At 61.7% G+C, this 113,624-nt stretch carries 103 protein-coding genes, 2 pseudogenes and 1 riboswitch (2 of these 106 running past the window's edge); of the genes and pseudogenes, 58 read left to right on the top strand and 47 right to left on the bottom strand.

All coding sequences use genetic code 11. The features are described from left to right. A pseudogene (locus AC25BC_RS34365) lies at positions 1 to 132 on the top strand (hypothetical protein); its annotated part reaches 168 nt to the left of the window's first position; the annotation flags it as partial. Positions 133 to 296: 164 nt separating this feature from the next. Here the strand turns inward: AC25BC_RS34365 and AC25BC_RS34360 are convergent. The 3 genes from AC25BC_RS34360 to AC25BC_RS34350 all read right to left on the bottom strand — a co-directional run bounded on the left by AC25BC_RS34360 (position 297) and on the right by AC25BC_RS34350 (position 1,650). Then, positions 297 to 434 (bottom strand): hypothetical protein, encoded by a 138-nt coding sequence (locus AC25BC_RS34360; RefSeq protein WP_164903049.1) that lies wholly within the window; start codon positions 432 to 434, stop codon positions 297 to 299. Between the two features lie 58 nt (positions 435 to 492). Continuing rightward, the gene (locus AC25BC_RS34355) at positions 493 to 1,125 is read right to left on the bottom strand and encodes a hypothetical protein (protein WP_128440171.1); all 633 of its coding nucleotides are present in this window, start codon (positions 1,123 to 1,125) and stop codon (positions 493 to 495) included. A gap of 87 nt (positions 1,126 to 1,212) precedes the next feature. Further along, positions 1,213 to 1,650: a VOC family protein gene (locus AC25BC_RS34350; RefSeq protein ID WP_012759983.1), complete on the bottom strand. Its 438-nt coding sequence runs from the start codon at positions 1,648 to 1,650 to the stop codon at positions 1,213 to 1,215. Between the two features lie 565 nt (positions 1,651 to 2,215). Here AC25BC_RS34350 and AC25BC_RS34345 point away from each other — a divergent pair. Together AC25BC_RS34345 and AC25BC_RS34340 are read left to right on the top strand one after the other, a co-directional pair. Continuing rightward, a complete protein-coding gene (locus tag AC25BC_RS34345; RefSeq protein WP_017997253.1) occupies positions 2,216 to 2,404 on the top strand; it encodes a hypothetical protein in 189 nt (62 codons plus the stop codon). 576 nt (positions 2,405 to 2,980) lie between these two features. Then, complete coding sequence (locus AC25BC_RS34340) at positions 2,981 to 3,127, top strand: DUF1127 domain-containing protein (protein ID WP_003552150.1); 147 nt, start codon at positions 2,981 to 2,983, stop codon at positions 3,125 to 3,127. 574 nt (positions 3,128 to 3,701) lie between these two features. Here the strand turns inward: AC25BC_RS34340 and AC25BC_RS34335 are convergent. Then, the gene (locus AC25BC_RS34335; protein WP_128440169.1) at positions 3,702 to 4,094 is read right to left on the bottom strand and encodes an SMI1/KNR4 family protein; all 393 of its coding nucleotides are present in this window, start codon (positions 4,092 to 4,094) and stop codon (positions 3,702 to 3,704) included. 145 nt (positions 4,095 to 4,239) lie between these two features. After that, a complete protein-coding gene (locus AC25BC_RS34330) occupies positions 4,240 to 5,106 on the bottom strand; it encodes a helix-turn-helix domain-containing protein (RefSeq protein ID WP_128440168.1) in 867 nt (288 codons plus the stop codon). Between the two features lie 195 nt (positions 5,107 to 5,301). On the opposite strand from AC25BC_RS34330, the gene AC25BC_RS34325 reads away from it, so the two are divergent. Genes AC25BC_RS34325 through AC25BC_RS34310 form a run of 4 tightly spaced genes read left to right on the top strand, consistent with a single transcriptional unit; the run spans position 5,302 to position 10,521 of the window. Continuing rightward, positions 5,302 to 6,471: a sugar ABC transporter substrate-binding protein gene (locus tag AC25BC_RS34325; protein WP_128440167.1), complete on the top strand. Its 1,170-nt coding sequence runs from the start codon at positions 5,302 to 5,304 to the stop codon at positions 6,469 to 6,471. Between the two features lie 25 nt (positions 6,472 to 6,496). Further along, a complete protein-coding gene (locus AC25BC_RS34320; RefSeq protein ID WP_128440166.1) occupies positions 6,497 to 8,062 on the top strand; it encodes a sugar ABC transporter ATP-binding protein in 1,566 nt (521 codons plus the stop codon). After that, the gene (locus tag AC25BC_RS34315; RefSeq protein WP_113545325.1) at positions 8,059 to 9,063 is read left to right on the top strand and encodes an ABC transporter permease; all 1,005 of its coding nucleotides are present in this window, start codon (positions 8,059 to 8,061) and stop codon (positions 9,061 to 9,063) included. Before AC25BC_RS34320 ends, AC25BC_RS34315 begins: the two co-directional genes overlap by 4 nt. Positions 9,064 to 9,093: 30 nt before the next feature. Continuing rightward, the gene (locus AC25BC_RS34310; RefSeq protein ID WP_128440165.1) at positions 9,094 to 10,521 is read left to right on the top strand and encodes an arabinose isomerase; all 1,428 of its coding nucleotides are present in this window, start codon (positions 9,094 to 9,096) and stop codon (positions 10,519 to 10,521) included. 513 nt (positions 10,522 to 11,034) lie between these two features. On the opposite strand, the gene AC25BC_RS34305 is transcribed toward AC25BC_RS34310, so the two are convergent. Next, positions 11,035 to 11,493: a helix-turn-helix domain-containing protein gene (locus tag AC25BC_RS34305; protein ID WP_128440164.1), complete on the bottom strand. Its 459-nt coding sequence runs from the start codon at positions 11,491 to 11,493 to the stop codon at positions 11,035 to 11,037. 356 nt (positions 11,494 to 11,849) lie between these two features. On the opposite strand from AC25BC_RS34305, the gene AC25BC_RS34300 reads away from it, so the two are divergent. Continuing rightward, complete coding sequence (locus tag AC25BC_RS34300; RefSeq protein WP_033184081.1) at positions 11,850 to 13,052, top strand: MFS transporter; 1,203 nt, start codon at positions 11,850 to 11,852, stop codon at positions 13,050 to 13,052. A gap of 207 nt (positions 13,053 to 13,259) precedes the next feature. Next, on the top strand, positions 13,260 to 13,820 hold the full coding sequence (gene msuE, locus AC25BC_RS34295) for an FMN reductase (RefSeq protein WP_017997244.1): 561 nt from the start codon (positions 13,260 to 13,262) through the stop codon (positions 13,818 to 13,820). On the opposite strand, the gene AC25BC_RS34290 is transcribed toward msuE, so the two are convergent. Continuing rightward, positions 13,796 to 14,014, bottom strand: a complete 219-nt coding sequence (locus AC25BC_RS34290) for a hypothetical protein (RefSeq protein WP_128440163.1) — start codon at positions 14,012 to 14,014, stop codon at positions 13,796 to 13,798. The two genes, msuE and AC25BC_RS34290, sit on opposite strands and share 25 nt — an antisense overlap. 50 nt (positions 14,015 to 14,064) lie before the next feature. Between AC25BC_RS34290 and AC25BC_RS34285 the strand changes: the two genes are divergently transcribed. From AC25BC_RS34285 to AC25BC_RS34275, 3 genes are all read left to right on the top strand, one after another. Next, positions 14,065 to 14,904: a MetQ/NlpA family lipoprotein gene (locus tag AC25BC_RS34285; protein WP_128440162.1), complete on the top strand. Its 840-nt coding sequence runs from the start codon at positions 14,065 to 14,067 to the stop codon at positions 14,902 to 14,904. Positions 14,905 to 14,993: 89 nt separating this feature from the next. Next, positions 14,994 to 16,079 (top strand): methionine ABC transporter ATP-binding protein, encoded by a 1,086-nt coding sequence (locus tag AC25BC_RS34280; protein ID WP_026157700.1) that lies wholly within the window; start codon positions 14,994 to 14,996, stop codon positions 16,077 to 16,079. Then, positions 16,060 to 16,713 carry a methionine ABC transporter permease gene (locus AC25BC_RS34275; RefSeq protein WP_128440161.1) on the top strand — a complete coding sequence of 218 codons (654 nt, stop codon included), beginning with the start codon at positions 16,060 to 16,062 and terminating at the stop codon, positions 16,711 to 16,713. The genes AC25BC_RS34280 and AC25BC_RS34275 overlap by 20 nt, the downstream gene beginning before the upstream one ends. Before the next feature lies 1 nt (position 16,714). On the opposite strand, the gene AC25BC_RS34270 is transcribed toward AC25BC_RS34275, so the two are convergent. After that, complete coding sequence (locus AC25BC_RS34270) at positions 16,715 to 18,073, bottom strand: LLM class flavin-dependent oxidoreductase (protein ID WP_020487153.1); 1,359 nt, start codon at positions 18,071 to 18,073, stop codon at positions 16,715 to 16,717. A gap of 233 nt (positions 18,074 to 18,306) precedes the next feature. Here AC25BC_RS34270 and scpA point away from each other — a divergent pair, with 233 nt between their 5' ends. Beyond that, on the top strand, positions 18,307 to 20,445 hold the full coding sequence (gene scpA / locus AC25BC_RS34265; protein WP_128440160.1) for a methylmalonyl-CoA mutase: 2,139 nt from the start codon (positions 18,307 to 18,309) through the stop codon (positions 20,443 to 20,445). Positions 20,446 to 20,506: 61 nt separating this feature from the next. Here scpA and AC25BC_RS34260 read toward each other — a convergent pair whose 3' ends face one another. After that, positions 20,507 to 21,667 (bottom strand): fumarylacetoacetate hydrolase family protein, encoded by a 1,161-nt coding sequence (locus AC25BC_RS34260; protein WP_017997238.1) that lies wholly within the window; start codon positions 21,665 to 21,667, stop codon positions 20,507 to 20,509. A gap of 369 nt (positions 21,668 to 22,036) precedes the next feature. Here AC25BC_RS34260 and AC25BC_RS34255 point away from each other — a divergent pair, with 369 nt between their 5' ends. Genes AC25BC_RS34255 through AC25BC_RS34245 form a run of 3 tightly spaced genes read left to right on the top strand, consistent with a single transcriptional unit; the run spans position 22,037 to position 24,584 of the window. Further along, the gene (locus tag AC25BC_RS34255) at positions 22,037 to 23,047 is read left to right on the top strand and encodes a Gfo/Idh/MocA family protein (RefSeq protein ID WP_033184073.1); all 1,011 of its coding nucleotides are present in this window, start codon (positions 22,037 to 22,039) and stop codon (positions 23,045 to 23,047) included. Between the two features lie 10 nt (positions 23,048 to 23,057). Continuing rightward, complete coding sequence (locus AC25BC_RS34250; protein ID WP_128440159.1) at positions 23,058 to 24,155, top strand: Gfo/Idh/MocA family protein; 1,098 nt, start codon at positions 23,058 to 23,060, stop codon at positions 24,153 to 24,155. Positions 24,156 to 24,173: 18 nt separating this feature from the next. After that, entirely contained in the window at positions 24,174 to 24,584 is a 411-nt protein-coding gene (locus AC25BC_RS34245; protein ID WP_128440158.1) for a VOC family protein, read from the top strand. Positions 24,585 to 24,681: 97 nt separating this feature from the next. Here AC25BC_RS34245 and atzF read toward each other — a convergent pair whose 3' ends face one another. The 8 genes from atzF to AC25BC_RS34205 all read right to left on the bottom strand — a co-directional run bounded on the left by atzF (position 24,682) and on the right by AC25BC_RS34205 (position 35,610). Continuing rightward, positions 24,682 to 26,487, bottom strand: a complete 1,806-nt coding sequence (gene atzF / locus AC25BC_RS34240) for an allophanate hydrolase (RefSeq protein WP_128440157.1) — start codon at positions 26,485 to 26,487, stop codon at positions 24,682 to 24,684. Between the two features lies 1 nt (position 26,488). Further along, positions 26,489 to 30,028: an urea carboxylase gene (uca, locus tag AC25BC_RS34235; protein WP_487778593.1), complete on the bottom strand. Its 3,540-nt coding sequence runs from the start codon at positions 30,026 to 30,028 to the stop codon at positions 26,489 to 26,491. Positions 30,029 to 30,031: 3 nt separating this feature from the next. Then, positions 30,032 to 30,682, bottom strand: a complete 651-nt coding sequence (locus AC25BC_RS34230) for an urea amidolyase associated protein UAAP2 (RefSeq protein WP_017997233.1) — start codon at positions 30,680 to 30,682, stop codon at positions 30,032 to 30,034. 12 nt (positions 30,683 to 30,694) lie between these two features. Further along, on the bottom strand, positions 30,695 to 31,516 hold the full coding sequence (locus AC25BC_RS34225; protein WP_128440155.1) for an urea amidolyase associated protein UAAP1: 822 nt from the start codon (positions 31,514 to 31,516) through the stop codon (positions 30,695 to 30,697). Further along, positions 31,513 to 32,343, bottom strand: coding sequence for an ABC transporter ATP-binding protein (locus AC25BC_RS34220; RefSeq protein WP_128440154.1), 831 nt, complete (start codon positions 32,341 to 32,343; stop codon positions 31,513 to 31,515). Before AC25BC_RS34220 ends, AC25BC_RS34225 begins: the two co-directional genes overlap by 4 nt. Continuing rightward, on the bottom strand, positions 32,340 to 33,158 hold the full coding sequence (locus AC25BC_RS34215; protein WP_128440153.1) for an ABC transporter permease: 819 nt from the start codon (positions 33,156 to 33,158) through the stop codon (positions 32,340 to 32,342). The genes AC25BC_RS34220 and AC25BC_RS34215 overlap by 4 nt, the downstream gene beginning before the upstream one ends. A gap of 65 nt (positions 33,159 to 33,223) precedes the next feature. Beyond that, positions 33,224 to 34,297, bottom strand: coding sequence for a putative urea ABC transporter substrate-binding protein (locus tag AC25BC_RS34210; protein ID WP_128440152.1), 1,074 nt, complete (start codon positions 34,295 to 34,297; stop codon positions 33,224 to 33,226). A 74-nt stretch (positions 34,298 to 34,371) separates the two neighbouring features. Further along, positions 34,372 to 34,480, bottom strand: a riboswitch (guanidine-I (ykkC/yxkD leader). 212 nt (positions 34,481 to 34,692) lie between these two features. Beyond that, complete coding sequence (locus AC25BC_RS34205; protein ID WP_105010139.1) at positions 34,693 to 35,610, bottom strand: helix-turn-helix domain-containing protein; 918 nt, start codon at positions 35,608 to 35,610, stop codon at positions 34,693 to 34,695. Positions 35,611 to 35,696: 86 nt separating this feature from the next. Between AC25BC_RS34205 and AC25BC_RS34200 the strand changes: the two genes are divergently transcribed. The 5 genes from AC25BC_RS34200 to AC25BC_RS34180 all read left to right on the top strand — a co-directional run bounded on the left by AC25BC_RS34200 (position 35,697) and on the right by AC25BC_RS34180 (position 41,902). Beyond that, positions 35,697 to 36,971 carry an extracellular solute-binding protein gene (locus AC25BC_RS34200; protein WP_128440151.1) on the top strand — a complete coding sequence of 425 codons (1,275 nt, stop codon included), beginning with the start codon at positions 35,697 to 35,699 and terminating at the stop codon, positions 36,969 to 36,971. 87 nt (positions 36,972 to 37,058) lie between these two features. Continuing rightward, positions 37,059 to 37,919 carry a carbohydrate ABC transporter permease gene (locus tag AC25BC_RS34195; protein WP_062941846.1) on the top strand — a complete coding sequence of 287 codons (861 nt, stop codon included), beginning with the start codon at positions 37,059 to 37,061 and terminating at the stop codon, positions 37,917 to 37,919. Then, on the top strand, positions 37,916 to 38,752 hold the full coding sequence (locus tag AC25BC_RS34190) for a carbohydrate ABC transporter permease (protein WP_128440150.1): 837 nt from the start codon (positions 37,916 to 37,918) through the stop codon (positions 38,750 to 38,752). Before AC25BC_RS34195 ends, AC25BC_RS34190 begins: the two co-directional genes overlap by 4 nt. Before the next feature lie 24 nt (positions 38,753 to 38,776). Continuing rightward, the gene (locus tag AC25BC_RS34185; RefSeq protein ID WP_012760016.1) at positions 38,777 to 39,859 is read left to right on the top strand and encodes an ABC transporter ATP-binding protein; all 1,083 of its coding nucleotides are present in this window, start codon (positions 38,777 to 38,779) and stop codon (positions 39,857 to 39,859) included. 39 nt (positions 39,860 to 39,898) lie between these two features. Next, positions 39,899 to 41,902, top strand: a complete 2,004-nt coding sequence (locus tag AC25BC_RS34180) for an aldo/keto reductase (RefSeq protein WP_128407589.1) — start codon at positions 39,899 to 39,901, stop codon at positions 41,900 to 41,902. A gap of 42 nt (positions 41,903 to 41,944) precedes the next feature. Here AC25BC_RS34180 and cydX read toward each other — a convergent pair whose 3' ends face one another. From cydX to AC25BC_RS34150, 6 genes are all read right to left on the bottom strand, one after another. Continuing rightward, on the bottom strand, positions 41,945 to 42,067 hold the full coding sequence (gene cydX, locus AC25BC_RS34175; RefSeq protein ID WP_012760018.1) for a cytochrome bd-I oxidase subunit CydX: 123 nt from the start codon (positions 42,065 to 42,067) through the stop codon (positions 41,945 to 41,947). 13 nt (positions 42,068 to 42,080) lie between these two features. After that, positions 42,081 to 43,235, bottom strand: a complete 1,155-nt coding sequence (cydB, locus tag AC25BC_RS34170) for a cytochrome d ubiquinol oxidase subunit II (RefSeq protein WP_128440149.1) — start codon at positions 43,233 to 43,235, stop codon at positions 42,081 to 42,083. Between the two features lie 6 nt (positions 43,236 to 43,241). Continuing rightward, positions 43,242 to 44,822 carry a cytochrome ubiquinol oxidase subunit I gene (locus AC25BC_RS34165; RefSeq protein ID WP_017997224.1) on the bottom strand — a complete coding sequence of 527 codons (1,581 nt, stop codon included), beginning with the start codon at positions 44,820 to 44,822 and terminating at the stop codon, positions 43,242 to 43,244. Positions 44,823 to 44,899: 77 nt separating this feature from the next. Next, entirely contained in the window at positions 44,900 to 46,591 is a 1,692-nt protein-coding gene (locus tag AC25BC_RS34160; RefSeq protein ID WP_128440148.1) for an amino acid ABC transporter ATP-binding/permease protein, read from the bottom strand. Beyond that, positions 46,588 to 48,333, bottom strand: a complete 1,746-nt coding sequence (gene cydD / locus AC25BC_RS34155; protein ID WP_128440147.1) for a thiol reductant ABC exporter subunit CydD — start codon at positions 48,331 to 48,333, stop codon at positions 46,588 to 46,590. The genes AC25BC_RS34160 and cydD overlap by 4 nt, the downstream gene beginning before the upstream one ends. Before the next feature lie 4 nt (positions 48,334 to 48,337). Then, positions 48,338 to 48,916, bottom strand: coding sequence for a GbsR/MarR family transcriptional regulator (locus AC25BC_RS34150; protein WP_026157699.1), 579 nt, complete (start codon positions 48,914 to 48,916; stop codon positions 48,338 to 48,340). Between the two features lie 699 nt (positions 48,917 to 49,615). Between AC25BC_RS34150 and AC25BC_RS34145 the strand changes: the two genes are divergently transcribed. From AC25BC_RS34145 to AC25BC_RS34135, 3 genes are all read left to right on the top strand, one after another. Next, positions 49,616 to 51,511: a DUF3604 domain-containing protein gene (locus AC25BC_RS34145; protein ID WP_128440179.1), complete on the top strand. Its 1,896-nt coding sequence runs from the start codon at positions 49,616 to 49,618 to the stop codon at positions 51,509 to 51,511. A gap of 226 nt (positions 51,512 to 51,737) precedes the next feature. Next, positions 51,738 to 52,622, top strand: coding sequence for a peptidyl-prolyl cis-trans isomerase (locus AC25BC_RS34140; RefSeq protein ID WP_128440146.1), 885 nt, complete (start codon positions 51,738 to 51,740; stop codon positions 52,620 to 52,622). Then, positions 52,619 to 53,605: a HupE/UreJ family protein gene (locus tag AC25BC_RS34135; protein ID WP_128440145.1), complete on the top strand. Its 987-nt coding sequence runs from the start codon at positions 52,619 to 52,621 to the stop codon at positions 53,603 to 53,605. Before AC25BC_RS34140 ends, AC25BC_RS34135 begins: the two co-directional genes overlap by 4 nt. 165 nt (positions 53,606 to 53,770) lie before the next feature. Here the strand turns inward: AC25BC_RS34135 and AC25BC_RS34130 are convergent, their stop codons facing one another. After that, positions 53,771 to 54,370: a HupE/UreJ family protein gene (locus AC25BC_RS34130; protein ID WP_128440144.1), complete on the bottom strand. Its 600-nt coding sequence runs from the start codon at positions 54,368 to 54,370 to the stop codon at positions 53,771 to 53,773. Between the two features lie 278 nt (positions 54,371 to 54,648). Here AC25BC_RS34130 and AC25BC_RS34125 point away from each other — a divergent pair, with 278 nt between their 5' ends. Next, a complete protein-coding gene (locus tag AC25BC_RS34125) occupies positions 54,649 to 55,680 on the top strand; it encodes a hydroxyacid dehydrogenase (protein ID WP_128440143.1) in 1,032 nt (343 codons plus the stop codon). A 128-nt stretch (positions 55,681 to 55,808) separates the two neighbouring features. Here the strand turns inward: AC25BC_RS34125 and AC25BC_RS34120 are convergent, their stop codons facing one another. After that, positions 55,809 to 56,804: a Tim44 domain-containing protein gene (locus tag AC25BC_RS34120; RefSeq protein WP_113545345.1), complete on the bottom strand. Its 996-nt coding sequence runs from the start codon at positions 56,802 to 56,804 to the stop codon at positions 55,809 to 55,811. An 84-nt stretch (positions 56,805 to 56,888) separates the two neighbouring features. Beyond that, positions 56,889 to 57,347 carry a YbaK/EbsC family protein gene (locus tag AC25BC_RS34115; protein WP_017997214.1) on the bottom strand — a complete coding sequence of 153 codons (459 nt, stop codon included), beginning with the start codon at positions 57,345 to 57,347 and terminating at the stop codon, positions 56,889 to 56,891. 247 nt (positions 57,348 to 57,594) lie between these two features. On the opposite strand from AC25BC_RS34115, the gene AC25BC_RS34110 reads away from it, so the two are divergent. The 7 genes from AC25BC_RS34110 (at position 57,595) to AC25BC_RS34080 (ending at position 64,783) form a co-directional block, all read left to right on the top strand. Further along, positions 57,595 to 58,941: an extracellular solute-binding protein gene (locus AC25BC_RS34110; RefSeq protein WP_128440142.1), complete on the top strand. Its 1,347-nt coding sequence runs from the start codon at positions 57,595 to 57,597 to the stop codon at positions 58,939 to 58,941. 64 nt (positions 58,942 to 59,005) lie between these two features. Further along, a complete protein-coding gene (locus AC25BC_RS34105; protein WP_128440141.1) occupies positions 59,006 to 60,307 on the top strand; it encodes a carbohydrate ABC transporter permease in 1,302 nt (433 codons plus the stop codon). Between the two features lie 2 nt (positions 60,308 to 60,309). After that, complete coding sequence (locus AC25BC_RS34100; protein WP_026154681.1) at positions 60,310 to 61,152, top strand: carbohydrate ABC transporter permease; 843 nt, start codon at positions 60,310 to 60,312, stop codon at positions 61,150 to 61,152. Beyond that, entirely contained in the window at positions 61,152 to 62,207 is a 1,056-nt protein-coding gene (locus AC25BC_RS34095; protein WP_128440140.1) for an ABC transporter ATP-binding protein, read from the top strand. Before AC25BC_RS34100 ends, AC25BC_RS34095 begins: the two co-directional genes overlap by 1 nt. After that, positions 62,207 to 62,986: a glycerophosphodiester phosphodiesterase gene (locus AC25BC_RS34090; protein ID WP_017997212.1), complete on the top strand. Its 780-nt coding sequence runs from the start codon at positions 62,207 to 62,209 to the stop codon at positions 62,984 to 62,986. The genes AC25BC_RS34095 and AC25BC_RS34090 overlap by 1 nt, the downstream gene beginning before the upstream one ends. Continuing rightward, entirely contained in the window at positions 62,970 to 63,974 is a 1,005-nt protein-coding gene (locus tag AC25BC_RS34085; protein ID WP_012760035.1) for a LacI family DNA-binding transcriptional regulator, read from the top strand. The genes AC25BC_RS34090 and AC25BC_RS34085 overlap by 17 nt, the downstream gene beginning before the upstream one ends. After that, entirely contained in the window at positions 63,974 to 64,783 is an 810-nt protein-coding gene (locus AC25BC_RS34080; RefSeq protein WP_017997211.1) for an inositol monophosphatase family protein, read from the top strand. Before AC25BC_RS34085 ends, AC25BC_RS34080 begins: the two co-directional genes overlap by 1 nt. A gap of 66 nt (positions 64,784 to 64,849) precedes the next feature. Here the strand turns inward: AC25BC_RS34080 and AC25BC_RS34075 are convergent, their stop codons facing one another. The 11 genes from AC25BC_RS34075 to AC25BC_RS34025 form a co-directional block, all read right to left on the bottom strand. Continuing rightward, positions 64,850 to 66,505, bottom strand: coding sequence for a GGDEF domain-containing protein (locus AC25BC_RS34075; RefSeq protein ID WP_012760037.1), 1,656 nt, complete (start codon positions 66,503 to 66,505; stop codon positions 64,850 to 64,852). Between the two features lie 129 nt (positions 66,506 to 66,634). Then, entirely contained in the window at positions 66,635 to 67,498 is an 864-nt protein-coding gene (locus tag AC25BC_RS34070) for a glycerophosphodiester phosphodiesterase (RefSeq protein ID WP_172643745.1), read from the bottom strand. Between the two features lie 71 nt (positions 67,499 to 67,569). After that, complete coding sequence (locus AC25BC_RS34065; RefSeq protein WP_012760039.1) at positions 67,570 to 68,664, bottom strand: pyridoxal-phosphate-dependent aminotransferase family protein; 1,095 nt, start codon at positions 68,662 to 68,664, stop codon at positions 67,570 to 67,572. A gap of 11 nt (positions 68,665 to 68,675) precedes the next feature. Beyond that, positions 68,676 to 69,455: an ABC transporter ATP-binding protein gene (locus AC25BC_RS34060; RefSeq protein ID WP_017997208.1), complete on the bottom strand. Its 780-nt coding sequence runs from the start codon at positions 69,453 to 69,455 to the stop codon at positions 68,676 to 68,678. Beyond that, a complete protein-coding gene (locus AC25BC_RS34055) occupies positions 69,452 to 70,240 on the bottom strand; it encodes an ABC transporter ATP-binding protein (RefSeq protein ID WP_128440139.1) in 789 nt (262 codons plus the stop codon). Before AC25BC_RS34055 ends, AC25BC_RS34060 begins: the two co-directional genes overlap by 4 nt. Next, the gene (locus AC25BC_RS34050) at positions 70,237 to 71,061 is read right to left on the bottom strand and encodes an ABC transporter permease (protein WP_017997206.1); all 825 of its coding nucleotides are present in this window, start codon (positions 71,059 to 71,061) and stop codon (positions 70,237 to 70,239) included. The genes AC25BC_RS34055 and AC25BC_RS34050 overlap by 4 nt, the downstream gene beginning before the upstream one ends. After that, a complete protein-coding gene (locus AC25BC_RS34045) occupies positions 71,058 to 72,047 on the bottom strand; it encodes an ABC transporter permease (protein ID WP_128440138.1) in 990 nt (329 codons plus the stop codon). The genes AC25BC_RS34050 and AC25BC_RS34045 overlap by 4 nt, the downstream gene beginning before the upstream one ends. Before the next feature lie 40 nt (positions 72,048 to 72,087). Continuing rightward, positions 72,088 to 73,698, bottom strand: coding sequence for an ABC transporter substrate-binding protein (locus AC25BC_RS34040; protein WP_017997204.1), 1,611 nt, complete (start codon positions 73,696 to 73,698; stop codon positions 72,088 to 72,090). Between the two features lie 140 nt (positions 73,699 to 73,838). After that, positions 73,839 to 75,236, bottom strand: coding sequence for an LLM class flavin-dependent oxidoreductase (locus AC25BC_RS34035; RefSeq protein ID WP_017997203.1), 1,398 nt, complete (start codon positions 75,234 to 75,236; stop codon positions 73,839 to 73,841). Between the two features lie 16 nt (positions 75,237 to 75,252). Next, entirely contained in the window at positions 75,253 to 76,314 is a 1,062-nt protein-coding gene (locus AC25BC_RS34030) for an ABC transporter permease (protein WP_128440137.1), read from the bottom strand. Next, on the bottom strand, positions 76,311 to 77,795 hold the full coding sequence (locus AC25BC_RS34025; protein WP_128440136.1) for a sugar ABC transporter ATP-binding protein: 1,485 nt from the start codon (positions 77,793 to 77,795) through the stop codon (positions 76,311 to 76,313). Before AC25BC_RS34025 ends, AC25BC_RS34030 begins: the two co-directional genes overlap by 4 nt. Before the next feature lie 235 nt (positions 77,796 to 78,030). Between AC25BC_RS34025 and AC25BC_RS34020 the strand changes: the two genes are divergently transcribed. Further along, the gene (locus AC25BC_RS34020) at positions 78,031 to 79,077 is read left to right on the top strand and encodes a substrate-binding domain-containing protein (protein WP_017997200.1); all 1,047 of its coding nucleotides are present in this window, start codon (positions 78,031 to 78,033) and stop codon (positions 79,075 to 79,077) included. Positions 79,078 to 79,154: 77 nt separating this feature from the next. After that, positions 79,155 to 80,363, top strand: a complete 1,209-nt coding sequence (locus AC25BC_RS34015) for an acyl-CoA dehydrogenase family protein (RefSeq protein ID WP_113545353.1) — start codon at positions 79,155 to 79,157, stop codon at positions 80,361 to 80,363. Positions 80,364 to 80,443: 80 nt separating this feature from the next. Here AC25BC_RS34015 and AC25BC_RS34010 read toward each other — a convergent pair whose 3' ends face one another. Further along, positions 80,444 to 81,661, bottom strand: a complete 1,218-nt coding sequence (locus AC25BC_RS34010) for an SfnB family sulfur acquisition oxidoreductase (protein ID WP_113545354.1) — start codon at positions 81,659 to 81,661, stop codon at positions 80,444 to 80,446. A gap of 170 nt (positions 81,662 to 81,831) precedes the next feature. On the opposite strand from AC25BC_RS34010, the gene AC25BC_RS34005 reads away from it, so the two are divergent. Together AC25BC_RS34005 and AC25BC_RS34000 are read left to right on the top strand one after the other, a co-directional pair. Next, on the top strand, positions 81,832 to 81,975 hold the full coding sequence (locus AC25BC_RS34005; RefSeq protein WP_017997197.1) for a hypothetical protein: 144 nt from the start codon (positions 81,832 to 81,834) through the stop codon (positions 81,973 to 81,975). Positions 81,976 to 81,983: 8 nt separating this feature from the next. After that, positions 81,984 to 83,318, top strand: coding sequence for an LLM class flavin-dependent oxidoreductase (locus AC25BC_RS34000; protein WP_128440135.1), 1,335 nt, complete (start codon positions 81,984 to 81,986; stop codon positions 83,316 to 83,318). Between the two features lie 40 nt (positions 83,319 to 83,358). On the opposite strand, the gene AC25BC_RS33995 is transcribed toward AC25BC_RS34000, so the two are convergent. Then, positions 83,359 to 84,402, bottom strand: coding sequence for a substrate-binding domain-containing protein (locus tag AC25BC_RS33995; RefSeq protein WP_026157695.1), 1,044 nt, complete (start codon positions 84,400 to 84,402; stop codon positions 83,359 to 83,361). A gap of 134 nt (positions 84,403 to 84,536) precedes the next feature. On the opposite strand from AC25BC_RS33995, the gene AC25BC_RS33990 reads away from it, so the two are divergent. The 16 genes from AC25BC_RS33990 to AC25BC_RS33915 all read left to right on the top strand — a co-directional run bounded on the left by AC25BC_RS33990 (position 84,537) and on the right by AC25BC_RS33915 (position 100,119). After that, entirely contained in the window at positions 84,537 to 85,571 is a 1,035-nt protein-coding gene (locus AC25BC_RS33990; protein WP_113545356.1) for a Gfo/Idh/MocA family protein, read from the top strand. Between the two features lie 11 nt (positions 85,572 to 85,582). Further along, positions 85,583 to 86,485: a sugar phosphate isomerase/epimerase family protein gene (locus AC25BC_RS33985; protein ID WP_012760055.1), complete on the top strand. Its 903-nt coding sequence runs from the start codon at positions 85,583 to 85,585 to the stop codon at positions 86,483 to 86,485. Between the two features lie 62 nt (positions 86,486 to 86,547). Next, positions 86,548 to 87,780, top strand: a complete 1,233-nt coding sequence (locus tag AC25BC_RS33980) for an ABC transporter substrate-binding protein (protein WP_012760056.1) — start codon at positions 86,548 to 86,550, stop codon at positions 87,778 to 87,780. A 174-nt stretch (positions 87,781 to 87,954) separates the two neighbouring features. Then, complete coding sequence (locus AC25BC_RS33975) at positions 87,955 to 88,857, top strand: carbohydrate ABC transporter permease (RefSeq protein ID WP_012760057.1); 903 nt, start codon at positions 87,955 to 87,957, stop codon at positions 88,855 to 88,857. After that, a complete protein-coding gene (locus AC25BC_RS33970; protein ID WP_012760058.1) occupies positions 88,854 to 89,681 on the top strand; it encodes a carbohydrate ABC transporter permease in 828 nt (275 codons plus the stop codon). The genes AC25BC_RS33975 and AC25BC_RS33970 overlap by 4 nt, the downstream gene beginning before the upstream one ends. Then, positions 89,678 to 90,748, top strand: coding sequence for an ABC transporter ATP-binding protein (locus AC25BC_RS33965; protein ID WP_012760059.1), 1,071 nt, complete (start codon positions 89,678 to 89,680; stop codon positions 90,746 to 90,748). Before AC25BC_RS33970 ends, AC25BC_RS33965 begins: the two co-directional genes overlap by 4 nt. Positions 90,749 to 91,002: 254 nt before the next feature. Next, positions 91,003 to 92,025, top strand: a complete 1,023-nt coding sequence (locus AC25BC_RS33960) for a LacI family DNA-binding transcriptional regulator (RefSeq protein ID WP_012760060.1) — start codon at positions 91,003 to 91,005, stop codon at positions 92,023 to 92,025. A gap of 38 nt (positions 92,026 to 92,063) precedes the next feature. Then, complete coding sequence (locus AC25BC_RS33955; RefSeq protein ID WP_012760061.1) at positions 92,064 to 93,017, top strand: ABC transporter substrate-binding protein; 954 nt, start codon at positions 92,064 to 92,066, stop codon at positions 93,015 to 93,017. Beyond that, a complete protein-coding gene (locus AC25BC_RS33950) occupies positions 93,014 to 93,835 on the top strand; it encodes an ATP-binding cassette domain-containing protein (RefSeq protein ID WP_012760062.1) in 822 nt (273 codons plus the stop codon). The genes AC25BC_RS33955 and AC25BC_RS33950 overlap by 4 nt, the downstream gene beginning before the upstream one ends. Continuing rightward, positions 93,832 to 94,836 carry an ABC transporter permease gene (locus AC25BC_RS33945; protein ID WP_017997190.1) on the top strand — a complete coding sequence of 335 codons (1,005 nt, stop codon included), beginning with the start codon at positions 93,832 to 93,834 and terminating at the stop codon, positions 94,834 to 94,836. The genes AC25BC_RS33950 and AC25BC_RS33945 overlap by 4 nt, the downstream gene beginning before the upstream one ends. A 4-nt stretch (positions 94,837 to 94,840) precedes the next feature. Next, positions 94,841 to 95,920, top strand: a complete 1,080-nt coding sequence (locus AC25BC_RS33940) for a phosphotriesterase family protein (protein ID WP_012760064.1) — start codon at positions 94,841 to 94,843, stop codon at positions 95,918 to 95,920. Positions 95,921 to 95,957: 37 nt separating this feature from the next. Next, entirely contained in the window at positions 95,958 to 96,731 is a 774-nt protein-coding gene (locus AC25BC_RS33935; protein ID WP_017997189.1) for a glutamine amidotransferase, read from the top strand. 38 nt (positions 96,732 to 96,769) lie between these two features. After that, positions 96,770 to 97,612, top strand: coding sequence for a BtpA/SgcQ family protein (locus tag AC25BC_RS33930; protein ID WP_012760066.1), 843 nt, complete (start codon positions 96,770 to 96,772; stop codon positions 97,610 to 97,612). A gap of 2 nt (positions 97,613 to 97,614) precedes the next feature. Continuing rightward, positions 97,615 to 98,262, top strand: coding sequence for a TenA family protein (locus AC25BC_RS33925; protein WP_017997188.1), 648 nt, complete (start codon positions 97,615 to 97,617; stop codon positions 98,260 to 98,262). Between the two features lie 23 nt (positions 98,263 to 98,285). Beyond that, positions 98,286 to 99,179 carry a ribokinase gene (locus AC25BC_RS33920; protein ID WP_113545360.1) on the top strand — a complete coding sequence of 298 codons (894 nt, stop codon included), beginning with the start codon at positions 98,286 to 98,288 and terminating at the stop codon, positions 99,177 to 99,179. Positions 99,180 to 99,285: 106 nt separating this feature from the next. After that, complete coding sequence (locus tag AC25BC_RS33915; protein ID WP_128440134.1) at positions 99,286 to 100,119, top strand: inositol monophosphatase family protein; 834 nt, start codon at positions 99,286 to 99,288, stop codon at positions 100,117 to 100,119. Between the two features lie 19 nt (positions 100,120 to 100,138). Here AC25BC_RS33915 and AC25BC_RS33910 read toward each other — a convergent pair. Next, positions 100,139 to 100,465: pseudogene (locus AC25BC_RS33910) on the bottom strand (TOBE domain-containing protein); the annotation flags it as partial. Positions 100,466 to 100,564: 99 nt separating this feature from the next. On the opposite strand from AC25BC_RS33910, the gene msrA reads away from it, so the two are divergent. Further along, entirely contained in the window at positions 100,565 to 101,074 is a 510-nt protein-coding gene (gene msrA / locus AC25BC_RS33905; protein ID WP_012760071.1) for a peptide-methionine (S)-S-oxide reductase MsrA, read from the top strand. Between the two features lie 6 nt (positions 101,075 to 101,080). On the opposite strand, the gene AC25BC_RS33900 is transcribed toward msrA, so the two are convergent. Beyond that, complete coding sequence (locus AC25BC_RS33900) at positions 101,081 to 101,953, bottom strand: LysR family transcriptional regulator (RefSeq protein WP_128440133.1); 873 nt, start codon at positions 101,951 to 101,953, stop codon at positions 101,081 to 101,083. A gap of 93 nt (positions 101,954 to 102,046) precedes the next feature. Between AC25BC_RS33900 and AC25BC_RS33895 the strand changes: the two genes are divergently transcribed. The 3 genes from AC25BC_RS33895 to AC25BC_RS33885 all read left to right on the top strand — a co-directional run bounded on the left by AC25BC_RS33895 (position 102,047) and on the right by AC25BC_RS33885 (position 104,712). Beyond that, the gene (locus AC25BC_RS33895; RefSeq protein ID WP_128440132.1) at positions 102,047 to 102,832 is read left to right on the top strand and encodes an SDR family oxidoreductase; all 786 of its coding nucleotides are present in this window, start codon (positions 102,047 to 102,049) and stop codon (positions 102,830 to 102,832) included. Between the two features lie 27 nt (positions 102,833 to 102,859). After that, positions 102,860 to 103,558 carry a ribonuclease activity regulator RraA gene (locus AC25BC_RS33890; protein WP_012760074.1) on the top strand — a complete coding sequence of 233 codons (699 nt, stop codon included), beginning with the start codon at positions 102,860 to 102,862 and terminating at the stop codon, positions 103,556 to 103,558. 269 nt (positions 103,559 to 103,827) lie between these two features. After that, positions 103,828 to 104,712 (top strand): protein-L-isoaspartate O-methyltransferase family protein, encoded by an 885-nt coding sequence (locus tag AC25BC_RS33885; protein WP_128440131.1) that lies wholly within the window; start codon positions 103,828 to 103,830, stop codon positions 104,710 to 104,712. Between the two features lie 154 nt (positions 104,713 to 104,866). Here the strand turns inward: AC25BC_RS33885 and AC25BC_RS33880 are convergent, their stop codons facing one another. From AC25BC_RS33880 to AC25BC_RS33855, 6 genes are read right to left on the bottom strand one after another with little or no spacing between them, the layout of a single operon-like run. Continuing rightward, positions 104,867 to 106,156, bottom strand: a complete 1,290-nt coding sequence (locus tag AC25BC_RS33880; protein ID WP_128440130.1) for an amidohydrolase family protein — start codon at positions 106,154 to 106,156, stop codon at positions 104,867 to 104,869. A 26-nt stretch (positions 106,157 to 106,182) separates the two neighbouring features. Further along, positions 106,183 to 107,127, bottom strand: coding sequence for an ABC transporter permease (locus AC25BC_RS33875; protein WP_128440129.1), 945 nt, complete (start codon positions 107,125 to 107,127; stop codon positions 106,183 to 106,185). Next, complete coding sequence (locus AC25BC_RS33870) at positions 107,124 to 108,173, bottom strand: ABC transporter permease (RefSeq protein ID WP_128440128.1); 1,050 nt, start codon at positions 108,171 to 108,173, stop codon at positions 107,124 to 107,126. Before AC25BC_RS33870 ends, AC25BC_RS33875 begins: the two co-directional genes overlap by 4 nt. Further along, positions 108,163 to 109,695, bottom strand: coding sequence for an ABC transporter ATP-binding protein (locus AC25BC_RS33865; protein WP_128440127.1), 1,533 nt, complete (start codon positions 109,693 to 109,695; stop codon positions 108,163 to 108,165). Before AC25BC_RS33865 ends, AC25BC_RS33870 begins: the two co-directional genes overlap by 11 nt. Further along, entirely contained in the window at positions 109,692 to 111,104 is a 1,413-nt protein-coding gene (locus AC25BC_RS33860; RefSeq protein ID WP_128440126.1) for an amidase, read from the bottom strand. The genes AC25BC_RS33865 and AC25BC_RS33860 overlap by 4 nt, the downstream gene beginning before the upstream one ends. 8 nt (positions 111,105 to 111,112) lie before the next feature. After that, the gene (locus AC25BC_RS33855; protein WP_113545367.1) at positions 111,113 to 112,099 is read right to left on the bottom strand and encodes a BMP family protein; all 987 of its coding nucleotides are present in this window, start codon (positions 112,097 to 112,099) and stop codon (positions 111,113 to 111,115) included. 340 nt (positions 112,100 to 112,439) lie between these two features. On the opposite strand from AC25BC_RS33855, the gene AC25BC_RS33850 reads away from it, so the two are divergent. Further along, on the top strand, positions 112,440 to 113,069 hold the full coding sequence (locus tag AC25BC_RS33850) for a CDP-alcohol phosphatidyltransferase family protein (RefSeq protein ID WP_017997173.1): 630 nt from the start codon (positions 112,440 to 112,442) through the stop codon (positions 113,067 to 113,069). After that, positions 113,066 to 113,624 carry the 5' portion of a lysophospholipid acyltransferase family protein gene (locus AC25BC_RS33845; RefSeq protein ID WP_113545368.1) on the top strand. 62 nt of this gene lie beyond the right edge of the window, so 559 of the gene's 621 nt are visible here — the first part of the coding sequence; its start codon is at positions 113,066 to 113,068; the stop codon falls past the right edge of the window. The genes AC25BC_RS33850 and AC25BC_RS33845 overlap by 4 nt, the downstream gene beginning before the upstream one ends.

Below are 113,624 nucleotides of genomic sequence, written 5' to 3'. Positions count from 1 at the left end.
ACGAGTGCGCTGGCGGCGGGGGTCGGCACCGTCGACGTGGCGGCAGCCACCCTGTTCATGGCCGGGATTGCCGCGCGTACCAAAGGCAAGGTCGTCTGGTGCCTGACGCGTCGCGACCTGTTCTTTCCGGCTCGGAAATCTCCGAACTGCCTACGAACGCGATCCCCGATCCTACGGAAGAATTTCCAGGAGCAGAGGCTGAAGAGCCGTCCAACGATTGGTCGGGAGCTTTGCCCTGACCGGCAGGCAATAAAAAAGGCCGGGGCGAACCGCACCGACCTTTCAAACATCGCTCTTCACACCAGTGCCAGTACATCCGTGGTCAAAAGCAGATAAGCGACTTCGGCAATCGCGAACACTCTCGTGGAGCGCTCACCAGCAACGCCGATGACCTGAAGATAGTCGAGCACAGCGTCCGTTTCAAGGCCTGCCATACGAAGCGGCCCGGAGATTACCTTGCTTTAGAACCGCTGGGACCCGCAATAGGCCTCCTTAGCGAAGCAATCCGTCGCGTCCGAACTCCTCCCAGCCTGCCAGTTCCGTGCGAGGTGCCTCGTCGGATCCGGCGACGGTATCCCCCTTGACGGTCTTGCCCTTCTTCAGCGACCGCGTCAACTTCGCCTTATATGCTGCCCGCCGTCGGTTCTCCACCGCCGCCGCCGCATCCTCCTCGCGCCATTCTTCGACGACGCCTCGATCGAGCAGGTCTTCCACGACGCGCGGGTCGAAGACGTGGAACGTGATCTTCCGCGCGCGACCGCGCAGTTTCACCGTGCGCGTTCCAGCACTCGGCAGGCGGCCGTCCTTGAGCCAGCGATGACGCTCATTCGTCTTGATCGAAAGGATATCCTGGATCTCGCGCGGGATTACCGGCAGGCTTTCGATGTCTTTCAGCGCACTGGCGACAACAGACGCCGCTGCATGGAATTCTGTCTTGACACTTGCAGGCATCGACAGCGTGAGTTCTCCTTGCTCGATATCGAGCGACTTCATCGAAGCGACCGGGAGCCGTGCACGGAGTTCGAGCAGAATTCCCTTCGCGCGGATCGACGATCCGAGGGTCGCTGCTGGCGGCAGCACCCACGTCTTGACCAGCTCGACATCGTTCTTTTCGTGTTTCGGCATGGCGCCTAGATGGGATCACCAGCGTTCCTCGTCAACGAGCGCGATATTCGCAGGATGAGCCAGGCGCGACCGATCGCTCGTCGCTGCTCACCCAAGTTCCTGGGCAAGCCCGATAAGAAGACCTTCGGGTCCGCGAATGTAGCAGAGCTTGTAGGCGTCCTCATACCGGACGACATCGCCGACAAGCTGGGCGCCGCGCGTGCGCAGCCTCTCAACGGTCTCTTCGACGTCGTCGACCGTGAACATGGCTCGCAGGTAACCAAGGGCGTTGACCGGGGCGTTCCGATGATCCGCGACGACATCCGGTCTGAGGAAGCGCGACAGCTCCAGCCGGCTGTGCCCGTCCGGCGTGCGCATCATGGCGATCTCGACGTGCTGATCGCCAAGACCCGTGACACGACCGGCCCATTCGCCTTCGATCGTCGCGCGGCCTTCGAGTTCGAGGCCTAACTCCTGAAAAAAGTCTATTGCCACTGCGAGGTCTTCGACGACAATCCCGATGTTGTCCATTCGCTTAAGCGCCATGCTCTCCATCCTCCGGTTTTCGTTTCGATTTCCTTCTAGGACGTGGATGGGCCATCGGTCCCGACATCGCTATCGAAATCTTTAGGCAAAACATCGGATGGTGTGACAACGGCGCCCAGTTCAGGATCGTTAGCATCCGAATTTCCGAGCCCGACGATGTCGAGGTGATCGTTGACGGCAGTTGCTGCCTATTCCCGCACGTCTGAAGTTCTGGCCGGAAGTGGTCCGCCACGCTCGTCCGGCACAATTCACCTGGCGGCCCACCCGCACCTGCGAGGAATTGCGGCAATTAGCTCGACAGTGGGCGTCGTGCTCACATCTTTTTCTGGCATGCCCGTGCCAAATAGTCGTCAGACGTGTGTCACGTTGATTTCACGCGATTTCCAAAGTGGGCTCTATTAGATTTTTTCGTAATCTCGCCGGGACGCAGAGCGCTTGTCGTTGGATCGCATTTCTGACAGCGCCGATCATCGAAGAGGCAATGAGTTCTCGTGCCGATCAAGCCTTCTCCTCGGCGGCGGTCGGTTCATCTTGGTCATGCTGTAGTGCAGGGAGGTAGCTTAATATGCAATTTCTGATCCATTCAAAGACGATCGCGGAACTTGAATACGACGACAAGGCTTGCCTCTTGCGGGTCGTCTACAAAGACGGACGAGTTCGGTCTGTTCCTGATGTCGCTCCCACACTCGTAATGAAAATCGTAGCGCAGGTTCCCGTCGAGCAATCTCCCTACCTCATGCAGGCCGCAATCTGAAGGTTCCGCGAGCGGAGACGCGGCACTTTCATCTTCCTCACCGACGATCAGGGACCGTGGGCTTGGCTTCCCAAGGCAGGGCGCCTACGATCGCTTTGATAGATACGGTCCAATCGCGGCCATGTCATCTGACGCGGGGATCTGGGAAATGCGCCGCGAGCCACAGGAGCTTCTCCATTCGAGGCTCATGTGCTGGGTGGCGGTCGATCGGGGAATTCGCCTCGACGATCGCAATAAGCAGGAATGGCGCCCGTAAAATCGACTGGACGCATTCGGCGTCTGATTGAGGTAACCGAAACCGATCGGCCGCTTCCATTATTATCCAAGCCGTTTGTAGCATCGACCTCACCTCCGTGGCGCAAGCCACGGAGGTGAGGTCCTACTTGCTATTCGTCCGCGGTTTGAAAAGGGAGTCTTTGCGCGAAAAAGAAGCACACCATGCGCTCACCGCATAGCTGAGATGAGAGATTGTGGCTGTTTTAAACCGATTGAAGCGCCTATATCTCCATCATCGAAACGGCGCCGGAACCAACCAAGGTCGCTGACGTCAGACAGCCCTCATGAAAGGGGATCATCATGAACGTAGCACGCTCTTTCAACAACTGGCGCAAGTTCCGTCAGACGGTCACCGAACTCGGACGCATGTCCAGCCGCGAACTGCAGGACCTCGGCATAGATCGGGCAGACATTCGCAGCGTTGCCCGCGCCTCGATCGCGCGCTGACCGCCCCGCACGACTTGAATCTACATTGGTTGATGCCCGCTCCTAAGGCGGGCATTTTTGCGTCGAGGGCCGTGCCCCGGCGACGTATGGAGCTCCGGTCGTATTGGATTCTTCCGGTTTGCGTTTTACGCATGGCTGCGATGCAACATAAGACATTTGCATCGTACGGGGGCTGTGTATGATCGTATCTGTCGAAGCAATGCACCTCCTCCCGCAAAGCTTCGCTTTCAGCCGGCCCACTTTTTCCTCCCATGGGACGTCTGTAAAAACAGCGGCACTCCTCCTCCCAGTCGCTGTTCGATCTTCAGAAAGCCTGCCGCACCTCCTCCCGCGGCAGGCTTTTTTGTATCAAGCCTCTTCCCGATGCAGATTAAGATCAAGTGCAGCCGTTCCCAACCTCATCACTCAGCCCACCGGACCCGGCTGCCCCTGGCACCGGGCCAGCAGTTCGCTCGAGAGCGATATCCCGCACAGCAACTGCTCTATCGATTGTCGGTATCGCAGGAGACGCTGATCCAATAACGGCACCGATGAAGAGGCCGTCAGTCATCGCATCATAAGGAGGTGCCGATCGCTATGAGCCTTCGCCCGCCTCAACGGCTCTAGTGAACTCATCGAATGTCCGTCCAAGGACGCGGACCTCATCCGACCACGCGCCGGCAAAGACAAACGGAATGGAGATGTAACTTCCGCCGATTATCCCATAAGCGGTCGGGCCGCCATTCGAACCAATCAAGAACCGGTCGACCTGAAACTCGAAGAGTTCATAACCGTGGGCCTTGGCAAGCTCCGCGACACTCCACAGAACGAGATATCCTTGACCGACTTCATCGTTGAATCCATTCGAGATGCGCAAGAACGCCTTATAGTCTTCCGGCAAGATGATCGAGATCGAAGCCTCGCAGGCCTCGATCTCCGACAGACTGGCGCCAGGCAATTGATATCCATGTCGCAACCTTCCCAGCATGCGAGACACTCCGGTTCGAAATGCAATCGGCGTTGACGACCGCAGAATAGGGCATCCCACTCCGCACGCAACCGCGCCTGCGATACGAACCCGCCGGCTGATTCGAAGGCAAAGGAGCATAAGATCAGTCTCGACAAGGCTTACGTTACGAGCGTTTAGCCGCCCTGAAATCCGTTGGGCTCGAGCCGATCAATTGCCGGAACTGGGTCGAAAAATGGAACGCCGAGTGAAAACCCAGGAGACCGGCGATCTCCTTGATCGATTTGTCGGTGTTCACCAGAAGGTCGATGGCCCGCTGGAGGCGCACCCTCATCTGATACTGCTTGGCCGACATGCCAGTCTGCTCGCGAAAAAGACGCCGGAAATAGGGATAGCTGACGCCAAGTTCGTCGGCGAGCTGTTCGACAGACAGAGGCTGGCCGCAGCGCTCCATCAAAATCATCCGTGCACGATCGACGAGCCTGTCGGCAGCATTGCTATTGAGATCGGCGGGGCGGCATAAAAGGGCCAGCAGTTGAAGGCCGAGGGTCGACAGCAGCGGCTGATTGCGCAGGCAATCGTCCTGCGCCAGCGCGTGAATCGACGCGAATACATCGGCAATTTCGGAGCTGCTGGCATGGGCCGGCTGCTCGGGGCGCAACAGGCCTGCATCGCGCGCAAAATCGAAAGCACTTCCCCGGCATTCGATCCAATGTTCGACCCATCCAGTCCGGCGGTCCGGAGCAAAACGGTGCCAGACGCCGGGAAAGAGCAGGAAAATAGAGCCTTCGGCGATGGTAATCTGCCGACGTTCTGGTCCAAACTCCAGCCGGCCGCTGCCCGCGCTGATCTGCACGACCTGATAGGCGCTCAGGATACGGCCACGCGACCAGCTGAAATGGTGGTCATCAGGATGACGGCTCGGTGGGTAGTCGGAATTCGGTCCGATCTCTGTATACCCGGTGGAGATGGCCGTACAGCCCCAGGCGGCGCAGAGCCGGTTGTCGGGCATGTAGACGAAGTAGCTCTGCATGACGGCGGCCAAGTCTGAGGATCATATTTTGCATGCAAAAGATCACTTTTGCGGAAATTGCCGACGTGTCAACGAAAATTCCTAGTGTTAACGTCACTATGCAGGGTCAGTTTTAGAATGACGCTGCAAAATATTTGCTGAGATCATCAGCGGGCCGCCGCTGCCGGGGAGGGCAGCGGCCGGGAGGAGAAAGACATGAAACATCAAGCCACACTGCTGGTGGTTGCCGCGTGCCTTGCGGCTTCTGCTTCTTATGCCGAGGACTTTCACGGGTTCGATCCGGCGAAGTTCGACGGCAAAATGCTATCGACCGAAAATCTGAAGGCGATGGTGGTCGATGCGACCAAGGCAACGCCGCCGAGAAACGGAAAGAGCTACAGTATTGGTTTCGCCAATCTGCAGCGCGATATCGCCTTCGGCGTGCTCGTCGAAAAGGGGATCCAGGAAAATGCAGATGCTGCCGGCGTCGAACTTGTGATTGCGGATAACCGCCTCGATGGGCCGACTGCGCTCGCCAATGCCAAATCCTTTGCAGAGCGCAAGGTTGACTACGTCATCGAATTTCAGACGGACGCCAATTTCGGGCAGACGGTGATGGATGTGTTCAAACCGGATGGCACGAAGGTCACTGCGATCGACATCCCGATGCCGGGCGCGAGCTTCTTCGGGGTCAATAACCCGAAATCTGGCTTCATGGGTGGGTCCTATCTCGCAACGGCGGCCGCAAAGAAATTCGGCGCCGATGTCGTAAAGACCGGTTATCTGGTCGTCGGCGCTTTACCGCAGTCGGGCGTCATCCCGCGCATGCGCACGGATGGCCAGCGGGCCGGCTTTATGGCGCTGACCAAGGATTTCCCCGCCGATCATATCATCGAGATCGATACCAAGAACACGCTGCAGGAATCTTTTGCGCAGATGAACAATGTCATCGGTCGCATTCCGCCCGGTGCGCCCATCCTCATCATTGCCATCAACGATCAGGCGACGATGGGGATGCTGCAGGCCGTGCGGGCTGCCGGTCGCGTCGATCAGGCAATTGCGGTCGGCAACGGGGCAGATGAGGCCGAGGCGCTCGCCACCGATCCGAACCTGGTTGCTGCCACTGGTTCATTCCCCGGCAGCTACGGCAACTATCTGATTCCGATCGCGCTCTCCGCTCTTGCCGGAAAGCCGGTTCCGGAGGCGACCTTCGTGACGCACCAAATGGTCACCAAGGCCAATATCTGCAAGTTCTACAAGGAGTTTCCCTGTGCCGGCGAGGCGGATGGATACGTGTTTCCGGAAGCGGAATTTTCAACCTACCTTGCAGACCTGAAGAAGCAGGATTGGCTGAAGGGCTATGAGGCCATTCTCCCTCAGCAATGAGCGAGACAGCGTCAGGGAGCGTGACATGACCGTCCAGAGCACCGAAGGGAGCCGCAATCGGCGGCTCCAGATCGCCAATGTCAGCAAAGCATTTGCCGGCGTGACGGTACTGAAGAACGTGTCGCTTTCTGCCGATGCGGGCGAGATCGTGGCGCTTCTTGGCGCCAATGGCGCGGGTAAGTCTACGCTCATGAAAATCCTCTCCGGTGTCTACACGCTGGACACCGGACAGATTAGAATTGACGACACGGCCAGGAATATCTCCACGCCTCGGGATGCCGTTGCGGCCGGCATCCGGCTGATGCCGCAGGAGCTTTCCGTACATCCGGACCTTTCGGTCGCCGAAAACATCGCGCTTGGCTCCATGCCGAAGCGCCGCTTTTTGGGTATTCCGATGATCGATCAGGTGGCCGTCGACGCACAGGCGCGGGCGCTCCTGAAGCGATTGCGGCTCGACCATATCGAGCCCGGCCGGCGCATGGGCTCGCTGCCATTGTCCGAACAGCGCATTGTCGAAATCGCCCGCGCGCTGGCCGGCAAGGCGCGGATCCTGATCATGGACGAGCCGACGGCGTCGCTGAGTGAGGCAGATGCCGACAATCTGTTCGAGGTCATCGAGGCCCTGAAAGCCCAAGGCGTCACCATCATCTATATTTCGCATTATCTTGACGAGGTCTTCCGGCTAAGCGACCGTATCGTTGTCTTGCGTGACGGCGAGGTCCGAGGTCAGTTCGAAACCCGCGACACCAATCGCGACGAAGTTCTGACGGCGATGCTCGGCAGCGAACTCGGCGACCTCTACCCCGTAAAATCGAAAGTGCTTCAGGACGCAAAGACCGTCCTGTCCGTCGATGGACTGTCACTTCCCGGATGGCTCGACGGCGTGGCATTGACCGTGCGACGCGGCGAGGTTTTCGGCGTCTTCGGCCTTATCGGCTCCGGCGCCGAGAAAATAGGCCGGGCAATCTATGGCGCCGAGCCTGCCGCCCATGCCGAGGCCATTCTGCTGAACGATGGGGACATTGGTCTCTCTGGGCCGCGAAAGAGAGTGCATAGCGGCATCGGGTTCGTGGCCGCAGAGCGAAAGCGCCAGGGCCTGATTGGCAATTTGTCGGTGCGAACCAACACGACACTGCCCTATCTCAGCCTGTTCACGCAATCCGGCGTTGTCGACCAAAAGCGGGAAGACGACAGCACCCGTGAATGGATCAAAACCCTGCGGGTCAAGACCTCAGGTCCGGACCAAGAGATCCGCCTTCTGTCCGGCGGCAATCAGCAGAAGATCTGCCTTGCGCGTTGGCTGCTCGGAAACCCGAATGTTCTGATCCTCGAAGAGCCGACACGCGGGGTCGATCTTGGTGCCCGCCGCGAGATCTACATGGAAATCCGTCGGCTGGCGGAGGCGGGGCTGGCGATCCTGATCGTCTCCTCGGATGCGGAAGAGGTGGCGGGGCTCGCAGATCGCAGCCTCGTACTCGAGGATGGCAAGGTCGTCGCCGAGCTTGGGCAGGACGCAACAGCGACGGATCTGATGCAGGCAGCCGAGCCACGGGCAGCCCTCCGCGATAGGAATGAACTGGAGAAAACATGACCAACTCGTCTTCCATTCCCGCAGCGTCGGAATCGTCGAAGAGGTCGGCAAAATCACGCAGCGACCTTCTTGGCCGCCCGGCCGCCGGCATCGCTCTCTTGCTGGTGTTCTACGTCCTGCTGCTGATCGCCTTTTCGGTTTTCTCCCCCTATTTCCTGACGCTGAGCAACCTGTCCAACATCGGCACCAACATGGCCTTCATCGGGCTGATGGCAGCCGCGGGCACCCCGCTGATCATCGGCGGAGGGCTCGATCTGTCCGTCGCCGCCGTCGCCGGTCTTGCCGGCGTCATTGTGGCGCTGATGCATGCCAAGGGAATCAACATCTGGGCGGGCTGCGGCACCGCTCTCCTCATCGGCTGCGCGGTCGGCGTCCTGAACGGCTTCATCGTCACCCGACTGAAGCTCAACCCGCTCATCGCCACGCTCGGCACAATGAGCATCTTTTCCGGCCTCTCAATGGTGCTGACCGGCGGCCTTTCGAAGCCGCTCTTCATTCCGGCTTTCAACTGGCTCGGGTCAGGGCGCCTCTTTGGAATCCCGTTTCCGATCATCCTGATGCTGTTGGTCTTCATCGCACTTTGGCTGATCCTGTCGAAGACACCGTTCGGACGCTTCGTCTATGCGAGCGGCGGCAATCCGGAAGCAAGCAGCCTGCTCGGCGTGCCCGTCGAGCGGACCCAGATGGTGCTCTATGTCGTCTCCGGCCTTTCGGGGGCGGCAGCTGGCATCATCCTTGCAGCGATGCTCGGCGCCGCAGCACCCAACGCCGCGGGCCAGCACCTGCTCACCATCATCGCCGCCATCATCCTTGGTGGCACCAGCCTCTTTGGTGGCCGCGGCAGCGTCTGGGGCACGCTGATTGCCGTTTTGATCCTCGGCACGCTGAACAACGGCCTGACGCTGATGAACGTGTCCTCCTTCTGGCAGGACGTGACCCGAGGCGTCGTCCTTCTAATGGCCGTCGGCCTCGATCAGCTTCGAGTGCGCCTGCAGAGCTGACGTCATTCTCACCCCATCGGAGAAACAGAAATGTCTGAACGCCCCTTGAAGGCCGGCCTTTTCGGTATCGGTCTGGAGGCCTATTGGTCGCAATTCAACGGTCTGGAAGCGCGGTTGCGCGGCTATGTCGATACCGTCGAGGCAAAGCTTGCGCGCCCAGGCGTCGAGGTCGTCAACCTCGGGCTGATCGACACGCCCGAAAAGGCGATCGAGGCCGGTCACCAGTTTCGCCAGGCCGATGTCGATATCATCTTTCTCTACATCACCACCTATGCGTTGTCGTCGACGGTTCTTCCAGTAGTCCGTCGCGCCAAGGTTCCGGTGATCATCCTCAATCTGCAGCCGACCGCGGCCATCGACTATGCCACTTTCAACGCCCTCGGCGATCGGACAGCGATGACCGGCGACTGGCTGGCGCATTGCTCTGCCTGCCCCGTCCCCGAAATCGCCAATGTCTTCCGTCGAGCGGGCATCAGCTTTCACCAGGTGACCGGCGTTCTCACCGGCGATCCCGTCGTCGAAAACGAGATCGACGGCTGGATCGAGGCCGCCCGCGTCGCACATGTGATGGCGCATAACCGGCTCGGCGTCATGGGCCGCTACTACAACGGCATGCTGGATATCTATTCAGATCTCACCGCGCAGGCAGCGGCCTTCGGCACCCATATCGAGGTGCTGGAAATCGACGAACTGGCGCAGTTGCGGCGTGATGTGAGCGAGGAAGACGTCTCCACCTGCTTGGCGACGATCATCGCCGAATTCGATGTCCAGCCGGATTGCGACCCCAAAGAACTGGCACGTGCGGCAAAGACCGCCGTGGCGCTTCGCAAGCTGGTCGATAAGAAATCGCTCGGCTCACTTGCCTATTACTACGAATCCCAGCCCGGCCACGAATATGAAGATATCATCACCTCGGTCATCGTCGGCTGTTCGATATTGACGGCCAGCGGCGTGCCGGTTGCCGGCGAATATGAGATCAAGAACGCCCAGGCGATGAAAATCATGGACAGCTTCGGTGCGGGCGGCTCATTCACCGAGTATTATGCCATGGATTTCGCCGCAGATGTCGTGCTGATGGGGCATGACGGGCCGGGGCATACGAAAATTGCCCAGGGGCGTACGAAGATCCGGCCCCTCAACGTTTTTCACGGCAAGGTCGGCTCCGGCGTCAGCGTTGAAATGTCGGTTCAGCACGGGCCGGTGACGCTGCTCTCTATCGTCGAAGACGCCGGCAACATCAGGCTGCTTTGCGCCGAAGGCGCCTCTGTGGCGGGCCCGATCCTCGAAATCGGCAACACCAACAGCCGTTATCGATTTCCACTTGGAGCCCGGCGCTTTGTTGAGGCGTGGAACGCACAGGGACCTGCCCATCATTGCGCAGTTGGCGTCGGACACATTGCCGGGCGCATCGAGAAGCTTGGAAAACTCCTGGATCTGGACGTCGTAAAAGTCTGCTGACAAGATGGGATGCAGAAGCGCGCCATAGTGAGCAACCGCTTCATCGTGCGAAAGCCCTCGCAAGATGCATTCGAGCCATAGCGGCAGCACCTGCCAGTCAGCGTCCGTTCAGTCCCGCGTGCCGGATAAAAAACCGTCGTGGACGCTTTGCGGGGGAGTCAAACGCCATAAGCCTGGCCAGCGATGCCAGCTCCTTGACCTGTTCCCCAGCCATCTGCGTAACTGTTGCTTCGGCTGTTTCGGGCATCTGGGTGTCCTTAGCGGCTCCCTTTGCCCGCGCGTGCGACAAAACGGAGACGACTTAGTTCTCTTGAACGAAGACGCGCGTGACAGGACTGCACCGCCTTTCAGATCTCAGAAACCGTCCCGCGCAAAGCCTCGCGATATTATTCCTTGTGCCAAGTAGGCCCTTTTTCTGGAAGCGCCACCGATTGCCCGTCTGGGTCGATCAGCCGCAACCCGCCAAATGACGCGAGCCTGAGCTCTATGCGAGTATCACCTCGGTGTGCCTGACTACTCTCCGAGCGGAAGAGTGATATCCGCTACGGAGGCTCCCAATGTAACGCCGCGACTTTCCGCCTGCGCCATCGCCTTCACCAATGCGATGACCGTTTCGCGGATATTGCTGTCGGCGATCTTTAGAAAAGCGCGATTGAGCACCAATCCCTCTTTCGTTCGCAGGAATTCAGCCACCGGGTCCATATTCGCAGCTAGATCCAGCCCTTGCAGCGTCAACGGCTCGGAATTCTCCTGCTCGAAGAAGAAGCTTGGCGACGTCTGAAGCACCTCGGCGATCCGCTGCAGCCGGCTGGCGCCGATGCGGTTGATGCCCTTCTCGTACTTCTGAACCTGCTGAAAGGTCACACCGATCTGCTCACCAAGCCGTTCCTGGCTCATCCCGAGCAACTGCCGGCGCATTTTGATACGCGCTCCGACATAGCTGTCTATTGCATTCGCTGTCTTGACATTCATCGTGTGTTTTCAGCCTCGATCGCTTTTTTCAATCGGCGCAGCTGTAGTATCCCCCGCATGGCTTTTCCATGGCTGTTTTCATATAGCATAGTGGATAGGCGGCGATCGCGACCGACTGTGATATGAAAGCCCCCCAAAAAGACGTGAAATCACGCAGTAATCACGCGGCCGAAGCGAAAATCGAACAAAAGCCGTACCGATTCGGATAAAACTGGGCTGTAATTGCGTCCCGGCTTGCGTTAAATGCTCTTCAGCGACCGCCGCACGAGAGTCTTCCCAGCCCCGATCGCCCGAAAATCCATCGAATAATAGCGACGTGGCACGGCACCGGCCGTGCCTGTGCAGGAGAAGTATTGATGGCAACCGTTGCCGAGAGCGCGCCTCGTTTCGAAAAAACAACCATGTCTATCCTGATGGCGGTCAGCTTCTGCCACATGCTGAACGACATCATGCAGTCGCTGCTCGCCTCGCTCTATCCGCTGTTCAAGGCGAACTACGATCTCGATTTCGTGCAGATCGGCCTCCTTACCATGACCTTCCAGGTCACGGCTTCGCTGCTGCAACCGCTGGTCGGCATCGTCACCGACCGCTGGCCGATGCCCTATTCGCTGCCCGTCGGCATGGCCAGCACCTTTTGCGGCCTCATTCTGCTCGGCAATGCCGGCAGCTTCGCCCTGCTACTGGTTGCCGCAAGCTTGATCGGCTTCGGCTCGGCGGTCTTCCACCCGGAATCTTCCCGTGTTGCCCGTCTTGCCTCTGGCGGCCGCCACGGTTTCGCACAATCCTTCTTCCAGGTCGGTGGCAATGCCGGCCAGGCGATCGGTCCGCTGCTTGCCGCCTTCATCGTGCTGCCGCTCGGTCAGCACAGCGTCTCCTGGTTCGCCGCCATCGCCATGGTCGGCATGGTCGTGCTGAGCTGGGTCGGCAACTGGTACATCAGCCACAGGCGCCAGAATGCCAGCAAGCCGGCGGTAAGCCGGACCCTTCCGCTGCCGCAGAACAGGGTCGTCTGGGCGCTGCTCATCCTCGTGCTGCTGACGGCAACGAAGAATGTCTACATGGCCAGCGTATCGAGCTACTTCACCTTCTACGTCATCGACAAGTTCGAGCTCAGCGTGCAGCAGGCACAGCTGATGCTCTTCCTGTTCCTCGGCTCCGTCGCCGTTGGCACTTTCCTCGGCGGGCCGATCGGTGACCGCTTCGGTGCCCGTTTTGTCATCTGGTTCTCGATCCTCGGGGTCATTCCCTTCGCGCTTCTGCTTCCCTATGCCAACCTCTTCTGGACGGGTGTGCTCAGCGTCGTCATCGGCCTGATCTTCGCTTCGGCCTTCTCTGCAATCGTCGTCTTCGCGCAGGAACTGGTGCCCGGGCGCGTCGGGCTGATTGCCGGGGTCTTCTTCGGCTTCGCATTCGGGGCCGGGGGGCTTGGTGCAGCCCTGCTCGGCAGTTTCGCCGACACCCATGGAATCGATTTCGTCTACCGCATCTGCTCCTACCTGCCGCTGCTCGGTCTCCTCACGGTCTTCCTGCCGCGTATTCCCAAGCAGAAACCAGTCTGAGGCGACATCGCTTACGGACAATCGATCGAGCCGGAATGGCACCGACAATCCTGCTCGATTTCGCACGTCGCCTTCGCCCATAGGCCCGAACGTATTTTTCTCCTGCTATGGGGAAGAGGGATCACCATTCCTTTAATCCACTATTTTTATAGATAATATTCGTCCAATAATGACGTCGGTCTAGGCACGATATTGGAAGGAAATGGCATGTCTGCTCACAAATTGGTCGGCCTTGCGGGTAGCTTCAACCGCCCCTCGAAGACCTTTGCGCTTGTCGAAAACGTTGCCGGTCTCGCCGGTGAGAAATACGGCTTCGACAACACTATCTACGATCTGACCGATGTCGGCCCCTCGCTTGGCCAGGCGCTGCGCCGTGACGATCTCGATAGTCGCGCCAGGGAAGTCATCGACGACATCGTCAATGCCGATGTGCTGGTCATCGGAGCACCGACCTACAAGGGCAGCTATCCTGGTCTCTTCAAGCATCTGATCGACCTGATCGACCCGCATGAGCTGCGCGCCAAGCCGATCATCATCACTGCGACCGGCGGCGGTGACCGCCATGCGCTGATGGTCGAGCACCAGCTCCGCCCGCTCTTCGGTTTTTTCATGTCGCACACGCTGCCGACCGCGGTTTACGCGTCCGACCGCGACTTCACCGATTACCGCGTCTCATCCGATCCGCTGTCCAAGCGGATCAGCGAGGTCATCGGCGAGCTCGAGGCGTTCTTTCCCAGCCGGAATCAGGCGCTGATCGCTGCCGAGTAAAGAGCGTCGGGATAAGCTTGAAACGGCGCCACGAGGGCGCCGTTTTCATTTTTGGAGCATGCTCTCAAGCCGCAATTAATCCATAAATTTGGTGGAAATTTATCCTGCCGATATCGATGGCAGGGCAAGAGTTTTTCTGGGCTTTGCTCCACATCAGACATTCGTGCTTCGCTCGCGATCTGCGCATTTGCCATGATCGGCCTGCTCGGGGCGTTCGGCCTCATTCAGTCAGACGGGATATACAATGACCAAGAACAAAAATCTTCACGGCTTCCACCTTTCGCGCCGGGCGGCTCTTGCCGCCGTCGCCATTTCTGCTGCCGCAGTCTTTTCCTTTGCCGCACCCGCGCCTTCCTTTGCCGAGGACAAGTCGATCAAGGTCGGCATCATGGCCGGCGAGGAGGAGGATATTTGGCGCGTGGTCGCAAGCGAGGCGGGCAAGAAGGGTCTCAAGATCGAGACCGTCATCTTCAACGACTACACCCAGCCGAATGAAGCGCTGGAACGCGGCGAAGTCGATGCCAACGCCTTCCAGCACCAGCCCTATCTCGACAACCAGATCAAGCAGCACGGCTATCACATCGTTCGCGTCGGTTATACCGGGGTCTGGCCGATCGGCCTTTACACCAAGAAATACAAGTCCGTCGCAGAGATCCCGGAAGGTGCCGTCATCGGCGTGCCGAACGACCCCTCGAACGAAGGCCGTGCGCTGCGCGTTCTCCAGAGCGAAGGCCTGATCAAACTGAAGGAGGACACCGGTATTCTCGCGACCGTCGCCGACGTCACCGACAATCCGAAGAAGATCGAGATCAAGGAACTCGACGCCGGCATCGTCGGCCGTTCGATCGACGATCTGGATGCCGGTATCGTCAACACCGACTGGGCGCTGAAAAGCGGTCTTTCGCCGGCCGAACGCATTGCCCAGGAGCCGATCGCTGATAATCCATACCGCAACTTCATCGCCGTCAAGGACGACAGCAAGGATGCCGAATGGGTCAAGACGCTTGTGTCTTCTTATCAGAACGACACCGTCAAGGCCGAATTCGAGAAGGTCTATAAGGGCACCGGTCTCAGCGCCTATTGATCAGAGGCTGGGCTGGGGTTAAGGCCTGCCGAGAGGCGGTCCGGGCGTTCTTTGCCCGGGCCGCCTTCAGCATTTGCAAGGAAAACCACATGAATTCCTTTGTTTCCACCACGGCGATCGAGGCAGAGCCGCAAACGGCGACCGAAGAGGTGGTGAGGCTTACCGGTGTGAAGCGGCGGTTCGGAACCACTGCCGCACTCGACGGCATTTCGCTGACGGTGAAGAGAGGCGAGATCCTTGGCATCATCGGCCGCAGCGGCGCCGGCAAATCGACGCTGATCCGCTGCCTGAACGGCCTGGAACGCGCCGATAGCGGCGAGATCCTCATCGAAGGCCGAGATATCACCGGACTTTCGGAACAGGAATTACAGCCGCTGCGGCGCCGCATCGGCATGATCTTCCAGCATTTCAATCTGCTTTCTGCCAAAACCGTCGAAGAAAACGTCGCGCTGCCTCTGAAGATCGAGGGTCTTGCAAAGAGCGAGCGCCTGAAACGGGCGCACGAGCTGCTCGAACTCGTCGGCCTTGCCGACAAGGCGAAGGCTTATCCCGTATCGCTATCCGGCGGCCAGAAACAACGCGTCGGCATTGCCCGGGCGCTGGCGGCACGCCCGGCACTGCTGTTGTCCGACGAGGCGACATCGGCGCTCGATCCGGAAACGACGCGGTCGATCCTGGCATTGCTGAAAGACATCAACCGTAAGCTCGGACTGACCATTCTGCTCATCACCCACGAGATGGAAGTGGTACGCGGCATTGCCGATCGCGTCGCGGTCATCGATGCCGGGCGGATCGTCGAGGAAGGGCAGGTCTGGTCGGTCTTTGCCAATCCGCAGGCTGAAATCACCGGGAGCCTGCTTGGCGGTATCCGCCCGCAGCTTCCTGAGCATATCGCCGGCCGGCTGTCGGCGACGGCGGGCAGCGAAGCGATCCTCAGCGTCGATCTCGCCGGGCCACAGGCGCAGGGCGCGCTATTTGCCGAACTCTCGGCAGCATTGCCGCATTCCTTCCGCCTCGTCCATGGCGGCATCGACCATATCCAGAACCAGCCGGTGGCGCGGTTCTTCATCGCCGTTCCCGCGCGCGACCCCGCGCTTGCCGGAAAAGTCGAACAATTCCTGACGGCCCGGTCCGCCCGGGTGGAGGTGCTTGGTTATGACACCGATCATGCTTGAACTGCTTATTCGCTCCCTTTGGGAGACGGTCCTGATGACCCTCGCCTCGGGATTGATCTCGCTCGTCGCCGGCCTGCCGCTCGGCCTTGCTCTGGTCGCGACAGCGCGCGGCGGCATCGCCGAAAACCTCTGTATCAATCGCATGCTCGGGTCAGTCATCAACGGTTTCCGCTCGGTGCCTTTCATCATCCTGCTGGTGGCGCTGATCCCGCTGACGCGGCTGATCGTCGGCACCGCGCTCGGCACCTGGGCGGCCATCGTGCCGCTCGCCATCGCTGCAACGCCCTACTACGCCCGTATCGCCGAAGTATCGCTGCGCGAGGTCGACCGCGGGCTGATCGACGCCGTGCGCGCCATGGGCGGCAACCGCTGGACGATCATCCGCGAGGTGCTGGTGCCTGAAGCGCTGCCGGGCATCGTCGCCGGTTTCACCGTCACGCTGGTAACGCTGATCGGCGCCTCGGCCATGGCGGGCGCGATCGGCGCCGGCGGCCTCGGCGATCTCGCCATCCGCTATGGCTATCAACGTTTTGAAACCAGCGTGATGATCGCGGTGGTGGCCGTCCTCATCGTGCTCGTCTGCGGAATCCAGTGGCTTGGCGACCGGCTGGTCGCCAGGTTGGACCACCGATAAGTCAGCGCCGGAACTGGGCGGCGGGATGAGCGGCGGGCAACCTGCCGTTCCCGCCGCCGAAAAGCTTCTGCCGCAAGGGTCCTGCAGCATAGTCCGCCTTGAAGACGCCGCGCTCCTGCAGCACCGGGACGACCAAGTCGACAAAATCGCGCAGGCTTTCCGGCGCCACTGTCCGCGCCAGATTGAAGCCGTCGATGCCACCCTCGTCGATCCATGTTGCGAGATGATCGGCGATCTGTTCCGGCGAACCCACTATCGGCTTCATCCGGCTGCCGAGCACCATCTGGTCGATGATGTTACGCAGCGTCACGGGCTTTGGCGCCTGTTTCGTGATGGCCGCAAGCGCCGACTGATTGGCGTTGGTCGAGCTCTGGTCGATGACGTCGTCCAATCCATACTTCGAAAAGTCGATGCCTGTCGAAGCGGAGTAATGCGCAAGCGAAGCCTCAACGCTCGCATGGCGGCGATAGTCCTCCAGTCTGTCCCGTGCTTCCTTCTCCGTCCGCCCGACGACGACGGTGATCAGGCTCAGGATCTTCAATGCGTCGGCGCCGCGGCCGAATTCCTTCGCCTTCGCCCGCAGCGCATCGATGGTCGGCTTGGCCGCCTTGGGATTTGGCCCAGCAATGAAGACGCATTCGGCGTGACGCGCGGCGAAATCCTGCCCGCGTGCCGAGGCGCCGGCCTGGAAGAGCAGGGGCGTGCGCTGCGGCGAGGGCTCGGAAAGATGGATGCCTTCCATCCGGTAATATTTGCCGTCGTGACGGACAGAGCGCACTTTGGAGGGGTCGGCATAGACACCGCCTACCTTGTCGCGCACCACCGCATCGTCGTCCCAGCTCCCTTCCCAGAGCTTGTAGAGTATTTCGAGATATTCCTCGGCCGCATCGTAGCGCGCATCATGTTCCGGCAGCTTGTCGAAACCCATGCTGCGGGCGGCACTGTCGAGATAACCGGTGACGATGTTCCAGCCGATCCGTCCCTTGGTCAGATGATCGAGCGTCGACATGCGCCGCGCCAGCAGGAAGGGTGGCTCATAGGTGGTGTTGACGGTGACGCCGAAACCCAGATGTTTCGTGACATAGGCCATCGCCGAAATCGGGATTATCGGATCATTGACCGGGATCTGCGCGCCCGTCTCGATCACCGGCGCCGGGCTACCCTTGTAGACGTCATAGACACCGACGATATCGGCCAGGAAGATGCCGTCCAGCTTGCCGCGTTCGGCGGTCTTGGCAAACTCTGTCCAGTAGTCCAGATCGGTATAATGCGCTGAGCGGTCGCGCGGATGCGTCCACAGGCCGTGGTTGATATGCCCGACGCAGTTCATGTCAAAGGCATAGATCTGCATGGTCTTCATGAGGCGGGTCCCAAAGCCGGCAATAGAAATCAAGGATTTGCCGCATTAATAATCCTAGAGCATGATGCCGAAAAGTGTGAGCGGTTTTCGGACGACATCATGCTCTAACTATATAATATAGAACAGGATTCAGATTTCGGGCCGGCTCGGCCTAAAATCATCCTGTTCGGGCTCTATCGCACGAGGAGCCGGTGAAATGGTAGGGTGGGAATGAAAAAAGCCGGAGGAACCGCATGACGAAGAAGACGCTGTCGGATTGGGCGGAGCTTGCGCAAAAGGAACTGCGCACCTCGCCCGAGAAGCTCACCTGGCAGACGCCGGAAGGCATTGCCGTCAAGCCGCTCTATACGGCCGAGGATCTTGACGGCGCCGGGCATCTTGGTTCGCTTCCCGGCTTCTCGCCTTTCACCCGCGGCCCGCGGGCGACGATGTATGCCGGCCGGCCCTGGACGATCCGCCAATATGCCGGCTTCTCGACGGCAGAGGAATCGAATGCCTTTTATCGCCGCAATCTGGCGGCCGGCCAGAAGGGCCTGTCGGTCGCCTTCGATCTTGCCACCCACCGCGGGTATGACAGCGATCATCCGCGCGTCGAGGGTGATGTCGGCAAGGCGGGTGTGGCAATCGACAGCGTCGAGGACATGAAAATCCTGTTCGACGGCATTCCGCTGGCTGAAATGTCGGTGTCGATGACGATGAACGGCGCCGTCATCCCGATCCTTGCCTCCTTCATCGTGGCCGGCGAGGAGCAGGGTGTTTCGCGAGCCGACCTTTCTGGCACCATTCAGAACGACATCCTGAAGGAGTTCATGGTCCGCAACACCTATATCTATCCGCCCGAATCATCGATGCGGATCGTTGCCGACATCATCGACTATACCGCCCGCGAGATGCCGAAGTTCAACTCCATCTCGATCTCCGGCTACCACATGCAGGAAGCCGGCGCGACACTGGTGCAGGAACTGGCCTTCACGCTGGCCGACGGCCGCGAATATGTCCGCGCCGCCATCGCCAAAGGCCTGAGCGTCGACGAGTTCGCCGGCAGGCTCTCCTTCTTCTTCGCCATCGGCATGAACTTCTTCATGGAAGCGGCCAAGCTGCGCGCCGCCCGCCTGCTCTGGACGCGGATCATGGAAGGGTTTCATCCGAAGAAACAGTCCTCGCTGATGCTGCGCACCCATTGCCAGACCTCCGGCGTCTCCTTGCAGGAGCAGGACCCTTATAACAACATCATCCGCACCGCTTTCGAGGCGATGTCGGCCGTGCTCGGCGGCACGCAGTCGTTGCATACGAATTCCTTCGACGAAGCGATTGCGCTGCCGACTGAGTTCTCCTCTCGTATCGCCCGCAACACCCAGCTCATCCTGCAGCACGAGACCGGCGTCACCAAGGTCGTCGATCCGCTCGCCGGCTCCTACTATGTCGAAAGCCTGACGGCCGAACTGGCAGACAAGGCCTGGGCGTTGATGGAGGAAGTCGAGGCACTCGGCGGCATGACCAAGGCGGTGGCAGACGGCCTGCCGAAACGGCTGATCGAGGAAGCGGCCGCACGCCGCCAGGCGGCCGTCGACAAGGGCGAGGAGGTCATCGTCGGCGTCAACCGCTATCGGCTCGACTACGAGCAGCCGATCGACATTCTGGAGATCGACAACAGCGCAGTACGCAAAGCGCAGATCAGACGTATCGAGGAAACCAAGCGGCGGCGCGATGGCAAAGCCGTGCGCGAGGCCTTGGCGGCCCTGGCCGAGATCGCACAGAGCGGCAAGGGCAACCTGCTTGAAGCCGCCATCGAGGCGGCGCGGGCCCGCGCCACGGTCGGCGAGATATCGGATGCGATGCGCGATACCTTCGGCGATCATGCCGCCACGCCAGTGGTGATTAAGGGCGTCTATGGCCAAGCGTATGAAAACGAGCCGGAACTCGCCGTGCTCAAGACTCGCATGACGGAGGTTACGGAAGCCATGGGGCGCCGGCCGAAGATTATGGTCGCCAAGCTCGGTCAGGACGGACACGACCGAGGCGCAAAGGTGATCGCCTCGGCCTTCGGCGATATCGGCTTCGACGTGCTCGCCGGTCCCCTGTTCCAGACACCGGAGGAAGCCGCCGGTGTCGCACTCAGCGAAAAGGTCAACGTCGTCGGCGTCTCGTCGCTGGCGGCCGGTCACAGGACGCTGCTACCGCAACTGATCGACAGGCTGAGGGAACAGGGCGGTGGTGACATCATCGTCGTCTGCGGCGGCGTCATCCCGCGGCAGGACTATGAATTCCTGCACGAACACGGCGTTGCAGCCGTGTTCGGCCCGGGAACGAACGTTCTTGAAGCGGCAAACTCCGTTCTCGACCTGCTGCAGGGCAGGCGGAGAAACCAGTAATTCAGCATCTCAGGAAAACGCGACGCGGTTTTCTGCCCGGAAATGCACAAAAATCAGCACGTCAAAGCAGGCCGCGCTTTGCCAGATTGCTCATCAGCGCCGAAATGCCGAAGGTCCAGGGTGGGCATTCGGTGGAGAGGCGCACGGTGTTGATGAGCGCGCCGAGGCCTGCCGAGGAAATCTCGACGACATCGCCGATCTTGTGGGTAAAGCCTTGCTTCGGCGCGTCGCGGTCCTGAGTCGGCGCAAACAGCGTGCCGAGGAAAAGCATGAAACCGTCGGGATATTGATGATGGGCGCCGACCGTCTGCTTGACGAGATCGGTCGGATCGCGACTGATCTGCGACATCGAACTCTTGCCGTGCATCACGAAGCCATCCTGGCCTGACACCTTCAGGTCGAGTTCGGCCTTGCGTACATCATCGAGGCTGTAGCCGGCATCGAACAGGCGGATGAAAGGACCGATCGAGCAGGAGGCATTGTTATCCTTGGCCTTGCCGAGCAGCAGCGCCGAGCGGCCCTCGACGTCGCGCAGGTTGACGTCGTTGCCGAGAGTCGCCCCCGTGATTTCGCCGCGGCTGTTGACCGCGAGCACGATTTCCGGCTCGGGATTGTTCCAGGTCGAGATCGGATGCAGGCCGACATCCGCACCCCAGCCGACGGAGGAGAGCACCGGCGACTTGGTGAAGACTTCGGCGTCCGGCCCGATACCGACCTCGAGATATTGCGACCACATGCCTTCGTCGATCAGTGCCTGCTTGACCTTGGCAGCCTCCGGCGAACCGGCCTTCAGATTGGTGAGACTGCCACCGATCAGCGTGCTGACGCGCTCGCGGATCGAGGCGGCACGCTCCGGACTGCCGGCCGCCTTCTCCTCGATGACGCGCTCGATCATCGACTGCGCAAAGGTGACGCCGCAGGCTTTCACTGCCTGAAGGTCGACGGGCGCCAGGAGATAGGGACGCGCTTCATCCGGCGTGCCGGTGCTGTTGGCGGCGATATCCTGCAACGAGCCGATCGCCTTGCCGCTTGCAGCGCGCACGAAACCAGCAGCGTCCTGCTGCTCGAGCAGCGCGCTCAGTGTCGGCGCCTCGCGCGAGGTGATGTCGACCAGCTCCCCCTCTCGAAGCGCCACGATGCTCGGCCCGGCAACCTGGGGATTCCAGGCGCGGCCGACAAAAAGACCATCCGAAGCGGCGATATCGAGCAGAGGTTGAGACATGGTGGATCTTCCGTCACAGGCGAGCGGGGAGCGCTCTTCAAAACATTGCGGGGTGTTGCCGCCCTCCAGCCCGGCGGCAGCCGAAATCGATCACATTCACGGAGATGGGGCAAGATGCGCCGGGGAAAAAGACTTTCGCCCGATCGGTTCAAGCCGTGGCCCTTTGTCGAAAGACCAAGCGTAAAAACCTGCAAAATAACTATTTAGATACAAATTAATCGTTATATTTCATATGTTTAATTTGCAACCCGGTCGATTTCCCCCTTCATCTCGCCTTGACAGGCGGCGGCTTTCGTTATCTGTTTTGCGCGACATGGAGGAGGCTGGCGTCAGGCGGCCACACGAAAATCCCAGGAGGATATTGCAGCGATGTTGAGATTTGCCGTCGTCGGAATCGACCATGGGCACACGTTCGATCACGTGAAGGGATTGCTGGCCGCAGGCGGCGAGTTCGTCGGCTATTGCCCGCAGACCTCGGTGCCGGCGTTGCGCGAGGCCTTCGAGAAGACCTATCCTGACGCGCCGCAGATCGACAGGCAAAAGCTGTTCGACGATCCGTCGATCGATGTCATCTGCATTTCCGCGATTCCGCGTGATCGTGCCGGGCTTGCCATCCGCGCAATGAGGTCGGGCAAGGACGTGATGACCGACAAGCCGGGCGTGACCACCTTCGCCCAACTCGAGGACGTCAGGCGTACCGTTGCCGAGACCGGCAAGATCTTCTCGATCTGCTTTTCCGAGCGCCACTGCGTCCGCTCCGCCGTCAAGGCCGGCAAGCTCGTCGCCGAAGGCGCGATCGGCAAGGTGATCCAGACGCTCGGTGTCGGTCCACACCGGCTGCAACTGCCGACCCGGCCGGACTGGTTCTTCGATCCCGAAGCCTTCGGCGGCATCATCGTCGATATCGCTTCGCACCAGGTCGACCAGTTCCTGTTCTATACCGGCTCGACCACAGGCGAGGTCATCGCAAGCTCGATCGGCAATTTCGGCATGCCCGACAAGCCCGCCTTCGAGGATTTCGGCGAGGTGCTTCTGCGTTCCGACAAGGCGGCGGGCTATGTCCGTGTCGACTGGTTCACGCCGGAGGCGCTGCCGACCTGGGGTGATGGGCGCCTGACCATCCTCGGCACCGAAGGTTACATCGAACTGCGCAAATATATCGATATCGCCGGCCGGCCGGGCAAGGATCACCTCTTCCTGGTCAACGGCAAGGAAATGACCCATATCGATTGCAGCGGTGAAAAACTCGATTATTTCGACGCTTTCACCGCCGACGTTGGCAACCGCACGCAGACGGCGATGACCCAGGATCACGTTTTTGAAGTCTGCCGTCTTTCGCTCGAAGCCCAGACGAAAGCCGCGCGCATCGGCGCTCGCTGAGGAGGATATCATGACCAGAAAATTGCGCGTCGGTGTCATCGGCGCAGGCATCGCTGCGCGGCATCTGGCCGGCTTCGGCTGGAACAAGGAGCTTTTCGAAGTCCCCGTGCTCTGCTCGCTCGACGAGGAGCGCGGCAAGGCGCTGTGCGAGGAGTTCGGCATTGGCGAATACACGCAGGATGCGGATTCGCTGTTTGCCCGTGACGATCTCGACGTCATCGACATTTCGACGCCGCCGAGTTCGCATTTCGAACTTTGCCGCAAGGGTATCGAATCCGGCAAGCACGTGATCTGCGAGAAGCCGCTCTTCGGCTCGATCGCCGAGGTCGACGAGATCGGGCGCATCCTCGATCGTTACCCCGGCAGGAAGCTGATGCCGATCTTCCAGTATCGCTATGGTTCCGGCCTGCAGAAGCTGAAGCTGCTGATCGAACGTGGCTTGGCCGGCAAGCCGTTCCTGACCACGATCGAAACCCATTGGTGGCGCGGGCCGGATTATTATGCCGTGCCGTGGCGCGGCAAATGGGCGAGCGAACTCGGCGGTGGCCTTCTCGGCCACGCCATCCACGCCCATGACATGCTGAACTATGTGCATGGCCCCTGCGCCGAGGTGTTTTCCTATGGGGCGACGCTGGTCAATCCGATCGAGGTCGAGGATACGGCAGCCCTTTCGGTGAAGATGCAGAATGGCTCGCTGGCGACGCTGTCGATGACGCTGGGTTCGCGCAAGGAGATCTCGCGGTTGCGCTTCTGCTTCAACGACCTCGTCGCCGAAAGCATCATCGAACCCTATACGATGGGCCGTGATCCGTGGACGTTCGTCGCCGGGACAGAGGAACATCAGGCGCGGATCGACGAAGTGCTCGCCGCCTATGTGCCTGGCGAGGATGGCTACACCCGTCAGTTCGAGCTCTTCCATAAGGCGATCGTCGAAGACACCGACCCACCGGTGACGCTGCAGGATGCCCGCAATTCGCTGGAACTGGTAACGGCCGCTTATTTCTCGCAGCGAACCGGACAACCGACGCCGATGCCGATCGCCGCCGATCATCCGCTCTATCGCTCCTGGCTTCCGGCAGGGGAATGGCGGGCTGCGGCCACCGTCTGAATCGGGAAGGGCTCTCCGATGCTGAAATCCTTCGAGCATGTCGGCATGACGGTCGGCGACATGGACCACACTGTCGATTTCTACTGTGGCCTGCTCGGCCTCAGCCTCGTGCTGCGCAAGACGATGGCGAATGGCATGCAGGTCGCGTTCCTCGATGCAGGCGGCGGCATGCTGGAGGTCTTTGCGCCACCCGGCGGCGCTTCCAGGGCGGTCGACGTGCCTGAAGATACGGCCGGCGTCCGCCACCTCACCTTTCATTTCGACAATGTCGACGAGACCTTCGTCCGCCTCGAAAAGGCGGGCGTCGAGATCAAGGAGCGGCCGCGCTTCGCTGTCCACTCCGAGATGCTGAACAAGATCGCCTTCGTTCGCGACCCCGACGGCATTATCGTCGAACTTGCCGAACGCTCTCAGAACCGCCAGGGCTGACACAGGTTCTGCCGATCGCTTCGCTGCGGGCGGTCAAACCGTCCCGCAGCAGATCGATCAGGCGCCAGACGAGTTTTGCCGCCATGTTAGGCTCTCCTCAGCTCGCCAGCTTGGCGCTAATATAGTTGCGCCAGCCGCCAAGAGCGGTGATTTCCTCGGCACCTTTCACCGCATGCGCCTCGCAGACGAAGCCAGAGACGCTGGAACCGTCTTCGAGCGTCAGCTTACCGATGCCGAGGGGTGCCGGAATCTTCTGGACGAACCTGCCGAAAGCATCGGCCGGCAGTGCCCAGACCTCGACCTCCAGCCCCTGACCCTTGTGGCCGGGCTCGCGCAGCAGCCCCGGTTTCGGCGGCGTGGTATCGGGTAAGACGAAGAGGCGATAATCGCCTGATGTGCGGCAGGTCTTGACCAGACGCCCGCCTGCGCCTGCCAGTTCGTGATTGAGCGGCATGCCGGTCAGATGCGCACCGACGACCACAATTTCGATAAAACCGTCATCGCCGGGCACAACACGGCTTGCTTCGGGGATCGCAGCCTGCCGGTCGATGCCCATGCCGGAGCTTGCTGCGCGGTGCAGCGCATCGGCAAGTGGTGCCAGCGCATCGTCGGTGAAGGCAGGTGCGATGACGGTAACGCCGCTCGGCAACCCACCTTTTCCGAAGCCGGCCGGAACGGCGATCGCCGCGCAATCGAGCAGGTTGACGAAATTGGTGTAGCGACCGAGGCGGCCGTTGAGCACGACGGGATTGGCCAGCATGTCGGCGACCGTGTAGGTAGTCGGCGCCGTCGGCAGCAGAAGCACGTCGGCCTTTTCCCATTCGGCCTCGGTCTTGCGACGCAATTCTTCCAGCCGGTATCGGCCGTTGAAAGCCTCGACCGCGGTTTTGCCCTTGGCGCCTTCGATAATCCCTCTGACCGTCGGGTCGAAATCAGCCGCGTTCGTGGCGAGGAAATCTTCGACCGCCGCCAGACGTTCGGCGACCCAAGGCCCATCATAGAGAAGGGCGGCGGCCTCGCGGAATGGCGCGTAATCGAACGGCACGATGATGGCGCCGAGCCTTCTGGCCCGCTCGATCGCCTGGTCGTAGAGCGCCTCCACCTCCTTGTCGCCGAAGAATTCCCGTTCGGCATCGGTCAGGACGCCGATGCGCACGCCCGATACCGGCAGGTTCGCCGGCTTGGCGTGACGCGAGAAAGCATCGGCGGCATCGAAGCCTTCGGCGACCTTGCGGATCGCAACACCGTCGCCGACGGTCGCGGCAAAAATCGTTATGCAGTCGACGCTCTTGCAGGCGGGCACGGCGCCGGTATTCGGCAGAAGGCCCGGCGTTGGCTTGATGCCGACCAGATTGTTGAAGGCAGCCGGCACCCGGCCCGAGCCCGCCGTATCGGTACCGAGTGCGAACGCCGCGAGGCCGGAAGCAACCGTGACTGATGATCCGGAGCTCGATCCGCCGGAGATATAGGCCGCATCGAAGACCGAACGCGGCGCGCCATAGGGCGAGCGCGTGCCGTTGAGGCCGGTCGCGAACTGGTCGAGATTGGTCTTGCCGATGATGATGGCGCCGGCTGCCTTCAGCCGCGCAACGACGGTAGCGTCCGCTTCCGGCCGATATTCGTATGCCGGGCAGGCGGCCGTCGTCGGCAGGCCGGCGGCATCGATATTGTCCTTGACCGCGAAGGGCACGCCCCAGAGCGGCAGGCTGTTTGCCTCAGGCGCCCGCGCCATCAAGGCTTTGGCGGCGGCCCGCAGCTCCTCGTCGGGCACCGCCATGATGAAGATCGCCGGATCTTTCGAGGCGGCACGCCGCGCAATCACCTCTTCGATGGCGTCGAGCGGCGTCAGGCCGGATTGATAGGCGGCGCGAAGGCTTGAGAGATCGAGGATGGTCGGCAGCATGTCAGCATTCCTCCAGAACGACGATGATATCGCCGGCTTTGACGTTTCTTCCCGGCCCGGCACGCAGGTCGCGGACGCGGCCTGCCGCATGGGCGGTGACGTTGATTTCCATTTTCATCGATTCGATGATGGCGAGTGTATCGCCGGCCGCAACCGAGGCACCCGGCTCGACCAGCAATTTCCAGATATTGCCGGGTACGGCGCTGGCAACCCCAAAGCAGCCGTCGGGAATATCCCCATCCGGACTTTCGCCCGTGCCTTCGTCGGTGACGAAGCTGTCGAGCCCGGCTTCCTTCCAGCGCTGGCGCTCAGTATCGAAGGCAGCCTGCTGGGTTGCCTTGAAGCGGCCGATCGACGCCGAATTGACCTGCAATTCCTTCTCATAGGCAGCATAGGAGAATTCCGTCTCCTCAATCCGGATCGGATAGCCGCCATGCGGGAAGGCGGCGCGCGCCTCCGTCAGCTCCTGATTGCTGACCGGAAAGAAACGGATCTGGTCGAAGAAGTTCAGCAGCCAGGGTTTGCCCCTGGCAAAAGCCGGCGTCTCCCGCCATGTGTTCCAGACCTGGATGGTGCGGCCGAAGAGCTGGTAGCCGCCCGGTCCTTCCATGCCGTAAATGCACATATAGGCGCCGCCGATGCCGACGGCATTCTCAGGCGTCCAGGTGCGGGCGGGATTATACTTCGTCGTCACGAGACGGTGGCGCGGATCGGTCGGGGTCGCAACCGGCGCACCGAGATAGACGTCGCCGAGACCGAGCACCAGGTAGCTGGCATCAAAGACGATATCGCGGACGGCCTGTTCGTCGGGAAGGCCGTTGATACGGCGGATGAACTCGATATTCGACGGGCACCAGGGTGCGTTCGGGCGCACGAGTTCCTGATATTTGCGCATCGCAAGCTCCGCATCCGGATCGTTCCAGGAAAGCGGCAGATGCACGATGCGGCTCGGCACCGTGACCTCCTGCGCTGCCGGAAGCGTCGCCTCAATCTCGGAGAGCAGCCCCAGCAGACGCCGACGCGTCAGCTGCGTGCCGTCATAATGGATCTGCAGCGAGCGGATGCCGGGGGTGAGGTCAACGACGCCGGGAAGGTGGGCCTCGATGACCGCCTGCATCAGCAGGTGCACCCGCAGCCGCAGCGCGATATCGAGCGTCATCGGCCCATATTCGACGAGCAGATTGTCGTCGCCCTGGCGGCGATAGACGACAGAAACCGGGCCATCCTCGCTGATGCCGAGGATCGGCGAACCTGCTTCTTCCGAGGGCCGCCGCGCCGCCGGGCCAGCGATCGGGTCTTCCGGCCGTACTACTGCATGAAAACGGATGCGGTCGCCGGGCTTGAACTGGCCCATCTTCCACTGCTCATCGCGGGTAATCACCGCCGGGCAAACGAAGCCGCCAAGGCTCGGACCGTCGGGGCCGAGAATGATCGGCATATCGCCGGTGAAATCGATCGCCCCGATCGCATAGGCATTATCGTGCAGGTTGGAGGGGTGCAGTCCCGCCTCACCGCCGTCGCTACGTGCCCAAACCGGGGCGGGACCGATGAGGCGAACGCCGGTGCGGGCGCTGTTGAAATGGACCTCGTAGGCGGTCGAAAACAGCGTCTCGATATCCCCATCCTGAAAGAAATCGGGAGCCCCGTGCGGGCCATAGACGACGCCGACATCCCATTCGCGCGTCAAGACGGCTGCCTCCGTCGCTGGTCTCACCGGTTCAGCCGGTACTTGGCGGGCAAAGTGCAGCACATGCCCTGTCTTCAGGGTGCCGGTGGCGTTGCCGCCGAATTGGCCAAGGCCGAAGGTCGCGCGCGAGCCGAGCACAACGGGAGCGGCAAAACCACCGGCGACCGCGAGGTAGGCGCGCTGCCCCGGTCCTTCGATCGCACCGATCGACAGAACCTGGCCGGCACGGATCAATACCGGGGTGTCATGCGGCAATCTTGCGCCGTCGCATGTCATAGGCATCCGGGCGCCGGCAAGCGCGATCGTCTGGTCGGCATAGAACCGCAATGTCGGACCGGAAACGGTCAGTTCGAGTGCTGCCGTCACATCGTCGTTGCCGACCAGCCGGTTGGCATGGCGGAAGGAGCGCTCGTCCATCGGCCCGCTCGGCGGCACGCCGGCATGCCAGAGGCCGAGCCGGCCCGGCAGTTCCTGGATGCTCGACTGGGCGCCGGGCGCGAGAACCTCAACGACATCGGGAACGAAGGCGAAGTCGCGTAGAGCCGTCGTTGCCACCTTGGCGCTGGCCAGCAATTCGGAAGCGGCGATCGTTCTCAAATAATCGAGATTGGTCTCGATGCCTGATATCGACGTTTCGGCGAGCGCTGTCTTCAGCTTCTCGATCGCCGCCGGCCGGTCTTCCGCCGCCACGATCAGCTTGGCAAGCATCGGGTCATAGAAGGGCGTGACCTCGGTTCCCGTCTCGATCCAGCCGTCGACACGGGCGCTTTCCGGAAAAATGACCTCGGTCAAAAGGCCGGCGCTCGGTCGGAAATCGGCATGCGGCATCTCGGCATAGATACGCATCTCGATCGCCGCACCCTTCGGCGTCAGGGCCTTAGCACCCGAGAGCACGTCCTCGCCGGCCGCTTGCCGGATCATCCATTCGACGAGATCGATACCGAAGACGGCCTCCGTCACCGGATGCTCGACCTGAAGACGGGTATTGACCTCGAGGAAATAGAATTCCTCGCGCTGGGGATCATAGATGAATTCGACGGTGCCAGCCAATTCATAGGAGACCGAGCTTCCCAAATCGACCGCCGCCTTGTGCAGCCGCGCCCTTGTCTCCCCGGAAAGGCCAGGAGCAGGCGTCTCCTCGACGACCTTCTGGTTCCGCCGCTGCAGCGAGCAGTCGCGTTCGCCGAGCGCGATCACGCGGCCCTTGCCGTCGCCGAAGATCTGCACCTCGACATGGCGCGCTTCGGCAACGAAACGCTCGATGTAGACGCGCGCATCACCGAAGCTGGCGCGCGCGGTCCGCTGGACGCTTTCGAAAGAGGCCTTGAGGCTTGCTGCATCGGCGCAGAGCTGCATGCCGATGCCGCCGCCGCCGGCCGTGCTCTTCAGCATGACGGGATAACCGACGGTCTCGGCAGCCGAAAGTGCATCCTCGACGCTCTGCAAGAGATCGGTGCCGGGCAGCAGCGGCACGCCGCTCGCCTTTGCCAGTTCGCGCGCCGTGTGCTTCAGGCCGAAGGCTGACAGATGTTCCGGCCGCGGGCCGATGAAGGCGATGCCGTCGGCGGCGAGCCGCTCGGCAAAACCGATATTCTCCGAGAGGAAGCCGTAGCCTGGATGCACGGCCTCGGCGCCCGTCGCCTTGCAGGCAGCAATGACGGCATCGACGTCAAGATAACTTTCGGAAGCAGGTGCCGGGCCGAGGCGGACGGCCTCATCAGCGGTCAGCGCCGGCTTCGAGAACCGGTCGGCATCGGAATAGACGGCAACTGAGGCGATGCCCATCCTCTTCAATGTGCGGATGACGCGGACGGCGATTTCGCCGCGATTGGCGATAAGAACCTTGGTGAACATCGATCAGTCCTCGCCATCCCAGATCAGCACCCGGATCGGCGTCGGATCGAAACCGTTGCAGGGATTGTTGATCTGCGGACAATTGGAGATGACGCAGAGCACGTCCATCTCCGCCACCAGCTCGACATAGTCGCCAGGCGCGGAAATGCCGTCGACGATGGTCATCTCGCCGTTCGGCTTGATCGGCACGTTCATGAAGAAATTGATGTTCGGCACGATGTCGCGCTTGCCCATGCCGTGCTTTGTCACCTCGAGCACGAAATTGTCGCGGCAGGCATGCAGGTATTTGGTGCCGTGGCCAAAGCGCACCGTGTTGCTCTCGCAGGAGCAGGCGCCGGCGGATGTATCGTGGCGGCCGCAGCTATCGGCCGTCATGACAAGCATGACGTTGCCCTCGTTCGAGATGATCTTCGTGCCGGTGCCGATATAGGCGCCACCTTGCGCCCGCATCGTATCCTGGTTGGAATAACGCTCGGCAAAATCATCGGCGCGATAAAACAGCGTATCGATTGCCTGTTGGCCGTAGCTGTCCTCGATGCGGATGGTCTGACCCTTGCGGACGATGCCGGACCACGGCGCTTCGGCCGGGATGAAATGGTCCTGCACGGCATTTTCGAGGCTGCGCGAAGCTGAAGTCTTGATGAAATCGGTCATCGTCATCCTCCCTCAGGCCAGTATCGAGGCGTTGTTTTCGAAGCCGCGAAGGGCTTCGGCGGTCGCCGTGCGCGAGAGGTCGTCGACCGCGGGTACGGGGGCGCGAAAGCGCGTGACGAGCACCGGCTTCGGCGCATAAACAGGATCGGGATCGAGCGGATGCGGGCAATTGGAGAAGCCGACGATCATGTCCATTTCGGCGCGCAGTTCGGTATAGTCGCCGCTGTTGGAGAGTTTGCCGCGCCAGTGGAAGCCACCGTCATCGTCGACGCGGACCGGGGCGAAGAGATTGAGAATCCCAGGGATGTCGCGCCTGGTGAAACCAAGCTTGCCGGCGACGAGCACGAGATTGTCGCGGGTGTTGCGGGTCTTGACGCCGGGATATTTTGCAGCGTTCGAAGCTGCCGTCGAGCCGCCCATCAGGCAGTCGTGGGCGCCGGAGCTGTCCTCGATCAGCGAAAACATCACCCGGCCCATGTCTGAGAAGATGACGCGGCCCTTGCCGAGGGCGGTCGTCCACTGCACCTTGACCGTATCGACGAGATTGAGCCGTTCGCTCGTGTCAGCGGCGTTCCAGGCAACGAGCGCCACGGTCGATCCGCCTTCGCCCTGATCGATGCGAAGCGCTTCGCCGCGCTTCAGCGCGGTCGACCAGTACCAGCCGCCGGGGATGGTTTCCTGATGGATGATCGCAGCCGCATCGATTGCGGGGGCGGGAAGGGGGCTCGGGGCCGGCAAGGCCTTCGGCGCAAATTCCAGCCCCTTCTTCTGATGTTCCTCGTAACGCTGCCGGTTGGCAGCGATTTCCTCGGGCGAACGTCTGACATGCATCATGGTTTTTCTCCTGACGGACTGGAAGCCGGGTCGTCCCGGCGAAGGCCCAGAGAAATGACCGGGCCGTCCCGGTCGGGGCTGAAGACGGTGGGCGCGCCGGCAAGCCTCGGCGGCCAGATCGAAATGTCCTTGGTGATCGTCGCGCCGTAGCGCTCCTTTTCCTCCGGGCGATCACGCCGACGCTCGAAGGCCACGACCCGCGTCGCCAGCGTGAAGGCCTCGCGCATGTCGTGCGTCACCATGACGACGGTCATCTGCGTTTCGTGCCAGAGCCGCTTCATCAATGTGTGGATTTCGGCACGGATGCCGGGGTCGAGCGCGCCGAAGGGCTCATCGAGCAGCAGCACCTTCGGTTTCATGATCAGCGCCTGCGCCAGCGCCAGGCGCTGCTGCATGCCGCCTGATAGTTGCGCTGGATATTTGTCCTCGGCGCCGGAAAGGCCGACTTCGGCAATCAGCCGCCGTGCCTCGTCGACGGCGTCGCGGCGGGCCGCGCCAAAAAGCTTGGCCTTGTAGCGCGACGCCGAGAGTTCACGCCCGAGCAGCACATTTCCAAGGACTGTCAGATGCGGGAAGACGGAGTAGCGCTGGAAGACGACGCCGCGATCCGGGCCCGGCTCCTGCGGCAGTGTTTCGCCGTCGAGCAGGATGGTCCCTCGCGTCGGCCGCTCCTGGCCGAGCAGCATGCGCAGGAACGTCGACTTGCCGCAGCCGGACGGGCCGACAAGGGCGACGAAGGCGCGCGAAGCGACAGTCAGCGACACGTCCTCAAGCACGATCTGGTCGCCATACTCTTTCCAGACTTTTTCGATCACCAGTTCGCTCATGCCTGCTTCTCCAGCTCAGACCAGGGGAAGACGGCGATGCGGATGCGATCGAGGATATAATTCATGATCACGGCGAGCAGCGTGATCCAGACGACATAGGGAAAGATGATGTCCATCGAGAGATAGCGGCGGACGAGGAAGATGCGGTAGCCGAGACCGGAATCCGACGAAATCGCCTCGGCAGCGATCAGGAACAGCCAGGCGGGGCCAAGCTGAAGCCTCAGGCAGGTGATCAGCCGCGGCAGGATCTGCGGCAGCACGACACGAAGGCCGATTTGCCAGGAGGAACCGCCGAGTGTTTCAGCCTTGACGATCTGTTCGCGTGGCAGCTCCAGTGCCTTCAGCGCAAGATCACGGATCATCGTCGGCGCGACGCCGATGACGATCAGCGCGATCTTGGAGGCTTCACCGAGACCCATGGCAATGAAGAGGATCGGTAGCAGCGCCAGCGGCGGCACCATCGAGATGACGGCGACGAAGGGCGAGAGCAGGGCTCGGAGATACGGCAACATGCCGATCAGCATGCCGATGACGAGCGCGGTGATCGTGGAGATGCCAAGGCCGGCAAGCAGGCGGATCAGGCTCGCCCCGGTATCGGACCAGAGCAGGTATTGGCCGGTGCGCGGATCGGCGATGAAGGCGAGGCGGTCGATCGCATCGGCAAAACCGGCAAGGCCGGGCAGCAGCTTGTCGTTGGCGTTTTCCGCCAATCGTGCTGCCGAGCCGAAAGTATAGGCAACAATCAGCAGCACGAAGGGCAGCAGCGTCAAGGCAAGCTGCGCGCCCCGGCTCGGCCTCGTGTTGATCCAGCGCATAGGGAAAGCTCCGCTGATGAAGGGTGGGCGGTGCGGTCAACGCCGCACCGCTGCTTTGACATGGCTCAGAGCGAACCGTCGGCGGCGGCCTTCATGTAGGTCTCGGTGAAGCGCAGCTTGACGTTGCCGCTGTCGCCGAGGACCTTGCCGTCAGGCATTTCGATGCCGATGACGTCGGCCGATGGCGCGCCATTGCCGAGCAGGCCTTTTTCGAACAGGAAGTTGCGGACGAGATCCATTGTTTTCGGCAGGCTGCCCGAGGCCGTGAAGGCAACGGCATCGGCCGGCTTGGCAAACAGCTTGGTAGCGGCAAGCTGGGATTCGAAGCCCTTGAGATCGGTGCCCGATGCCTGGCCCATCGCCTCGCGGGCAGCCTTGCCGTCGGCATTGTCGGCAGTCAGCAGTGCTGCGGTTTCATACCAGATGCCGGCGAGCGCCTTGCCGAAATTCGGATTGTCCTTCAGCACGCCTGAATTGGCGACCATCAGGTCGATGATCTCGCCCGGCACTTGCGAGCTGTCGAAGACCTTCTTGGCCGTGGGATCCTCGAGAATGGTCGAGACCAACGGGTTCCAGGTGACGACAGCAGTCACGTCAGCCGTCTTGTAGGCGGCGACCATATCGGCGTCGGAGGTGTTGACCACTTTCACGTCGCGCTCGGTCAGCTTGATGCTTTCGAGTGCGCGGGCGAGAAGGTAGTGCGAGACGGAAAATTCAACGAGATTGACGTTCTGTCCCTTGATGTCGGCCAGGCTCGCCTTGTCCTTGAGGATGACAGCATCATTGCCGTTCGAAAAGTCGCCGACAATCACGGCCGTCGTATCGACGCCGCCGGCAGCCGGGATCGACAGGCCGTCCATGTTGGTCAGCGTCACGGCATCGAAGGCGCCGGCCGTATATTGGTTCATCGATTCGACGTAGTCGTTGAACTGGGTCACCTCGATCTTGATGCCGTATTTGTCGGCCCATTTCTTGACGATGCCGTGATCAGCGGCATAACCCCAGGGCATCCAGCCGACATAGATCGACCAGGCGACCTTGAAGTCGGTCTTCTGTTCGGCCTTGGCGATGGAGCCCAGTCCCAGCGCCAGGGACGCCGTCAGTGCGGTAATCGATAGAATCTTCGAAAAAGTCTGCATTGAAATTCCCCTTTTGCTTTTCTTCAAAAGGGATCGGCAATGACCATCGTGCCGCCAATCCCTTGGCTTACGAGGTCTCCCGGGCTTTTGTCCCGCCGTGCACCCGGCGGGATGTCTCCCCTGCCGGTGGCAGCTCTCGGACCAGCCACGCCTTGCGACGCCGGAACCCTAGCCACCAACTCTGCAACTATCGAAGCAAAGTGTGTGCCAAATTTTAAATCATTGATTTTAATGAGGGTGCGATGGCATCAATTCCCTGACAAATGCAATAGTGCATGCACTTGCACAGAAAATGTGCGCATTCTGCCGCCACCTTAGGCGTTGGTTCTTTTTTGCCCAGTGAAAAACAAGCACAGGCAGAACGCACAGAACGCCGAATTGCGGCTGGGCCTGAGCTAGTTCCGGAAAGCGCCGGCCGGGACCGTCGTCACCAGCCGGATATCGCGGCGGAAGTCCGACGGCGACATGCCGGCGATGTGGCGGAAGGATTTGTTGAAGGCGCTGATCGAGCCGAAGCCGCTGTCCATCGCCACCTGCAGCACGTTGGCGCCCTCGCTCATCAGCATCGCCTGAGCGCGCGACAGCCGCAGCAGCGTCACATATTTGCTGAGCGTCATGCCGGTCGATCGCTTGAACAGGTTCATCGCATATTTCGGATGCAGGTCGGCGGCGCGGGCGATATCGACCGAATCGATGTCGTGCAGGAAATTGGCGGCGATGAAATCACACATGCGCGCGACGCTGCGCGAGGAATGCGGGTGCGGGTGATCGCCTTCGAGACTGATGATGGCTTGCGACGTCATCGAATAAGGTTCGAGCGCGATCCGCTCGATGCGCAGCAGCAACTCGTCGACGGCGTGCTGGGCCTTGGCGGCATCGCCTGAGTTGGCATAGCGGAACCAGCGGGTGAAGTTTTCGTTGTCGGCGGCATCGGTCGCCGAGGTCAGCAGCGTCTCACCCTTCATAAGCCGGCTGGAAACGCTGATCGGCAGGCGCAGCCGGAAGAAATAGACGAGAGGCAGATGGGCGCCGGCATAGAGCGAATCGTCTGAGGATTCGTCCATCTGATGCGGCTGACCACCCCAGAAGAGGCACATTTCGCCGGCGTTCAGCCGGAATTCGTGGTCACTCATCCGGTAGTGCACGGTGCCGCGCATCACGTAGTTGACTTCGACCTGCGCGTGCCAGTGCGGCATGGCCATAACAGGCGGATGGGCATGAAACATCTGCAGCGCTGTCGGCAAACCTTCGATACTGCTCGCGCCGGGCTGATAGATTGCACGTGTGCCGACCTTACTTTCCGCCAAATTCATGTTCCCTTTTTAGGAGACACCCGCTCCCTTACAGATAGTCTAACCGCGTTCGTGAAAGATCGGCAATTGAAAAGGGAGGATTTTCAATGCGCTTCAAACTTCTCGCTGCGACCGCAGCTGTCGCAGTGCTTGCTTCCGGCTCCGCATACGCGCAGTCGGCTAATCTCACCATCTGGAGCTGGAATACGGCCGCGTCAGGGCTCAAGTCCACACTTGCAGGCTTCAACAAACAGTTTCCCGATATCAAGATCACGGTGGAGGATCTTGGAAACGGCCAGGTCTTCGACAAGACGCTGGCTGCCTGCGCCGCCGGTGGCGATGGCTTGCCCGATATCGTCAGCATCGAAAACTTCGAGGCTGAAATCTTCTGGAGCCGTTTCCCGGATTGCTTCGCCAATCTGAAGGAGCTCGGTTACACGGCCGACATTCAGGCGAAATTCCCCGAATTCAAGCGCACCGAGCTCGAGGTCGGCGACGTCGCCTACGCCATGCCGTGGGATTCCGGCCCTGTCGCCGTCTTTTACCGCCGCGACCTCTACGAAAAGGCCGGCGTCGATCCGAGCACGATCAACACCTGGGACGATTTCATCGCTGCCGGCAAGAAGATTTCCGCCGCCAATCCCGGCGTCGTCATGGCCCAGGCCGACTTCAACGGCGACAGCGAATGGTTTCGCATGATCGCCAACGAACAGGGTTGCGGCTATTACTCGACCGACGGTCAGAATATCACCATCAACCAGCCGGCCTGCGTCGCCACGCTGCAAAAGGTGAAGGAGATGAAGGATGCCGGCACGCTGACGGCGGCCAACTGGGAAGAAAAAATCCAGGCCGATACCGCTGGCAAGGCTGCGAGCCAGATGTATGGCGGCTGGTATGAGGGCACGGTGCGCTCGACCTCTCCCGATCTCAAGGGCAAATGGGGTGTCTACAGAATGCCTAGCCTGACGGCAGATGGTCCGCATGCGGCCAATCTCGGCGGTTCGTCGCTCGCCATTTCGGCGACGTCCGCGAATAAGGAAGCCGCCTGGAAATTCGTCAACTACGCCCTCGGCACGGATGAGGGTCAGATCACCATGCTGAAAGAGTTCGGTCTGGTCCCGTCACTGCTTTCGGCCGAGAAGGATCCCTTCGTCAGTGAGGCGCAGCCCTATTGGGGCGGCCAGAAGGTCTGGGCCGATATCCTGGCGACGCTGCCGAAGATCGTACCGAGCCGCGGCACCGCCTTCCAGAGCGATGCCGACGCCATCTACAAGGCGACGCAGACGAAGTTCTTCTCCGGCGGCTATCCCGATGCGAAGGCGGCTCTCGACGATGCCGCCAACCAGATCGCTTCGGCGACCGGCCTTCCGATCGCGCAGTGAATGACGAAGCCGGGCGCTTGACGCGCCCGGCTCTCGGTCCGCCGCAAGGCGGATGATCATTCGTTGGTTTTGTGAGGAGGAGGCCCGATGCCGTTCAGAACCCGGAGCGCCTATGCGTTCCTCGCCCCCTATCTGCTGGTCTTTGCCACCTTCTGGCTCTGGCCAATCATCAATTCGTTCCTGATCTCCTTTCAGAACACCCGCATCAATCCGTGGAAATACAGCTTCCAGGCCAATTGGGGCCGGCTCTTCTATGACCCGGCCTTCTACAACGCTCTTTACAACACGCTAATCATCCTGGTTATCCAGGTGCCCATCATGATCGCGCTTGCAACCGTGATGGCGGTGCTGCTCAATTCACCGCTGCTGAAAGCGCGTCCGCTCTTTCGCTTCGCCTTCTTTGCCCCCGTCGTCGTCGGCGAGGTCGCCTATGCCGCCGTGTTCCGGCTGATGTTCAGCCTCGATTTCGGAATCATCAACAAATTGATTTCAGCAATCGGCCTCAGTCCGGTTTCCTGGTTCGACAATGCGAATGCGGCAATGGCGGTGTTGATCATCGCCGTCACATGGCGCTGGGCGGGCTATAACGCCATCATCCTCCTTGCCGGACTGCAGTCGATCCCCGAGGACGTTTACGAGGCAGCGACACTCGACCGGGTGAGCAAGATCCAGCAATTCTTTCATATCACCCTGCCGCTTCTGAAACCGATCATCCTCTTTTGCGTGGTTCTTTCGGTGATCGGCACCATGCAGCTCTTCACCGAGCCCTACCTCATCACCTATCGCGGTGGTCCGGGCGGCGGCACGGAGACCCTCGGTCTGCTGCTCTACCGCCAGGGCTTCACCTCATTGAACTTCGGTTATGCCTCGGCGATCGCCTATACGATAGCAGCCCTTGCCGTGGCGATCTCGCTTTTCAATCTCTGGTTCGGGAGGGATCCGAAATGAGATCCAAATCGCAATCCCTTCTGCTGCGTCAGATCGCGCTGCATGCTGCACTGGCGCCGCTTGCTCTCGTCTGGCTGTTTCCGCTCTGGATGATGTTCGTCTTCTCCACGATGCCCGACAACGGCATCTTCAGCCCTGACATCGTGCTCTGGCCATCGACCAACTTTGTCGAGAATTTCAAGAACCTGCAGGCCGATACCGATTTCATCGGTGCGATGGTGATCTCCATCGGCGTCGCGCTGATCTATACAGTGCTCTCGGTGCTGCTGACTTCGATGGCCGGCTGGGCACTGGCACGTTACCGTTTCGTCGGCCGCTCCGTGGTCATCGCCATCATCCTCGGCACGATCACGCTTCCTTTCTCCGTGGTCGTCATTCCGCAATTCATCATGGTGGCGCGCGAGTTCAAGCTGGCAAACACCTGGGTGGCTCTGATCGTGCCACCGCTGTTCAATTCGCTCGGCGTGCTGTTCATGCGGCAGTCTTTCTCGATGATGCCGGGCGAGCTTTTCGATGCCGCCCGGGTCGAGGGCGTCAAGGAATGGCAGATCTTCCTGCGCATCGCTTTGCCGCTAGCGCGGCCGACCATGGCCGCATTGGCGATCATTCTTTTCCTACACTCGTGGAACAATTACCTCTGGCCGCTGCTGATCAATTCCAGGCCGGGGATGATGACGGCGCCGGTGGCATTGGGAACGCTGATCGGTCTCACCAAGGTCTCCTGGGGCGGCATCATGGCCGGCGCGGTACTGCTGACGGCGCCGATCCTCGTCATCTTCGTGGCTCTTCAACGCCATTTCATCGCCGGCATCGCGGCCGGCGCAATCAAATAATCGGCCAAATAATCGGGAGGCTGCATGGCAGAGCTTTCACTCAGCAACATCGTCAAGCGCTTCGGCGGCTTTGAGATCATCCACGGCGCCAATCTGGAGGTGAAGGACGGCGAATTCGTCGTCTTCGTCGGCCCGTCCGGCTGCGGCAAGTCCACGCTGCTCAGGATGATCGCCGGCCTCGAGGACATTACGTCAGGCGAGCTTCAGATCGGCGGCAGGGTCGTCAACGACGTCGAGCCCGCCGATCGCGGCATCGCCATGGTCTTCCAGTCCTACGCGCTCTATCCGCACCTGACCGTCGAGGAAAATTTGAGCTTCGGCCTGCGCATGAATGGCAATCCGAAGGGCGACACCGAGCGGCGCGTGCGCCATGTCGCAGAGATACTGCAGATCACCGAGTTGATGAAGCGTCGGCCGAAGCAGCTTTCCGGCGGTCAGCGCCAGCGCGTCGCGATCGGCCGCGCCATCGTCCGCGAACCACAGGTCTTCCTGTTCGACGAACCTTTGTCGAACCTCGACGCCGAACTGCGCGTACAGATGCGCGTCGAGATATCAAGACTGCACAAGAAGCTCGGTACGACGATGATCTACGTCACCCACGACCAGACGGAAGCGATGACGCTCGCCGACAGGATCGTCGTGCTGCGCGCCGGCAATATCGAGCAGATCGGCGCGCCGCTCGACCTATACGATGATCCCGCCAATCAGTTCGTCGCCGGCTTCGTCGGCTCGCCGAAGATGAATTTCCTTAAGGCCGTGGTGGTTGAGACGCAGCCGGGCAGGGCGGTGATCGCGCTGGAAAGCGACGCCAATACCCGCCTGACGCTGCCGGTCGCCGATACCATCGAAGCCGGCGCAAAAGTGACGCTCGGCATCCGTCCCGAACATTTCGTCGATGCGGGCACGGGCGATGCCGACCTCACCGTCACCATCGACGTCGCCGAACACCTCGGCAATACCAGTTACATCTACGCCACCATAGGCCCCGAGCAACTGATCATCGAGCGGCCGGAATCGCGCGTCGTCGGCAATCGCGACACGCTGACAGTCGGCCTTCCCGCCAACCGCTCATTCCTTTTCGACGGCGCCGGCAAGCGGCTTCGCTGAACTAAAATCCCAGGACACAAAGACGAAAGAGGATTTTCCATGACTTCAGATCAACCGATCCGCTGGGGCATCATCGGCCCCGGCACCATCGCCCGCACCTTTGCCGATGGCGTCGCTCATTCGCGCACCGGCAGACTGGTGGCGATCGCCACCCGCAATCCTGCAAAGCCGGGTCTTGCCGAAGGTTTCCCCGGCGCCCGCATCGTCGATGGTTACGAGGCGTTGCTCTCCGACAAGGAGATCGATGCGATCTATATCGCCGTCCCTCACACCGGCCACGCCGAATGGGCGATCAAAGCGGCACGCGCCGGCAAGCACATCCTGGTGGAAAAACCGATCGCACTCTCGGCCTACGATGCCGAAGCGGTTTATTACGAGGCGAAAAAAGCCGGCGTCTTCGCCGGGGAAGCCTTCATGTACCGCGTGCATCCGCAGACGGAGAAGCTGGTCGAACTCGTCAAAAGCGGCGTCGTCGGCACCGTTCGCATCATCCGCTCGAGCTTCGGCTTCAACATGGGCAGCTATAAGCCGGAACACCGGCTTTTCGCCAACGACACCGCCGGTGGCGGCATTCTCGATGTCGGCGGTTATCCGGTCTCGATGGCCAGACTGATTGCCGGCGCCGCGGAAGGCAAGGCCTTCCTCGAACCGGAGAAGGTCTCGGGCGTCGCCCATCTCGGAGAGAGCGGTGTCGATGAATGGGCATCGGCCGTCCTCAAGTTCCCCAACGAGATCATCGCCGAAGTCTCCTGCTCGATCATGGCGCAGCAGGACAATGTGCTGCGCATCATCGGCTCGGAAGGCCGGATCGAGGTCCAGGACTTCTGGTTTGCCTCCGGCCACAAGGGTGGTGTCGGCAAGATCGAGATCTTCAAGGGCAGCAGCCGAGAAACCGTCGAACTCAGGGAGGATCGCTGGCTCTATTCCTTCGAGGCGGACGCGGCCGGCGATGCCATCCGCGCCGGCAAGACTGAATTCAGCTCTCCCGGCATGAGCTGGGCGGATTCGATCGGAAACCTGCGTGTGCTCGACCAGTGGCGTGCCTCGGTCGGCCTCGAATACGGCGTGGAAAAAGCCAGCAAACGCACGGCAAACATTGCCGGCGGCGCGATCGCGCGCGGCAATACCGTTCCGCAGCGTCAGATTCCTGGCATTTCGAAGCCCGCCTCGGTCGTTACACTCGGCTTCGAATTCTTCCCGAACTTCGCCTCTGCCTCGCTGACGCTCGACGCCTTTTACGAAGCCGGCGGCAATGCCTTCGACACGGCCTATGTCTATGGCGGTGGCAAGACAGAGGCGATCTTCGGTGACTGGCACACGAGCCGCAAGGTGGCTCGCGAGGAGATCGTGCTGATCGGCAAGGGCGCCCATTCGCCGCTCTGCTATCCTGATATGATCGCAAAGCAGCTCGACCAGTCGCTTGCCCGGCTGAAGACCGACTATGTCGACATCTATTTCATGCATCGCGACAATACCGACGTGCCCGTCGGCGAGTTCGTCGATGCCATGGATGCCGAGGTCAAGCGTGGACGCATCCGTGGCATATTCGGTGGCTCGAACTGGACAAGGGCGCGCTTCGACGAAGCGATCGCCTATGCCGAAAAGACCGGCAAGACGGCGCCGGCAGCGCTTTCCAACAACTTCTCGCTTGCCGAAATGCTCGATCCGATCTGGGCCGGCTGCGTTGCTGCTTCCGACGACGACTGGAAGAAATGGCTGAACGAGAAACAGATCCCGAACTTTGCCTGGTCGAGCCAGGGCCGCGGCTTCTTTACCGACCGCGCCGGCCGCGACAAACGGGACGATGAGGAGATCGTCCGGGTCTGGTATTCCGAGCGTAATTTCGGACGCAGGGACCGCGCCATCGAGCTTGCCAACAAGCTCGGCCGCAATCCGATCCACATCGCACTTGCCTATGTGATCGCCCAGCCTTTCCCGGTCATTCCGCTGATCGGGCCGCGCACCGTCGCCGAATTGGAAGACAGCCTCTCGGCGCTCGACATCAAGCTGACGCCCGAGCAGGTGAAGTGGCTGGAAGGCTGAAGCAATAGAGAGGGCGCGGTTTGAACCGCGCCCTTTGCTTTTCTACTTAAGTGGCTCGGAAGCTTTTTTCCTGGCTGCGTCGTCCATCAGCTCATACCACATGGCGTTGAGGACGGCGAAGGCTGCGGCCAGCGGCAGGCCGAGGATCCATGCAAAATACCACATCGTTTCGTCTCCCTCAGTAAGCGTGACTGTTCTTGTCGGTGATGGACTTCTCATCGACCTTGCCCCACAGAACCTTGTAGACCCAGGCTGTGTAGGCGAAGATGATCGGCAGGAAGATCGCCGTCACGACCAGCATGATGAACAGCGTCATGTGGCTGGAGGATGCATCCCAGACCGTCAGGCTCGATCGCAGATCGAGCGAGGAGGGCAGGATGAACGGGAACATCGACAGGCCGACCGTCGAAATGATACCGAAGATCGCCACCTTGCTGAAGAGCAGCGTCATGACCTCGCGCCTTGCCCGCACGGCAATGAAGGCCAGTGCCGCGCCGACGAAGCCGAGGACCGGCGCGATGATCATCCACGAATGGGTGGTGTAGTTGGTCAGCCATGCGCCTTTCTCCAGCGCCACGGTCTTCAGCAGCGGATTGGAGGGGCCGATCGGGCTGATATCGCTGGTGATGCGATAACCACCGACGCCGATCCACAGGAAGAGGCCACCGAGTGCGAAAAGCACGATCACGGCAAGGGCGGCGATGCTGCCATAGCTTCTGGCGCGCTCGGCGACCGGGCCACTCGACTTCAACACCAGCCAACCCGCACCATGCATCGTCAGCATCGATAGGGAAAGCAAGCCACAGAGCAGCGCATAGGGGTTGAGCAGGGCAAAGAACGAGCCCTCGTAGAAGATCCGCATATCGTCGGCAAAGCGGAAGGGTACGCCCTGCAGCACATTGCCGACGGCCACGCCGAAGATCAGCGACGGCACGAAACCGCCGACGAAGAGCGCCCAGTCCCAGCCGCTCCGCCAGCTGGCGCTTTCCCGCTTCGAACGATATTTGAAGCCGACTGGGCGCAGGATGAGCGCGAAGAGGATCGCGAACATCGCCAGATAGAAGCCCGAGAAGGAGACCGCATAAAGCGGCGGCCAGGCGGCGAAGATGGCGCCGCCGCCGAGGATCAGCCAGACCTGGTTGCCCTCCCAGGTGGCGCCGATGGTGTTGATCGCCACGCGCCGTTCCGCATCGGTCCGGGCAACGAAAGGCAGAAGCGTGCCGACGCCGAGATCGAAGCCGCCGGTCGTCGCAAAAGCGATCAGCAGGATGCCGAGCAGCAGCCACCAGATGAGACGCAGGGTTTCATAGTCGATGAGTTCGTGAAGGATCATGGCAGGTCACTCCGCGGCCGGGACGAGGGTTTCGGAAATCAGAATCGCTTCCGGCTCGTCATCCGGCTCCGGTCCTTGCTTGATCGCCTTGATCATCAGGCCCATCTCGATGACGATCAACACGGTATAAAGTGCGCCAAAACCGATGATGGTCAGAAGCACGGTGCCGGCGCCGAGGCTGGAGACGGCTGCTGCCGTCGGCAGCACGCCTTCGATCACCCAGGGCTGGCGGCCGAACTCGGCGACGACCCAGCCGAGCTCGATGGCGACCCAGGGCAGGGGGATCGCCAGCACGGCAATCCTGAGAAGCAGCGGATATTTGTCGAGATGGCGGCGCGCCGACAGCCAGAAGAAGGTGGCGGTCAATAGGATGAAGAAGATGCCGAGGCCCACCATGATGCGGAAAGACCAGAAGAGCGTCGGCACGTGCGGGATCGTATCACGCGCAGCCTGAACGATCTGCTCGTCGGTCGCCTGGCGCGGATCGTCGACGTAGCGCTTCAGCAGAAGAGCGTAGCCCAGATCATGGCCGAGATCCTCGAAGGAAGTACGCACTTCCTGCGCAACCTGACCCTGTGCCGGTGCCGAACGGATCTGCATCAGCGCGTCGTAAGCCTTGATGCCGTCGCGGATCCGGGTTTCGGCCTGCTGTTCGAGCTTGTCGATGCCGGGGATTTCGGTGGTCAGCGAGCGCGTGCCGATCAGGCCCATGACCCAGGGAATGTGCACGGCAAAATGCGTCTCGCGCGCCTCCTGGTCGGGGAAGCCGAAGGCGGTGAAGGCTGCCGGCGCCGGTTCCGTCTTCCACATACCCTCGATCGCGGCGAGCTTCATCTTCTGGTTCTCGGTGGCGAGATAGCCGCTCTCGTCGCCAAGCACGACGACTGATAGAGCCGAAGCGAGACCGAAGGAGGCGGCGACCGTCATCGAACGCTTGGCAAGCTCGATATGTCGACCCTTGAGGATATACCAGGCAGAAACACCGAGCACGAAGATCGAGGCGCAGACATAGCCCGCCGACACGGTGTGGACGAATTTCGCCTGGGCAACGGGGTTGAAGACCACGTCGAAGAAGCTTGTGATCTCCATGCGCATCGTCTGCGGATTGAGCGCCGATCCCACAGGGTTCTGCATCCAGCCATTGGCAATCAGGATCCAGAGGGCAGAAAAGTTCGAGCCCAGCGCCACCGCCCAGGTGGCGACCAGATGGCCGACCTTTGACAGCTTGTCCCAGCCGAAGAAGAACAGGCCGACGAAGGTCGCCTCGAGAAAGAAGGCCATCAAGCCCTCGATCGCCAGCGGCGCGCCGAAGATGTCGCCGACATAATAACTGTAATAGCTCCAGTTCATGCCGAACTGGAATTCCATGACGATGCCGGTGGCGACGCCGAGCACGAAATTGATGCCGAACAGCCCGCCCCAGAATTTGGTCATCTGCCGCCAGATCTGGCGGCCGGTCATGACATAGACGGTTTCCATGATCGCCAGCAGCACGGACAGGCCGAGCGTCAAGGGCACGAACAGGAAGTGGTAAAGCGCCGTCAGCGCGAATTGGAAGCGCGATAACGCGACGATATCTAGTTCCATTGTTTTTCTCCCACGGTCCCACGGGGTACAAGGCGTTCCTCAGCACCGGCCGGCGCGTGAGGGTATGCAGTCTAGCTCTAGTCCGGCCGAAGCCGGTCGAGCGCCTTTTCGAACGCCGCCTCTCCACGGCCCGAAACTTCTATGATGCGGCCGCCTTCAATGACGGCGATGCGGTCGGCGATTGATGCCTCCCGGCGGATATGCGTGGCGATCACCAACGAGCGGTCCGTCGCCATGGCCGACAGACGGCTGAGCACGTCGCGGGCGGTGACTCCATCGAGGCCCTCGGTCGGCTCGTCGAGCAGCCAGAACGGCGTGTCGCGCAGGAAAAGCCGGGCAAGCGCCAGCCGGCGCGACTGGCCACCAGAAAGACCGAGCCCGCCTTCGCCGAGCCGGGTATCGATCCCCTGCGGCATGGCCTCGATATCGGCAAGCAGGCCGGCGGTGGCAAGCGCTTCACGAAGCCGGGCCTCGCTCGCATCCGTGTTCGCAAGGAGCAGGTTGCCGCGCAGGCTGTCCTCAAAAAGTTCCGTCCGTTGCGTGAGCAGCGTCGCCGTCATCGCGGCAACATCTCCCGTCCTTGCCGGCAATTCACCGGAAAGGAGAGCAAGCAGGCTCGACTTACCGGCACCGCTGCTGCCGATGACGGCGAGGCGTTCGCCCCGTTGAAGCGCAAGTTCGATATCCTCGAGCGCCGGCACGGCGGAGTTTTCATGGAAGGCTGACACCTTCACCAGCGAAAAAGCGCATCCCGGCAACGGCGCCGGCAATGGTTCGGGTGCCGCCGCGACGGCAAGCCGCGGCGCGATGCGCCGTGCCGCAAGCAGCGTCCTGCCGAGCTCCAGTGCGCCACGGCGCAGCGCCGCAAAGGGTTCGACTGCCGCAAACGCGACGAGCAGGCCGAGTGCCGCGACAGGAGCGGTAATCACCTTCGTTTCCGCAAGGACCGCGACGGCAAGCAGCGCTGCTGTCAGCAGCACGGTGGAGACAAGGCCGAAGCCGAATGTCAGGCGGGTCTCGACGCGGTTCAACCGGTCGTCGGCGCGGCCGGCGTAACGATCGGCTGCGGCAATCGCCTCCCTTTGCGCGGCAACCCGGCCGGCCATCAGCAAATCGGTCTGGCCGGCAATGAGATCGATCGTTCGCGACCGTAGCGCCTCGATGCCATGGGCGCGTCTGCGGGCATGTTTGCGCGCCGCCCGGCCAGCGATCAGCGGCAGGCCGAGGCCGGCACCGGCGAGAAAAAGGCCGAAGCAAAGACCGAACAGGGGATGCATCAGCCCCAGCACCACGCTTGCCGCCAGGGCTGCAGCGATCGCGACCGCAGCCGGCACGAGAATGCGCAGGTAGAGGGAATCGAGCGCATCGATATCGGCCGTCAGCCGGAAAAGCAGCCGTGCGGGACGATGCAACAGGGTGCGAGCCGCACCCGGCTCGGCAAAGCCACGAAACAGCCTTTCGCGCAGGGCGGCGAGCACACCGAGCGTTGCATCGTGGGTCGCAAGCCTTTCGCCGTAGCGCGCGGCCGTACGGACAATGGCAAGCAGGCGGATGCCGGCTGAGGGCGCAAAGACGTCGAAGGTGATGACGGCAGCGGCTGAAAGGCCGGCGAGCGAGGTGGCGGTGATGAACCAGCCGGACAGTCCGAGCAGGGCGATGCCAGCCGTCACCGTCGCCGCCGAAAGTGCTGCGCCGAGCAGCAGCGCACGCCGGCGCTCGGCAAGGAACAGATGCAGAATCGGCTTGAGGTCTGCAGCAGATCCGCTCATTCGGCGGCCTCCCTTATAACGATGTCGGCATCGACGCGCATGGCGCGATGCATGCGGGCGGCAAGCAACGGATCGTGAGTCGCAACAATAAGGGTGCGGCCCCTGGCGAGCAAAAGCAGGCTCTCGGTCACCTCGGCGGCGGTAGTAGCGTCGAGATGTGCGGTCGGCTCGTCGGCCAGGATAATCCGGAGATGCGGATTGCAGGCCGCCCGCGCAATCGCAAGCCGCAGCGCCTCGCCGCCGGAAAGCCCGATCCCGCCTTCGCCGAGCGGCCGGTTGCCATAGGCGGCGGCGACTTTTCCGAGCCTGGCGGCGTCGAGCGCATCCGTCACGTCGTCGCGCAGGATACCAGGCCTGCCGAGTGCGACATTGCCGGCGATGGTGCCCGCAAAAATATGCGGTCGCTGGCCGATCCATGCCATGCTGGCCCGCAAGGCATGGGCGCTGTCATCCACAAGTTCGACGCCGCCGATGATGATGCATCCGCCGGTGCAGGGCACTAGTCCTGAAATCAGCGAAAGAAGCGTCGACTTGCCGGAACCGCTGGCGCCGAGAAGCGCCAGATGTTCGCCGGCGGTGATATCGAGGTTGAAACCGTCAAGGATCAACGGTTCGCCGGCGTCGTAGCGAAAATCGACATTCTCAAGACGAATGGCCGGCGCCTCGGCGACGGCAGATACCGCCGGCGCGACGTCGGCTGCACCTCGAATGGACAGGCGGCCGGCAGCGAGGGCGTCCAGGGCCTTCAGCGCCGCCTCGCCGGCCGCCCGATCGTGCCAGACAGCGGAGAGTTCGCGCAGGGGCTCGAAGAAGGCCGGTGCGAGCAGCAGGATGAACAGTCCCTCGGTCAGGTCGAGCCGGCCCACCCAAGTGCCGAAGCGAATTTCGCCGAGCAGGCTGAAACCGACATAGACGGCAATCATCGCCACGCCGAGTGCGGCGAAAAGCTCGAGCACCGCCGAGGAGAGAAAGGCGATCTTCAGCACCGCCATGGTGCGCGTACGCAGCGACTCCGCCTCCCGACGCAGCCGTAGCGCCGTTGCATCGACTGCGTCGAGTGCACGGATGGTCGCCAGTCCGCGCAGCTGATCGAGCAGGAAGCCGTTGAGGCCACCGGTGGCGACGAGCTGTTTTTCGCTGGCCGCCTGGGCGCGCCAGCCGATCAGCGCCATGAAGATCGGGATCAGCGGCGCGGCAAACAGCAAAACCAGCGCGGCAATCCAGGAGACCGGAAGGATGAAGGCAAGGATGACGAGCGGCACAAGGCTCGCCTTCATGCGCGCCGGCTGGAATCGGGCGAGGTAGGGCACGATCAGTTCGGCCTGTTCGCCAATGACGCTTGCGGCTTTGCCGGAGGCAGGCCGGCCGCGATCGACCGGCGACGACACGGAAAGTGCCGCGACGGCGATCTGGCGCCTGCGGCTGAGTTCGGCGCGGGCGGCTTGGAAAGCTAGGCGACCGCCGGCCGCGTCGAGACAGCTTCTTGCAAATCCGAGGGAGAGGATGCCGAGGGCTGGCCAGAGAACGTCATGCAATCCGCCGCCATCGGCGATGCGGCCGACCGAGACGGCGAGCAATGCCGCCTGCGGGATCCAGACGGCGGCGGCCAGCGCCTGCAGCATTGCCGCCCTGCGCAGCCCGCCTTTGACATTATCGGGGCGGGTGACAGGCGAGACTGTATCGCCGTCCGGCACCGGCTCGGCGCCCCGTCCGTCCTTCGCGTCGAAGAAAGCAGTGCCCATGGCGCTAACTCTTGTTCGCAGGATTTGGCCGGCGGCTGCGGCCGAGCGAAACGACCCGGTCCTTGGCCTCCAGAAGCTTGGTCACTTTCGCGCCCAGCGAGAGTAGCGTTGCGAGCCTTTCTGTTTCAAGTTGTTTTACGTCTTCATACCAGTGCGTCAGTTGCTCGATCAGCGTGTGCATCTCGCTCATCCGTTGCTGCGCATGCCGCTCGGCGTCGCTGGCCGGCCGCTGCATCAGGATCTCTCGCAGAACCGACAGCGTCGGATCGACTTCGCGCTTCTTTCGCTCCTCGGCAAGCGTCCTCAATATCTGCCAGACATCATCAGGCGTGGTGAAGAAATCGCGACGGTCGTCCGGCTTGTGTTTCAGGATGACAAGGTTCCAGGCCTGCAGTTCGCGCAGGCTCATCGAAACATTGGAGCGCGAGATGCCGAGCGACTCGGCGATCTCTTCGGCGCAGACCGGCGCGGGCGAAACGAAGAGCAGGGCATAGATCTGGCCGACCGTGCGGTTGATTCCCCAGCGCGATCCCATTTCGCCGAAGTGGAGAACGAAGGACTGAACGAGAGGCGGAAGGTTCATGGTCGTTTCCGTTGCGTCTGTGATTTCAGAAATTTCTGAAATCACTATACTGACTTTCACGTCTCGCCGGCAATCGGCAAGGCAAGCCTGCGTCAATTTGGATATCCGTTCGTTGATGGTGGGCTAAAGCGCGCCGCGTTCAATCGGATTCATGCGACGCGATTTGGTCTTTGTTTTAATGCATGTTGTTATCCCAAAACCGCCGCACATTTTTGGGCGACAGGCAGTAGATATAGCCGGGTGCGGCGCAGGCCGATTTGACTTGGATCAAGTCTACAGCACTTACAGCGATGGCGCAGAAATGCGCGGTGCATGCCGAGCGTTCTGGTTGGATCGTAATGTCTTGGTGGCTTTACTTCCTGATTTCAATTGAAGCCGTAAGCCCGAAGTGGTTATCGAGGCGCACCGCCTTGAGATTGTTTCCACAATGTTTCCGTGATGTACTTTACATATTGCTAAAGTAGTGTTCAGCTACCTCGGGGATCAATCCCGCCGGGATGGCCACGCAAACAGACTTACATATACATTTCTGTTTCGAATAGCTTCGCTCAAGGCTCGGCAATACACCCTCAGCCATCGGGCCGCAGGTGCAACAGAATACGCAGCTGTTGATTTCAATGGAGGGTATTCGCAGTGACCGCTAATCTTAAATCCGTAACCGGGGCAGCTGCAGTTGTAGCCGGCGTCTTGGCAGTCTGCTTGTGTCACCCAGTCTGGTCGCAGGAGGCCGAACACACTGATATCGGGGATCTCGACAAAGAAAAAGCCGCGCAGCTTTTCCCGAAACAGCGGCCTTATTCGCCTTACGCCGACAGAAATTTTCCAACGCGCCCCTTCTTTGGGGACACGCACCTTCACACCTCATTTTCGATGGATGCCGGAGCCTTCGGCGCGAGGATAGGTCCTCGGGACGCATATCGGTTTGCCAGGGGCGAACAGATCACAGCTTCCTCAGGACAGCCTGCGAAGCTTTCGCGTCCTCTGGACTTCCTGGTGGTCGCGGACCACTCCGACAACATGGGATTCTTCCCCGATCTGTTTGCCGGCAAACCAAACTTGCTCGCCGATCCGACGGGGCGCAAATGGTACGACATGTTGCAATCGGGCAAGGGCGCGGACGCCGCGATCGAAATTATCGTCGCGTTCTCCCACGGCAAGTTTCCGAAAGACCTCATGTATTTTCCGGGAACCGACTCCTATCGAAGCGCCTGGCAGGACACGGTCGCTGCCGCAGAAGAATTCAACGAGCCGAACCGCTTCACGGCCTTCATCGGTTATGAATGGACCTCGAATACCAACGGCAACAACCTCCATCGCAATGTTATTTTCCGTGACAATGCTGACAAGGCAAGCCAGGTCGAGCCGTTCACCGTGTATCCGCCATTTGGCAGCGACAATCCTGCCGATCTTTGGAAATGGATGGCGGCCTACGAGCAGAAGACGGGAGGTCGGGTGCTGGCAATCGCGCATAACGGCAATCTCAGCAATGGCCTGATGTTTCCAATCGTCGAGCAGTTCGGCAAGAAGATCGACGTGGATTATCTCCAGACCCGCGCCAAGTGGGAACGTCTCTACGAAGTGGCGCAAACCAAGGGATCAGGTGAGGCACACCCCTTCCTGTCGCCGAACGACGAGTTCGCGGACTTCGAAATCTGGGACAAGGGCAATCTGGACGGTAGTGTGGCCAAGACGAACGAGATGCTCGAATTCGAGTACGCGCGTTCCGCTTACAAGAACGGGATGAAGCTCGAACAGCAGCTCGGCACCAATCCCTACAAGTTCGGGCTGATCAGCAGCAGCGACGCCCATACCGGGCTCGCCGCAATGGAGGAAGACAACTTTTTCGGCAAGACGACGCCGCAAGAGCCTAGTCCACATCGCATGACGGCGACTTTCGTCGACAACAAACAGACCGGCGTCAAGATCATGGACTGGGAGGTGTCTGCGGCGGGCTACGCGGCCGTGTGGGCCACAGAAAACACCCGGGCCGCTGTGTGGGATGCTATGCAGCGCAAGGAAACCTATGCGACGACTGGCCCGCGGATGGTGGTTCGCTTCTTCGGAGGATGGGATTTCGAGGCAAAGGACGCGCAGAACCGTATGCCGGCAGAGATCGGCTATACAAAGGGCGTGCCGATGGGCGGTGATCTCACCGCCGCACCGACCGGCAAGGTGCCGACATTCCTGGTTGCCGCCCTCAAGGACCCGATCGGAGCAAACCTAGATCGCTACCAGATCGTCAAGGGATGGTTGGACAAGGACGGCAATGCGCAAGAAAAGGTATATGACGTCGTCTGGTCCGATGACCGGAAACCTGCTGCAGATGGGAAATTGCCTCCTGTCGGCAATACGGTGGATTTATCGACCGCCACGTGGACAAATACGATTGGTGATCCCGAACTTATGGCTGTTTGGAAGGACCCGGAATTCGATCCGACGCAGCGGGCGTTCTATTACGGCCGGGTGATCGAAATCCCCACACCCCGATGGACTGCCTACGACGCATACCGCTTCGGCGTAAAGCCTCTGCCCGGCACCGCAATGACGCTGCAGGAGCGCGCCCTTACGTCACCGATCTGGTACAACCCGTCATGACGACGTGACGTGGTAGGATGGCTTGAAAGAGGTGGCGGCGTTCGATTGCCACCTCGTCAATCTGGGAGTCACCCGCGTTTTTCGTACCAGGTCTAAAGCGCGTCGCGATCTTTCAGATTCGCTCATCGCGCCTTAGGTCTTGGTTTTTACGCATGTCGTGAGCGCAAAACCGCTGCACATTTTTGCGCGACATGCATTAGCAATCAATGGCCGGAGGGCCTGCCTCATGCTCATCCGTAAAGTCCTGGTTGAACCCCTGTTCCACTTCCTGATTCTTGGCGTCGTCGTCTTCAGCCTCTATACGCTGACACGTCAGCCTATGACTGTTGGAGAGGATCTGGCCATCGTTGTCGACGAGGGCCAACTCGCACGCATGTTCGACACCTATTCCCGCACCTGGCAACGTCCACCGACGGAGGACGAATTGAAGGGACTCGTCGAGGGTTACATCAAGGAGGAAATCTTCTACCGCGAGGGTCAGAAGATGGGTCTCGCCCAGGACGATACCGTCTTCCGGCGGCGCATGCAGCAGAAGATGGAATTTCTGCTCGAGCCAAGCGTCGAGGAGCTGGCGCCAAAACCGGGGGAACTCGAAGCCTATTTCACGGCGCATGCGCAAGACTACCGGCTGCCTGAAAAGCTCGCCTTCCGGCAGATATTTTTCAGGAGCGAACGCACGGGTGACAAAGGCGATCTGAGCGCAACCGCGGTGCTTTCGAAACTCAAATCCGACGCCGCGTCGATTGATATGACCTCTCTCGGCGACTCCTCGCTCCTGCCGGAGAGGACGGTGCTCAGCGACGCCGAACTGATCGCGACCAGCTTCGGTCAAAACTTCGTGTCCGAACTGGCGTCCGCGCCTGAAAACCGATGGTACGGGCCGATCCGGTCGGCATACGGCGTTCATCTCGTCTTCGTTTCAGAACGGCTCATGAGCCATCCGCTCGCACTTTCCGACGCTGGGACCGCAGTGCTTGCAGATTGGGAAAGTGCCCGACGCAAAGACATCGCTGACGCACACTATGCGGCGATGAAGAAGCGGTACGACATCGAGATCAACTGGCCGCGAGAGATCGACACATCGCCGATCAAGACATCGAGTCTGCCATGAGCCGCTTCCTCGGTCTGTTTTTTTGGTGTTTGCTTTGGGTCACTTGTACTGCCAACGCCCATGAACTTCGCCCGGCCTTTCTCGAAATCAACGAGATCGCGCCGGAAAGCTATGCGATCACCTGGAAGGTGCCGGCGCGCGGTGAATACAAAATGGCATTGTCCGTTCACTTGCCGGACGCTTGCCAGCAGATGACCGACCCGGTCGGAGGCCATATCGACACTGCCTATGTCAGCCGATGGCAAGTAAAATGCCCAGGCGGGCTCAGTGGCAAAACTGTATTCATCGGCGGACTATCATCGACATTTACCGATGCGCTGGCAAAGCTAACCAATCTAGACGGCACGACCCAAACAAGCCGTATCGCCCCTTCCGATCCGAACCTGACGATCGCCAAAAGCCTGACGCCCTGGGGCACGGCAAAGACCTATTTCTTCCTCGGCGTCCAGCATATCCTGGAAGGCGTCGATCATCTGCTGTTTGTCTTTGCTCTGCTGCTGCTGATCCGCAACCCGCGAATGCTGCTGCTTACCATCACCTCATTTACCGTGGCGCATTCGATCACGCTTGCAATCGCCTCGCTGGACGTCGCCCGACTCCCACAGTCGCCCGTCGAGGCGCTGATCGCATTGAGCATCATGTTCGTCGCTGCCGAGATCATCCGAAGCGGTCGCGGCAGGCGCGATCTTTCCAGCCGTTATCCCTGGATTATCAGTTTCGTGTTTGGCCTCTTGCATGGCTTCGGCTTTGCCGGCGCGCTACGGGAAATCGGCCTTCCACAGAAAGATGTGCCTTTGGCCCTGTTCACGTTCAATCTGGGGGTGGAAGCCGGTCAACTGGCTTTCGTCGCGATTGCACTGCTCGCCGTGGCCAGCTTTAGGCTTGTACGTTTATTTGATTTTTCGCGCATGCACTTCTGGCTTGCCTACCTGATCGGCACCGTCTCGGCCTTCTGGTTCGTGCAGCGTGTGGCTGGTTTTTAGCCGACGAATCGCCACTAGCGCATCGGCCTGAAAATCAGAATCGGTTTTCAGGCCGATGCGTAGATTCAAAAAGTTACAACGCCCTTTTCGCATCTGAAAAGACACGCGGCAGCTGTAATGGCGCTTTTGACCAAGTGCCTGGGCATCATCTGTCTTGCCGGCGGCTCAGATCACGCCCGTCAGGATGCCGACACCGGCAACAGCGGCGAGGCCGCCGGCCGTCCGCACGACAAAGGGACCCTGACGCTCACCGATGCGGGCGATCAGGAAGCCGAGACCGAGGCCGGCGGCATGGAGAAGCGCGGTCGCGATCATGAAGCCGGCGGCATAGGCGGCACCACCGGCATCTTCCGGCATTTCCGCGCCGTGGGCATGCCCGTGGAAGATCGCGAAGAGACCGACGATACCCATCGCTACCGCAGTCGGAGCCTTGACGTTGAGCGCCACGATTGCGCCGAGGACGATGACGGAAAGCGCAATGCCAACTTCAACGAAGGGAAGGTTCACGCCTGCTATACCGAGCCCGCCGCCGACAGCCATGACGAGGACGAAGGTCGCCGGCACGAGCCAGACCGCACGGCCGCCGAGCTGGAATGCGAAAATACCGACCATCACCATGGCAAGGATATGGTCGAGACCGGAAATAGGATGGCTGAAGCCGTGCATGAAGCCAGAGGTCTGACCGACACCGGTATGAGCATAGGCAACGGCCGGAAGTGCTGCGGCGGCAAGGGCGAACAAACCGGTCTTTAATGCTGATTTCATTGTTCGATTCCCTTGAGTTTTGAAGATCCTGCGGCGGCCGAACACCGGGCATGGTTCTAAAGTCGCGGGGACTAGGCTAATTCAAAGAATTTATACCGTCAAATAAAAATGCCAAGAAATACCAAGCCAATTCAACTGCTTATCTGATAGGCAAATGCCACTTTCGATAGCTTCTCCCGGCGCGACGCGCCTCAAGATCGAACTGGAAACAACTCCGCACAGAGGCTATCAATCGTCCGGCAGAGACGGCGCAGACTGCCGCGATGGAGGAGACGCCCATGACGAATACCGAACGGCCGCTGGCGATCAGCGCGCCCGAGCCGCGCACGCTCGATCTGATCTTCAGCGACAAGGCGCGCGCCGAACTGCAGGAGAAATATGAGATCGTCTTGGCCGACCCCGAGAACATCGCCGGGCTCGGCGACGACATCCTCGGCAGGGCACGCTACATCATCGGCCAGCCGCCACTTTCGGCCGAAACGCTAGCCAGAATGCCGGCCTTGCGCTCGATCCTCAACGTCGAAAGCAATCTGCTCAACAACATGCCCTATGAGGTGCTCTTCCAACGCGGCATCCATGTCGTGACGACAGGGCAGGTCTTTGCCGAGCCGGTCGCCGAAATCGGCCTCGGTTTCGCGCTGGCCTTAGCGCGCGGCATCGTCGATGCGGATGTCGCTTTCCGCCAGGGCACGGAACTCTGGGGCGGCGAGGGAAATGCAAGCGCGCGGCTGATCGCCGGCTCCGAGATCGGCATCGTCGGCTTCGGCGATCTCGGCAAAGCGCTGCGCCGGGTCCTGTCCGGCTTCAGAGCCAAGATCCGGGTGTTCGATCCCTGGCTGCCACAATCGATCCTCGAGGAGAACGGCGTCGAGCCTGCAAGCCTCGATGACGTCCTGACAAAGAGCGATTTTGTCTTCGTCGCCGCTGCCGTGACCAGCGAGAACAGGGGATTTCTCAGCGCTGAGGCCTTCGCCAGCATGCGCAAGGGCGCGGCCTTCATCCTGCTCAGCCGCGCCGATGTCATCGATTTCGATGCGTTGATGGCAGCTGTCTCTTCAGGCCATATCGTCGCGGCGAGCGACGTCTACCCTGAGGAACCGTTGCCACCCGATCATCCGGTGCGGAGCCTAAAGGGTTTCATCCGCTCGGCGCATAGGGCCGGCGCCCTCGACAGTGCCTTCAAGAAGATGGGCGACATGGTGCTCGAAGACATGGACCTGATGGATCGCGGCCTGCCGCCGATGCGCTGCAAGCGGGCGGAACGCGAGACGGTCTCCCGCATGCGTTCAAAACCGGTCGCGGTGAATTAGAGCATGTCGCGCAAAAGTGTGGAGCGGTTTTGCGATACCGCCTACGCAAAAGCAAAGATCTAAAGCGCGAGGCGAATCTGAAAGATCGCCACGCGCTCTAGAGCAAAATACCGATTTGGCGCGTCGCTTTAGGCGGCGCGCTGCTCGGCACCCTGGATCGCCGCAAGCTTCCAGTCAGCGCCGGACTTGCGCACGAAAGTCCAAACCTCGGTGCTCTCGCTTGGACGGCGATCGTCGCCGGAAACGACGCGGCCGCTGTCGCGCTCGACCATGGCGTCGATCGAGGAATAACGCATGGCGAGCGTCGCATATTCCTGGCCGTCCTCGCGCCAGGCCTCGGCAATATCGCCCTGCAGCAGCTTGACATCGGAGACGCGGTTGCGCACGCCGTTGGTGGCATTTTCGCCGAGTTCCTCAGCGAGATAGGACATAGCCTCGGGCGTCGTCAGCCGGCGCAAGGTACCGTAATCCTCGGCGCCGTAAGCGGTCTGCACTTGGGTCAGCAGTTCCTCGAACTGATCGAGATCGGCTTGCGCCAGCCCGATCTCGTCGCTCGGCCGATTGCCGCGCGACTGCCCGCCGAAACCGCCCCCCGAACCGATCGTCGGGATCTGGAACGACGACTTATTCGTGGGCGACATGTTATAGGACCGGCTCTGGCCTCCGACGCCGTAGGAAGGCTGGCGGCGGTTGGCGAAATAACGCATGGCGAGCATGACGGCGCCGCCGATCAGCGCGATCTGCAACAGCATGCCGAGCAAGCCGAAGCCGCCGCCGAAACCGTGACCGAGCAGCATGCCGAGAAGGCCGCCGGCAATCAGGCCGCCGATCATCGAACGGCCGAAACCGCCGAACAAGCCAGGGCGCTGGGCGCCGAGAGGCTGCTGCGCGGTGGCAGGTGCCGTGGTCTGCGAACGCGGCGTCATCGACCGTTCGATCGGTGCTGTGGCCCCAGGTGCGGTGCTGGTGACCGGCGGAGCCTGGAAGGTGCGCGTGCCGCGGCTTCCGAAACCGCCGCTGCCGGCGCGGCGCGCTTCTGCATCGTCAAGAGAAGCAAAAACGGTAGCGCTCGTCAGTGCGGCAATGGCCGCGATCTTGGCAAAACGCGAAACGGCACTCGGCATTCCTGATCTCCTGTCATGCACAATCACGGCATATCGAGAGCTAATATAGGTACTCTTTCCCGAGTGTGAAGCTCCCCGGATGCGTTACTGGCAGACATCGACCCAGTTGGCGCCAGTCAGCTCAGCCAGCCGTCCGGTTTCGATGCGTACGGCCGAGTTGGTCGAGCCGGCGGCCGGCACGACTTCATCGAAGCGTTTCAGCGAGATATCGCAATAGATGGGCAGCGGCGAGGGCAAGCCGAAGGGGCAGACGCCGCCGACCGGATGGCTGGTGACTGCCACAACCTCTTCGGCATCGAGCATGCGCCCCTTGGCTCCAAACGTGTCCTTGAACTTGCGATTGTCGAGCCGCGCCGTGCCGCCGGCTACGACCAGCATCATCTGCTCGCCGACGCGCAGGCAAATCGTTTTGGCGATCTGGGCCGGCTCGACGCCATGGGCTTCGGCGGCAAGCGCAACCGTCGAGGAGCTCTCGGCGGTTTCGATGATTTCGATATCGGGTGCGTGGGCGCTGAGGAAGGCGCGGACAGATTCAAGGCTCATGACGTGATGCTAGCCCAGGAAATACGCAATTTGAAGCGTAAAAGACGCCTGCCGAAAACCGCCGCTTGCAAGTCGCGCGGACATCGTCATAATAATTTTGCACACGTGCTCAATTTTGTCATTCGGCCGTTACGTTCAACCCCTAGAGCGGGATACGCCACGTTTTCGTGGGGTTTCGGAACGGTCATCATCAGCAGTGCTGACCCGTCAAGAGGCCTCACACTGCTCTTCTAGGGAGACGAAGAAGATGACTATTTTGCCGACACTGAAATCCCTTGCCGTCGCAGCCGCCATCCTGGCGTCGACCTCTGCAATTGCACTCGCCAAGGACGTTCACATCAGCGTCTGGGCCGGCGGCACCGGCCCGAACGACGTCTATCGCCTCGACGCCATCGAGATCGCAGCCCAGCAGCTGCAGCGTGAAGCCGCTCTTAAGGGCGAAGACCTGAAGATCACCGTCGAGAAGAAGCCTTATTCGGCCTGGGAGGACTTCAAGCAGGCGCTGACCCTTGCCGCCGAAGCCAAGACCGCTCCGAATATCGTCGTAAGCGGCCATGAAGACATAGCACCCTGGTCGCAGGCCGGGCTGATCGTACCGATCGAGGATTATGTCGATCTCGACTCTTGGCCGCTCAGCGACATCTATGAAAACCTGTTGCAGATCGCGTCCTATAACGGCACCGTCTACGGTATCCCGCAGGACGCCGAATCCCGTCCGATGTTCTTCTGGAAGCCTTACATGAAGGCGATCGGCTACAGCGACGCCGATCTGGATGCGCTGCCGCAGAGCGTGCAGGACGCCAAGTACACCATGAAGAACCTGCTCGAAGACGCCAAGAAGATGCAGGATAAGGGCCTCGTCCAGCCCGGCTATGGTTTCTATCCGCGCACCAGCAACGGCCCTGATTACTGGCAGTTTTACACCAGCTTCGGCGGCACGATGGAAGAAGGCGGCAAGCTCGTTTTCGACAAGGCCGCGATGACCCGCACCTATCAGTTCTTCGCCGATGCCGTGAAGAGCGGTGTTACCAAGAAGAACCACATCGGCATGCCGGGCGACCAGTGGTGGAAGGAAGTCGCCACAGGCAAGGCCGGCATCTGGGACGGCGGCACCTGGCACTATGCTCGCCTTGTCAACCAGGAAGGCCTGAAGGACTTCTTCGGCAACGTGATCTTCACGCTGATCCCCGCCGGCGAAGGCGGCAAGGCCAACACGCTGACCCATCCGCTCGTCTACCTGCTGACCGCAGGTCACGACCAGGAAGACACTGAGATCGCCGCCCAGTTGGTCAAGATCGCCTCCGAGCCACGCATCAACGCGCTGCATGCAGTCAAATCGGCCCATCTCGGCATCTCCAAGTCGGAATCCACCGTCGAATTCTATTCGGCCGACCGCTGGACCCGCGAAGCCACCGAACGCCTGCTGCCACATGCCAATGCGATGCCGAACAATTCCGATTTCGGCAAATATTGGAACATCATGTGGAAGAACCTCGAAGCATCCTGGACCGGCGCCAAGACCGTAGACGCCGCGGTCGGTGATGCAGAGAGCGAGCTGAAGAGCACGCTCGGCGACAAGATCGTCATCCGCTAAGGTCGAAGCACTCTTCCGGGCGGCGGTAACCCGCTGCCCGGTCGGTCCGCGATGAGGGGCTTCCATGAAATCGTCCAGAACGCTCGGGCTGGTGATGATCGCGCCTGCGGCGATCATGATCGTTCTTTTCTTCCTGATGCCGGTCGTTCTGACGGCGGTCTTTTCGATGACCAGCATGACGACGGCGACCGGTATTTCCGGCGGCGTCTATCAGATCGCACCCAACTCCATGATTGCGCTAAAATCGGCAATACCGGACATTGCCGCCGAGATGGCCGATCCGCGCTACACGATCGACGAGGCGGGCCTCAAGGCCGTCGAAGGACTCGGGCTTGCGCCGGGGATTGCTGGGGAATTGCGCGCCAAACATGCAGGTGAGGTGTTCACGGCACGCCGCGACGTCGAGCGCATGCTCAAGGATCTCGCCGACCGGCCTTCGACGCGCGACGTCAAGCAGATTTCCGAACAGTTCAACCGCTCCGTCCTCAACACCCGCTTCGACAGCAAGGAGCAGCTCTTTTCGGCGCTGGATAGTCTGGGTTTCAAACTGACACCGGAGCAGAAGGAAACGGTCGCCAAGGCCACTTATACCGGCTGGGTTTGGACGACCGACAATTTCTCGCGCATGACCACCTCACCCGATATGGCGCGTGTACTCTTGAATACCGTGCTCTACGTCGCGCTGGTGCTGATGCTGTTCAATGTCGGTTATGCGCTGCTACTTGCCATTTGGACGCATTACATGCCGCCGACGCCGGCCTCGATCTTCCGCGGCATCTGGCTCCTGCCGCGCATTACCCCTGTCGTCATCTATGTCATGCTATGGAAGTGGCTTGCCTGGGATACCGGCTTCATTTCGATCCTGATGGGCAAGTTCGGCTATCCGCCAAAGAACTACCTTCTCGACAACGCTTACAACGCCTGGTTCTTCGTCGTGTTGATCAACGGCTTCATCGGCGCCTCGATGGGCATGCTGGTGTTCTCCTCGGCGATGAAGGCCATTCCGAAGAGCCAGTTCTATGCGAGCGAGGTCGACGGCGCCTCGCGCTGGCAGCAGATTCGCTACATCATTCTGCCGCAGATGCGCTGGCCAATCCTCTTTGTTACCTGCTACCAGACCTTGTCGCTGCTTGCCTCCTTCAATGAAATCCTGCTCGCCACCAATGGCGGACCGGGCAATGCGACCGAGGTCTGGGCGCTCTCGGCCTATCACACTGCGCTGAGGAACTATGCCGGCAACCTCGAATACGGGTTGGGTGCCGCCATGGCCTTGGTGCTCGTCGTCATCGGCGTGACGCTGTCGCTCCTCTATCTGCGCGTCTTCAACTACGGCACGCTTGTCGCCAAGCCCTTGATCGAGGATTGACCATGGCCGAACGATCGCAGCCCTCGGCAAACTACCGCAGCTGGCCTGTCATAACGGCGCTGACCATCGTCAGCCTGCCGCTGCTCCTGATGTATGTCTATCTCTTCCTCGACACGGTGACCGTGAAGCAGGCGGACGCACTGCTGCCCTCCGGCTTGACGCTCGACCACTGGCGCTTCCTCTGGCAGACGACGGAGGGCAAGGCGAACATCTGGCAGGTGACCGTGAATACGCTGCTGTTTGCGGCCTGCACCACCAGCCTCGTGCTCATCGTCTCGTCGATGGCGGGCTACGTGCTGTCGCGACTGAACGTCCCGGCACGCGGCTTCTTCCTCGCCGGCGTCATGGTGCTGCATGCCTTCCCGTCGGTGACGCTGATCATCGCCATCTTCATCGTGCTGCAGATGATCGGTCTCTACAATTCGCTGATCGGCGTCATCCTGGTAAAGGCGGCGATCGACCTGCCGCTCGGCATCTGGTTGATGAAGGGCTTTTACGACACCGTGCCCTGGGAAATCGAAATGGCCGGCGTCGTCGACGGCGCCTCGCGCTTCCGGGTCTGGCGCAGCCTCGTGCTGCCGCAGGTCAAGCCCGGCATCATGGCGCTTGGCCTCTTCTCTTTCCTCTCCGGCTGGGGCGAGTTCATCCTGCCGCAGGTGCTGGCACCTGGTAATCAGGTGCAGGTGCTTTCGGTCTATCTCGCGGCCTTCCTCGCCGACGACAACAACTATGATTTCAACATGTTCAAAGCCGTCGGCGTCTTCTACCTCGTTCCGGTGCTGATCGTTTACGCGCTCTTCAACAAATACCTCATGAACATCTATGGCGGCGGGAGCAAAGGCTGATGCGAATCCTCCTCGACAATTTTTCGAAGAGCTTCGGCTCCACCAAGGTCATCGAGAACATGACCCTCGAAGTCGGCAACGGCGAGATGCTGGCGCTGCTCGGTCCTTCCGGCTGCGGCAAATCGACGACGCTGTTTTCCGTCTGCGGCATCCATCGGCCAAGCGGCGGACGCATCCTCTTCGGCGACCGCGACGTCACCGACCTGCCGAGCCAGGCTCGCAATGTCGGCGTCGTTTTCCAGTCCTATGCGCTCTATCCGCACATGACGGTTACCGAGAACATCGGCTTTCCGCTGAAGGTGAAGGGCATGCCGGCTGCCGAGATCCGCAAGGAGGTCGACCGTATCGCGGCTCTCGTTCAGATCGGTAACTTGATGGGCCGCAGGCCGGCCGAGCTTTCCGGCGGCCAGCAGCAGCGCGTCGCCCTGGCTCGCGCGCTGATCCGCAAGCCCGATGTGCTGCTGCTCGACGAGCCGCTCGCCAATCTCGACGCCAAGCTGCGCCTCGAAATGCGATCGGAAATCCGCCGCCTGCAGCGCGAAACCGGCATTACCGCCATTCTCGTCACCCACGACCAGGTGGAGGCGATGAGCATGTGCGACCGCATCGCCATCATGAAGGAGGGCGAGATCGTCCAGATCGCCACGCCGGCCGAAATGTACAATGATCCGAAGACCGCCTTCGTCGCCGGCTTTCTCGGCAATCCGCCTATCACCTTCCTGCGCGGCGTCGTGGACAATGGCGCATTCACAATCCCGCAAAGCGAGATCCGCGTGCCGCTGCCCGATACCGTCGGTGCCGCCGAAGGTACCAAGCTGATGCTCGGCGTCCGGCCTGAGCATTTCACGCCGGCAGGCGACATCGCCGTCCCGGGCAAGGTCACCTTCGCCGAAACGCAGGGCCGCGAGAACCTCTACGACGTGGCTCTTGCCGGCGGACCGCTGTTGCGTTCGATCCAGCCGGTGCGTAGCGATGTTCACGTCGGCGACGACGTCCGCTGGGCGATCGACAGCCGCGGCATATTCGTTTTCGACGAAAATGGCAGGAGGCTCTGATGACCCGCGATTTCTCGGTATTCTTCCAGCGTTACGGTTGGCCAACGGCCAAGGGCCGGCTTCCCTTCTGCATCGGCCATCGCGGCGCCAGTGGCCATGAACGCGAGAATACAATAGCCGCTTTCCGCCGTGCCGCCGAACTCGGCGCGGAAATGTGGGAGCTCGACACGCAGCTGACCAAGGACGGCGTAGTCGTCGTCTCGCATGACGACCATCTCGAGCGTGTCTTCGGCATCGACCGCCGCATTTCCGAAATGACGGCGGCAGAGCTCGCCCGCCTCGACGGCGTCGACGTGCCGAGTTTTTCGGAGGTGGCCGCACTCGGCCGCGAGACCGGAACCGGTCTCTATGTCGAGCTGAAGGCGCCTGGAACCGGCCTGCGCTGCTGGCAGCACCTTGTCGAGATGAACCAGCGTTTCGCCTGTCTCGGCTCCTTCGACACGGCACAGGTGCGCGAACTTCGCGACGCGGCCTGCGATTTTCCGCTTTCGGTGCTGATCCGGGTCGGCCACGATCCGCACGCGCTCGGCGACGAGGCCGGCGCCGATATCCTGCATCTGTGCTGGGAGAGGGCAGGCGAACGTCCGCAGGATCTGGTGAGCGAGGTGTTGATGCGCCGCGCCTTCGAGGCTGGCCGCGAGATCGTGCTCTGGCACGAGGAACGGCCGGCCATCCTCGATGACCTCATGAAGCTTCCGGTTCTCGGCATCTGCACGGATCTACCCGATCTGATGCGGCCGCCTGCGGCTAAGGAAAAAGCAATTGGCAGACAGGGATAAGGGACCGCGCAAGGTAACCTCCTTCGACGTGGCGCGTGTGGCCGGCGTCTCGCGCGCTGCCGTGTCGCGCGCCTTCACGCCGGATGCCAGCGTCTCGCCGAAGACGCGCGAGAAGGTCTATCAGGCCGCCAAGGAACTTGGCTACCGGGTCAACTATCTTGCCCGAAGCCTCACCAACAAACGCTCCGATCTCGTCGGCCTTGTCGCTGCCGGCCTCGACAATCCGTTCCGCACGCTGCAAATCGAAAACCTGGCAAGAGTGCTGCTCGCCCGCAATTTCCGCCCCATCCTACTGCCGACCTCGCCGGAGGCTGATACTTCGACGGTCATTGGCCAGCTGCTGCATTACGCCGTATCAGGCGTCATCGTCACCTCGGACGCACCGCCGACCGAGATCTGCGAGCAGTGCGCGGCCGAGGGTGTGCCGATCGTGCTGATCAACAAGGGCAACGACATTCCCTTCGTCGACCGCATCATCTCCGACGACCGCATGGCCGGCCATCTCGCCGCCACCCATCTGATCGACAGCGGCGTGCGAAAGCCCGCCGTGATGGCTGCCCCTGCCATATCCTATACGGCGCGGCGGCGCAGCGAGGCCTTCATCGCACGCTGCAAGCAGCTCGGCGTCGAGGCGCAGTTTCTGCAGGTCAGGATCAACGACTACCGGAGCGGGTACGATGCTGCAACCGAACTTGCCGCATCCGGCATCGACGGGCTGTTCTGCGCCAACGACTACATGGCCTGCGGCGTGGTCGATCGCATCATGCAGGGCCGCGGCCGCGAGGATGCGCCGCCGCTCTCCATCATCGGCCATGACGACATTCCTCAGGCGAGCTGGGCGGCCTATGATCTCACGACCATCCGCCAACCCTGCGACGTCCAGGCCGAAAAGACGGTCGACCTGCTGATGAGCCGCATCGTCGAGCCGGACCTGACGGCGCGTGTCGAATTCACGCCGGTGACACTGATCAGAAGAAGGACTGCCTGATGAACTCCGTATTCGACGCCGCCGCCATCCGCGCACGGGCGGAGGTCGCCATCACCGTTGCCCTCGATGTCGGACGGGAGACGGCCCGGTTTCGGCACGATTCCGACCCCGGCGCGCTTGCCGTCGAGAACAAGGGATTGCAGGATTTCGTCACCGTTGCCGACAGGAGGGCCGAGCAGGCGATCCGCGAAGGGCTGCTCTCGCGCTTTCCGGATGACACTTTCATGGGCGAAGAGAGTGGCGGACGATCGGGTAAGGGCGGCACCTGGGTCGTCGATCCGATCGACGGCACGACCAACTATATCAGAGGCTTCCGGCACTGGGGCGTTTCGATCGCCTTTGTCGTCGGCGGACAGGTCGAGATCGGCGTGGTCTACGACGCCGCCGGCGACAAGGTCTTTCACGCCGTCCGCGGCGGCGGCGCCTTTAAGGACGGTTTGCCGGTGCATGCGGCTGCGACCGCCGATCCGGCAAATGCGCTTGTCATTCTCGGCCATTCCCGCAAGACGAGCTTCGACGACTATCTTGCGCTCTCCAAACGGCTTCACGAACGCGGCATGGATTATCGCCGCACGGGTGCGGCCGCGATCGACCTCGTTCGTGTCGCCGAGGGTGCTGCCGATCTCTATTACGAACGCCACCTCAATGCTTGGGACATGCTCGCCGGCGCGTTGATCGCCGAAGAGGCCGGCGCTGCGGTGGCGATGCCGCCGGTCGAGAGGCTGCTTGCGCAGGGCGGACCTGTCATCGCCTACTCGCCGGGGCTTGCTGGCGAGTTCGCGTTCATCCTCGACATCGAGGGGCTATAGATAGACCACTCCCGGCGACGGGATCCGCCCGATTTCTGAGACTGCGAACTTTGCCCGGAACGCCCGTTACGCAACAACGCGATTGCGACCGGTCTTTTTCGCCGCATAGAGATTCTGATCAGCGATCGCCAAAATCTCGTTCGGAGACTTGGCAGACAGGGTACCGGCGACACCTATGCTGATCGTGACGTGCAGCCCGTTGCAGATCTCAGACCAATCCCATCGTTCAATGGCTGAACGCAGCCTCTCGCAGAGATCTGCGGCCCCTCGGGGAGCGCCGGCGAACAGGACGACGAATTCCTCGCCGCCAAACCGAATTGCCTGATCGGTAACGCGCAACTGGCTGCGCAATATGGTTCCAATGGCACTCAGGACCCGGTCACCGATCATGTGAGAGAAGTCGTCGTTGATCGACTTGAAGTGATCGACATCCAGCATCGCGATCGAATATGGACGCTTCTCAGATGTCAGCGCTTTAAAGCGGCTGTCGAGATATTTGCGATTATAGAGCCCGGTCAGTGCGTCCAGATAGACGGCATTTGCAAGGAGATCGGTTTGCTCCTGCAATTTCTGATAGGATGCCTCCAGCGTTTCTGCGCGCTTCGACTCCGTTTCGGCAACTTCCTTGAACCGTTTGGTTTCATAGTAGATTTCAGCGAGACGTGCGCGTCGCTGCGTACTCTCGGCGCTATTGCGCAAATAGGCTTGGTGGTATTTTTTATGGGCCGCCAGCGCCGGATCGAACTGTCCCAGCCCCTCATAGGCCTGCGACAGATAAAGATAGATCTGGACATAGGAATCGAAACTGCCGCCGGCGTCGATCAGCTCCACCGCCTCGAGCAGCGGCGACAGGGCTTCGGTGAATTTTCCGGAATTGTTGTAGATCTGGCCCAAAGTGTAGAGATATTGCTGCCTGTCCCTGACATAGCTGTTCTCTTGAAACAGCCGATAGCGGGCCATGCACTGGAGCGCCTTCTCATGCTCGCCCAGGTGGCTGTAGAATTCGGCTTGGTTGCCGAGACAGAGGCGAGCGGCCCAGCTGTCGCCGATCTCGATTGCGATGTCGAGCGCCTGTTCGGTCAGTGCCAGCGCCCTGACCAGCATCTGGTGTTCTTCCTCCGGCTGGCCGAGCGCCCGCGCGATATATCCACCTTCCGAATGAGCGCCGCCGAGATTGATAAGCCACCAGCATTCATAGTTCTTATTGCCAATCGATCTGGCGAGTTCGACAGATCTCTCGCTCATCAAGATGGCCCGGTCGGGCTGTTTGTTGCACCAGAAGATAATCCCTATGACGTTGGTGGCCAGGCTTTGTGCTTTCGGATCCGCGGCCTTGTCGGCCAGATCCAACGCGCGGGTCGCTTCTTCGATCGCTTCCTCCGGCAAGCCCAGTTCCAAGAGCAACCATCCGAAATAGGCCCGGGCACAGGCTTCCTCTTTGCGCTCCCCGTGCAATTTCCAGAAGTCTATCGCCCGCCGGACATGCGTCAGCCCAAGTTCGGCCTTGCCGATTTGAAAACAGTACCAGGCAATATCGGTGTCGCATTGCGCGGCGAGCCGATCGTCGCCCCGCGCCTTGGCATCAACAAGAATTTTGCCGGCCAGCGTGAGGGCCTCAACCGAACGGCCTGTACATCCAAGATGCCACGCTTCCTGTAAGCTGGAATTTGCTTGTCGAGTATTTGCTTCGGCATCAACAATTTGCATATCGGACACCAACATTTGTCTGCTGGCTATGGATAGCATCAGAAGTTTAAAATGATGCAAACTGCAAAAAGCAGGCGACAAACCTAGAAACAGGGTAGCGAAAGCCTCTCACACCTTTCGGCATCATGCTCCAACGCCCACCGGTTAATTCGCCATGCGGCGGCCCCAGCCGCGTTCAGTCGCCGGCGCCTCGTCGGTGGTGATCTGATCCGGCTTCAGGGCCATCAGCGCTGAAAAGCCTCGCCATTCCTCTTCGCTGAAACCGGCCTCCGGATCCTTCAGGGTGAAGGTCCAGGCATCAACGCGTTTGCCTTCGTCCCGGCAGAGCGCGATCAAGTCGAGACCTTGATTGGCGGCATCAAGGATCAGCGGCCAGTGCAGATAGATCGTGTCCGGTTCAGTCGGGCCGCGCAGGTCAGCGCGCAGTTCCGTCTCGACCGCCTTCCAGCCGTTGGCCATCCTGATATCGTAGAGCTTGTTGGTCGGATCGATGCCGCGCAGGAGATGGGGAAGCTTCTCCTTGACCGCGATGATGAGGTCGAGACTGTCGCCGCTGACAATCACCGAGGCGGCGATATCCCTAAAATGCGCGGCCAGATGCGCGACGCCCTTGGCGCCGATCGCTTCAAAGTCATCCTTCATGTCGAATTGCAGCAGTGCGGCTGGATGCGTCGATTGCATCATGGCGGCAAGATCCTCGCTGAGGATCAGCGGCCGGTCGCCCTCTTGCATCCTGATATCGCTGAGGTCACCGATACTCTTTTCGGCGACCGGTCCATGTCCTGTCGTCTCGCCTTCGAGATCCTTGTCGTGCAGCACGACGAAACCGCCGTCGGCACGTACGCGCAGATCGAGCTCCATCGAAGCGCCTGCTGCAAATCCCTCCGCCATCACTTCGGCTGAGAACAACGGATCGGCAAACCGTTTGCGCAACCGGTGCCATTTCAGGCGGGTCCGGTGCCCCTCATGTGAAATCTCCAGGCCCTGCGCATCCAGCAATCTTGTCATCTGCACCAAGTCTCCGCGATACTACTCTCCTGCCTTGATGAACCATGATTATCAAGGGCCGAATACGGCTTTCATCGACTGTAGGCTGCGGATATTGCCTCCGAGGCGGCTGATATATCCGAGGGATGGCCTGCCTGCCTGAGAGCGGCGCCATACGCCACGACATTCGACAGCACCGTCTGGAATGCGGCGCGCGAACCCGTGTGGTTCAGCCGCACGAGACGGGCCGGCGCTGTTCCAACGCCTTCGCTCAGCTCGACCCCGAGCTGCCCGGCAGCTGCGATCAGCGCGGCAGGCGCGAGCGCCTCCGGCACCGGCACTGCCGTGACCAGGTTCGACGCCTTTACTGCCGGCACCCATCCCGGGGCACCGAGCGCGGCAAGCCCCGCTCGCGTCGCCGATGCCGCCAGCGCATGGCGAGCGACCACATTCTCCAGACCCTCGGCCTCGATGCGGTCGAGCGCTGTCTCCAGCGCGAAGAATTCCAGCGACGCCGGTGTTCCCGGCAGGCCACGCCGGCCGCCGTCGATCCAGCTCTTCAGATCGGCCAAAGACAAGATCGAATCGCGCGGTGCGCCGTCACTGAGGATCAAATCCCAGGCCCTGCCGCTGACCGAAAGCGCGGACACGCCAGCCGGACCGCCGAGCGCCTTCTGTGGCCCGATCACGGCGATGTCGATGCCGAGACCGTCGACATCGAGCTGATGGCCGCCGACCGATGCGACCGCGTCGACAACCGTGACGACGCCGCGAGCCCGGGCAAGCGCCAAGATCTCGGGCAGGGGGTTGAGAATGCCGCTTGCGGATTCCGCGTGCACCAGCGCGAGAACATCGATCTTCGGACCTGTCTGGAGCGCTTTGGCGACTGTTTCGATCTCGATCGGCAGGCCCGGTTCGGCGACGATATCAGCGACCGACGCGCCACCCCGCCGCAGCCATTGACCGAACCAGCCGCCATAGGGACTGGTGATGATGTTGAGTGCTGAAAGGCCGGGGCGCGCAAGGCTGAGCGCCGCCGCCTCCAGCGCCACCACCGCCTCGGCCTGCACCAGTAATATATCGTTGCGGCTGCACAATATGTCGCCGATCCTGTCGGCAAGGACGGCGTAGCGCTCCGCGGGATAGGAGGGCACGGCATGCAGGGGATTCCAACCAAGATCGGACATGGATACTTCCTTCAGCAAAGATCGGTCACGAGACGGGGGACGGCGCCCACGAGCGCGCGGGCGGCCTCCGATTGCGGAGCGGCAACGACCGCCGCTGCCGGACCGGTCTCGACGATCCGTCCGCCATCGATAACGGCGATGCGGTGGGAAACGGCGCGCACCACGGCCAGATCGTGCGAAATGAACAGACAGGCAATGCCCTGTTCTTTCTGCAGATCGACCAGAAGCTCCAGGATCCTGCCACGCACGGTGACGTCGAGCGCCGAGACCGCCTCGTCGAGCACCAGCATCGACGGCCGCGTCGCAATCGCCCGCGCAATCGCCACGCGCTGGCGCTGGCCGCCGGAGAGCGAACGCACCGGCCGGGCGGCATAATCGGCGGTGAGGCCGACACGCTCTAGCAGATCGACGATCTCGCCGGGGCGCCGGTCTTTTGCGACGCCGTGGATGCGAAGCGGATCGTCGAGCACTGCACTAACGCTCGCCAACGGATTGAAGGCGGCGAGCGGATCCTGAAACACCATCTGCATACGCGCCCGCCGGCGGCGTAAAGGCGCGCCATTCAGCGCGAGCCAATCCTCTCCCTCGAAGCGAATCGAGCCGGCATCGGCAGCAACAAGCCGCAGCAGGATGCGCGACAGCGTCGATTTTCCGCTGCCGGAGGCGCCGACGAGGCCGAGCGTTTCCCCAGGCGCGATCGTCAGCGACACATTGTCGAGAGCGGCAACCTGGCGGCCCGCAGAAGCAAACCCTTTCGACAGGTTTTCGACGGAAAGCAGCACATCGTTCATGGTAGCTCCTCCGCGATCAGCGGCGGCGTCGCGAGGTCACGATGGCTGGCGATGAGGGCGGCGGTATAGTCGCTCTTGGGCGCTGAAAGCACCGAACGGACGGGGCCCTCCTCGACTAGCCTCGCATTGCGGAAGACGGCGATGCGATCGACGAAGCCGGAGACCAGCGCGATGTCATGGGTGATGAAGAGAAGCGTCATGCCATCCTCGCGCACCAGCCCGTCGAGCAGCCGGACGATCTCGGCCTGGACGACGACGTCCAGCGCGCTGGTCGCCTCGTCGGCGATCAGCAGCGCAGGCCTCGCGGCAATGGCCGCCGCAATCGCCACGCGTTGGCGCTGGCCGCCGGAAAGCTGATGCGGAAAGGCCCGCATCGCCTTGTCGGGCTGCGGTATCCGTACCCGCTCGAGTAATTCTTCGGCCCTGGCATAGGCCTGTTTCCAGCTGAGGCCGAGGTGGCGCCTGGCGCCCTCGGCGATCTGCTCGCCGATCGTCAGGACGGGATTGAGGCTGGAGCCCGGATCCTGGAAGACGAAGCCGAAATCGCGGCCGGGACGAGGCGGATGGCCAAGTGCAGGCCAGAGCATCTCGCCCCGGACCTTAGCGCCCTCCGGCAGCAGGCCTGCAAGCGCGCGGGCGAGCGTGCTCTTGCCGGAGCCGCTTTCGCCGATGATCGCCAGCCTTTCGCCGGCGGCGATATCGAGATCGACACTGTCGAGCGCGGCAGCAGCGCCGCGCCCATAGGTGACTGAAAGCTGCCGCAGGCTGCAGAAGATGCCGCTCATGCCGCCCTCGCATCGTTATCGCCGAGCGCCTTGCCGAGACCCTCGCTGAAGAGATGGACGCCGAGCACGGTGATGGCGAGCGCCGCGCCCGGTATGACGGAGAGATAGGATGCCGAGCGCAGCACGCTGCGGCCCTCGGCGATCATCGAACCCCAGGTGGCGATATTGGGGTTGCCGAGGCCAAGGAAGGACAGCGCTGCCTCGGTGAGGATCGCGCCGGCGACGATGGTGGCGGAGAGCGCCAGCACCGGCGGCAGCGCGTTCGGCAGGATTTCCCGGAAGGCGATCTCGGCCGGATGCATGCCGATCACCCTTGCCGAGGCGACGTAATCCTGCTCGCGGATGGCAAGCACCTGCGCTCGCGTCAGCCGCGCCGGATCGGCCCAGGTGCCGAGCGCAATGGCAATGACGACGACAGGCGTCGAGACGCCGATGGTGCTGACGAAGGCAAGGGCAAGCAGAAAAGCCGGCACGATCTGGAAGGCGTCGACCACGCGCATCAGCGCTTCGTCGACGAGCCCGCCGGCAAAACCGGCGGCCATGCCGACGCAGAGCCCAAGCACCATGGCCGAAAACGCTGCCGCAAGGCCAACGGCCAGCGAGGTCCGCGCGCCATAAAGCAGGCCCGCCAGCACGTCGCGGCCGAGCCGGTCGGTGCCGAGCGGAAAAGCCGGATCGGTGAAGGGCGTCAGCAGCGCACGGCCGGCAATCTTCAGTGGATCGCCCGGTGAAAGGATAGGGGCGAGCAGCCCGGCCGAAAGCAGGACGAGAAGGATCACAAGCCCGATCACGCCTTCCGGCGTGCGCAGCAGGCGGCTCATGTGCCGCCCTCCGAAGCGACGATGCGCGGGTCGAGTGCTGCATAGACGAGATCGACGAGGAAATTGACGGAAATGACGAGGACGGCGCTGGTGACGACGATGCCCATCAACAGCGGCGCGTCGCGGCCATTGACCGCCTCTTGCGCCAGACGCCCGAAACCCGGGATCGCAAAGACGCTCTCGATCACCACGCTGCCGCCGAGCATCGCCGCCGATTGCAGTCCGAGCATGGTGACGAGCGGCAGCAGCGCATTGCGCGCCACGTGGCGCAGCACGATCCGGCTCCGCGACAGGCCCTTGGCGCGGGCGAAGAGCACGAAATCGAGCTTCCACGCCTCGACCATGCCGCTGCGCATCACCCGCAGGAACAAGGCGAGATAGATCAGGGCGAGCGCGCCGACCGGCAGAACGAGATGATCGGCGATATCGAGCGCGCGCGAAAATCCTGTCTTGCCGGAAGCGATCGTCTCGACGCCGGCGATCGGAAACCAGCGCAGCTTCACCGAAAAGGCGATACTCAGAACCAGGCCGAGCCAGAAGCTTGGAATGGCATAGACGATCAGCGAACCGATCGACAGCAGCCGATCGCGCATGCTGCCCGGCCGCGCGCCGGCAAGAATGCCCAGCGCCGAGCCGAGGCCGAAGGAGAGCGCGGTGGCGCTGCCCATCAGGAGCAGCGTATTGGGCAGGCGCTCGGCAATAAGCGCGCCAACCGGCCGGCCGAAGGCGACCGACCAGCCGAGATTGAGCCGCGCCAGCGATGAGAGATAGAGCCAGAGGCGCGCAAGCATGGACTGGTCGAGACCGTAACTCTCGCGCAGCGACTGCCTAAGTGCCGCATCGCCGCCGCCGATCGAGCCGAGATAGGCGTCGACCGCATCGCCCGAGGCTGACTCAAGCAAGAAAAAGGTGAAGATCACCACGATCAGCAGCACCGGAATACTACTGATCGCCCTGCGCCTCAGGAGGATGATGGCTCGTTTCACGCCTGACAGGGCCTCTGGAAGGGAATTGCCGCCGATCCTATCACGATTGCAGCGCGGTATCGCCCCAGTTCGAGACGGCCCAGCGCGGATTGTTCGAGACGTTAAGCACGGTGTCGCGCGCAACGGTTATGAAGCCCCATTCCGCGACGTTGATCAGCGGCAGGTCAGCGACGACGAGCTGCTGGAACTTGCGGTAGAGATCGGTGCGCGCCGCCGTGTCGACGGTTTCGGAGGCCTGCTTGATGATCTTGTCGAGCTCCGGATTGACGTAGCCGCCCTGGTTGGAAAAGGGCACGCCGGCTGGGGTGCCGGACTGGACGAGAATGGTGGTGGAGATCGCCGGATCGCCGCGGAAAACCGGTGGGCCGACGGCGAGGTCGAAGTCGTGGTCGGTATAAACAGCCTTCTGGTGTGCGGCCGCATCGGCATTGACGATCTCGGCATTGATGCCGATCACGGCCAGCGCCTGGCGAAGATAATCGCCGAACTGGCGGGTCTCGTTGAAATAGGGCGCGGGGCGGAGCTTCAGCGTAAAGCGGTTGCCATCAGGGCCCTGCTTATATCCGGCCTTGTCGAGAATGTCGTTGGCCGCAGCCGGATTGAAATCATAGGCCGCGACATCCGGCGTATAAAACTGCAGCGCATTCTTCGGCACCGGGCCGGTCGCGGCGGCGGCGTAACCGAGGAAGATCGTGTCGACCACGAATTTCTTGTCGATCGCCTGCGCGATCGCCTGACGGACCCTGAGGTCGGCCAACTCCTTGCGGCGGTGATTGATCTCGACGACGAGCTGATAGGTCAAAGCCTCATAGCCCTTCGAAATCACCTTGATGCCGGCGACCTTCGAGATGCGGTCGAGATCGGCCAGCGGCACCGCCGAGAAGGCGGCAAGCTGGATTTCCTCGGCTTCGAGCGCCGAACCCGCCGCTTCGCGATCGGGCAGCACGCGGAAGACGATCTCATCGAGTTTCGGCTGGTCCTTGTCCCAATAATTCTCGTTGCGCGCCAGCCGGTAATATTCGCCAGGCTTGTGTTCGGCGAACTTGAACGGGCCGGTGCCGATTAGCGTGTTGTTGGCCGGGTTGGTGGCGATGTCGGTGCCGTCGAAGATGTGCTTGGCGACGACGCTGGTGACGACAGGCAGCGCGTTGCGGATCAATTGGAACGGCGTTGGCTTGGAGAAGCGGAAGATGGCGGTGTAATCGTCGGGCGTGTCGACGGCTTCGAGATTGGCGAAGACCAGGCGGCCGAGATTCTGCAGCGGCTTCCAGATATTGAGCGCGGAGAAGGCGACATCGACTGAGGTGAACGGCTTGCCGTCGTGCCAGGTGACGCCGTCGCGCAGCTTGAAGGTGACGGAGAGGCCGTCATCCGAGCCCTCCCAGGAGGTGGCAAGGCGCGGCGCAAGCCCGTCCTTGCCGTCGAACGACGCTTCGGCCAGCGGCTCGATCACCTTGCTTGCGACGAAGAAGACGCCGTTCGAGGCGACGATCGCAGGATTGAGGTTCTTCGGCTCGGAATCGGCCGCAACGATCAGCCGGCCGCCGGCGGGAGCAGCTTGCGCAAGCGCCTGTCGGGCGAGCGCCGTCGAAGCAAGCAGCAGGGCAGTGCCCTTCATCAGCGTGCGCCGCGAGATAGATGATACGGTCATGACCCCTCCTGGTCGGTGAACAATTCGCCAGACTATATTCGAAGCGAAAAGATCATTGCGACGGATATTAAATTCAAATGCGCAAGCCGGGCGAGATATTTTTCTGCCCTGTGCGCATTCGCCCGAGCAATCACTGCCGGTCAGCCGCCGGCGGCAAGCCTGACCGGTTCTCCCGCCAGATTACGATAGGCAGCACCCGGATGCGGCGCGACAAGGCGCGGCCCCGCTCCCCCAAGCTTTTCCCGCAACGTCCCCTTGGCGTAGTCGGTCTTGTAGACGCCGCGCTTTTGCAGTTCCGGCACCAGCAGATCGACGGCATCCTCGAAACTCTCGGGCGTCACGGCATAGGCGAGGTTGAAGCCGTCGACATCGGTATCCTCGATCCATTCCTGCATCAGATCGGCGACCGTTTGCGGTGAGCCGACGAAAACAGGGCCGAAACCGCCGATGCCGACCCAATCGGCCATTTCGCGCACTGTCCATTCCTTGGTGGGATCGATTGTCGTGAAGGTTTCGACGGCCGATTGCACCGCATTGGTATGGCGGTGGCGCAGCACCTCGTCCGGTCCGAACTGGCCGAAATCGATGCCGGTCCAGCCGGAGATCAGCGTCAGCGCGCCCTCGAAGGAGGCGTATTTGCGGTATTCGTTGAACTTCCGCTGCGCCTCCGCATCCGTTTCGCCGAGGATCACGGTCTGCAGGTTGAAGGCAAGGATTTCGCGCGGGTTGCGGCCGATCCGTTCGGCCGCCTCGCGGACATTGGCGACATAACGCTTCAGCACAGGCTTCGACGGCGACGCGACGAAGATGCACTCGGCATGGGCGCCGGCGAAATCCTTGCCGCGGCTGGAAGCACCGGCCTGATAGAGCACTGGCGTGCGCTGCGGCGAGGGCTCGCTCAAGTGAATACCGGGCACGTTGAAATGCTTGCCGGCATGGCGGATCGGGTGGACCTTGTCAGGATGGGTGAAGATACCGCTTTCCCGGTCGCGGACGACGGCGCCATCCTCCCAGCTTCCCTCCCAGAGCTTGTAGCAGACCTCGAGATATTCCTCGGCGAGGTCGTATCGGTCATCATGCTTCGTCTGCGCCGGCTGGCCGATATTGAGCGCGCCGCTGTTGAGATAGGAGGTGACGATATTCCAGCCGACGCGCCCCTTGGTCAGATGGTCGAGCGTCGATATGCGGCGGGCGAAGGTGTAGGGGTGCTCGAAGGAGAGCGACGCCGTGAGGCCGAAGCCAAGATGCTCGGTCTCGTAGGCCATGGTTGGGATCAGTTGCAGCGGATCATTGACCGGCACCTGCGCCGAATGGCGAAGTGCGGCATCGACATTGCCGTTCAGCACATCGTAGACACCGAGCACGTCGGCGATGAACAGCCCATCGAACTTGCCGCGCTCCAGCGTCTTTGCCAGATGCACCCAGTAGTCGAGATCTTTATAGGTCCAGGACTTGTCGCGCGGATGGCGCCAGAGCCCCGGCGACTGGTGTCCGACGCAATTCATGTCGAAGGCGTTCAGCCTGATTTCGCGGGTCATGTTTTCTTCCTTGGAATTAGGGATTGCTGCGGCCGAGGCCGTAGGTCAGCGCTAAGGCTCCGACGAGCACGGCGCCCTTGACGAAATCCTGGGTGTAGTAAGGGGCGTTCAGCATGGTGAGGCCGTTCAGCAGCACGCCGACGAAGACCGCGCCGGCAATGGTGCCAAGCACGTTTGGACGCCGCAGGTTGAAGACGGCAAAGCCGATCAATGCGGCAGCGACCGAATCCATCAGCAGCGAGCCGCCGGACGAGATATCACCACGCCCGACGCGGGCGGCGATGACAATGCCGCCGAGCGATGCCAGCGTGCCCGATAGGACATAGGCGAGCGTCTTCAGCCGCGCCGTCGAGGCGCCGGCAAGCCGGGTGGCGACCTCGTTGCCGCCGGTCGCAAACAATAGCCGGCCGATGCGGGTGCGTTCGGTGAGAATGAAGAGTGCGATGGCGACCACCGCCATCAGCACCACCGAAACGGGCAGGGTGCCGAGGATGCTGTAGCGGCCGATCAGCAAAAAGGCGGGGTCGTAGGCGCCGGTCGCCTTCGAGCCGTCGGGCAAAGTGAGGCCGGCCGAAATCGACCGGCCGGCGGTCGGGATCAGCTGCAGGCCGGAAAGCAGAAACATCATCGCCAGCGTCGCCAAGAGATCCGGCACCTTCAGGCGCACGATGATGTAGGCGTTGACGAGGCCGATCAGGGCGCCAAAGGCGAGCACCAGCGGCACCGTCGCATAGGCATCAAGGCCCCAGACGATCATCGCGTAACTCGCCGCCATCACGCTCGATGCGGCGACCGCGCCGATCGACAGGTCGAAACCGCCGACAGCCAGTGTGACGGTGACGCCGGCGCCGAGGATGGCGACGACGGACACCGCCTGCAGGATGCTCATCAGATTGGCGATATTGATGAAGGCGGGTTGGGCAATGGTGAAGCCGACGATGAGCAGCGCCAGCAGGATGAACACCGCGCCCGCACGCAGGAACGCCCCGAGGGCGGCGAGACGGCCGTTATCGGCTTGCGGCGAGGCCCTCGGCCGGACGCTTGCCTGTGGAAGAGTGTCGTCGTCGATCGTCGTCATGCGGATATTCCCTGGATGGCAGAGGAAAGAGCGGCCCCGTCTGCCGCAGGCCTCAACACGTGGTGGTCGATCACGAGGATGCGGTCGGCCACCTCATAGGCCTCCTCCGGGTCGGAGGTCGCGATCAGCGTCGCCCGGTCGGTGCGGGCGCGAATTGCCCGGATGATGTCGTGACGGGCGCCGACGTCGACACCCTGGAAGGGTTCGTCGAGCAGCAGCAGCCGGCTCGGTTCCGCCTCCCAGCGGGCGATCACCGCCTTCTGCTGGTTGCCGCCCGACAGTGACCAGATCGAGGCGAGTGGACCCGCGGCCTTGATGCCGAGACGCGTGATCGCCTGTTCGGCCTCGCGTCGCTCACGGCCGCCGACAAGGAAACCGTGCGGATACCATTTGCCAAGATGCGGCAGGCTGATCGTCGCCGACAGCGAATGGCCGGGCCATGCCGGCGGCATCAGCGAGGAACGATGACGGTCTTCGGCCGCCATGGCGACACCCGATGCAATCGCTTCGGCCGGACCTTTCGGCCGGTAGGGCCGACCGCCGAGGAACATCGCACCGCCGGCAAGCGCCGTTACCCCGAAGATCGCCGATAGCAGCCGGCTCTTGCCGGCGCCGAGCACACCGGTCACCGCCACCACCTCGCCCTCATGCAATGACAGATCGAAGGAGGCGGCCCCAGAGAGCAGTCTGATATCGCGCATCTCGAAAATCACTGGTCCGGTCGCAGGCCGCACATCCGGCCGGGCCGCATCCAGTCTGCGGCCGATCATCGTCTCGATGGCGCTCGAAAAATCGATCGGCCGCGCGAAGGTGCCGACGACACGGCCGCCGCGCATGACGAGCGCGCGGTCGGCGATGGCTTCGAGGTCGGCGGTACGGTGCGAGATATAGAGGATCGCCAGTCCGCGCTTGCGCAGGCCGAGCAGAATATCGAAGAGGCGGCGGCCTTCCTCTCCGGAAAGGCTTGCCGTCGGCTCGTCGAGGATGAGGAGGTCGGCGCGGTTGGCAAGCGCCCGGGCGATCGCCACCAGTTGCCGGTCGGCGCTGGTGAGGTCACCGAAATCGCGGTCCAGCGGCAGGGTGAAGCCGGCGGCATCGAGCATGGACCGCGCGGCACGGCGGATGCCGGCGCGCGAGACGAAGAAGGGTGTGCTGCGATCGGCAAACCGGTTGAGCAGCAGGGCATCAGCAACGGTCAGACCGGCCGCGCCGACGAGATCCGTCGATTGATGCACCGTGACGACACCGGCCCTTGCCGCTTCGGCCGGGCTACGTGGCGCAAAGGCGCGGCCATCGAGGCTGACCATGCCGCCATCGGCCGGAAGCACGCCGGAAAGGATCTTGACCAGCGTCGATTTGCCTGCGCCGTTTGCGCCCATCAGCGCCACGATCTCGCCGCGTTCCATAGAAAAATCAGCGCCGGCAAGCGCCCGCGTCGACCCGAAACTGCGGGTGATATTTTCAATGTGAAGAAGCGGCATCGACAAAGGTCCGGGACTGTAATCGAAGCCGGAGTGTGCCCTGTCCGGGCGGTCGAACTCCAGGCACGCCTTTCCGCTGCGAGCCACGCTCAGGGAACAAAGAATCTCCCGCAGCCGGTAAAATCGGATCATTTACTCTACTAAAAACATAGAGATTATATCTAATAATTCAACGCGTCGCAGGGGCTTCCAGACCTGTCAGACGACGCCCCGATTTGCTAGAAGGAACGCGACGATGAAATCCCTCGCACGGCTCGCACTCTCTGCCGCCGTCATTCCGTTCATTTTCATTCAAGGCGCAAAAGCCGACGGTTTATCCGGTGCTCCCGCTCCCTTCGACAAGGGCGGCGTTAAAGTAGCGCTAATCAGCTACATCTCGGCCGGCGATTTCTTCCAGGCCTACCAGGCGGGAGCTGAAGCCCAGGCCAAGGCGCTGGATATCGACCTGCGCATCTTCCCCGGCCGGCAGGATGCCGCCGAGCAGCGCGAGCAGATCCTCCAGGCGATCAATCTCGGTGTCTCCGGCATCGTCATCGACCACGGCCTGCCGGAATCGCTCGGCGACGTCGTGCAGCAGGCGCTCGACAAGGGCATCAAGGTCGTGGCCTTCGACGTCAACCTCAACAACCCAAAGATTCCGCAGGTGGAGCAGAGCGATCACGAGCTTGCATCATTGGCGCTTGAACAGGTGGTGAAGGACAACGGCAACAGCTTCAACGCCGGCTATGTCTATGTCGCGGGCTTTGCGCCGCTCGACCGCCGCAACGAGGTCTGGGACAAGTTCAAGACAGACAATAAAGGCGTGGTCGAAAAGGCCCGTTTCGGCAATGTCAGCGACACGACGGCGACCTCGACCGCCGATCAAGCAAAGGCCGTGCTCACCGCCAATCCCGATATATCGGTCGTCTTCGCCCCCTATGACGAATTCGCCCGCGGTGTGAAGCTCGCCGCCAACGACCTCGGCATATCAAACAAGCTCAAGATCTATTCGGCCGACGTCTCGACGGCCGATATCCAGGAAATCACCGAGGAAGGCAGCCCTTGGGTCGCGACCGTGGCGACCAATCCTGCCGTCGTCGGCGCCGTCTCCATTCGCGCCGCAGCACTCGAAATCGCCGGACAGACGGTTCCCCACCAAATCACCGTGAAGCCGACCCTTCTGACGCAGGAAAGCCTGCGCGCAGCCGGTGTCAAGACGATCGAGGAGCTGGCCGAAAAGATCCCGGCCTTCAGCACGAGCGATGCGGCGACCGCCAACTGGATTCCGGACAAGCTTTTCTGAGGAGGTCACCCTCGATCCTTCCGGCGGGAGCCTCGTCTCCCGCCGGATCATCTTTTTGGAGAATTGGAGTTCCGCCTATGAGCCAGTCCAATGTCGTCTTCGCAACCAGCCGCAACCCGACGCGGGAAGACCTCTTTGCCCGTGCGCAGCATATCTCTGCCGACCTTTCCGGGCGCGCCGCAGACCTCGATCGCGAAGGCCGCCCGCCGCTTGGCGAAATCGTCAAATTGAAGAATGCCGGCCTGCTCAATGCGCTGCATCCCCGTGAGATCGGCGGCGGTGGCCTCGATTGGGTCGACGGGCTGAGGCTGGTGCGCATTCTCGCGCGTGGCGAGAGCTCGATCGGCCAGCTGCTCGGCTACCACTATGTCAACAGCCAGTACATCTATTGGGCCCTTGATACCGCACGCGCCCATGCGCTGGGCAGCGATACGGTCGCCAGGAACCTCTATTGGGGTGCGGCCGTCAATCCGCGCGATCCCGGGCTGGTGCTCACCCGTCGCGGCAACGGCTATGTGCTGAACGGACGCAAGTCCTTCTCCACGGCAGCGCGGGTCTCCGATTACATCAATGCCAATGCGACGCTCGACGACAAGATCGCCGGTTTCGCCGTGCCGACCAATCGTCAAGGTTACGTCGCCAATGACGACTGGGACAATATCGGTCAGCGCCTGTCAGACAGCGGTAGCGTCGAATTTCATGATTTCCCCGTTTACGAGGAGGATTTCGTCGGCGTACCCGCCGCACCCGACGCAGCACCGCCGGTGCTGTCGACCTTCAATACGCCGTTCATCCAGCTGGTCTTCGTTAATTTCTATCTCGGCACCGCGGAAGGCGCGCTGCACGCGGCCGTCGATTACGTCCGCAACACGACCCGGCCGTGGATAACCTCCGGTGTCGAGCGGGCGGCGGATGATCCTTATATCCTCGAACGCGTCGGCGAATTCACTGCCGCGCTGAAGGCCTCGGCGGCCCTTGCCGACAGTGCCGCAGCCGCCGTGCAGGCGGGTCTTGCCCGCGGCCGCGACGTCACCGAGCGCGAGCGCGGCGCCGCGGCGGCGGAAGCCTATGCCGCCAAAGTCCACGCCACTCATGTCTCGCTTGACATCACGTCGCGCGTCTTCGAGCTGACGGGCGCACGCTCAACAGCCGACAAATACCGCTTCGACCGTTTCTGGCGCAATGTCCGCACCCATACTCTGCACGACCCGGTCTTCTACAAGGCGAGGGAAGTCGGCGAATTCGTGCTGAACGACAAGATACCGGAGGTCAGCCTCTACAGCTGAGGCGACCACTCTTCCATCGAAGAACGAAGCCCCATTGCCGGCATCGGCAATGGGGCTTTTCCTTGGTAGGAATGGAGGTTTCAGAGCGCACCATTCTTCGGTGGCGTTACGCCGTTCAAATGGTAGTTGCCAACGACGTGATATTTCCAACGCACGGGATCGTGTAGCGTATGGGTGCGGGCATTGCGCCAGTGGCGGTCGAGGTTGAGGCCTGTTTGTACTGACGAGGTTCCGGCAAGCTCGAAAAGCGTGTTCGAGGCCTCGAGCGCCACTTCGGTCGTCAGTACCTTCGCCGCAGCGACTGCAAGCGTGGCCGCGATCACCTTTTCCTCCGTCGTCTCGACCTGCGCGGCATCGACCTTGTGCCCGGCGCGCTCCACCAGAGCCGTTGCGGCTTCCAGCCGGATGGCGATCTGGCCAACCTTGGCGATCGTTAGCGGATCGTCTGAGGCACGCTCAAGGCCGCTATCCATCCAGGGGCGTGATTTCGTCCTGACGAACTCCAGCGTTTCGGCAAAGGCCGCCCGTGCAATACCGAGATCGACGCCGGCATGGATGATCTGACCAACGGAGCCGATCGTCGTCGGCCGCTCGAAGCCCTTGTGATGGAAAACCACGGAATCGGCGCTGACATAGACATTGTCGAGGATCGTCGTACCGCTGCCGGTGGTGCGCTGGCCAAAACCGTCCCAGTCGTCGACGATCTCGACGCCTTCAGTACCCTTCGGCACGAAGGCCATGGTCAACCGGTCCTCCGGATCGAGCGCGAAGATGGTGATCCAGTCGGCGAAGAGGACGCCGGTCGAATAGAATTTGCGGCCGTTGATCCGGTAACCCGGACCGTCGCGGGTGATGCGCGTGTTGTAGTGGCCGACCGTCTTGGTGCCGCGCTCGGACAGCGCATTACCGAAACGGTCGCCGGCCAGCACGCGGCCGAAGAAATAGCGCTGCTGCTCCTCGCCGCCGTCGGTTCTGAGCGCCTCGAGAATATAGAAATGGTTCTGCGGGATCTGGCCGATCGAACCGTCCGCCTCAGACAAGATCGCGGTGACCTCGGCAAGCACGGCGTTGGAGACGTCAAGCCCGCCATATTGCGCCGGTACGGTGATCGCCAGAAGGCCGGACTGGGCGAGAAGATCGAGTTCACCAAACGGCAGGATCCGTTCGGCGTCGCGCTCGGCGGCGCGTGCGGCAAATTGTGCCGCCAGTCTGCGGGCGGTGGCGATCGCCTCATCATCGCTGCCGATACGGTCGGCCACGGGCCGGATCTGATCTGCTTGCCTTAGCACGGTGTTCATCGATGTCTCCACTTCTGACGATGATATCGGTGAAAGAAATCGAGCGTCGAGATAAGAGCATAAATTCTATAGACGTCATCGAAAATGAAAAGTGTTTGCTTATCAGCCTCCGGCGGTCGCGATTAGGCTTCCGGTCTGGCGTTCGCGCGAAAACGCGGGTCGGAGAAGCAATGAAATTCCTGCCGGAAATTACCACCGCCGGCCTCGATTTGATTTCACCGACCTCCTACGTAACCGATATCCGATGCGTCGCCGCAGCGGCTCCAGACAGAACGCCCAATGCGGGGCAGGCGGCCGCCTTGCCCGATCCATGAGGAAAGTCATGACCCCACGGCAGTTGCGCCTCGGCGCCTTCATGCGTCCCGTCAGCCTGCATACCGGCGCCTGGCGCTATCCCAGTTCTTATCCCGACGCCAATTTCAATTTCGCGCATCTGAAGTCCTTCGCACAGGCGCTGGAACGGGCGAAATTCGACGCCTTCTTCATGGCCGATCATCTTGCCGTGCTCAACATGCCGGTCGAGGCGCTCAGGCGCAGCCACACCGTGACCTCCTTCGAGCCCTTTACGCTGCTCTCGGCGCTGGCAGCGGTGACGGAGCGCATCGGCCTCGTCGCCACGGCCTCCACCACCTTCGACGAGCCCTATCACATTGCCCGGCGTTTCGCCTCGCTCGACCATATCAGCGGCGGCCGCGCCGGCTGGAACATCGTCACGACGTCGAACCCTGATGCCGCGCTCAATTTCGGCCTCGACGAACATGTGGAGCATGGCGAGCGGTATCATCGCGCCCGGGAATTCTACGACGTGGTCACCGGGCTCTGGGACAGCTTCGCCGACGATGCCTTCATCCGCGATCGGGAAAGCGGCCTGTTCTTCGATCCGGCAAAGATGCATGTGCTGGGCCACAAGGGCGAGGAACTGAGCGTGCGCGGGCCACTCAATATCGCCCGGCCGCCGCAGGGTTGGCCCGTCATCGTCCAGGCCGGCCAGTCGGACCCCGGCCGCCAGCTTGCCGCGGAAACCGCCGAGATGGTCTTCTGTTCGCCGCGCGATCTTGCCGCGGGCAGGGCGCTTTATGCCGATATCAAGGGCCGCATGGAAGCCATCGGCCGTAACCGCGACCACCTGAAGATCCTGCCCGCCGCCTTCGTCATCGTCGGCGACAGCATCGAGGAGGCGCGCGCCAAACGCGCCACGCTCGACAGTCTGGTGCATTACGACAGCGCCATCGCCTCGCTTTCAATCGCGCTCGGCCATGACGCTTCGGGCTTTGATCCCGACGCGCCGCTACCGGCCGATATTCCCGACACCAATGCCAGCAAGACCGGCCGGGCACAGGTGCTGAAGCTTGCCGCGGAGGAAAATCTGACGGTGCGTCAGTTGGCGCAACGTTTTGGCGGCTATGCCGGCCTTGCCTTCGTCGGCACGCCGGCCAGCATCGCCGACGAGATGGAACGCTGGCTTGATGAGGAAGGCTCGGATGGTTTCAACGTCGTCTTCCCCTATCTGCCGCAGGGTCTCCTCGACGTCACCGACCGGCTGGTTCCCGAGCTGCAGCGCCGCGGCCTGTTCCGTAGCGAATACGAGGGCACGACGCTGCGCGAACATCTCGGATTGCCGCGGCCTGAGAACCGGTTCTTTGCAGCAGGTACATGAAGGGGCTCGCTTCTGTTTTCCGGAAGCAAGCCAATAGTGCTCAGGCCATGACCTCAACCCGAAACGCGTCGCTTTCGCCCGCCATCAGTTCGAGGGGCCAGATGATGTTGCGGTCGCCTCCCGGATAGAAATCTCGATAGACCGGCATGGTGGCGAGAAGCATCCGGGCGAGCGCGACGCCGAGATCGTAGAGCGACATTCGAAAGCAGCTGAGCGAGGGCTGCAGGAACCGTGCGCGCGGAGCGTCGCGGAAGCCGATCACCGCAAGGTCGCGGCCGGGCATGACGCCCGATTCCATCAGGCGGCGGTAAAGGCCGATCGCCATCAGCTCGTAGATCAAGATCACCGCCGTCGGCCGCTCTTCGAGCAGCAGCAGCTCATGGGCCGCCAGATAGCCGCCCTGTTCACTCGACTTGATGCGAATGACGAGCGTGGGGTCGAAGGGAATATCGTGCCGCTCGAGCGCGCGGCGATAGCTGTCGATAAAGAGATAGCCGAGGTTGGCCTCGCTCGATGGCGCGGTGATCGCGATCCGGCGGTGACCCAGCGTGATCAGCCGCTCGACGGCATGGTCGGCCACGCCCTCGAAATCGAGATCGATCCATGGAAAATTGCCGGCCGAAAGGCTGCGGCCGAGCGCGACGAAGGGGATCTTCGCCCTCGACAGAAAATCAATGCGCCGATCGACGCGCTGCGTGTCCGAGATGATCATCGCATCGACGATGCGCCGCGCCACCATCCGCTTCAGATATTCGTGCGGGTCCTCGTCGCTCGGGCAGGGCAGCATGATGAGGTCGAGCTTGTGGCGGGCAAAGACGCTTTGCAGGCCGCTGGTGACGCCGAGGAAGAAGTTGTCGGCGTTCTCGACCGTTTCCTTGCTGGATTCGATCATCAACCCGATGACCTTCGTCTCCCCCTGCCTCAGGCTCCGCCCGGACTGATTGGCGACATAGCCGAGTTCCTTGGCCGCCGCCAGCACCCGCCGGCGGGTTTCCTCATTGACATCGGGCTTGCTGTTCAGCGCACGGGAGACCGTGCCGATCGAGATATCCAGGTATTCGGCAAGCTGGCGAATCCCCTTCATCGGCCGCGATTTTCTTTCGGTCTGCAATTTCGCATTTTGCCTCTATTGACACGGTAAAATGTTTCCGCATACAGTCGTAAACGTTTACGGAGTGCGTGTCATCAGGAGTTGGCGCCATTCTTTCGGAGGAAATCGTGAAATTCAGTGCCATTTTGTGCGGGTGCGGAGCTATGTCCAAAGGTTGGTTGCGCGCCATCGCTTCCAACCCTCTGCTGGCCGAATCCATCACCATCGTCGGCCTTGTCGACCTGAACCGGGAGACGGCCGAAAAGCTTGCCGCGGAGTTCGGCCTTGAAGGCGCCGTCATCGGTTCGGACCTTTCTGCCGTCATCACTGCCACGAAGGCTGATCTGGTCTTCGACATCGTCATTCCGGCTGCGCGCTACGACGTCGTTTCGACGGCACTCAAGGCCGGCTGCCATGTGCTCAGCGAAAAGCCGATGGCGGCCTCGCTTGCCGAGGGCGCTGCGCTGGTCGATCTTGCCGCCGAGACCGGCCGTATCCACGCTGTCATCCAGAACCGTCGCTTCATATCAGGCGTCAGGCGCCTGCGTCGCTTCGTCGACAGCGGCGCGATCGGCGAACTCACCGGCATCCATTGCGACTTCTTCCTGGCGCCGCATTTCGGCGGCTTCCGCGAAGAGATGGACAATGTCCTGCTTCTCGACATGGCAATCCACACCTTCGATGCGGCGCGCTACGTCGCCGACCGGAAGCCGCTCGCCGTCTATTGCGTCGAGCGCAATCCGAAGGGTTCGTGGTACCGGCACGGCGCCTCGGCCAATGCCATTTTCGAATTTACCGACGACATCGTCTTCACCTATCGCGGCTCCTGGTGCGCCGAGGGCGAGCGCACCAGCTGGGAAAGCCAGTGGCGTCTCGTCGGCTCGAAGGGGATGCTCACCTGGGATGGCGAGGAGAGTTTCAAGGCGACTGTTGCCGGCGAAGAGCCCGGCCTTTTGCATGGTTCCGCTGCCGTAAACGTTCCCGGTCCGGAACATGACGAGGAAACCCATGGCCACGCCAGCGTCATCGCCGACTTCATCGCGGCGATCGGCACCGGCAAACGGCCCGAGACGGTCAATTCCGACAATATCCGAAGCCTTGCCATGGTCTTCGGCGCAATCGAAAGCGCCAAGACGGGCAGGCGCGTCGAAATTTCAGCATAGGATGACGTGACGTGAGCAACCCTGCAAAATCCATTCGTATCGGCACCATGGTCAGCGGCAACAAGGGCGATGCCGCCGCGCGCATCGGCGAGATCGCCGGCATGGGCTTCGAAAGCTTCGAGCCCTTCTTCTGGCAGACGACGAAGGGCCAGGACCTGGCCGAGCTCGGCAAGCGTTGCCTCGATGCGATCGGCGACCGCGACATCACCATCTCGACGCTCGGCATGTTCGGCAATCCGCTGGAAGAGACCGCAATCGACCTTGAGACGCTGGAGGGCTGGAAACATTGTATCGACAATGCCCATCACTTCGGCGCCACCTGCGTTGCCGGCTTCACCGGCCGCATCCGCGGCAAGCCGCTGACAGACAGCCTGCCTCGCTACAAGCAGATCTGGAGCGAGCTTGCCAAGCGGGCGGCCGACAAGGGCGTCAAGATTGCTTTCGAGAATTGCGCCATGGACGGCAACTGGGCGACCGGCGACTGGAATATCGCGCATAATCCCGACGCCTGGGAACTGATGTTCAACGAGACGCCTGACGATAATATCGGGCTGGAGTGGGAGCCGTGCCATCAGATGGTCTATCTGATCGACCCTTTGCCGCAGATCCGCAAATGGGCGCATAAGTTCTTCCATGTCCACGGCAAGGACGCGACCATCCGCTGGGAGGTCATCAAGGAACACGGTATCTTCGGCAAGGAGAAATTCGTCTTCATGCGCACGCCGGGCTTCGGCGACAGCAACTGGACCGACATCATTTCTGAACTGCGCCTTGCCGGCTGGTCCGGCTCGATCGACATCGAAGGCTGGCACGACCCGGTCTATCGCGACGCGCTTGAAATGACCGGCCAGGTCTATGCGCTGAACCACCTCAAGCATGCCCGGGGCGGCGAATTCGTCGTCGATCCCATCTGATGATATCGTTTCCGGCAAGGAGGAATTGCCGGAAACGGGGATAACCACAAAGGAGGAGAACCATGGCTATCCGTAAATATGCAATTCTGGGCGCTCTCGCGCTTGCAGGCGTCTCGCTGTTCGGTCTTTCGGCCAAGGCCGAAGACGTCACACTGACGCTCTGGTCGCTGGATAAGGACACCCAGCCGGCGCCGAACCTCGTCAAGGAGTTCAACGCCCAGAACAACGGCATCAAGATCGAATATCGGCTGATCCAGTTCGACGACGTCGTCACCGAGGCGATGCGTGCCTATGCGACCGGCCAGGCGCCCGACATCATCGCCGTCGACAATCCGGAGCATGCGCTGTTTTCGTCGCGCGGCGCCTTCCTGGATCTTACCGACATGATCGCCAAGTCGACCGTCATCAAGCCGGAGAATTATTTCCCCGGCCCGCTGAAATCGGTCGAGTGGGACGGCAAGTATTTTGGCGTGCCGAAGGCGACCAATACGATCGCGCTTTACTATAACAAGGACATGTTCAAGGCCAAGGGCCTCGACCCGAACAAGCCACCGCAGACTTGGGACGAGCTCGTCGAGGACGCGCGGAAGCTGACCGACCCCGCCAAGAACGTCTATGGTCTCGCCTTCTCGGCCAAGGCCAACGAGGAGGGCACCTTCCAGTTCCTTCCCTGGGCTCAGATGGGCGGCGGCAGCTATGAGAACATCAATGCCGAAGGCGCGGTGAAGGCGCTCGGGATCTGGAAGACGATCATGGACGAGAAGCTCGCTTCTCCCGACACCTTGACGCGCGGCCAGTGGGATTCGACCGGCACCTTCAATTCCGGCAATGCGGCAATGGCGATCTCGGGCCCGTGGGAGCTCGACCGCATGACGCAGGAAGCGAAGTTCGACTGGGGCGTCACGCTGCTCCCGGTTCCCAAGGAAGGGGCTGAACGCTCCTCGGCCATGGGCGACTTCAACTGGGCGATCTTCGCCACCAGCAAACATCCGGCCGAAGCCTTCAAGGCGCTCGAATATTTCGCCTCGCAGGACGACAAGATGTTCAAGAACTTCGGCCAGCTTCCGGCCCGTTCCGACATCTCGATCCCCGAGACCGGCCAGCCGCTGAAGGATGCAGCCCTCAAGGTCTTCCTCGAACAGCTGAAATACGCCAAGCCGCGCGGCCCGCATCCGCAATGGCCGAAGATCTCCAAGGCGATCCAGGACGCTATCCAGGCAGCACTCACCGGCCAGATGAGCCCGAAAGACGCGCTCGACCAGGCAGCCGACAAGATCAAGGCAGTACTAGGCTGATCAGTGGCTGCAAGCGAGCCGCGTGCTCCCTCTTCTCCCAGCGGGGAGAAGAGGAACCGGAAGTAAAGCGTCTTTTAACCGGATGAACCTCGGTTCATCCCATCATTTCCTCCCGGCAGGGGCCGTCTTCCGCATCATGCGCCAGGCGGCCCCGTTCGGAGTATCGGAGGACCCATGAAGAGGATCCTGATGAGCGTCAGGGACGGCCGCGGTTTCGATATCGTGCTGGTCGCTTTCCCGCTCGGCTTTCTGTTCCTGATGGCGGGGCTGCCGCTGATCTATAATGTTGTGATGAGCTTCCAGGAGGTCGACATGTTCAGCCTCGGGACCTTCTCGCGTCCCTTCGTCGGCTTCAAGAATTATACCGACCTCTTCGCGCAGCCGGAAACGCTGCCGATCTTCTACAACACCATCATCTTCGTCGTCGGCTCCATCGCCGGCCAGTTCCTGATCGGTTTCGGCCTGGCGCTGTTCTTCTGGGTCAATTTTCCCGGCGCCTCATGGATGCGCGGCCTGTTCCTCGTCTCCTGGGTGATGCCCGGCCTCGTTGTCGGCGCCATCTGGAACTGGATTCTCTCCGGCGATTTCGGCGTGCTGAATTTCATTCTCAAGGAAAGCGGCATCATCTCGGGCAACATCTTCTGGCGCTCGGACCCGCACTATTCGCTTTATGCCGTCATTATCGCCAATGTCTGGCTCGGCACCTCGTTCAACATGATCCTGCTGTCCGTCGGCCTTGCCGGCATTCCTGCCGATCTCTACGAAGCCGCCGAACTCGACGGCGCCAATGTCTGGCAGCGCTTCTGGACGATCACGCTGCCGATGATGCGCTCGACCATCGGCGCCATCATCGCACTCGGCCTGATCTTCACCCTGCAGCAATTCGATCTTTTCGCCGCGATCACGTCGGGCGGGCCGAACAATTCATCGAATGTCACGCAATATTGGGCCTGGGATCTCTCCTTCCGCCAATACGACTTCGCCAAGGGCGCAACGATCTCCGTCATCATGATCGTCTTCGTCATGTTCGCGTCCGTCGTCTATGTCCGGTCCACACGCCACGAGGTGCGCGGATGATTACGACGAACCGCGACCGACTGATGCTCGCTATATCGATCGTCATGGCGGCGATCTATCTGTTCCCGCTCTACTGGATGTACATCACCGCGCTGAAAAGCGGCTCGGAAATGTTCGCGACGCCGCCGAGCTTCTGGCCGGCCTCGCCGCAATGGGGCACCTATGCCGCGGTCTGGGAAAGCCGCGACATGGGCCGTTATCTCTGGAACTCGCTGGTCATCGCGCTCGGCTCCGTGGCGCTGATCACCCTGCTCGGCGTCGGCTGCGCCTATGTGCTTGCCAGATACCGCAATGTCTGGGTGGATATCGGTCTCTTTCTCATCCTCATGCTGCAGGTTCTGCCGGCCTCGCTGATGATCACGCCGATCTTCGTCGGCTTTTCGCAGATCGGTATGCTGAATTATCCACGCCTTGCCGTCATCATCGCGGTCGCGGCAAAGAGCATGCCCTTCTTCGTCATTCTGGTGCGCGCCACCTTCATGAGCGTTCCCCAGGAGCTGGAGGAGGCGGCTCTCGTCGACGGCAATTCGCGCGTCGGCGCCTTCTTCAACATCGTGCTGCCGCTTGCCCGCAACGGCATCCTGGTCAGCGCCATCCTGATCTTCATGCAGGCCTTCGGCGAATTCGTCTATTCGAAGTCGATGATCCAGGCGGTCGACCTTCAGCCGGCAAGCGTCGGCCTCAATTCCTTCATGGGGCCGAACACCAACGAGTGGAACAACATCATGGCCTACGCCACGATGTATGTGACGCCGATCCTTGCCATCTTCGTTCTCTTGCAGCGCCGCATCGTATCCGGCCTCACCTCTGGAGCCCTCAAATGACCACACAGATCGAGCTCAGAGGCGTCAACAAATATTACGGCGCCTTCCACGCCCTGAAGAACATCGACCTTTCGATCGCCAAGGGCACTTTCGTCGCGCTCGTCGGCCCCTCGGGCTGCGGCAAGTCCACGCTGCTGCGCTCGCTTGCCGGCCTCGAAAGCATTTCGTCGGGCGATCTCAGGATTGCCGGCGAGCTGATGAACGGCGTGCCACCACGCAAGCGCGACGTCGCCATGGTGTTCCAGTCCTATGCCCTCTATCCGCATATGACGGTCGAGGAGAACCTGACCTACAGCCTGCGCATTCGCGGCATCGCCAAGGCCGAGGCCAAGAAGGCGGCCGAGGACGTAGCGGCGACGACGGGTCTTTCGCATCTCCTGAAGCGCTATCCGCGCGAGCTCTCTGGCGGTCAGCGCCAGCGCGTCGCCATGAGCCGCGCCATCATCCGCCATCCCAAGGCCTTCTTGTTCGACGAGCCGCTGTCCAATCTCGATGCTGCGCTGCGCGTCCACATGCGCAAGGAAATCCGGTCGCTGCACGACCGGCTGCACGCAACCTTCGTCTACGTCACGCACGACCAGGTCGAAGCGATGACGATGGCCGACCATGTGGTGGTGATGCGCGACGGCATCATCGAACAGCAAGGCGCGCCGCTCGACCTCTACGACCGGCCGGCGAACCGGTTCGTTGCCGGCTTCATTGGCTCGCCGGCCATGAATTTCATTCCCGCGATCGCCGCGGAAGACGGCAAGAGCCTGATCCTGGACTTCGGCGCGGTGAAGCAGACGCTTGCGATATCACGTGCCATCGAACCCGGCCGCAAGCTCATCGCCGGCATCCGGCCGGAGCACATCGGCGTCGTCGAGCCCGGCCATGGCAGCTTCGACGTGCCGATCGCCTTCGTCGAATCGACCGGCTCGTCGACCTTCATCGTCGCGGAGACCCAGCCGGAACTGACAATCGTCGAGACGCGCCGCGACAGGGTCAAGGCAGGAGACATGATCGGACTTTCGGTCGATCCGGGCCAGGTCCATCTCTTCGACGCGTCGACGGATCACCTCATATAAAGGCAGCAGCCCTCGGCTTGGAATTGTCATAAAATCGAACCCGGCGACGCCGTCGAGCCAGATCTCGAAAGCATCACCGGCGACTGGCTGCGCGACAAGCTCGACCGGACGATCGCCTGAGGGCCTGTCCGGTCGAGCTTCGATCGGATCGCAAGAAAAACGAATGCCGCACGATCATCGCTGTTGACAACGGGGCACAATCGATATTGTCTTGTAAAGCGGTTTACTAAACCGCTTTACAATAGGTTCAGTCAATGGCCAAGGGAACGACACCAAGTCTGAAGGATGTTGCGGCAGCGGCCGGCGTGTCGGTCACCACCGTGTCGCGTTTCGTCAATGGCAGTCTCGATCTTCCCTTTCAGACCAAGAAGCGCATCGAGGATGCGATCAAGACGCTGAACTACCGGCCGAACCCGCATGCGCGTCGCTTAAGCAGGGGGCGCTCGGATACGATCGGCCTCGTCGTGCCCGATATCGCCAATCCCTTCTTCGCGACTCTCGTCGCCGCCGTGGAGCAGGCGGCCGATGAAAAGAAGCTCGCGGTCTCCTTGCACGCCACCCTCAACCGGCCGGGACGCGAGATTGAATATCTGCAGCTGATCGAGCGCAATCACGTCGACGGTCTGATCTTCGTCACCAACCACCCCGACGATGGCGCGCTTGCCGCGCTGATCAACGGCAGCGGCAAGGTTATTATCGTCGATGAGGACATTCCCGATTCGAAGGCGCCGAAGCTATTCTGCGACAATGAGCAGGGCGGCTATCTCGCCGGTCAGCACCTAGCCGAACAAGGCCATCGCCATGTCCTCTTCATCGGCGGCGACGAGCGTATGATCAGTGCCCGCAGGCGCTATGACGGCCTGCTGAAGGCGCTCAGGGAGCGGCATGGCGGCGAGGCCCGAGCCGATCGCTATGCCGGCGAATATACGATCGAATATGGCCGTGCGGCGGCACTCGACTATCTCTCCGGAGACCGAAAAGCGACGGCGATCTTTGCCAGCTCCGACGAGATCGCCATCGGGCTGGTCGAGGTCTTCAGAAGCCGAGGCGTCTCGATCCCAGGCGACATCTCAGTCATCGGCTTCGACGACGTCGGTCCGCTTCATCTCTTTGCGCCGCCGCTGACGGCCATCCGCCAGCCGGTGCGTGAGATCGGCCGGCGGTCGCTGGAGCTGCTTCTGGAAACCAATTGGCACGAGTGGAAACCATCCGCCTCGGAAGAACTCCTGCCTGTCGAAATCGTGGTGCGGAACTCCGTTGCGCCGCCTGCGAAATAATAATCAGCAACGTCAAAAAACCAAAAGAGGATGAGAACATGACACTGAATTTGACAAGACGAACGATGATCGCAGCCGCCGGCTTCACGGCATTGACCTTCATCGGCCTGTCCAGCGCCGCGGCGCAGGAAAAGAAGACTGTCGCGCTGGTGCAGATCAACCAGCAGGCGCTTTTCTTCAATCAGATGAATGAGGGCGCCCAGAAGGCGGCCGATGCCGCTGGCGTCAAGCTGGTGATCTTCAACGCCAACAACGAGACGACGGCGCAGAACAGTGCCATCGAAACCTACGTCCAGGAAAAGGTCTCCGGCCTTGCCGTCGTGGCGATCGACGTCAATGGCATCATGCCGGCGGTCAAGCAGGCGGCCGATGCCGGCATTCCGGTCGTCGCCATCGACGCCATCCTGCCTGATGGTCCGCAGAAGGCGCAGATCGGCGTGGACAATGCCGCAGCCGGCGCCGACATGGGCAAATACTTCCTCGACTACGTCAAGGCGAACATGGGCGGCAAGGCCAAGCTCGGCGTTGTCGGAGCGCTGAACTCGTTCATCCAGAATATCCGCCAGGACGGCTTCGAGAAGACCCTGAAAGGCGTCGACGGCATTGAAATGGCCGGCGTCGTCGACGGGCAGAACATCCAGGACAACGCCCTTGCGGCGGCAGAAAACCTGATCACCGCCAATCCTGACCTGACCGCGATCTACGCCACCGGCGAGCCGGCCCTGATGGGGGCGATCGCCGCCGTCCAGAGCCAGGGCAAGCAGGATAAGATCAAGGTGTTCGGCTGGGATCTGACTGCCGAAGCCATTGCCGGCATCGATGCCGGCTTCGTCGTCGCCGTCGTCCAGCAGGATCCGGCCGCAATGGGCGGTGCCGCCGTCGACGCGCTCGTCAAGGCCTCGGCCGGCGAAGCCGTCACCAAGACGATCTCGGTGCCGATCACCATAGTGACCAAGGAGAATGTCGAGCCGTACCGGGCCGTCTTCAAATGATCGAAAGCGGACAGCGTGACATCGCTGCCGCCGGTTCCGGAGGCGTCGCATCCTCCGGAACCGGAACATCCGGCGGCACCCGATCCGACCCGCGCATCTCGCTGCGCGGCATCCGCAAGTCGTTCGGCTCGCACCAGGCCCTGCGCGGCGTCGATCTCGACATCTTCCCCGGCGAATGCCTGGGCCTTGTCGGCGATAACGCCGCCGGCAAATCGACGCTGACGAAAATCATCTCGGGAACCTACATTCCCGATGCCGGCACGATCAGTATGGAAGGCGAAGAGGTTCGCTTCTCCGGCCCCGCGGATGCGCGTGGCAGAAACATCGAAATGGTGTTCCAGGATCTCAGTCTCTGCGACCATATCGATGTCGTAGGCAATCTCTTCCTCGGCCGCGAACTCAGCCGCGGGCCGTTTCTCGACACCAGGACGATGCTGTCCGAAGCCCGCAAGATGCTGGATTCGCTTGAGATCCGCATCCCGAGGCTGACCGGCAAGGTCGCCCAGCTCTCCGGCGGGCAGCGTCAGGCGATCGCGATCGCACGCGCTGCCTCCTTCAAGCCGAAGGTGCTGATCATGGACGAGCCGACGTCGGCACTTGCCGTCGCCGAGGTCGAAGCGGTTCTGGCCCTGATCAACCGCGTCAAGGCGAACGGGGTTTCGGTGATCCTCATTACCCACCGGCTGCAGGATCTCTTTCGGGTCTGTGACCGAATTGCGGTGATGTACGAGGGCACGAAGGTGGCCGAACGGCAGATCGGTAGCACCAATCTCGAAGATCTCGTCAGGCTGATCGTCGGTGAAGGAGCCAGACAATGACGGCTTATACGGAACGCGGCCACGGCTCGCGCGTCGCCGATTTCTTCGGCGAACACGCACAGGTCCTGTCGATCGCCATCTTCTTTCTGGCCTGCATGATCTTCTTCTCGATCGGCAGCGAAACCTTCTTCACGCTCGGCAACATCCTGAACATCGTGCGGCAGGCTGCTCCCATCCTGATCGTCGCCATCGCCATGACATTCGTCATCATCACCGGCGGCATCGATCTTTCGGTCGGCTCGCAGGTCGCCCTCATCAACGCGGTCGCGGCGATCGTTATGGCGATGGGTGTTCCCTGGCCGTCGGTGGTCATCGGCATGATCGTGCTCGGCGGCTTCATGGGACTGGTCCAGGGCTGGTTTGTCGCCTATCAGGGCATCCCGGCCTTCATCGTGACACTTGCCGGCCTATCGATCCTGCGCGGTCTGGCGCTCTATCTGACCCAGGGCTATTCCATTCCGATCAAGGATGCGCCGGGCTTCTTCGCGCTCGGCCGGGGCGAAATCCTCAGCTTCCCGATCCCCGCGGTCATCGCCGTCATCATCGCCATTCTCGGTTACGTCGTTATCACCGCGACCAAGTATGGCCGCCAGGTCGTGGCGGTCGGCTCCAATGCGGAGGCGGCGCGGCGTGTCGGCATGCCCGCCAAATGGATTATCGCCTCGGTCTATATCATCTCCGGCGTCGCCTGCGCCGTCGCCGGCCTGTTGATCGCCGCTCGCCTCGGCTCCGGCTCGTCCAATGCCGCCGTCGGCTTCGAGCTGCAGGTGATCGCGGCCGTCGTGCTCGGCGGAACGTCGCTGATGGGCGGACGCGGCACCATTCTCGGCACCGTACTCGGCACGCTGACCATCGCCGTCATCGGCAATGGCCTGATCCTGATGCACATATCGCCGTTCTTCACCCAGATCGTCACCGGCGCCATCATTCTCGTCGCCATCTGGCTGAACACGCGCATCTTCACGGCCAATTTCCATTTCCGGCTGGGCAGGAAAGGATGAAGCTATGAGCGAACAGGCAGCAGAAAGCCTGTCTGAAGCGCATGTCCGCTCCGGCAAGGTGATGACCGTCACCGGCCCGATTTCGGCGGATGCGCTCGGCGTGACGCTGATGCACGAGCATATCCTCAACGATTGCCGCTGCTGGTGGCACGCGCCGAAGACACCGGAACGGCAATATCTCGCCGAAAGCTTCGTCTGCATGGAGATCCTCGGCGAACTCCGGCAGGACCCCTTCGTCAACAAGCACAATATCACGCTCGACGACGAACATCTGGCGGTGACCGAACTCAAGGATTTCGCCACGGCGGGCGGGCGCACCGTGGTGGAGCCGACCTGCAAGGGCATCGGCCGTGATCCGCTGGCGCTCCAGCGCATCTCGAAAGCATCCGGCCTCAACATCGTGATGGGGGCGGGTTATTACCTCGGCTCCTCGCATCCGGAAGGCGTCGCGGCAATGAGCGTCGATGAGATCGCGGGTGAAATTGTCCGCGAGGCGAGGCAAGGCGTCGACGGCACCGGCGTCAGGATCGGCCTGATCGGCGAGATCGGCGTCTCCTCGGATTTCACCGCCGAGGAGGAAAAGTCGCTACGCGGTGCGGCGCGTGCGCAGGTGCTGACCGGGCTTCCCCTGATGGTGCATCTGCCGGGTTGGTTCCGTCTCGGCCACCGCGTGCTTGACGTGGTCGCCGAAGAGGGGGCGGATCTCCGCCATACCGTGCTTTGCCACATGAACCCGTCGCATGACGACATCGCCTATCAGAGCGAGCTGGCGGAGCGTGGCGCCTTCATCGAATACGACATGATCGGCATGGATTTCTTCTATGCCGACCAGCAGGTGCAATGCCCGAGCGACGAGGAGGCGGCGCGTGCGATCGTGCGTCTCGTCGAGGCCGGATATCTCAACCGGATTCTTCTGTCGCATGACGTCTTTCTGAAGATGATGCTGACGCATTACGGCGGCAATGGCTACGCCTATATCCTTCGCCATTTTCTTCCCCGTCTGGAGCGGCACGGCCTCGATAGGACGGTTCTCGACGAGATGATGCGCGGCAATCCGCGCCGCGTCTTTCATGCCGGAGCGTAGCTCCATCCAATCAATCGATCACAGGTAACCGCAGACCATGACCAAGAAAATCCTCCTTGTCGGCGAGAGCTGGGTCAGCTCCGCCACGCATTACAAAGGCTTCGACCAGTTCGGCAGCGTCACCTTCCATCTCGGCGCCGAACCGCTGGTGAAAGCGCTCGCCGCCAGCGCCTTCGAGCTCACCTATATGCCGGCGCACGAGGCAGTGGAGAAGTTCCCCTTCGATATGGCGGGGCTCGATGCCTATGACGCCATCATCCTCTCGGATATCGGCGCCAATTCGCTGCTGCTGCCGCCGGATGTATGGCTGCATTCGCGCACGGTGCCGAACCGGCTGAAACTTCTGAAGGCATGGGTGGAAAAGGGCGGCGGCCTGCTGATGGTCGGCGGCTACTTCTCCTTCCAGGGCATCGACGGCAAGGCGCGCTGGCGGCGCACCCCCGTCGAAGACACGCTGCCCGTCACGTGCCTGCCTTACGACGACCGCGTCGAGATCCCCGAGGGCACGGTTGCCGAGGTGGTGAAGCCGGAGCATCCGACGGTGCAGGGGCTTGAAGGCGCCTGGCCGGTGCTTCTCGGCGTCAATGAGGTCGAAGTGCGAGCCCGCGCCGATGTCGAGATCGTCGCGCGCCTGCCCGAGGATCAGGGCGGCCATCCGCTGCTCGTCGTCGGCACGCATGGCACTGGCCGGACGGCGGCCTGGACGTCGGATATCGGCCCGCACTGGCTCTCGCCCGCTTTCTGTGAATGGGAGGGCTACGGCCGGCTCTGGAAGAACATCCTCGGCTGGCTCACCGAAAAGCAGGCGTGATGTCGGCACGCGCCAGGAATTGGAAAGGGAGGAATGACATGCAGGAAATTTCGGACAGGCCGTCCCACGCCATCAGGGATATCTTCGGCAGGGACAAGGTTCTGATCGGCATGATCCATTGCCCGGCCTTTCCGGGCGCGCCGCGCTACCGGGGGGCTGCGATGAATGCGATTTACGACGCCTGCATGCGCGACGCCGAAGCCTGCATGGAAGGCGGCCTGCATGGGCTGATCATCGAAAATCACGGCGATGTGCCGTTTTCGAAGCCCGAGGATATCGGCCCCGAGACGACCGGCTTCATGTCTGTCGTCACCGACCGGATCGCGCGCGCGGCCGGCATTCCGCTCGGCGTCAACGTGCTGGCCAATGCGCCGATCCCGGCTTTCGCCATCGCCATGGCCGGTGGCGCCAAATTCATCCGCGTCAATCAGTGGGCCAATGCCTATGTCGCCAATGAAGGTTTTATGGAGGGCAGGGCCGCCGAAGCCATGCGCTACCGCTCGCTGCTGAGGGCCGAACACATCAAGGTCTTTGCTGACAGCCACGTCAAGCATGGCAGCCACGCCATCGTCGCCGACCGTTCGATCCAGGAGCTGACGCGCGATCTCGCCTTCTTCGATGCCGACGGCGTCATCGCCACCGGCCAACGGACCGGCAATTCGGCAACGATGGAGGAGATCGAGGAAATCGGCGCGGCGACACACCTGCCGCTGCTCGTCGGCTCCGGCGTCAACAAGGACAATATCGTCGATATTCTCGCCCGCACCAATGGCGTCATCGTTGCGTCTTCGTTGAAACACGGCGGCGTCTGGTGGAACCCGGTCGATATCGAGCGCGTGCGCGCCTTCCGCGCGGCGGCCGAACCGGGCCTGGAGGGCTGAGCATGGCGGCAGAGAGCCTTTCGGCCCGCATCCTGCGCGAGAACAACGCTGTCCTTGGCGCGATGCTGAACCACCGCTTTGTCGAGGACGTGAAGAACGACAGGCTGAGCAAGGAGGCTTTCGAGCGTTATCTCGTCTATGAAGGCGCCTTCGTCGACAGCGCCATCTCGATCTTCGCCTATGCGGCGGCGACCGCCAACACCATGACGCAGAAGCGCTGGCTGATCGCGGTTCTCGACGCGCTTGCCAACGAGCAGATCGCCTATTTCGAACGCACCTTCGCCGGCCGCGGCATCGATCCCTCGTCCTTCGACACCGGCATCGCCGAGGTCGAGGCCTTTCGCGCCGGCATGTTGGAAATCGCTCGCCAAGGCGGCTTCCTCGACACGGTCGCGGCGATGTTTGCGGCCGAGTGGATGTATTGGACCTGGTCGAAGGAAGCAGCTAACCGCCCGATCAGCGATCCCCTCTTGAAGGAATGGGTCGACCTGCATGTCGATCCGAATTTCGCCGCCCAGGCGCAATGGCTGAAGAATGAACTCGACATGGCAGGAGAAACGCTGGAAGAGGATGAGAAAGCGCGGCTCAGCGCAATCTTCGGCCGGGCGATGCAACTCGAGATCGATTTTCACGATGCGCCTTATCTTTAGCTTCACCTTGCGAAAGCGGATGCATGCGCGCCTACATAGTCGGTAACGTCGCCATCGACGAAACCATCGCCGTCTCCGAACTTCCCGTTATCGGTGCCTCCATCCTCGGCAATGCCGGTGGCAGCGATCTCGGCGGCAAGGGCACGAACCAGGCGGTCGTCATGGCCCGCTGCGGCGTTCCGACAACGCTGGTGGCGCCCATCGGCAGGGATGCGAGGGCCGATACAATACGCCATTACCTCGCGGACGAACCGCTTCGGAGCGAACTGATCGAAATGGAAAATGCATCGAGCGATGTCTCGATCATCTTCCGGCTGCCGGGCGGCGAAAATGCCATCGTCACGACAACGGAAGCGGCGCAGAGCCTGTCCCTGTCCGATGTCAGGCGGATCCTGTCGACGGCCGGCCCTGGCGATCTTATGATGCTGCAGGGCAATCTGTCCGACCAGACGACCCGCGATATCCTGGAGCATGCAAGAGCGATGGGCATGGTCACCGCCTTCAATCCCTCGCCGGTGCGCTCTTATTTCTCTGATCTTTGGGGGTTGATCGACATCGCCTTCCTCAACAAGGGCGAGGCGCAGACCCTGACGGGAACGACGGGCGGGCAGGCTGCCGAATATCTGCTAAGCCGGGGCCTGCGAGACGTCGTTCTGACGCTCGGCAGCGACGGCGCGATGCTCGTGAACCGGCACGATAGTGTCGAAGTACCGGCCCAGGTCTGCGATGTTGTGGATACAACGGGCGCAGGCGATACCTTCATGGCCGCAGCACTGGCATCCTGCGTGATGCGCGGGCAGAGGCTGGACCGTCTAGCCATCGAACACGCAGCCGCGGCCGCGGCCATCACCGTCTCAAGACATGGAACGAGAAAGGCGTTTCCGACCATTTCCGAGCTTGAAGCGATCCTGAGATAGCCGGCTCCGTGTGGCGTGCAGCTTCATAAAACCATCATCAGCCTCTGCGAAGGGATGGGCTCTTCGCGATTCACTCCGTCATATCAGCAGCATCCGGACTTTCCTCATGACATCACCCTCGATTTCCGCGCGTCTTTCCCCGACCGCCTCGTCCCGCCTCGTTGTGCTTGCAGAAACGGTATTGAAGGCGGGCGAAACCGCCCGCGGCTCGCTGCGGCGACGAACGTCGGCAGAAATGCTCGCCAAGGCGCCGCGCGATTATCAGACCGAAATCGATGTCGCCGTCGAGCGGACCATCGTCAACGAGATGACGAAGGCCTTCCCGGACTATGCCATCCAGGGGGAGGAAGCCGTCGGCAACCGCACGGCGGGTCCTGAAACGCCGATCATTTACATCGACCCGATCGATGGCACGACCAATTACGCCTGGGGTATTCCGCATTTCGGCATGACGATCTCGATCGTCGAAAGCGGCAGGCTCGTCATGGGCGTCGTCTACGACGCCATGCAGGACGAGCTGTTCAGCGCCGAAATCGGCGGCGGCGCTTATCTCAACGGCGAGCGTATCCGCTGCGCCGATGTCGGCGACATCGAGAATGTGCTCGTCGGCGCCGGCCTGCCGATCCCCGGCCAGATCAAGGCGGTTGCGGAAGAGACCTATTTCGACGCGATCAAACGCCTGATGGCGAATACGGCGGGTGTGCGCCGCCTCGGCTCGGCGGCCCTGTCGATTGCCTATGTCGCCTGCGGCCGGCTGGACGGATTCTTCGAAGACGGGCTCGCCATCCATGATTTCGGCGCCTCGGCGCTGCTGGTCGAAGAGGCGGGCGGTATCGTCACCCGGTTTTCCGGGGCCGAAGTCAACGGGCGGGGCGATATCCTTGCCGCCAGCAAGGCACTGCATCCCTGGCTGCTGGAAGGCTTCCAGAGCAAGGCGTGAACCGGCGCAATCCGAGCGTCTAAACCCGCAGGAGTTCTTCGATCTCCACATCGCCCTTTGTCGGCATCGACTGATGGACGAGCTCGTTGTCGCGAAAGACGAAAAAGCCGGCGAAGCTCGGCTCGACCCTCATCCCGGTCCGGATGCGATCGTCCGGCGCCACCATCGCCTTCAGACGGCTGCCGTCGGCAAGATCGACATCGACCATCTTGTGGGTGCCGAAATCGACGGCGCGATGGACTGTTGCGGCATCAGGCTGGTCCACGGGACGGATCGTCAGTGCTTCCGGGCGGGCGGCCAGCATCACCGGCCCATCCTCGACGGGAACAGTAAGCTGGAACAGCGGTTCGGGCGTCTCGGCAGGAAAATTGCACAGCTGTGCTCTTTGCACCGTGTGGAAATCGGCGGCAGGAGACACTATCTCTTGCGGAAAAGGAGATATCCAATGACCGAAGAACGTGCAGTCCTCGCCGGTGGTTGCTTCTGGGGCATGCAGGACCTCATCCGCCGATACAAGGGCGTGATTTCGACCCGCGTCGGCTATACCGGCGGCGATGTGCCGAATGCCACCTACCGCAACCACGGAACCCATGCCGAGGCGATCGAGATTATCTTCGACCCCGCAAGGATCAGCTATCGGGAAATCCTCGAATTCTTCTTCCAGATCCACGACCCGAGCACGCGCAACCGCCAGGGCAACGACGTCGGCTTGAGCTACCGCTCGGCAATCTTCTACGTCACCCCTGAGCAGGAGCGCGTCGCCAGAGATACGATCGCCGATGTCGATGCATCGGGCCTCTGGCCCGGCAAGGTCGTCACCGAAGTCGTGCCGGTCAGCGATTTCTGGGAAGCCGAACCCGAGCATCAGGATTATCTGGAGCGGATTCCGAACGGCTATACCTGCCATTTCGTCCGGCCCGGCTGGAAACTGCCGGTCCGCCAGAAGATCGCCTGAAATTGATCAGGCTCCCATCGCCGCGCGGCTGGTTTCCAGAAGCGCGGCGACGAGATTTGTCCTCGGCGAGGATCGCGTCACCACGATGCCGACGGTGCGCACGGCGGACGAGCGGGGCAGGGGCAGCTTGAGGATATCAAGGCCAGCCGGCCAGGGCGGCGCCCAATCCGGCACGATCGAGATTCCGAGACCGCGGTCCACCATCACCGCGATTGCCTCCAGCGCGTCGAGCTCATAACGCTCGACCGGGCGGATGCCGATCTCGCGCAGATACTCGTCGGCGATGTGACCACCCCACTGGTTGCGGTCGTAGCGGATGAAGGGCAGGGTCTGCAGCAGTTCGAGCGGATCCGCCCCTTCGCAATCCCCCGGAGCGATCAGCACCAGGGGTTCTTGGCGCAGCTTGTTGAAGGTCAGCGTCTTCTGCATCGGAAATCGCGGCTCGATGATGAAGGCTGCGTCCAGCGTGCCGTTCAGGACCTCGGCATAGAGGTCCATTGACGCGCCTGGCTTGAGGAAGATCTCGATCAGCGGGTAATCCTGGGCGAGACGGTGGAGAATGTCGGGAACGAGGCCGGTCAGCGCCGTATTGATCGCCCCGATCCGCATCTCGCCCGAAATCGTCGCGGTGCCGGCCATCGCCTTCAGGTCGCGTGTATCGCGCACCAGATCCCTGCAGCGGTCGAGAATGGCAAAACCCGCCTCCGTCGGCCGCATGACGCGGCCGGAGCGCACCAGCAGCCTCACCCCGAGCTCGGCCTCCAATGCGCGGATACGCTGGGCAACAGCCGCAGGCGTGAGGTTCAGCCGCTGGGCGGCCTCCGCCAGCGAGTGCCGCTCGGCAACGACAATGAAAGTTTCGAGAAAACGTGTGTCCATCGATAGTTTTTCTATCTCTTGAACGAAGCAGAAGCGATATTTTATTTACGATCCATTGCTCCGAAAGATGGCCCGACCATATGAGGAGATGAAATGGATTTCGGCCTGAAGGACAAGACGGCCCTGGTGCTTGGCGCCGGCGGCGGACTGGGCAGCGCGATTGCCGTCAAGCTTGCGCGCGAAGGCGCCAGAATTGCCGCAGCGGATATAGATCTCGCCGCCGCTGGAAAGACCGCGGCTTCGGTTGAATCCGAAGGCGGTAAGGCGCTGGCGCTGCAATGGGATCTCTCCGATCTCGAATCGATCGATGCGCGTGTCGCTGCAATCGAGCGCCAGTTCGGACCGGTCGATATCCTCATCAACAATACCGGCGGCCCGCCGCCGACCACCGTCTCCGGCCAAGATCCGACGCTCTGGAACCAGTATTTCCAAAGCATGGTCCTCTCCGTCATCGCCATTACCGATCGCGTGCTGCCTGAGATGCGGGCGCGCAAATGGGGGCGCATCGTCACCTCGACCTCGTCGGGCGTGGTCGCGCCGATCCCCAATCTCGGCCTCTCCAACGCGTTGCGCCTGTCATTGGTCGGCTGGTCGAAAACGCTGGCGCGCGAGGTCGGACGCGACGGCATCACCGTCAACATCGTCCTGCCGGGCCGGATCGCCACCGGCCGCATCACCTTCCTCGACGAGCAGAAGGCCAAACGCGAAAGCCGCTTCATCGATGACGTCGTCGCAGAAAGCACCGGCAGCATTCCGCTCGGCCGCTATGGCCGGCCGGAAGAATATGGCAATGTCGTCACCTTCCTGGCGAGCGAACCTGCCTCCTATCTCACCGGATCGGTGATCCGCGTCGATGGCGGCATGATCCAGAGCATCTGACAGAAACCGAATTGGAACCGAATACCGATGGCCCTCAACGCTGAAGCGATAGCAACTCTCAAGACCGTCTCGACGGCGACCCTGACGACCGTTCTTCTGAAGAAGGGCCTGCGGAACGTCTGGATCCGCGGCGCCGTTCCCCTGAAGCCCGGCCAGCCGCGCATCGTCGGCCCGGCCTTCACCCTGCGCTTCGTTCCGGCTCGCGAAGATCTGGCGACGCCGGCATCCTGGGCCTCGCCGATCTCGACCCGCGCCGCGATCGAAGCGATGCCGGAAGGCTGTGTCGCCGTCGTCGACGCGATGGGCGTCACCGATGCCGGCATCTTCGGCGATATCCTCTGCGCCCGCATGCAGAAGAGAGGCGTTGCCGCACTCGTCACCGACGGCGTCGTGCGCGACCTTGCCGGCGTGCTCGACACCAATCTGCCGGTCTGGTGCCGCGGCGTCGCAGCACCCCCATCCGTCGCCGGCCTTACCTTCGTCGCCTGGCAGCAGCCGATCGGCTGCGGCGGCGTGGCTGTTTTCCCTGACGACATCATCGTCGTCGACCAGGACGGCGCGGTACTGATCCCGGCCGATCTGCTGGAGGCGGTGCTGGCCGAAGCGCCGGAACAGGAGCGCATGGAAGCCTGGATCATGACTAGGATCGATGAAGGCGTATCGCTGCCCGGCCTGTACCCGATGAACGCGGAAACAAAAGCGCTTTACGAGGCCTCGAAGAAGTAAAGCACCGGGCCAGGGCGGATTGTAGTGGGCACGGTTTCGCCCAGCCCGTAACCCAACGTGAATTGCTTTGCGACAGAACTTTCCCCGATTTTTCTGCGGTGGCGATTTTTGTCGCGAACTTAGGATTTTTGCAACATTTGAACGGCCGGCTCCGACCCCATCTCGGCCGTTCATGGCAGGAGGCGAGGACGCCTAGAGCGGACTTTGCAGGTCGACATTGACTTGGATCATATCTGTCACATGTTTCGGGACTTTCGCGACAGGAATCCATGGAGTCGGTTCTGCCGATGACACCTGATGAAATGAAGATCGTGCGGCGAGCTTATGCGAAGCAGATCACGGCGGCTGCGAGAGTTGCCGATGAGCGTGTTGAAACAGCTTTTGCCGAAGTGCCGCGGGAAGATTTCCTTGGTCCCGGTCCGTGGCCGATCTTCCGAATGCGAAAAGCCTATGTTCCGACCCCGGCCGCCGACCCGGTTTACCTCTACACGGATGACGTTGTTGGTATCGTCCCTGAGCGCCACATCAACAACGGACAACCGTCACTTCATGCCTTCCTGCTTTCGCAGGCTGCGCCGCGAGCGGGCGAGCATATCGTGCATGTTGGCGCTGGTGCCGGGTACTATTCTGCGATCATGGCGAAACTCGTTGCCGCATCCGGCAAGGTGACGGCGATCGAGTTCGAGCCGGAGCTTGCCGCACGCGCGAAAGCAAATCTCGCTCCCTATCCGAACGTTTCCGTAGTTCCGGGCGATGGCAGTTCCGTGGCTTTCGATACAGCCGATGTGATCTATGTGAACGCGGGCGCGACCCGGCCCGCGAATATCTGGCTGGACCGGCTCAATAGTGGCGGAAGGCTGATCCTCCCGCTTACGACCGATCTTGGATTTACCAGCAGCAATTGGAGCAACATGCACCTTCGCGGTGCGGTGTTCCTCGTGATGCGCAGGGGTGAGGAATTTCACGCGCAATGGATTTCGCCGGTCGCCATCTTCCCCTGTGAAGGAATGCGCGATGAGGAATCGGAAAAAGCGCTCGCGGCGGCGTTCGAAAGCGGGGAGCACAAGCGGGTGACCCGGCTGTATCGTACTGATGAGGTGCCGGTCGAGCGATGTTGGGTTCGCGCTCCCGGCTGGTGCCTAGCCTATGCTTAGGAGACGGTTCGGCATCATACCGTCGCGTAACTCCTAAATTCCGCGACGGTACCGGAAGCTCTGATTTTCCAGGGATTTTCTGTCGCCTTCGCGGCCCTTTTGTTTTGGCGCAGATGGAAGCTCCTCCGGTAAGCCGGAAAGCCTCCGCAGCATCTCAATAACGAGGCACGTAATCCAACCCGCCGTCGATCCGTGCCGGGCGTCCGTCGAGGAAAAGCTCGCCGATGCGCGGCGCCGAGCGGGCGATGACCTTGCCGCGGCGGATGACCGCCAAGCGGTTCGGCTTCAGCCGCAGCGCTTCCAGCGTGTCGCTGGCCTGGAGGATGACGAGGTCGGCGTTGCATCCCTTTTCCAAGCCGTAATCTGCAAGCCCCATCGTCTTCGCCGAATTGACGGTCAGTGCGTCGAAGATCCTCTTTTTGTCGTCGATGCCGGCCATCTGCGCGACGTGAATTGCCATATGGCCGACCTCCAGCATGTCGCCCGATCCCATCGAATACCAGGGGTCCATGACGCAATCGTGCCCGAAGGACACGTTGAGCCCGGCGTCCATCAATTCCCTAACGCGGGTCATGCCACGGCGTTTCGGATAGGTGTCGTGCCGACCCTGCAGCATGATGTTGATCAGCGGATTGGGGATGACGTTGATCTCGGCCTCCGCCATCAGCGGAATGAGCTTGGAGACATAATAATTGTCCATCGAATGCATCGAGGTCAGATGCGAGCCGGCAACACGCCCCTGCAAGCCGAAGCGGATGGTTTCAGCAGCCAGCGTCTCGATATGGCGCGAAAGCGGATCGTCGGTTTCGTCGCAATGGATATCGACAGGCAGGCCGCGATCGGCGGCGATGCGGCAGAGCGCCTCGACCGACGCCGTGCCTTCGCCCATCGTCCGTTCGAAATGGGGAATGCCGCCGACGATATCGACGCCCATGTCGAGGGCCCGGTTCAGCGCATCGATCGCGCCCGGCGAGCGGTAATAACCGTCCTGAGGGAAGGCGACCAATTGCAGATCGATATAGGGCGCGACCTTTTCGCGAACCTCGATCATCGCCTCGACGGTCACAAGCCTGGGATCACTGGTATCGACATGGCTGCGGATGAAGAGCAGGCCCTGCGTGACCGCCAGATCGCAATAGCGCAGCGCACGATCGACCAGTTCCTCTTTCGTGACGATCGGGCGCAACTCTCCCCAGAGCGTTATGCCTTCGAGCAGGGTGCCGGATACGTTCATGCGCGGCAGGCCGAGCGACAGGGTGGCGTCCATGTGGAAATGCGGATCGACGAAGGGCGGGCTGACCAGCCGGCCGGTCGCGTCGATCTCTTCCCCTGCCTGCGCCTGGAGATTGGGCTCGACCGCGGCGATCTTGCCGCCCTGAATGCCGAAATCGATGCTCTTTCGGCCATCGGGGAGATTTGCATTTCTGACGATAAGATCGAACATCGGAGCCTCATTGGATGTCAGCAGTTTTAGCGTTCGCCGCGGCGGTAGGGCTGCATCAGTGCCTGCGGAACGCGGGCGCGGCGGGCCATGACGGCAAGGGCAGCAATGGAAAGGATATAGGGCGTCATCAGGAAGAGCTGATAGGGCACGAGCCCGCTCAGCGCAGTCTGCAGCCGAAGCTGGAAGGCGTCGAAGAAGGCGAAGAGCAGGGCGCCGAACAGCGCGCGGCCCGGCCGCCATGAGGCGAAGACGACGAGCGCGATGCAGATCCAGCCGCGCCCTTGCACCATTGTGGGGAAGAAGCTGTTGAAGGCCGACAAAGTCAGGAAGGCGCCGCCCATGCCCATCAGCGCGCTTCCGGCAATCACCGCGCCATAACGCACCTTCATCGGATTGACGCCCTGCGCTTCCGCCGCATGCGGGTTCTCGCCGGTCATGCGGATAGCAAGGCCGACGGGCGTGCGGAAGATGATGTAGGCCATCAGCAGGGCAATAAGGATCGCCAGATAGGTCGGCGCCGTCTGCGTGAAGAAGGCCGGCCCGATGAAGGGCAGGGTGGAAAGACCCGGAATGGCGATCGGCTGGAACGGCACGATGGTGGGTGGGGTATTGGCAAGCGGCACGATCAGCCGGAAGACATAATAGCTGAAGCTGGAGGCAAACAGCGTGACTCCGAGACCGGAGACATGCTGGGAGAGGCCGAGCGTCACCGTCAGGCCCGCATGCAACAAGCCGAAGACGCCGCCGGCCAGCGCAGCAATCAGCAGACCGATCCAGAGATCGGCGCCGTGATAGACGGAAAGCCAGCCGATCATCGCGCCAAAGGTCATGATGCCTTCGATGCCGAGATTGAGCACGCCGGCCCGTTCGCAGAGCAGTGCGCCGAGCGTTCCGAAAATCAGCGGCGTGGCGATCCGCAGGATTGCCGCCCAGAGCCCGGCGGAAGCGATGATGTCGAACAACTGCATCAGCGCCGTATCCTGTATTGGGTAAAGAACAAGGCGATCAGCATCGTCAGCAGCGACAGCGCCACCGTGACATCGGCGATATAGGTCGGGATCCCAAGGCCGCGGCTCATGCCATCCGCACCCACGAACATCGTGGCCGTGAAAATGGCGGCGAAGACGACGCCGAGTGGATTGAGGTTGGCGAGCATGGCGACGACGATACCGGCATAGCCGAAGCCCGGCGATAGATCGGTCGTCACATAACCCTTGACGCCCATGACCTCGATCGCTCCAGCGAGCCCCGCAAGCCCGCCCGAGAGACAGGCGACCTTCACCAGCGTCCTGCCGAGCGGGACGCCCGCGAAGACCGCGCCGGTTGGATTGAGGCCTGCGGCGCGCGACTGCATGCCGAACACGGTGCGGGACTGGATGAAATGGACGACGACGGCCAGAGCGATCGCGATCGCAAAGCCGATATGCAGGCGCGAGCGGGCGATCAGCTTCGGCAGCATGGCATGATCACTGACGGATTGCGACTGCGGCCAGCCGAAGGCCAGCGGATCCTTGAGGACGCCATCGATCAGCATCGAGACGAACAGCACAGCGATGAAATTCAGGAGCAGGCTGGTGACGACTTCATCGACCGAGAAGCGCAGCCTGAGCCAGAGCGGGATCAGGATCAGCACCATGCCGGCAATCGCGCCGACCAGCAGCAGTAGCGGAATGAGGATGGGTGCCGGAAGATTGCCGAGCAGCTTCGAGCTTGCCGCGGCAACGGCGATGGCGCCGAGATAGAACTGGCCCTCGGCGCCGATATTCCAGAGCCGCGCCCGGAAAGCGACGGCGGCGGCAAGCCCCGTCAGCATCAGCGGCGTTGCCCGCGTCAGCGTTTCGGTCGCTGACAGCCGCGAGCCGAAAGCACCGGTCAGGATGCGCCAATAGGCATCGAGAACAGGCGCGCCGGCGATTGATATCAGGATGCCAGCCAGCGCCAGCGCTGCGATGACCGCGATGACGGGCGTGACGATCAGCAGGTAAAGCGGGCGGTGCTCACGGCGCTCAAATCGCATGGCCGGCCTCTGGGGTTTCTTGCCATTCGCCGGCCATCATCAGCCCCAGCCTGCGGGCGTCGGCGCTTTCGGCCGCGACGGGCGGGGACAGACGGCCGCCGACGATTGCCTGTATGCGGTCGGCAAGCGCGATCATCTCGTCGAGGTCTTCGGAGATCAGCAGCACGGCCGTGCCCTGCCGGCGGGCTTCGAGCAGACGGGCGTGCACGGCCGCCACCGCTCCCTCATCGAGGCCACGCGCGGGCTGCGCCGCGATCAGAATGCGCGGGCGCCGATGCAGGTTGCGGCCGAGAATGAGTTTTTGCATATTGCCGCCGGAGAGCAGCCGGGTGCGGATCGCCGGCCCGCCGCCGCGGACATCGAAGCCGTCGATAATCTCCTTCGCGAAGGCCATGCCCGCCTTGCGGTTGACGAGGCCGTGGCGCGAAAAGGCAGGCGAAGCGATGCGCTCCAGCACGGCGTTTTCCCAGATCGCCATTTCGCCGATCACGCCCTCCTCGTTGCGGTCCTCGGGAATGCGGCCGATGCCGGCGTCGACCACATCGGAAACACCGAGATTGCCGATGGCTTCCCCGAAAAGCATAAGGTCGCCGGCACTCCGCGCCAGCGTGCCGGAGAGAAGATGCGCCAGTGCCGCCTGGCCATTGCCGGAAACACCGATGATGCCGAGGATCTCGCCCTGGTGCAGCCGGAAGCTGATCGATTTCAATCGATCGACGCCGTCGATACGCACCGTCACATCGACCGCTTCGAGGGCAACGGCACCGGGTGTGGAAGGCTCGCGCACGGGCCGCGTCACGCGGCGCCCGACCATCAGTTCGGCGAGTTCCGCCTTGCTGGTGTCCGACGCCTTGCGTTCGGCGACCATCTTGCCGCCGCGTAAGACCACGATGCGGTCGGCCGCCGCCATGACTTCGTCCAGCTTGTGGGAGATGAAGATCAGCGACAGGCCCTGGCGGGCCATTTCCCTTAGCGTCGTGAACAGCCGTTCGGCCTCGATATTGGTCAGCACCGCCGTCGGCTCGTCGAGGATCAGGATGCGGGCGTCGTTATAGAGCGCCTTGAGGATCTCGACGCGCTGCTGCTCGCCGACCGACAAGTCGCCAAGGCGGGCATCCGGATCGACCTTGAGGCCGAAGCGCTCGGAAATTGCCAAGAGTTTCTTCCGCGCCGCCGACGTTCCCGAGCGCCAGGACCACAGCCTTTCGGTGCCGGTCATGACATTTTCGAGGACGGTCAGATTGGGCGCCAGCGAGAAATGCTGATGCACCATGCCGACGCCGGCGCGGATCGCCGCACGCGGCTTGCCCTGCGGCACCTCCGTGCCCTCGATCAGGATTCGGCCTGCATCCGGCATGTAATGGCCGAAAAGGATACTCATCAGCGTGGTCTTGCCCGCACCGTTCTCGCCGAGCAGGGCGACGACCTCACCCTTGGCGAGCGTCATCGAGATATCGTCATTGGCAAGATTGTCGCCGAAACGCTTGCTGACGCCTGTTATCTCCAGCACAGGCCCGGTCATGACGGCAATCCCGCGACCGGAAAACGGTGCTGCCACCGCCCCTCGGCCTCCAGGCGTGCGGCAAGCGACAGCAGACGCGGCTCGTACCCCATCGGCGCCATGATCTGCACCGGCAGCGGCATGGCGTGCTCATCCTGTCCGAAAGGCAGTGTCAAAGCAGGAAAACCCGAAATATTGGCGAGGCAGGCAAGCGGCGCAAATGCCGCCATCCGCTCGAGATGCAGATCCGTGTCGGCATGATCGGACGGAAAGGAACCGATCGCAAGAGGCGCGGAGGACAGCATCGGCATGAGGATGCAATCGACCCTGTCGAACAGTGCCCAGAGGTTACGGCTCACCAGGACGGCATCATCAAGCGTGCTCCAGAGCGATGTCGCTGAGAATGCCCGTCCGCGCGCCGCGAAGGCCTGCGTGAGAGACTCGGCCCTGCTTTCATCAAGAGCCGCCGCCTTGATGAGTGCCGCAAGGTTGACCGAGACGATATCGGCGAAGGTGCTGCCACTGGCAGCGACGCTCCATTCGAATTCGGCCCAGTTCAGCGGAACGATCTCGTGTCCGTCGCCCTCCAGCGCACGCGCCGCAGCCTCGACGGCTGCGAGCCGATCGTCCTCCGTCGGATAGGCCGAGCCGGTATCAACAAGCAGGCCGATCCGCAAATGGCCATTGTCAATATCGATAGGGGAGGGGTCGGGAAAAGGTCCTCGCGATTTGCCGCTCAGCCTGTCGAAAATCAGCGCCGTATCCCGCACCGAACGGCAGACCGCGAGTTCGCTTGCGATACCGGCCAAGTGGTTGCCGAAGGATGGCCCGCCCGGGATGGCGCCGCGCGTCGGCTTCAGTCCGACGAGGCCACAGCAGGCGGCTGGCACACGGATCGAGCCGCCGGCATCGGTGGCATGCGCAATCGCGACGATCCCGGCGGCAACCGCTGCCGCCGCACCGCCGGAGGAGCCGCCCGCGGTGCGTGCCGGATCGAGTGGGTTGCGACAGATCGGCCCGATCACCGGTTCGCTGGCGAGCGACAGGCCGAATTCCGGGCTCGTCGTCAGGCCGAACAGACAGAAGCCGGCGTCGCGGAACCGGGCAGCCAGATCGGAATCCGCTTCGCCGCCCTTTCTTTCGAAAAGACCGGAACCGGCCGTTACCGGCAGCCCGGCAAATGGGCCGCCAAGATCCTTCGCCAAGGTCGGCACGCCGGCAAAGGGCCTCGCGGCAAAGCGATCGGGCGCGCTCCGCCGCTCACTGTCGCGGTCGTCGGCCGAGGCAAGGCCCATGGCGGCATCGAGATAGGCGATGGCGCCGAGCGGCTCCTGCAGCACGGCTGCGGCAAGGGACGCCTGCATCGCCTCCGCAGCGCTCAGGCTGCCAGGCCTGATCGCTGCCGCCAGATCCGTCGCATCGCCACGCATCAGCCGAATTACTTCGGCTCGTCCATCATCTTCGGAACTTCGAAGCTGCCGGCCTTGATCTCCGCCCGCTTGGCTTCCATCGCAGCCTCAGCCTCGGCGGGCGCCACGCCCTTCACGAAGACGATATCGCTGCCGCCTTCCTTCATCAGGCCGTAGGAGGTGTAGTTCCGGCCGACCGGCTTTCCGGCAGCGACATCGGCGATCGCAGCGTCCAGGATTGGGCGGAAGTACCACATGGCGTTGGCAAACACCGTATCCGGATAACGTGGCGTATAGTCGATCAGCGAGCCGACCGATTTGATGCCGCGTTCCTTGGCGGCATCGGCGGTGCCGATACGCTCGCCGAACAGAATGTCGGCGCCGGCATCGATCTGGGCAAGGCCGGCTTCGCGGGCCTTCGGCGGATCGAAGAAGGTACCGATGAAGGAGACGAGATGCTTGGCATCGGGATTGACGGACTTGACGCCTGCCGCGAACGCATTGATCAGCATGTTGACCTCGGGGATCGGAATGGCGCCGACTGAACCGACGACATTCGACTTGGTCATCTTGCCGGCCAGCATGCCGGCGAGATAGGCGCCGTCATGGTTCCAGGTGCCGAAGACGCCGAAATTGTCGCCGGCCTGCTCGCCGCTCGAACCCAGCACGAAAGCGGTATCGGGATAGTCGACCGCGACCTGCCGGGCTTCTTTCTCCACCGCATAGGCCTCGCCGATGATCAGCTTGTTGCCCTGTTCGGCATATTCGCGCATGGCGCGTGGATAATCGGTGCCGGAGACGCCTTCGGAGAAGACATATTCGATCACGCCTTCCTTGGCGGCGTCCTGCAACGCCTTGTGCAGACAGGAGTTCCAGGCGTTTTCGACCGGCGACGCATGGATGCCGGCAACCTTCAGCGGCGCAGCAGCCCTTGCCAGCGGGGCAAAGCCGCTGACCCCAAGCGCAATGCCGGACGCGATCACTGCCCGGCGTGAAATCAGGATATCTTTGGTCATTGATTGTTCCCCTTTTTTACCATTTGGTTCAAAAATCATAGTAGCGCCCAAAAATGTGTCAAGCGGCAAACAGGCTTAAAAATCAGGCTGTTCAGTCCCCAGTGCAGCCTGTCTTCATCAGCCAATTTTTTCCGAGTTCGGATAGCGTCACGGCTTAGTTGAAAGGACGTGGCATGGCACGCTACGCCGGCAAGTTCTCAAGAAGTCAGGGCTCTCTTCCAAAAAAAGCGCTTTTCCGGGTCAGCGCGACAGACCCTGGGCCGAATATACAGGGCGTTACGACTTGGCGCGACGACATTGGCAGGATATGCAGGGAGGATAGGGGTTGGGGAAAATGATAATGGGGGAAGAAGAAGGCGCCTCGCGGCGACCGATCGCGAGCCGGTCGTCGTCCTGGGCCATCGGCCTCAGCGCGTGGCTGGCGCGCAGCGGCGCGACACCGAACGGCATTTCGCTTTTATCGGTCGTATTCGCGGGCATAGGCGCGGCGCTCATTGTTTTCACAACACATCCGATTGCCATGGTTTGCGCCGCGATCTCGGTGCAACTGCGGCTCGTCTGCAATCTGCTGGACGGAATGGTCGCGATCGAAGGCGGCAAGAAAACCAAGAGCGGGCCGCTCTATAATGAATTCCCCGACCGGGTCGCCGACAGCCTGTTTCTCGTCGCGGCTGGCTATGCCTGCGGCTTTGGCTGGCTCGGCTGGCTGGCTGCGCTGCTCGCCGCACTCACCGCCTATATCAGGGTCTTTGGAGGATCGGTCGGTCTTCCCCAGGACTTCAGCGGCATCATGGCCAAGCAGCGCCGCATGGCGGTGCTGACGGCGGGCCTCCTCGCCCAGAGCGTCGAGACGCTGGCATCAGGCAGCCACTGGTCGCTGATCCTGGCATCCGCGGTCATCGCGGCCGGCAGCCTTGTCACCTGCATCACACGCACGATAACGCTTGCCCGTTCCCTGGAGAGACTATGATCGCGCTCATCCGTCGCCTTCTCGTGCTGTTCGTCCGTATCCTGGTCGGCGCCCGAAGCGAGTGGCGGGGCTGCGCGCCCGATCCCAGCCGCCGCATCTATTTCGCCAATCACAACAGCCACATCGATACCGTCGCCGTCATGGCCGCCCTGCCATATCAGGTGCGCCGCATGACCCATCCGGTTGCGGCGCGCGATTATTGGGGAACCAGCGCCTTTCGCCGTTTCATCGCGGAGAAATGCCTGCGTGCCGTCCTGATAGACCGCAAGCCTCCGCCGGACAGTGATCCGCTGGCTCCGGTAGAGCGTCTGCTCGAGGAGGGGCATTCGATCCTGATTTTTCCTGAGGGAACGAGAAGCACCACCGATGAGATCGCCCCGTTCCGCAGCGGCATCTATCGCCTCGCCTGCCGTTTTCCGGATGTCGATCTCGTGCCGATCCATCTCGACAACCTGCAGCGCATCCTGCCGAAGGGAAGCATGCTGATCGTCCCGATCACCTGCACGGCGCGCTTCGGCAAGCCGCTGCGCGTCGAACCAGGCGAGGAAAAGACCG

Source organism: Rhizobium sp. WSM409, from assembly GCF_057653825.1.
Note: the sequence above shows the minus strand (reverse complement) of the source record. Positions and strands in the feature narration are given on the sequence as shown.

Excerpts from the sequence above, each read along its gene's own strand:
- AC25BC_RS34360 (WP_164903049.1), bottom strand. The coding sequence starts at position 434 with ATGGCAGGCCTTGAAACGGACGCTGTGCTCGACTATCTTCAGGTCATC.
- AC25BC_RS34355 (WP_128440171.1), bottom strand. The coding sequence starts at position 1,125 with ATGCCGAAACACGAAAAGAACGATGTCGAGCTGGTCAAGACGTGGGTG.
- AC25BC_RS34350 (WP_012759983.1), bottom strand. The coding sequence starts at position 1,650 with ATGGCGCTTAAGCGAATGGACAACATCGGGATTGTCGTCGAAGACCTC.
- AC25BC_RS34345 (WP_017997253.1), top strand. The coding sequence starts at position 2,216 with ATGCAATTTCTGATCCATTCAAAGACGATCGCGGAACTTGAATACGAC.
- AC25BC_RS34340 (WP_003552150.1), top strand. The coding sequence starts at position 2,981 with ATGAACGTAGCACGCTCTTTCAACAACTGGCGCAAGTTCCGTCAGACG.
- AC25BC_RS34335 (WP_128440169.1), bottom strand. The coding sequence starts at position 4,094 with ATGCTGGGAAGGTTGCGACATGGATATCAATTGCCTGGCGCCAGTCTG.
- AC25BC_RS34330 (WP_128440168.1), bottom strand. The coding sequence starts at position 5,106 with ATGCAGAGCTACTTCGTCTACATGCCCGACAACCGGCTCTGCGCCGCC.
- AC25BC_RS34325 (WP_128440167.1), top strand. The coding sequence starts at position 5,302 with ATGAAACATCAAGCCACACTGCTGGTGGTTGCCGCGTGCCTTGCGGCT.
- AC25BC_RS34320 (WP_128440166.1), top strand. The coding sequence starts at position 6,497 with ATGACCGTCCAGAGCACCGAAGGGAGCCGCAATCGGCGGCTCCAGATC.
- AC25BC_RS34315 (WP_113545325.1), top strand. The coding sequence starts at position 8,059 with ATGACCAACTCGTCTTCCATTCCCGCAGCGTCGGAATCGTCGAAGAGG.
- AC25BC_RS34310 (WP_128440165.1), top strand. The coding sequence starts at position 9,094 with ATGTCTGAACGCCCCTTGAAGGCCGGCCTTTTCGGTATCGGTCTGGAG.
- AC25BC_RS34305 (WP_128440164.1), bottom strand. The coding sequence starts at position 11,493 with ATGAATGTCAAGACAGCGAATGCAATAGACAGCTATGTCGGAGCGCGT.
- AC25BC_RS34300 (WP_033184081.1), top strand. The coding sequence starts at position 11,850 with ATGGCAACCGTTGCCGAGAGCGCGCCTCGTTTCGAAAAAACAACCATG.
- msuE (WP_017997244.1), top strand. The coding sequence starts at position 13,260 with ATGTCTGCTCACAAATTGGTCGGCCTTGCGGGTAGCTTCAACCGCCCC.
- AC25BC_RS34290 (WP_128440163.1), bottom strand. The coding sequence starts at position 14,014 with ATGGCAAATGCGCAGATCGCGAGCGAAGCACGAATGTCTGATGTGGAG.
- AC25BC_RS34285 (WP_128440162.1), top strand. The coding sequence starts at position 14,065 with ATGACCAAGAACAAAAATCTTCACGGCTTCCACCTTTCGCGCCGGGCG.
- AC25BC_RS34280 (WP_026157700.1), top strand. The coding sequence starts at position 14,994 with ATGAATTCCTTTGTTTCCACCACGGCGATCGAGGCAGAGCCGCAAACG.
- AC25BC_RS34275 (WP_128440161.1), top strand. The coding sequence starts at position 16,060 with ATGACACCGATCATGCTTGAACTGCTTATTCGCTCCCTTTGGGAGACG.
- AC25BC_RS34270 (WP_020487153.1), bottom strand. The coding sequence starts at position 18,073 with ATGAAGACCATGCAGATCTATGCCTTTGACATGAACTGCGTCGGGCAT.
- scpA (WP_128440160.1), top strand. The coding sequence starts at position 18,307 with ATGACGAAGAAGACGCTGTCGGATTGGGCGGAGCTTGCGCAAAAGGAA.
- AC25BC_RS34260 (WP_017997238.1), bottom strand. The coding sequence starts at position 21,667 with ATGTCTCAACCTCTGCTCGATATCGCCGCTTCGGATGGTCTTTTTGTC.
- AC25BC_RS34255 (WP_033184073.1), top strand. The coding sequence starts at position 22,037 with ATGTTGAGATTTGCCGTCGTCGGAATCGACCATGGGCACACGTTCGAT.
- AC25BC_RS34250 (WP_128440159.1), top strand. The coding sequence starts at position 23,058 with ATGACCAGAAAATTGCGCGTCGGTGTCATCGGCGCAGGCATCGCTGCG.
- AC25BC_RS34245 (WP_128440158.1), top strand. The coding sequence starts at position 24,174 with ATGCTGAAATCCTTCGAGCATGTCGGCATGACGGTCGGCGACATGGAC.
- atzF (WP_128440157.1), bottom strand. The coding sequence starts at position 26,487 with ATGCTGCCGACCATCCTCGATCTCTCAAGCCTTCGCGCCGCCTATCAA.
- uca (WP_487778593.1), bottom strand. The coding sequence starts at position 30,028 with ATGTTCACCAAGGTTCTTATCGCCAATCGCGGCGAAATCGCCGTCCGC.
- AC25BC_RS34230 (WP_017997233.1), bottom strand. The coding sequence starts at position 30,682 with ATGACCGATTTCATCAAGACTTCAGCTTCGCGCAGCCTCGAAAATGCC.
- AC25BC_RS34225 (WP_128440155.1), bottom strand. The coding sequence starts at position 31,516 with ATGATGCATGTCAGACGTTCGCCCGAGGAAATCGCTGCCAACCGGCAG.
- AC25BC_RS34220 (WP_128440154.1), bottom strand. The coding sequence starts at position 32,343 with ATGAGCGAACTGGTGATCGAAAAAGTCTGGAAAGAGTATGGCGACCAG.
- AC25BC_RS34215 (WP_128440153.1), bottom strand. The coding sequence starts at position 33,158 with ATGCGCTGGATCAACACGAGGCCGAGCCGGGGCGCGCAGCTTGCCTTG.
- AC25BC_RS34210 (WP_128440152.1), bottom strand. The coding sequence starts at position 34,297 with ATGCAGACTTTTTCGAAGATTCTATCGATTACCGCACTGACGGCGTCC.
- AC25BC_RS34205 (WP_105010139.1), bottom strand. The coding sequence starts at position 35,610 with ATGAATTTGGCGGAAAGTAAGGTCGGCACACGTGCAATCTATCAGCCC.
- AC25BC_RS34200 (WP_128440151.1), top strand. The coding sequence starts at position 35,697 with ATGCGCTTCAAACTTCTCGCTGCGACCGCAGCTGTCGCAGTGCTTGCT.
- AC25BC_RS34195 (WP_062941846.1), top strand. The coding sequence starts at position 37,059 with ATGCCGTTCAGAACCCGGAGCGCCTATGCGTTCCTCGCCCCCTATCTG.
- AC25BC_RS34190 (WP_128440150.1), top strand. The coding sequence starts at position 37,916 with ATGAGATCCAAATCGCAATCCCTTCTGCTGCGTCAGATCGCGCTGCAT.
- AC25BC_RS34185 (WP_012760016.1), top strand. The coding sequence starts at position 38,777 with ATGGCAGAGCTTTCACTCAGCAACATCGTCAAGCGCTTCGGCGGCTTT.
- AC25BC_RS34180 (WP_128407589.1), top strand. The coding sequence starts at position 39,899 with ATGACTTCAGATCAACCGATCCGCTGGGGCATCATCGGCCCCGGCACC.
- cydX (WP_012760018.1), bottom strand. The coding sequence starts at position 42,067 with ATGTGGTATTTTGCATGGATCCTCGGCCTGCCGCTGGCCGCAGCCTTC.
- cydB (WP_128440149.1), bottom strand. The coding sequence starts at position 43,235 with ATGATCCTTCACGAACTCATCGACTATGAAACCCTGCGTCTCATCTGG.
- AC25BC_RS34165 (WP_017997224.1), bottom strand. The coding sequence starts at position 44,822 with ATGGAACTAGATATCGTCGCGTTATCGCGCTTCCAATTCGCGCTGACG.
- AC25BC_RS34160 (WP_128440148.1), bottom strand. The coding sequence starts at position 46,591 with ATGAGCGGATCTGCTGCAGACCTCAAGCCGATTCTGCATCTGTTCCTT.
- cydD (WP_128440147.1), bottom strand. The coding sequence starts at position 48,333 with ATGGGCACTGCTTTCTTCGACGCGAAGGACGGACGGGGCGCCGAGCCG.
- AC25BC_RS34150 (WP_026157699.1), bottom strand. The coding sequence starts at position 48,916 with ATGAACCTTCCGCCTCTCGTTCAGTCCTTCGTTCTCCACTTCGGCGAA.
- AC25BC_RS34140 (WP_128440146.1), top strand. The coding sequence starts at position 51,738 with ATGCTCATCCGTAAAGTCCTGGTTGAACCCCTGTTCCACTTCCTGATT.
- AC25BC_RS34135 (WP_128440145.1), top strand. The coding sequence starts at position 52,619 with ATGAGCCGCTTCCTCGGTCTGTTTTTTTGGTGTTTGCTTTGGGTCACT.
- AC25BC_RS34130 (WP_128440144.1), bottom strand. The coding sequence starts at position 54,370 with ATGAAATCAGCATTAAAGACCGGTTTGTTCGCCCTTGCCGCCGCAGCA.
- AC25BC_RS34125 (WP_128440143.1), top strand. The coding sequence starts at position 54,649 with ATGACGAATACCGAACGGCCGCTGGCGATCAGCGCGCCCGAGCCGCGC.
- AC25BC_RS34120 (WP_113545345.1), bottom strand. The coding sequence starts at position 56,804 with ATGCCGAGTGCCGTTTCGCGTTTTGCCAAGATCGCGGCCATTGCCGCA.
- AC25BC_RS34115 (WP_017997214.1), bottom strand. The coding sequence starts at position 57,347 with ATGAGCCTTGAATCTGTCCGCGCCTTCCTCAGCGCCCACGCACCCGAT.
- AC25BC_RS34110 (WP_128440142.1), top strand. The coding sequence starts at position 57,595 with ATGACTATTTTGCCGACACTGAAATCCCTTGCCGTCGCAGCCGCCATC.
- AC25BC_RS34105 (WP_128440141.1), top strand. The coding sequence starts at position 59,006 with ATGAAATCGTCCAGAACGCTCGGGCTGGTGATGATCGCGCCTGCGGCG.
- AC25BC_RS34100 (WP_026154681.1), top strand. The coding sequence starts at position 60,310 with ATGGCCGAACGATCGCAGCCCTCGGCAAACTACCGCAGCTGGCCTGTC.
- AC25BC_RS34095 (WP_128440140.1), top strand. The coding sequence starts at position 61,152 with ATGCGAATCCTCCTCGACAATTTTTCGAAGAGCTTCGGCTCCACCAAG.
- AC25BC_RS34090 (WP_017997212.1), top strand. The coding sequence starts at position 62,207 with ATGACCCGCGATTTCTCGGTATTCTTCCAGCGTTACGGTTGGCCAACG.
- AC25BC_RS34080 (WP_017997211.1), top strand. The coding sequence starts at position 63,974 with ATGAACTCCGTATTCGACGCCGCCGCCATCCGCGCACGGGCGGAGGTC.
- AC25BC_RS34075 (WP_012760037.1), bottom strand. The coding sequence starts at position 66,505 with ATGTTGGTGTCCGATATGCAAATTGTTGATGCCGAAGCAAATACTCGA.
- AC25BC_RS34070 (WP_172643745.1), bottom strand. The coding sequence starts at position 67,498 with ATGACAAGATTGCTGGATGCGCAGGGCCTGGAGATTTCACATGAGGGG.
- AC25BC_RS34065 (WP_012760039.1), bottom strand. The coding sequence starts at position 68,664 with ATGTCCGATCTTGGTTGGAATCCCCTGCATGCCGTGCCCTCCTATCCC.
- AC25BC_RS34060 (WP_017997208.1), bottom strand. The coding sequence starts at position 69,455 with ATGAACGATGTGCTGCTTTCCGTCGAAAACCTGTCGAAAGGGTTTGCT.
- AC25BC_RS34055 (WP_128440139.1), bottom strand. The coding sequence starts at position 70,240 with ATGAGCGGCATCTTCTGCAGCCTGCGGCAGCTTTCAGTCACCTATGGG.
- AC25BC_RS34050 (WP_017997206.1), bottom strand. The coding sequence starts at position 71,061 with ATGAGCCGCCTGCTGCGCACGCCGGAAGGCGTGATCGGGCTTGTGATC.
- AC25BC_RS34040 (WP_017997204.1), bottom strand. The coding sequence starts at position 73,698 with ATGACCGTATCATCTATCTCGCGGCGCACGCTGATGAAGGGCACTGCC.
- AC25BC_RS34035 (WP_017997203.1), bottom strand. The coding sequence starts at position 75,236 with ATGACCCGCGAAATCAGGCTGAACGCCTTCGACATGAATTGCGTCGGA.
- AC25BC_RS34030 (WP_128440137.1), bottom strand. The coding sequence starts at position 76,314 with ATGACGACGATCGACGACGACACTCTTCCACAGGCAAGCGTCCGGCCG.
- AC25BC_RS34025 (WP_128440136.1), bottom strand. The coding sequence starts at position 77,795 with ATGCCGCTTCTTCACATTGAAAATATCACCCGCAGTTTCGGGTCGACG.
- AC25BC_RS34020 (WP_017997200.1), top strand. The coding sequence starts at position 78,031 with ATGAAATCCCTCGCACGGCTCGCACTCTCTGCCGCCGTCATTCCGTTC.
- AC25BC_RS34015 (WP_113545353.1), top strand. The coding sequence starts at position 79,155 with ATGAGCCAGTCCAATGTCGTCTTCGCAACCAGCCGCAACCCGACGCGG.
- AC25BC_RS34010 (WP_113545354.1), bottom strand. The coding sequence starts at position 81,661 with ATGAACACCGTGCTAAGGCAAGCAGATCAGATCCGGCCCGTGGCCGAC.
- AC25BC_RS34005 (WP_017997197.1), top strand. The coding sequence starts at position 81,832 with ATGAAATTCCTGCCGGAAATTACCACCGCCGGCCTCGATTTGATTTCA.
- AC25BC_RS34000 (WP_128440135.1), top strand. The coding sequence starts at position 81,984 with ATGACCCCACGGCAGTTGCGCCTCGGCGCCTTCATGCGTCCCGTCAGC.
- AC25BC_RS33995 (WP_026157695.1), bottom strand. The coding sequence starts at position 84,402 with ATGAAGGGGATTCGCCAGCTTGCCGAATACCTGGATATCTCGATCGGC.
- AC25BC_RS33980 (WP_012760056.1), top strand. The coding sequence starts at position 86,548 with ATGGCTATCCGTAAATATGCAATTCTGGGCGCTCTCGCGCTTGCAGGC.
- AC25BC_RS33975 (WP_012760057.1), top strand. The coding sequence starts at position 87,955 with ATGAAGAGGATCCTGATGAGCGTCAGGGACGGCCGCGGTTTCGATATC.
- AC25BC_RS33970 (WP_012760058.1), top strand. The coding sequence starts at position 88,854 with ATGATTACGACGAACCGCGACCGACTGATGCTCGCTATATCGATCGTC.
- AC25BC_RS33965 (WP_012760059.1), top strand. The coding sequence starts at position 89,678 with ATGACCACACAGATCGAGCTCAGAGGCGTCAACAAATATTACGGCGCC.
- AC25BC_RS33960 (WP_012760060.1), top strand. The coding sequence starts at position 91,003 with ATGGCCAAGGGAACGACACCAAGTCTGAAGGATGTTGCGGCAGCGGCC.
- AC25BC_RS33955 (WP_012760061.1), top strand. The coding sequence starts at position 92,064 with ATGACACTGAATTTGACAAGACGAACGATGATCGCAGCCGCCGGCTTC.
- AC25BC_RS33950 (WP_012760062.1), top strand. The coding sequence starts at position 93,014 with ATGATCGAAAGCGGACAGCGTGACATCGCTGCCGCCGGTTCCGGAGGC.
- AC25BC_RS33945 (WP_017997190.1), top strand. The coding sequence starts at position 93,832 with ATGACGGCTTATACGGAACGCGGCCACGGCTCGCGCGTCGCCGATTTC.
- AC25BC_RS33940 (WP_012760064.1), top strand. The coding sequence starts at position 94,841 with ATGAGCGAACAGGCAGCAGAAAGCCTGTCTGAAGCGCATGTCCGCTCC.
- AC25BC_RS33935 (WP_017997189.1), top strand. The coding sequence starts at position 95,958 with ATGACCAAGAAAATCCTCCTTGTCGGCGAGAGCTGGGTCAGCTCCGCC.
- AC25BC_RS33930 (WP_012760066.1), top strand. The coding sequence starts at position 96,770 with ATGCAGGAAATTTCGGACAGGCCGTCCCACGCCATCAGGGATATCTTC.
- AC25BC_RS33925 (WP_017997188.1), top strand. The coding sequence starts at position 97,615 with ATGGCGGCAGAGAGCCTTTCGGCCCGCATCCTGCGCGAGAACAACGCT.
- AC25BC_RS33920 (WP_113545360.1), top strand. The coding sequence starts at position 98,286 with ATGCGCGCCTACATAGTCGGTAACGTCGCCATCGACGAAACCATCGCC.
- AC25BC_RS33915 (WP_128440134.1), top strand. The coding sequence starts at position 99,286 with ATGACATCACCCTCGATTTCCGCGCGTCTTTCCCCGACCGCCTCGTCC.
- msrA (WP_012760071.1), top strand. The coding sequence starts at position 100,565 with ATGACCGAAGAACGTGCAGTCCTCGCCGGTGGTTGCTTCTGGGGCATG.
- AC25BC_RS33900 (WP_128440133.1), bottom strand. The coding sequence starts at position 101,953 with ATGGACACACGTTTTCTCGAAACTTTCATTGTCGTTGCCGAGCGGCAC.
- AC25BC_RS33895 (WP_128440132.1), top strand. The coding sequence starts at position 102,047 with ATGGATTTCGGCCTGAAGGACAAGACGGCCCTGGTGCTTGGCGCCGGC.
- AC25BC_RS33890 (WP_012760074.1), top strand. The coding sequence starts at position 102,860 with ATGGCCCTCAACGCTGAAGCGATAGCAACTCTCAAGACCGTCTCGACG.
- AC25BC_RS33885 (WP_128440131.1), top strand. The coding sequence starts at position 103,828 with ATGGAGTCGGTTCTGCCGATGACACCTGATGAAATGAAGATCGTGCGG.
- AC25BC_RS33880 (WP_128440130.1), bottom strand. The coding sequence starts at position 106,156 with ATGTTCGATCTTATCGTCAGAAATGCAAATCTCCCCGATGGCCGAAAG.
- AC25BC_RS33870 (WP_128440128.1), bottom strand. The coding sequence starts at position 108,173 with ATGCGATTTGAGCGCCGTGAGCACCGCCCGCTTTACCTGCTGATCGTC.
- AC25BC_RS33865 (WP_128440127.1), bottom strand. The coding sequence starts at position 109,695 with ATGACCGGGCCTGTGCTGGAGATAACAGGCGTCAGCAAGCGTTTCGGC.
- AC25BC_RS33860 (WP_128440126.1), bottom strand. The coding sequence starts at position 111,104 with ATGCGTGGCGATGCGACGGATCTGGCGGCAGCGATCAGGCCTGGCAGC.
- AC25BC_RS33855 (WP_113545367.1), bottom strand. The coding sequence starts at position 112,099 with ATGACCAAAGATATCCTGATTTCACGCCGGGCAGTGATCGCGTCCGGC.
- AC25BC_RS33850 (WP_017997173.1), top strand. The coding sequence starts at position 112,440 with ATGGGGGAAGAAGAAGGCGCCTCGCGGCGACCGATCGCGAGCCGGTCG.